This is a genomic window from Paenibacillus chungangensis (assembly GCF_042675905.1).
Classification (GTDB): Bacteria; Bacillota; Bacilli; order Paenibacillales; family Paenibacillaceae; genus Pristimantibacillus; species Pristimantibacillus chungangensis.
Genome location: NZ_JBHTJZ010000024.1, coordinates 230,687 through 346,029 on the forward strand (window position 1 = coordinate 230,687; position 115,343 = coordinate 346,029).

General features: G+C 48.5%; 73 protein-coding genes and 2 pseudogenes. 58 read left to right on the plus strand and 17 right to left on the minus strand.

All coding sequences use genetic code 11. From position 1 onward, the window contains the following. Window positions 1–120: 120 nt before the first annotated feature. The 5 genes from ACFQ2I_RS15950 to groL all read left to right on the plus strand — a co-directional run bounded on the left by ACFQ2I_RS15950 (window position 121) and on the right by groL (window position 5,016). Window positions 121–351, plus strand: a complete 231-nt coding sequence (locus ACFQ2I_RS15950) for a twin-arginine translocase TatA/TatE family subunit (RefSeq protein WP_377565791.1) — start codon at window positions 121–123, stop codon at window positions 349–351. 42 nt (window positions 352–393) lie between these two features. Beyond that, complete coding sequence (gene tatC, locus ACFQ2I_RS15955) at window positions 394–1,206, plus strand: twin-arginine translocase subunit TatC (protein WP_377565794.1); 813 nt, start codon at window positions 394–396, stop codon at window positions 1,204–1,206. A 71-nt stretch (window positions 1,207–1,277) separates the two neighbouring features. Further along, complete coding sequence (locus tag ACFQ2I_RS15960; RefSeq protein WP_377565797.1) at window positions 1,278–2,456, plus strand: DUF2264 domain-containing protein; 1,179 nt, start codon at window positions 1,278–1,280, stop codon at window positions 2,454–2,456. Between the two features lie 591 nt (window positions 2,457–3,047). Next, window positions 3,048–3,329 (plus strand): co-chaperone GroES, encoded by a 282-nt coding sequence (gene groES, locus ACFQ2I_RS15965; RefSeq protein ID WP_262679743.1) that lies wholly within the window; start codon window positions 3,048–3,050, stop codon window positions 3,327–3,329. 49 nt (window positions 3,330–3,378) lie between these two features. Continuing rightward, window positions 3,379–5,016, plus strand: a complete 1,638-nt coding sequence (groL, locus tag ACFQ2I_RS15970; RefSeq protein WP_377565800.1) for a chaperonin GroEL — start codon at window positions 3,379–3,381, stop codon at window positions 5,014–5,016. 174 nt (window positions 5,017–5,190) lie between these two features. Here groL and ACFQ2I_RS15975 read toward each other — a convergent pair whose 3' ends face one another. Together ACFQ2I_RS15975 and ACFQ2I_RS15980 are read right to left on the minus strand one after the other, a co-directional pair. After that, on the minus strand, window positions 5,191–6,588 hold the full coding sequence (locus ACFQ2I_RS15975; RefSeq protein ID WP_377565803.1) for a sensor histidine kinase: 1,398 nt from the start codon (window positions 6,586–6,588) through the stop codon (window positions 5,191–5,193). Beyond that, a complete protein-coding gene (locus tag ACFQ2I_RS15980; RefSeq protein WP_377565806.1) occupies window positions 6,585–7,274 on the minus strand; it encodes a response regulator transcription factor in 690 nt (229 codons plus the stop codon). Before ACFQ2I_RS15980 ends, ACFQ2I_RS15975 begins: the two co-directional genes overlap by 4 nt. 194 nt (window positions 7,275–7,468) lie before the next feature. Here ACFQ2I_RS15980 and ACFQ2I_RS15985 point away from each other — a divergent pair, with 194 nt between their 5' ends. Beyond that, window positions 7,469–11,374 carry an S-layer homology domain-containing protein gene (locus ACFQ2I_RS15985; RefSeq protein WP_377565809.1) on the plus strand — a complete coding sequence of 1,302 codons (3,906 nt, stop codon included), beginning with the start codon at window positions 7,469–7,471 and terminating at the stop codon, window positions 11,372–11,374. Between the two features lie 103 nt (window positions 11,375–11,477). Here the strand turns inward: ACFQ2I_RS15985 and ACFQ2I_RS15990 are convergent, their stop codons facing one another. After that, window positions 11,478–11,792, minus strand: coding sequence for a hypothetical protein (locus tag ACFQ2I_RS15990; RefSeq protein ID WP_377565811.1), 315 nt, complete (start codon window positions 11,790–11,792; stop codon window positions 11,478–11,480). A gap of 594 nt (window positions 11,793–12,386) precedes the next feature. Here ACFQ2I_RS15990 and ACFQ2I_RS15995 point away from each other — a divergent pair. The 7 genes and pseudogenes from ACFQ2I_RS15995 to ACFQ2I_RS16025 all read left to right on the plus strand — a co-directional run. After that, a pseudogene (locus ACFQ2I_RS15995) lies at window positions 12,387–12,782 on the plus strand (transposase); the annotation flags it as partial. Window positions 12,783–13,226: 444 nt separating this feature from the next. Then, entirely contained in the window at window positions 13,227–20,066 is a 6,840-nt protein-coding gene (locus ACFQ2I_RS16000; RefSeq protein WP_377565814.1) for a hypothetical protein, read from the plus strand. Window positions 20,067–20,069: 3 nt separating this feature from the next. Then, window positions 20,070–25,808, plus strand: a complete 5,739-nt coding sequence (locus ACFQ2I_RS16005) for a dockerin type I domain-containing protein (protein ID WP_377565816.1) — start codon at window positions 20,070–20,072, stop codon at window positions 25,806–25,808. Then, the gene (locus ACFQ2I_RS16010; protein WP_377565818.1) at window positions 25,805–27,403 is read left to right on the plus strand and encodes an S-layer homology domain-containing protein; all 1,599 of its coding nucleotides are present in this window, start codon (window positions 25,805–25,807) and stop codon (window positions 27,401–27,403) included. The genes ACFQ2I_RS16005 and ACFQ2I_RS16010 overlap by 4 nt, the downstream gene beginning before the upstream one ends. 36 nt (window positions 27,404–27,439) lie before the next feature. Further along, window positions 27,440–29,227, plus strand: a complete 1,788-nt coding sequence (locus tag ACFQ2I_RS16015) for a clostripain-related cysteine peptidase (RefSeq protein WP_377565820.1) — start codon at window positions 27,440–27,442, stop codon at window positions 29,225–29,227. A 269-nt stretch (window positions 29,228–29,496) separates the two neighbouring features. Then, complete coding sequence (locus ACFQ2I_RS16020) at window positions 29,497–31,641, plus strand: ATP-binding protein (RefSeq protein ID WP_377565822.1); 2,145 nt, start codon at window positions 29,497–29,499, stop codon at window positions 31,639–31,641. Between the two features lie 214 nt (window positions 31,642–31,855). Then, a complete protein-coding gene (locus tag ACFQ2I_RS16025; RefSeq protein ID WP_377566040.1) occupies window positions 31,856–32,551 on the plus strand; it encodes a response regulator transcription factor in 696 nt (231 codons plus the stop codon). Window positions 32,552–32,678: 127 nt separating this feature from the next. Here ACFQ2I_RS16025 and ACFQ2I_RS16030 read toward each other — a convergent pair whose 3' ends face one another. Beyond that, a complete protein-coding gene (locus ACFQ2I_RS16030) occupies window positions 32,679–33,395 on the minus strand; it encodes a winged helix-turn-helix domain-containing protein (protein ID WP_377565825.1) in 717 nt (238 codons plus the stop codon). 190 nt (window positions 33,396–33,585) lie between these two features. Between ACFQ2I_RS16030 and ACFQ2I_RS16035 the strand changes: the two genes are divergently transcribed. Next, window positions 33,586–42,690, plus strand: coding sequence for a S8 family serine peptidase (locus ACFQ2I_RS16035; RefSeq protein WP_377565827.1), 9,105 nt, complete (start codon window positions 33,586–33,588; stop codon window positions 42,688–42,690). A 222-nt stretch (window positions 42,691–42,912) separates the two neighbouring features. Here ACFQ2I_RS16035 and ACFQ2I_RS16040 read toward each other — a convergent pair. Beyond that, a pseudogene (locus ACFQ2I_RS16040) lies at window positions 42,913–43,164 on the minus strand (hypothetical protein); the annotation flags it as partial. Window positions 43,165–43,299: 135 nt separating this feature from the next. Between ACFQ2I_RS16040 and ACFQ2I_RS16045 the strand changes: the two are divergent. From ACFQ2I_RS16045 to ACFQ2I_RS16130, 18 genes are all read left to right on the plus strand, one after another. Beyond that, on the plus strand, window positions 43,300–43,776 hold the full coding sequence (locus tag ACFQ2I_RS16045) for a nucleoside deaminase (RefSeq protein ID WP_377566043.1): 477 nt from the start codon (window positions 43,300–43,302) through the stop codon (window positions 43,774–43,776). Between the two features lie 186 nt (window positions 43,777–43,962). Then, the gene (locus tag ACFQ2I_RS16050) at window positions 43,963–44,580 is read left to right on the plus strand and encodes a hypothetical protein (protein WP_377565829.1); all 618 of its coding nucleotides are present in this window, start codon (window positions 43,963–43,965) and stop codon (window positions 44,578–44,580) included. Beyond that, a complete protein-coding gene (locus ACFQ2I_RS16055; protein ID WP_377565832.1) occupies window positions 44,520–45,650 on the plus strand; it encodes a hypothetical protein in 1,131 nt (376 codons plus the stop codon). Before ACFQ2I_RS16050 ends, ACFQ2I_RS16055 begins: the two co-directional genes overlap by 61 nt. Before the next feature lie 16 nt (window positions 45,651–45,666). Next, entirely contained in the window at window positions 45,667–46,911 is a 1,245-nt protein-coding gene (locus tag ACFQ2I_RS16060) for a DegT/DnrJ/EryC1/StrS family aminotransferase (RefSeq protein ID WP_377565835.1), read from the plus strand. Further along, the gene (locus tag ACFQ2I_RS16065; RefSeq protein WP_377565838.1) at window positions 46,898–47,917 is read left to right on the plus strand and encodes an alpha/beta hydrolase; all 1,020 of its coding nucleotides are present in this window, start codon (window positions 46,898–46,900) and stop codon (window positions 47,915–47,917) included. Before ACFQ2I_RS16060 ends, ACFQ2I_RS16065 begins: the two co-directional genes overlap by 14 nt. Window positions 47,918–48,005: 88 nt before the next feature. Then, entirely contained in the window at window positions 48,006–48,941 is a 936-nt protein-coding gene (locus tag ACFQ2I_RS16070; protein ID WP_377565841.1) for a carbohydrate ABC transporter permease, read from the plus strand. 13 nt (window positions 48,942–48,954) lie between these two features. Next, window positions 48,955–49,791: a carbohydrate ABC transporter permease gene (locus ACFQ2I_RS16075; protein WP_377565844.1), complete on the plus strand. Its 837-nt coding sequence runs from the start codon at window positions 48,955–48,957 to the stop codon at window positions 49,789–49,791. Between the two features lie 128 nt (window positions 49,792–49,919). Then, complete coding sequence (locus tag ACFQ2I_RS16080) at window positions 49,920–51,275, plus strand: extracellular solute-binding protein (RefSeq protein WP_377565847.1); 1,356 nt, start codon at window positions 49,920–49,922, stop codon at window positions 51,273–51,275. A gap of 99 nt (window positions 51,276–51,374) precedes the next feature. Further along, window positions 51,375–53,186, plus strand: coding sequence for a cache domain-containing sensor histidine kinase (locus ACFQ2I_RS16085; protein WP_377565850.1), 1,812 nt, complete (start codon window positions 51,375–51,377; stop codon window positions 53,184–53,186). Next, complete coding sequence (locus ACFQ2I_RS16090) at window positions 53,179–54,765, plus strand: response regulator transcription factor (protein WP_377565853.1); 1,587 nt, start codon at window positions 53,179–53,181, stop codon at window positions 54,763–54,765. Before ACFQ2I_RS16085 ends, ACFQ2I_RS16090 begins: the two co-directional genes overlap by 8 nt. 59 nt (window positions 54,766–54,824) lie before the next feature. Continuing rightward, entirely contained in the window at window positions 54,825–55,337 is a 513-nt protein-coding gene (locus ACFQ2I_RS16095) for a hypothetical protein (RefSeq protein WP_377565856.1), read from the plus strand. An 84-nt stretch (window positions 55,338–55,421) separates the two neighbouring features. Next, window positions 55,422–60,527 (plus strand): S-layer homology domain-containing protein, encoded by a 5,106-nt coding sequence (locus ACFQ2I_RS16100; protein ID WP_377565859.1) that lies wholly within the window; start codon window positions 55,422–55,424, stop codon window positions 60,525–60,527. Window positions 60,528–60,727: 200 nt separating this feature from the next. Further along, the gene (locus ACFQ2I_RS16105) at window positions 60,728–62,497 is read left to right on the plus strand and encodes a sensor histidine kinase (protein WP_377565862.1); all 1,770 of its coding nucleotides are present in this window, start codon (window positions 60,728–60,730) and stop codon (window positions 62,495–62,497) included. Then, window positions 62,472–63,512 (plus strand): response regulator, encoded by a 1,041-nt coding sequence (locus ACFQ2I_RS16110; RefSeq protein WP_377565865.1) that lies wholly within the window; start codon window positions 62,472–62,474, stop codon window positions 63,510–63,512. The genes ACFQ2I_RS16105 and ACFQ2I_RS16110 overlap by 26 nt, the downstream gene beginning before the upstream one ends. 211 nt (window positions 63,513–63,723) lie before the next feature. Further along, a complete protein-coding gene (locus ACFQ2I_RS16115; protein WP_377565867.1) occupies window positions 63,724–64,653 on the plus strand; it encodes an ABC transporter permease in 930 nt (309 codons plus the stop codon). Between the two features lie 13 nt (window positions 64,654–64,666). Continuing rightward, entirely contained in the window at window positions 64,667–65,548 is an 882-nt protein-coding gene (locus tag ACFQ2I_RS16120; protein ID WP_377565869.1) for a carbohydrate ABC transporter permease, read from the plus strand. A 59-nt stretch (window positions 65,549–65,607) separates the two neighbouring features. Then, the gene (locus ACFQ2I_RS16125) at window positions 65,608–67,314 is read left to right on the plus strand and encodes an extracellular solute-binding protein (RefSeq protein ID WP_377565872.1); all 1,707 of its coding nucleotides are present in this window, start codon (window positions 65,608–65,610) and stop codon (window positions 67,312–67,314) included. A gap of 64 nt (window positions 67,315–67,378) precedes the next feature. Next, window positions 67,379–68,341, plus strand: coding sequence for a DUF1861 family protein (locus ACFQ2I_RS16130; protein WP_377565875.1), 963 nt, complete (start codon window positions 67,379–67,381; stop codon window positions 68,339–68,341). Window positions 68,342–68,402: 61 nt separating this feature from the next. Here ACFQ2I_RS16130 and ACFQ2I_RS16135 read toward each other — a convergent pair whose 3' ends face one another. Continuing rightward, a complete protein-coding gene (locus ACFQ2I_RS16135) occupies window positions 68,403–70,208 on the minus strand; it encodes a helix-turn-helix domain-containing protein (protein WP_377565877.1) in 1,806 nt (601 codons plus the stop codon). Window positions 70,209–70,737: 529 nt separating this feature from the next. Between ACFQ2I_RS16135 and ACFQ2I_RS16140 the strand changes: the two genes are divergently transcribed. The 14 genes from ACFQ2I_RS16140 to ACFQ2I_RS16205 all read left to right on the plus strand — a co-directional run bounded on the left by ACFQ2I_RS16140 (window position 70,738) and on the right by ACFQ2I_RS16205 (window position 88,781). Next, on the plus strand, window positions 70,738–71,646 hold the full coding sequence (locus tag ACFQ2I_RS16140; RefSeq protein WP_377565879.1) for an ABC transporter permease: 909 nt from the start codon (window positions 70,738–70,740) through the stop codon (window positions 71,644–71,646). A 24-nt stretch (window positions 71,647–71,670) separates the two neighbouring features. Then, entirely contained in the window at window positions 71,671–72,558 is an 888-nt protein-coding gene (locus ACFQ2I_RS16145) for a carbohydrate ABC transporter permease (RefSeq protein ID WP_377565881.1), read from the plus strand. Window positions 72,559–72,605: 47 nt separating this feature from the next. Then, on the plus strand, window positions 72,606–74,273 hold the full coding sequence (locus ACFQ2I_RS16150) for an extracellular solute-binding protein (protein WP_377565884.1): 1,668 nt from the start codon (window positions 72,606–72,608) through the stop codon (window positions 74,271–74,273). A gap of 33 nt (window positions 74,274–74,306) precedes the next feature. Then, a complete protein-coding gene (locus tag ACFQ2I_RS16155; protein WP_377565886.1) occupies window positions 74,307–74,441 on the plus strand; it encodes a hypothetical protein in 135 nt (44 codons plus the stop codon). Window position 74,442: 1 nt separating this feature from the next. After that, window positions 74,443–76,590 (plus strand): beta-galactosidase, encoded by a 2,148-nt coding sequence (locus ACFQ2I_RS16160; protein ID WP_377565888.1) that lies wholly within the window; start codon window positions 74,443–74,445, stop codon window positions 76,588–76,590. A gap of 73 nt (window positions 76,591–76,663) precedes the next feature. After that, window positions 76,664–77,956 carry a Gfo/Idh/MocA family protein gene (locus ACFQ2I_RS16165; RefSeq protein ID WP_377565891.1) on the plus strand — a complete coding sequence of 431 codons (1,293 nt, stop codon included), beginning with the start codon at window positions 76,664–76,666 and terminating at the stop codon, window positions 77,954–77,956. Between the two features lie 126 nt (window positions 77,957–78,082). Further along, window positions 78,083–78,766, plus strand: a complete 684-nt coding sequence (locus ACFQ2I_RS16170) for a phytanoyl-CoA dioxygenase family protein (protein WP_377565893.1) — start codon at window positions 78,083–78,085, stop codon at window positions 78,764–78,766. A 232-nt stretch (window positions 78,767–78,998) separates the two neighbouring features. Continuing rightward, a complete protein-coding gene (locus tag ACFQ2I_RS16175) occupies window positions 78,999–79,901 on the plus strand; it encodes an ABC transporter permease (RefSeq protein ID WP_377565895.1) in 903 nt (300 codons plus the stop codon). Beyond that, entirely contained in the window at window positions 79,902–80,795 is an 894-nt protein-coding gene (locus ACFQ2I_RS16180) for a carbohydrate ABC transporter permease (RefSeq protein WP_377565898.1), read from the plus strand. Between the two features lie 12 nt (window positions 80,796–80,807). Beyond that, entirely contained in the window at window positions 80,808–82,433 is a 1,626-nt protein-coding gene (locus ACFQ2I_RS16185) for an extracellular solute-binding protein (protein WP_377565901.1), read from the plus strand. Between the two features lie 87 nt (window positions 82,434–82,520). Next, window positions 82,521–84,773, plus strand: a complete 2,253-nt coding sequence (locus ACFQ2I_RS16190) for a glycosyl hydrolase family 95 catalytic domain-containing protein (RefSeq protein ID WP_377565903.1) — start codon at window positions 82,521–82,523, stop codon at window positions 84,771–84,773. 109 nt (window positions 84,774–84,882) lie between these two features. Further along, window positions 84,883–86,370 (plus strand): cache domain-containing protein, encoded by a 1,488-nt coding sequence (locus ACFQ2I_RS16195; protein ID WP_377565906.1) that lies wholly within the window; start codon window positions 84,883–84,885, stop codon window positions 86,368–86,370. Continuing rightward, window positions 86,367–87,194 carry a helix-turn-helix domain-containing protein gene (locus tag ACFQ2I_RS16200; RefSeq protein ID WP_377565909.1) on the plus strand — a complete coding sequence of 276 codons (828 nt, stop codon included), beginning with the start codon at window positions 86,367–86,369 and terminating at the stop codon, window positions 87,192–87,194. The genes ACFQ2I_RS16195 and ACFQ2I_RS16200 overlap by 4 nt, the downstream gene beginning before the upstream one ends. Before the next feature lie 6 nt (window positions 87,195–87,200). Continuing rightward, complete coding sequence (locus ACFQ2I_RS16205) at window positions 87,201–88,781, plus strand: extracellular solute-binding protein (RefSeq protein WP_377565911.1); 1,581 nt, start codon at window positions 87,201–87,203, stop codon at window positions 88,779–88,781. A 198-nt stretch (window positions 88,782–88,979) separates the two neighbouring features. Here the strand turns inward: ACFQ2I_RS16205 and ACFQ2I_RS16210 are convergent, their stop codons facing one another. Continuing rightward, window positions 88,980–89,318 carry a L,D-transpeptidase gene (locus ACFQ2I_RS16210; RefSeq protein WP_377565915.1) on the minus strand — a complete coding sequence of 113 codons (339 nt, stop codon included), beginning with the start codon at window positions 89,316–89,318 and terminating at the stop codon, window positions 88,980–88,982. A gap of 126 nt (window positions 89,319–89,444) precedes the next feature. On the opposite strand from ACFQ2I_RS16210, the gene ACFQ2I_RS16215 reads away from it, so the two are divergent. From ACFQ2I_RS16215 to ACFQ2I_RS16225, 3 genes are all read left to right on the plus strand, one after another. Next, complete coding sequence (locus ACFQ2I_RS16215) at window positions 89,445–90,521, plus strand: histidine kinase (RefSeq protein ID WP_377565917.1); 1,077 nt, start codon at window positions 89,445–89,447, stop codon at window positions 90,519–90,521. Beyond that, the gene (locus tag ACFQ2I_RS16220) at window positions 90,518–91,657 is read left to right on the plus strand and encodes a response regulator (protein ID WP_377565920.1); all 1,140 of its coding nucleotides are present in this window, start codon (window positions 90,518–90,520) and stop codon (window positions 91,655–91,657) included. Before ACFQ2I_RS16215 ends, ACFQ2I_RS16220 begins: the two co-directional genes overlap by 4 nt. A 127-nt stretch (window positions 91,658–91,784) precedes the next feature. Then, window positions 91,785–92,084: a hypothetical protein gene (locus ACFQ2I_RS16225; protein WP_377565923.1), complete on the plus strand. Its 300-nt coding sequence runs from the start codon at window positions 91,785–91,787 to the stop codon at window positions 92,082–92,084. Between the two features lie 109 nt (window positions 92,085–92,193). On the opposite strand, the gene ACFQ2I_RS16230 is transcribed toward ACFQ2I_RS16225, so the two are convergent. Continuing rightward, window positions 92,194–92,355: a hypothetical protein gene (locus ACFQ2I_RS16230; RefSeq protein ID WP_377566049.1), complete on the minus strand. Its 162-nt coding sequence runs from the start codon at window positions 92,353–92,355 to the stop codon at window positions 92,194–92,196. A 350-nt stretch (window positions 92,356–92,705) separates the two neighbouring features. Between ACFQ2I_RS16230 and ACFQ2I_RS16235 the strand changes: the two genes are divergently transcribed. Beyond that, on the plus strand, window positions 92,706–95,330 hold the full coding sequence (locus ACFQ2I_RS16235) for an alpha-mannosidase (protein ID WP_377565926.1): 2,625 nt from the start codon (window positions 92,706–92,708) through the stop codon (window positions 95,328–95,330). Window positions 95,331–95,387: 57 nt separating this feature from the next. Beyond that, window positions 95,388–96,575 (plus strand): GNAT family N-acetyltransferase, encoded by a 1,188-nt coding sequence (locus tag ACFQ2I_RS16240; RefSeq protein WP_377565929.1) that lies wholly within the window; start codon window positions 95,388–95,390, stop codon window positions 96,573–96,575. Between the two features lie 204 nt (window positions 96,576–96,779). Here ACFQ2I_RS16240 and ACFQ2I_RS16245 read toward each other — a convergent pair whose 3' ends face one another. The 4 genes from ACFQ2I_RS16245 to ACFQ2I_RS16260 form a co-directional block, all read right to left on the minus strand. After that, the gene (locus ACFQ2I_RS16245; protein ID WP_377565932.1) at window positions 96,780–98,129 is read right to left on the minus strand and encodes an FAD-dependent oxidoreductase; all 1,350 of its coding nucleotides are present in this window, start codon (window positions 98,127–98,129) and stop codon (window positions 96,780–96,782) included. 935 nt (window positions 98,130–99,064) lie between these two features. Then, complete coding sequence (locus tag ACFQ2I_RS16250; protein ID WP_377565935.1) at window positions 99,065–100,078, minus strand: LacI family DNA-binding transcriptional regulator; 1,014 nt, start codon at window positions 100,076–100,078, stop codon at window positions 99,065–99,067. 80 nt (window positions 100,079–100,158) lie between these two features. Then, window positions 100,159–100,632 (minus strand): DUF1722 domain-containing protein, encoded by a 474-nt coding sequence (locus ACFQ2I_RS16255; protein ID WP_377565938.1) that lies wholly within the window; start codon window positions 100,630–100,632, stop codon window positions 100,159–100,161. A 108-nt stretch (window positions 100,633–100,740) separates the two neighbouring features. Further along, window positions 100,741–103,563 carry a glycoside hydrolase family 2 TIM barrel-domain containing protein gene (locus ACFQ2I_RS16260; RefSeq protein ID WP_377565941.1) on the minus strand — a complete coding sequence of 941 codons (2,823 nt, stop codon included), beginning with the start codon at window positions 103,561–103,563 and terminating at the stop codon, window positions 100,741–100,743. A gap of 233 nt (window positions 103,564–103,796) precedes the next feature. On the opposite strand from ACFQ2I_RS16260, the gene ACFQ2I_RS16265 reads away from it, so the two are divergent. Then, complete coding sequence (locus ACFQ2I_RS16265) at window positions 103,797–104,603, plus strand: AraC family transcriptional regulator (protein WP_377565944.1); 807 nt, start codon at window positions 103,797–103,799, stop codon at window positions 104,601–104,603. Window positions 104,604–104,815: 212 nt separating this feature from the next. Here the strand turns inward: ACFQ2I_RS16265 and ACFQ2I_RS16270 are convergent, their stop codons facing one another. Next, window positions 104,816–104,935 (minus strand): YjcZ family sporulation protein, encoded by a 120-nt coding sequence (locus ACFQ2I_RS16270; protein ID WP_262679272.1) that lies wholly within the window; start codon window positions 104,933–104,935, stop codon window positions 104,816–104,818. A 198-nt stretch (window positions 104,936–105,133) separates the two neighbouring features. Here ACFQ2I_RS16270 and ACFQ2I_RS16275 point away from each other — a divergent pair, with 198 nt between their 5' ends. Further along, window positions 105,134–105,289, plus strand: coding sequence for a hypothetical protein (locus ACFQ2I_RS16275; protein WP_377565947.1), 156 nt, complete (start codon window positions 105,134–105,136; stop codon window positions 105,287–105,289). A 523-nt stretch (window positions 105,290–105,812) separates the two neighbouring features. Here the strand turns inward: ACFQ2I_RS16275 and ACFQ2I_RS16280 are convergent. The 4 genes from ACFQ2I_RS16280 to ACFQ2I_RS16295 form a co-directional block, all read right to left on the minus strand. Further along, complete coding sequence (locus tag ACFQ2I_RS16280; protein WP_377565949.1) at window positions 105,813–106,277, minus strand: RidA family protein; 465 nt, start codon at window positions 106,275–106,277, stop codon at window positions 105,813–105,815. A 78-nt stretch (window positions 106,278–106,355) separates the two neighbouring features. Then, on the minus strand, window positions 106,356–107,960 hold the full coding sequence (locus tag ACFQ2I_RS16285) for an N-acyl-D-amino-acid deacylase family protein (RefSeq protein ID WP_377565951.1): 1,605 nt from the start codon (window positions 107,958–107,960) through the stop codon (window positions 106,356–106,358). Window positions 107,961–107,988: 28 nt separating this feature from the next. Further along, window positions 107,989–109,110 (minus strand): alanine racemase, encoded by a 1,122-nt coding sequence (locus ACFQ2I_RS16290; RefSeq protein ID WP_377565953.1) that lies wholly within the window; start codon window positions 109,108–109,110, stop codon window positions 107,989–107,991. A 2-nt stretch (window positions 109,111–109,112) separates the two neighbouring features. Next, window positions 109,113–109,766 carry a helix-turn-helix transcriptional regulator gene (locus ACFQ2I_RS16295; protein ID WP_377565956.1) on the minus strand — a complete coding sequence of 218 codons (654 nt, stop codon included), beginning with the start codon at window positions 109,764–109,766 and terminating at the stop codon, window positions 109,113–109,115. Between the two features lie 248 nt (window positions 109,767–110,014). On the opposite strand from ACFQ2I_RS16295, the gene ACFQ2I_RS16300 reads away from it, so the two are divergent. The 5 genes from ACFQ2I_RS16300 to ACFQ2I_RS16320 all read left to right on the plus strand — a co-directional run bounded on the left by ACFQ2I_RS16300 (window position 110,015) and on the right by ACFQ2I_RS16320 (window position 115,289). Continuing rightward, window positions 110,015–111,058: a CobW family GTP-binding protein gene (locus ACFQ2I_RS16300; protein WP_377565959.1), complete on the plus strand. Its 1,044-nt coding sequence runs from the start codon at window positions 110,015–110,017 to the stop codon at window positions 111,056–111,058. 150 nt (window positions 111,059–111,208) lie between these two features. Beyond that, window positions 111,209–111,766: a hypothetical protein gene (locus ACFQ2I_RS16305; protein ID WP_377565961.1), complete on the plus strand. Its 558-nt coding sequence runs from the start codon at window positions 111,209–111,211 to the stop codon at window positions 111,764–111,766. 385 nt (window positions 111,767–112,151) lie between these two features. Next, complete coding sequence (locus tag ACFQ2I_RS16310; protein WP_377565963.1) at window positions 112,152–112,406, plus strand: hypothetical protein; 255 nt, start codon at window positions 112,152–112,154, stop codon at window positions 112,404–112,406. Further along, window positions 112,327–114,045, plus strand: coding sequence for a hypothetical protein (locus tag ACFQ2I_RS16315; protein WP_377565966.1), 1,719 nt, complete (start codon window positions 112,327–112,329; stop codon window positions 114,043–114,045). The genes ACFQ2I_RS16310 and ACFQ2I_RS16315 overlap by 80 nt, the downstream gene beginning before the upstream one ends. 11 nt (window positions 114,046–114,056) lie before the next feature. Beyond that, window positions 114,057–115,289: a DegT/DnrJ/EryC1/StrS family aminotransferase gene (locus ACFQ2I_RS16320; protein ID WP_377565969.1), complete on the plus strand. Its 1,233-nt coding sequence runs from the start codon at window positions 114,057–114,059 to the stop codon at window positions 115,287–115,289. The last annotated feature ends 54 nt before the right edge of the window (window positions 115,290–115,343 follow it).

Consider the following 115,343-nt stretch of genomic DNA (forward strand, 5'->3'; position numbering starts at 1 on the left):
GCATGTCCGTGGATTGGATGATCGCAATTCAGGAGCGATCAAGGCCGCGGATGAAGACATTGTGGGATACGGCGCTTTGCTTGGTTGGTAATAATAACTGAATGACAAGGAGGGAATGTAATGGGAGGCATTGGCGTTACAGGTATGATTTTGCTCGTATTGGTGGCTTTACTTTTGTTCGGCCCTAGTAAGCTTCCGGAGCTTGGACGAGCTGTGGGACGGACGCTGCGTGAATTCAAGTCCGGAGCAAGGGAGATTATGGACGAGACCGATCGCAAGGAAAGCGATAAGCGAATTGAAGTTACGCGGTCAGAAAATAGCGACATGGGAAACAAGCGGCTGCCGGATTAATGGGGTCCGCTTTTTTCTTGCAGTTAGGGGGCGTTCAGCGAGATGATGAAAAGAGACACCGAGGCAGATCGGACCGATCATGACAAGGGAAAGCAGGAAGAGCAGCTAATGCCCCTGCTGGAACATCTAGGAGAATTACGCAAGAGGGTCATTTACATCGTGATTGTTCTTACGATCGGGCTCATTCTGGGACTTACGGTGGCCAAGCCGCTATACAATTGGCTCATGAGCCAGGAACCTGCGGATACGATATCACTAAATGCATTTTCACTATGGGATGGTATCGGCATGTACATGAAGATTGCCTTTGTCATTGCCCTGATTATTACGTTGCCATTTACGGTGTATCAATTGTGGGCGTTCGTCAAGCCGGGGCTGCAGGAGCATGAGCAGCGCTCGACGCTGAAGTACGTGCCGTTCGCACTTATTATGTTTTTGGCAGGACTTTCGTTTGCGTATTTTGTCGTGTTTCCGCTTGCCTTTGGCTTTACAAGAACGATAGCGAGTCATTTGAATTTGGAGGAAACGTACGGTATTGTGCAGTACTTCACCTTTATGTTCAGCATATTGATTCCGATTTCACTATTGTTCGAAATTCCGCTCATTATTATGTTTTTAACTGCTCTGCGCATTGTGAATCCGTTGCGTCTGCGCAAGATGCGTCGGCTGGCTTATTTTATTATGGCGGCTGTAGGTGTGATGATTACTCCGCCTGATCTCGTCTCCGACATTCTGGTCATAGTACCTCTCATTTTATTGTATGAGTTGAGCGTATTGATGTCCGGATTCATTTACCGTAAGCAGTTAGAGAAGGACGCCCAGTGGGCTGAAGGGGAAGCCGAGCCTGGGGTATGAGGCATGCATGATTGCTTCCGAAGAGATGCGCTTGGACATGGATGAGGACAACTGAGGGGAGCTGGACTTGGATGTTGGAGAGTAAGGGGACCGTAGGTAGTGAAAGTGGAAGAAGCTATTGGCTGTGTCAGTTGCAAGCGGTGGCAAAGCCCGTGCTTCAAGCATTGAACGAACGGATGCTGAAGGCGAGAATGCCTGTCGAATGCGTTGAAGGGTGCCAAGAAGATCGGGCGCTGTACACGCATCTGGAAGCGCTTGGACGTCTGCTCTGCGGCATTGCGCCATGGCTTGACAACGATCGGGTCCCTGCCGATGAGGAGGAGCTTCGGAGGAAGTATGCGGAGCTGGCGCGCGGAGCAATTGATGCCGCTACTGATCCCAATTCCGTAGATTATATGAATTTCTCCGAAGGTTATCAGCCCATCGTAGATGCGGCATTTCTGGCTCAAGCGTTGTTGCGCGCGCCGAATGAGCTATGGGTGAAGCTGGATGACCGCGTCCGGAGCAACGTTGTCTCCGCCTTAAGGGCGACAAGAACACGTAAGCCTCATTACAACAATTGGCTTCTCTTCGGGGCAACGATTGAAGCGGCGTTACATATGGCGGGGGAGAGCGATTGGGACCCGATGCGCATCGATTACGCGCTCAAGCAGCATGCCGGATGGTATGCCGGTGACGGCGCATACGGCGACGGGCCGGAGTTCCATTGGGATTATTACAACAGCTTTGTCATTATCCCGATGCTGGTGGACGTGCTTCGCACAGTTGGTAACGAATACGGCGATTGGAGCAGTATGCGAGAAGGCGTCATGAAGCATGCCATTCGGTATGCGGCTGTGCAGGAACGTTTTATTGCGCCGGATGGAAGCTTCCCTCCGATCGGCCGCTCACTGGCTTATCGCAGCGGGGCTTTCCAGAGCTTGGCGCAGATCGCTCTGCTGGACATGCTCCCGGAAGGGCTGGAGCCGGCAGCGGTTCGCTGCGCGCTGGCGGCCGTCATTCGGCGGACGTTGGAAGCCCAGGGCACTTTCACGACTGAAGGCTGGCTGAGAATCGGGCTTAGCGGCCATCAGCCTGGACTGGGCGAAGCTTACATCTCCACGGGCAGTTTATACTTGTGTGCAGCGGTGTTCCTGCCACTGGGCCTTCCGCCCGAGCATCCGTTCTGGAGCGGGGCTGACCGGGAATGGACGTCGCGACTGGCATGGGGCGGCTCACCTATCCCGATTGACAGCGCGTGGAAAGGATAAGAAGAGGGAACCGAAGCAAGCAGTCTCTTGCTTCGGTTTTTTTGGACGGCAAAATTCTACTCTGAACGCTGAAAAGGTGTGTGTAATCCGTCTGAGTGTAGAATTGTATACAGGAGCGTTGAAAAGGTGCATGTGAGCCGTACACCGGATAGCAAAGCAGGTATGGAAAGTCGTGCAGAAGTGGATGTGGCGGTCGCTATAGAGCTTAAGGGGCTCGAAATGGGCGAATATGCTGGCTAACGGTTGCGTTGGCGCTTATGGAGTCTGGAACGTGAGATATCAGGTGTTACTGCCTGAATTAGGCTTCGTGGTGACCGTTATCGTAGAGAAAAGTGGGATATGAGACGTAATAAGCGTGTTGGTAACCGTAAAAGAGAGTCGAACGAAACGTCCGAGAACGAACAACGAAGTTTGTCATTTGGTGGAGGGATTTCTTCCTTCCGCTACCGATGTTAAAGTGCTGAAAAAATGTGAAGAGATACTTGCAAAGAAGGCCAAAAATGAGTATGATAAAAATGGTTGTTAGCACTAAGAGGTTACGAGTGCTAACAAACACATTAAGCTACAATATTTCGAAGGAGGCTTTTTTCAATGATTAAACCCCTGGGTGAACGCGTATTGGTCGAACCAATGGCCAAAGAGGAAACGACTGCAAGCGGCATCGTGCTGCCGGATACGGCAAAGGAAAAGCCGCAAGAAGGCAAGATTGTAGCCGTTGGCAGCGGAGCGCTTAAAGATGGCGAGCGTGTAGCGCTGGAAGTAAAAGTAGGCGATCGCGTTCTGTTCTCCAAATATGCAGGCACAGAGATCAAGTATGACGGCAAAGAATATTTGATCATGAAGGAAAGCGACATTCACGCAATTTTTGAATAGGAAATTGCTTACAAATACTTAATAACAAAATCTTGGGAGGTATATACACATGGCGAAAGATATCAAGTTCAGTGAAGACGCTCGTCGCGCAATGCTGCGCGGTGTGGACGCTCTTGCAGATGCGGTAAAGGTAACGCTTGGACCGAAGGGACGTAATGTCGTACTGGAGAAGAAGTTCGGCAGCCCGCTCATCACGAATGACGGCGTGTCCATCGCGAAGGAAATCGAGCTGGATGACGCATTCGAGAACATGGGTGCGCAGCTGGTGAAAGAAGTAGCAACAAAAACAAACGACGTAGCTGGCGACGGTACGACTACGGCTACCGTTCTGGCTCAAGCGATGATCCGCGAAGGTCTGAAAAATGTAACGGCTGGCGCTAACCCGATGGTGATCCGCAAGGGCATCGAAAAAGCGGTAAAAGCAGCTGTAGAAGAGCTGAAAAGCATCTCCAAGCCGATCGAAGGCAAGCAATCTATCGCTCAAGTTGCCGCTATCTCTTCCGCTGATGAGGAAGTAGGCGAGCAAATCGCAGAAGCAATGGAGAAAGTAGGCAATGACGGCGTTATTACGGTGGAGGAGTCCAAAGGCTTCATTACCGAGCTGGAAGTGGTTGAAGGCATGCAGTTCGACCGCGGCTATATCTCCCCATACATGATTACAGATACAGACAAGATGGAAGCGGTGCTTGACAACCCTTATATCTTGATCACAGATAAGAAGATCTCCAACATTCAAGAAGTACTGCCTGTGCTGGAGAAAGTCGTACAATCCGGCAAGCAGCTTCTGATCATCGCCGAGGATGTAGAAGGCGAAGCGCAAGCAACACTCGTCGTGAACAAGCTGCGCGGCACATTCACTTGCGTAGCGGTTAAAGCTCCTGGCTTCGGCGACCGTCGCAAAGCAATGCTGCAAGACATCGCGGCTCTGACTGGCGGTCAAGTGATTACAGAAGAGCTTGGTCTCGACCTGAAATCCACTGACGTGACACAGCTTGGTTCCGCTCGTCAAGTGCGCATTACGAAAGAAAACACAATTATCGTGGACGGTTCCGGCGATTCCGCTGACATCCAAGCACGCGTGAACCAGATCCGTGCGCAACTGGAAGAAACAACTTCCGAGTTCGACCGTGAGAAGCTGCAAGAGCGTCTGGCTAAACTGGCTGGCGGCGTAGCGGTCATCAAAGTCGGCGCAGCTACTGAGACTGAGCTGAAAGAGCGCAAGCTTCGCATCGAGGACGCTCTGAACTCCACTCGCGCGGCTGTAGAAGAAGGCATCGTATCCGGTGGCGGTACTGCACTGGTTAACGTATACAAGGCCGTTCAAGCGGTTGAAGCGCAAGGAGACGAAGCGACTGGCGTGAACATCGTACTTCGCGCGCTGGAAGAGCCAATCCGTACGATTGCTGCGAATGCAGGCCAAGAGGGCTCTGTTATCGTTGAGCGTCTGAAAGGCGAGCAAATCGGCATCGGCTACAATGCGGCTACTGGCGAATGGGTGAACATGTTCGAAGCGGGTATCGTTGACCCTGCGAAGGTAACTCGTTCCGCGCTGCAAAACGCTGCTTCCGTAGCGGCTATGTTCCTGACGACAGAAGCTGTCGTTGCCGACAAGCCTGAGAAGAACGCACCGGCTGCTCCTGATATGGGCGGCATGGGTGGAATGGGCGGCATGGGCGGCATGATGTAGGTTAATGCCTACAGCCCAGCAATACCAACGGTTTTGTTGAACATATACCGCCAAGGGTAACATTGGGGTAACAATTGGCGGTGAAGAATTAGAGGTTTTCCATGAGTTGAGCAAACTTGTGGAAAGCCTCTTTTTTCATTCTCTTTGTAATGGCAGATAAACCTGCTTCAAGTTTTACGTCGCAGGCAGGGTAAGAGTGAAGGTGGTTTGTTCATTTGGTGTGCTGATCACTTGGATTGTTCCTTTATGAGCGTCGGCGATTTCTTTGACAATGGATAATCCGATGCCGATCCCTTCTCCTTCCCTTCCGCTGGACCCCCGGAAAAATCGTTCAAAAACACGGGAACCCAGTTCTTCAGGAATACCGGGTCCGTGATCGGTGAAGTTGATTTGACAAGCATCGTTTTTTTGCTCCAACATGATTCCCAAGTACTTCCCAGAATTGCCGTATTGAATGGCATTGTCTATGAGGTTGCGAACGGCTCGTTCAAACATTGGCAAGTCCATTTTCATATAGATCGGATACTCGGGAATGTGGATATCGAAGTCGATCCCTTGTGACTCCAAGACATGGACATAATCTGCCGCAATCCGCCTTAATTGTTCGGATACGTTGACCGTCACCATATGAAATCGATCTTCTTGTGTATCCAGCTTGGAAATTTCAAATAATTTCTGTAGAAGCTGGTCCATATATTTGGATCGGCGCAAAATAATCTCAGTATATTGTTTTTTCTCCTCTTCGTCCTGATAAAGATTGTTGTCGAGGAGTTCTGCATAACCTTGAATCATCGTCATCGGTGTTCTCAGGTCGTGTGATATATTCGCAATTAACATTTTTCGCTTGTTTTCAAACTCTTGTATTTGGTTGACGTGGTCACGGATTCGCTCGGACATTTTGTTGAACCGGCGTGTTAGTTGACCGATTTCATCCTCGGATGGATCGCGGATGATTTTTTGTTGATCGAGATTGGTTTCAGACAATCCTTCGTTTAATTTTTGCAATCGCTTCCGCAATTTCGTGAAGAAGAAATAAGTAAAAAGATAAGGTGTAATGAAAAAGAAAAGTAATGGTAGGATCAGCGTGACGAAATCAGCGTTTTTCTGCACAAAAAATTGCAGTTGTGTGGCTTTCATCGCGTCACTGGGGAGGTGCAGATGCAAAAAGTAGTGTTCTCCCGCAATATCGGCCGGAAAAATCATATGGACGGGCTGACCTGCTGTCCATAAGCTGTAAGGTTGATTGACAAAAAGGTTGCTGTACTCAGAAAAGGTGTATGGCATTGTTCTACGTTCCGTGGAGTACAAAATGTTACCGCCAGCAGAGAACCATTCAAATTCAACAGAGCGATGTTCGGCTTCATAGTTACGGATGATTTTATTGAGAGAAGAAGAGGTGACGTTGGAATGTCCGACTTCGTTGATCACTTCATCTGCCAGGATCGTTAATGTTTGATGGGTGTATCCATGATTGTACATCTTTCCGATGACTATAGCACTGCTGACGAATAACACCACTGCAACGATACTGCTGATCGTAAAGTATATCCATAATTTTAATGACAGCTTCATGTGTCAACCTCCTGGAAGCGATAGCCGATCCCGCGTATCGTCTGAATGTAGCGAGGATTGGCGGGATCATCCTCAATTTTCTTGCGCAAAAAATTAATGTACACATTGACCGGATTCACATCGAATTGATCAAGTTTCCATATGCTTCGAAAAATGTCTTCCTTCGTAAATACATACCCGGGCTGGCTCATGAATAGCTCTAACAGTTGGCCTTCCAGCGGAGAAAGTGAAATCGTTCCCGACGATTTGTGCAGCTGCTGGATCGTTGGGTCATAGGTCAGCTCTCCCACACTTAATTTATTTTCCAGCAAGGAGGGATTCCACCGGCGAAGATTAGCTTGAACCCGGGCAATCAATTCACCTGTGCTGAATGGTTTGGTGACATAATCATCGGCTCCCATTCCGAGTACTTCGATTTTGTCCGTATCCAGTTGCCGCGCACTCAAGACAATGACTGGCATCTTCAAATGGTGTGATTTCAAGTATTGAAGGACTTCCCAGCCATTCATATCCTCCATCATTAAATCAAGAATCACTAAATGTATCCTGTTTTGCTGGAGAATAGATACGGCTTCCCTTCCGGATTCGGCTTCATACGTTTGCATGCCGGATGTATGCAGACTCACCTTAAGTAGTTGTCTGATCTCTTTTTCATTATCTACGATCAAAATGTTTGGTTGACTCATGTCTACTCTCCCGCCCCTGTTTAGGTCTATCCCTATTATAACCTACCAATTCCACCAGATAGAAAGCGATCATGCATTCTTTAAGGTTTCTTTAAGGGAGTTGGCGTCCGTTAGATGGTATGCTTAGCGCATATTAAAATGGGTTTTGTTTCGCGGGAAATCATTGCTACGGAGAGGTTAGGTGGATGCTAGACATGAAGGTGCGTTACAGAAAAAACATTCGGAGGATTATCCTAAGCATACTTTGCATGCTTATGCTGGTGACTTGGATGCCGATGCAGAAAGCGGAGGCGGCTACGTTTGCCGGAGGAGATGGGACGGCGGGCAATCCGTGGCAAATTGCGACGGCGGAGCAGCTGAATTTGCTGCGCAATTATTTGGGCAGTGCTCACAGCGACAAGCATTTTATTATGGTGAATGATATTGATTTGGGACCCTATCTGTCTCCGGGAGGAGACGGTTATGCGAGCTGGGGCGATGCCGGCTGGCTACCTATAGGCACGAATGCTTCCAATAGTTTTTTTAATGGTGGCTTCAATGGGGACGGTCATGTGATTTCCGGGTTCATGATCAATCGGCCTACCGATAATAATGTGGGGTTATTCGGTGCAACTGGAGGCGAACTGATTAATATTGGGCTGCGGGATGTACATATCGTTGGACGTGAGTCCGTTGGTTGTTTAGCGGGATTTCTCAGCGTTACGAGCGTTAGCCATACATTTTGCAGCGGGGAAGTTCAGGGAAACAACAGGGTTGGCGGATTAGTGGGGAGCGCCACGAATGGAGCTTTTATCCAATATAGCTTTAGCCAAGTGAATGTAGAGGGAAATGACTATGTTGGCGGACTTGTTGGATATACCACTTCGAATACTAGTCCGGTGTCGAAAGTTGCATTCAGCTACAGTACGGGAAGCGTGACGGGAACGAACTATGTTGGCGGGCTTTTGGGACTGAACAACGGGGGCTTGGAAAATTCATTTAGCACGGGTAGGGTGACAGGCACGGCTGTTGGAGGTCTGATTGGTTTGGAAGCGCCTTGGGCAAGTGGTGAGTATGCCGGGAAGAGCTTCTGGAATACAGAAACGAGCGGACAGATGAGTGCCGGTGGATCGTATGGCGTTGGATTTGTAAGCGGGATAGATACCGCTTCCATGAATCAGGTCAGCACCTATGCAGGTTGGGATTTTGCAACGGTCTGGGAGCTGCTTCCTGGCAACGTATATCCTACGCTGCGCGGCGTCTGGGAAGTCGATCAGGAGGGAATGATTGGGCCGAAGCTCGAGCATGCTTATGTGGAAGCGAATGCGGCGGATAGGCTGGTGCTTGAGTTTGATGAAGCGGTACAGCTGACGGATGCAGGCGGTGCGAGCAGTATGGTGTTTGACAGTGAACTGCCAGGGGGCAATACGGCGGTGGGTTTAAGTTATCTAGGCGGTTCAGGCACATCGAAGATTACTCTGCAAATGGACCGTACCTTACTATTCGATCAGACGATGACTTTTTCGTATGACATCACTGATGGAAATATGGAGGATTTGGAAGCCGGTCCGTTATTGAGCGTGCAGGATGTACAGGTTACGCGGAATGCTCAGGTTTCAGCGGTAGACAGTCATTATACCGTCGATCAAGCGGCGAACGAGGTCCGTGCCAATGCCAGCCATCTGTTCGCAGGTTGGACAGAGATTGGGGAGCTGCTGTCCCGTTTGAATAAGCATCCGAATGCAGCCTGGAAGGTTGTCTCTGCTGGAACAGCGATTACGAATGCAAGCGACTTTGACAGTGCAGCGGCAAAAGCGGCAGCTGCGACCCTTGCAGCCGGTGACGAACTGGCGGTGAAGGCATCGAATGGAGTGGTCCGTCTGTATGCGATTGAATCTGATGTGGACCACACACCACCAGTAGTGACCGTGACACTGCAATATCCCGACCATACCGCTTATTCGAGCGGCAGCTGGACGAATCAAACGGTAACCGCAAGTGTATATGCGGCTGACACGGGAAGCGGTGTCGATACGGATACGATTGAATATTCGTTAGATCATGGGACTAGCTGGACCGTCTATACGACTCCGGTAACGTTCGCGGATGAGGATTCCCATTCCTTCACAGTGAGAGCAACGGACAAGCTTGGAAATACAAGCACAGCGGTAACGAAAGTCATCAACATCTCCAGAAGCGGCTTGACGTTGGATATTCCCCTTGCTTTTACGGCAGATGCATCGGCGTATACGAGCGGGGAATGGACCAAGGAGAGTGTGACGGCGAGCGTCTATGCGAGTCAAAGCACCTCTGGCGTGAACATCACATCGACAACCTACTCCTTGGATGGGGGAACAACGTGGCAGGCGTACACGTCATCGCTGCTCTTTAACAGCGAAGGCACATATACGTTAGATGCGAAGGCGACTGACAGTGCGAATAACGAGGTAACGGCTTCCAGAACGATTCGGATTGACCAAACGGCGCCAAGCGTCAGCTTTGGTACGAACGGCAACTCACCCGCCCAAACGACGGTAACCTCCTCCGTATACGTGATTGACACAGGGGGCAGCGGTATGGATTCGAACTCTCTGCAATATGCATGGACACAGAGTACAAGCTCACCGGGAGGCGGGACGACATGGACTTCCTTTACGAACGGAGACATATTAACACAAAGTGGTGTGAGCGGGGATTGGTATCTGCACATCCGAGCGCAGGATAACGCAAGGAATCCGATTCCTGCCGTGTCTGCGGTGTCCAACCGCTTCCGGTTATATGTACCGAGTACGGGCAGCGGACATAAGAAAAACACAGATAATCAAGGAAGTTTAAAGGGAAATGAAGTGCGTTTATTAGACGGCACGACCTTGATTGATACGACCGTTGCCAAGAAAGTGACCCGGCCAGACGGCACTGTAGTAGAGCAAGTGACACTTGATGCAGCGACATTCGATCAAGCGTTGGATGTATTGCAGAAAGATCGTAAATATCACTTAACGATTAATATTAACGATACCGAACGAGCGGTCGGGGTCCAGCTTCCGGCTTCATCCATAGTATCGGCGGCGAAGTTCGCACCGAATATGATCATCGAAGTACAGTTGAACGGCTCAAGCTATCAGTTAGCGATTCTAGCGTTGGAGCTGGAGAGAATGGCGTTGGAACTTGGCGTGGATCTGAAAGAGCTGAAGGTCAACGTTACGATTGAACGAGTAAACGAAAAAGCCGAAGCAGAGATTCGGCAAGCGGCTGACCTCCAAGGGCTTCATTTGGCGAGCGGCATCATTGACTTCAAAGTGACAGTTGAAGCGAATGGGCAAACGAAGGCAATCACCGACTTCGGCGGAACGTATATGGCGAGGTCGATCGTGCCGAACGCAGATCAAGCGAACCAAAATTTAATGGGTGTTTTGTATGAGGTGACAACAAAAAAATTCCATTTCGTACCTTCTCAACCGAATGTTCGCTCGGACGGGACTCAGGAAATGGTGATGAATGTACCGCACAACAGTATGTATGCGGTCGTAGAAGTTCAGAACAAGACGTTTGAAGATTTACTAGGTCATTGGGCGAAAAGGGAAGTGGAGTTGCTGGCTTCCAAGCTTATCGTTAATGGCGTGGCAGAGAATCAATTTGCACCGAATAATGAGATTACTCGAGCAGAGTTTGCAGCGTTACTCGTTCGTTCCCTCGGACTTGCGATCGCACCGAATGGAGCACAGACAACGAGCCCTTTCAGCGATATCTCAGCAGACACATGGTATGCTCCAGCGGTCGCTGCAGCGGTGGAAGCTAATCTGATAAATGGTTATGAAGACGGGTCATTCCAACCGAATCAGTCGATTAGTCGAGAAGAAATTGCAGTCATCATCGACCGGGCGAAGCGATTAGCCGACACGAATACGAAGCGAGATCAAGTTCATGTGAGCGAAGTATTAACCCGTTTTGCCGATCAGACCGATATGGCGAACTGGTCGAAGCCATCGATCGCAAATCTTGTTCAAGACGGGTTAATCAACGGACGAAGCGAGAATGAATTCGCACCACAAGCGCATACAACCCGAGCTGAAGCGGCTGCGTTGATTGAACGGTTGTTGAAACAGTTGAAGTTCATTTAGGGACAATTGTCGTCTCTGCATGAGGGATGATTCTCATACGGACAACAAAATTCCGTAATCGTCGAAAAGTATATTCGCCGTTTTTCTTCTTGGGCTTGTCGTACTAAGTTAATGGTGGCATCTTCGTTGTCCAGAATGGAGATGACGATGTTCGAATCGAATAAATATCCGGAGTGGTTGCGAGTCGCTTTCCCCAGCTCTCCCGTGACTCCTGAATATGGTCTAATAATTCTTGTGCTTCCCCCGGCTTCAGAATTCCAGCCACACTTAAAATGTCATCGACTGAGTAATCATCAAAGTCCTCGATGGTTTCTGCTTCAAGGTCTATGACAAGCTTCTTGGTGGAAATATTGTTTTCAGATAAAAACTCTCTTAAGTCTTTTGCTATATGAGGATGGAGTTTGCGTACCATTGACATGGAGAATCACTCCCTTATCAAAATATGTTGCAAAATCGGTTCGCTTCCGCTATCTCTACTTATAAACAATTATACCCGATAATGGAATGAATGGATATGATCGCGGCGCACAGAACGAGCCATTATCGTGTGCCCTTCTTGTATGATTGAGATTGATGGTAGTGGCCACAACTTGCCCACGTTTTGTCCACGAACTCTACGTATGCATTGTATTCACACGGAGTTATCGAACCAAATCTTCAAGAAAATCGGACAAATACCCCACCAAAAGACTCAAAAAACACATAAAAAAGCTTTTGTCTCATGGGCGGCATGATGTGATGAAATCATTATCGAAGTAATTCGATGATGAGCGACCGCGCTTAAGCGGTAGATTTCATCGCCGACTGGACAGAATGCGTCCAGTGCGGTAATCAGGCTGAAAAGCCTGTAACATCAACGGTTTTCTGTTCTAGGAAATGCGAAATGCCGTTTGACCATATTCTGACCACATCGAATAAAAATAGGCTTCTCACGAGTTCAAAATTCGAACTTGTTGAGAAGCCTTTTTTTGTTAAACATTGCGTAAATCATCATCAGGGCTGCAACTAAGACATTCCGGCTGTAGTCAAAGTGCTTCAGTATGTACCTTATGTCTAAGCTTGTCGCCATTGTGAGAAACAGGAGATTCACACGCCTATTCAAACAGCGCCAATGCCTGCTCCTGTCGTGCCAGGCAGCCTGGTAAGCCCATCCATGATGGCCTATGTCATGAGCCAGAAATATGTGGACAGCTTACCGCTTTATCGTCAAGAGAAACAATTCCAACGTCTTGGCGTAAAGCTGTTCCGACAAACGATGGCAATTTGGATGATCGCAGGAAGTGAACGTTGGCTAGCTCCGTTATATGAGTATATGCATGAGGAACTCTTAAAGCTAAATACGCTCAGCGCTGATGAAACGACGCTACAAGTGCTACGTGAGCCGGGACGTGCCGCGCAAACCAAATCGTAACTCTGGCTATATGGCAGTGGACGGCTTACCGCAATTGCCTAATACAACGGATTCGAAGGCATTAAGCAAATTAGCTCCTTGTTCGGATTCTCTGCATTGACCTGTCGCGTTCATTCAAAATAACTCCCCCCGCAGCTTCAAGCCTGTTGGCGATGTACGATTCATTTGCCTTTGCACTTCTTCAATACTTCGTATATCCCTCAACATTCATCTGGTATCCCCAAATGTGTAAATCATAAGTTTAAAGTTTTCTTTACATTTCTAAAGAAATCGACAATATCTGATATAGTAATTCTATATACCTAGGAATGACTAGTAGTGGCTTATTTTCATTAATGCCGGCAAGGAGGCTCAAATAGATTAGCATACAGATCGAAGCGAATAGAGTAGTGGATACGATGGAAAAACGAAAACAAGCACGATTATACGAGGAGGTATTTTATGAAGAAGATTTTAAGCTTGATACTAGCACTCACGCTTTTAACCTCAGTAGCACCCGTTTATGCGAATGTAGACACAGAGTACAACTATGTGTTCGGTGTGAAAACAGGAGGAAACGGAACAGATGATGAAATTTATATGGGCGTTAGTACCTATGAACCAGGAGTATACTCTGACCATGTAGCGAATATTGACGGACCTGGCGACGACTTTGAGCCTGGTTCTTTTGCCCAATACCCATTTAAAATGAAAAATATTCCACCATGGAGAATGAATGAATTCGTTTTTTGGCTGGTGGGCAGTGATGACTGGTACGGTGAATCTGTGGTTCTGTGGCTTCCTTATCATGATGGGACATTAAATCCAACACAGGCGAAGACCATTCCAATACACTCATGGACAAAAGACCTTGGCAGACTTTATCGTGATATTTCTGACGTAACACAAAGAAAATTTACAAGTTTAGGCGACGTTGATACGCGTGGGGGAGAATTCTATCTTGATCCTGCTTCATCAGGCTCTGAACGTGTAGAGTGGGACAAAATGGTCAGGGATCAATACGGTCACTATGACATTATGCAATATGAAGATGCTCCTATTATAACTAGTCCTACACTTTCGGATGACTCTGTAGGCCAAGATTGGTTAACATTTCAAGAACCAACAAAAACACAGAACTTCAAGTTGGATATTGACCGTAAAAAACTTCATGATGCAATGGTTGCACAGGACAAAGCAGAGATTACCTTAACTTATAGGGTGGCGCTTCTTGCTCAGTCTACAAATGCTGAAAGTCTTGGAGGGACTTTTGCCCACACAGCTTCAGGAAATCCCGGAGCTAAAACCTATTTAACAACAAAAATTGGGCAACAGGATTACTATTATAAAGATGTAACCTATACTTTTTATCGAAGTATATATGACCTCGGTAACCCAAATATTACACAAACGGCTACCTTTTCGCATGGCACTGACAATCGATATCTAAATCGAAAATTTACAGATGTTAATATTACAGTTGACGTGGTTTCACTTCATAAAAAAAACATGACGAAAGAAGAAAAAACGGAGCTCACAACAAACTTCCAAGCAACACCTGTATTATATCTTGGAAATAGCACTGAAACACCGCTTGCTAACCTTACTATGACGAAGCTCCCGGCATGGGATGGTACACCAAGCGGGACACTTCAGTTTACTGGAAAAGTGCCGCTGGATGTTAGTGAAATTGATGGCGAGGGTATAAGGCTTCAGCTTGATAACGTATCTACCTATTTAACGAAAAATGGTCAAGCTCAGTCCTATCATTTGGAAAATCCAACGCCAGAATCAACAACATCACAAAGTTTTTATTTTTCAACTCACAAAGTTGACACAAAAACACCAACCATAAGAGTGACCGATGAAAATGGACTGGATCTAACAGGACAAAATTCAATTCAAAACAACATCAAAAAGATGCATGAATTTTATATGGTTTCAAGCGAAACGCTCTATCCAGACGGAAATGTCGCCCACACCATTAATAATCAAAATTATTTTAAATATGAGCTGTACAAGAAAACCAATGATTCCTATGAAACGGCAATGACAAGAATAACAAACTTTGACGGTACGGGAACTGCAGCTAGAGTTACAGCACCTATTAGTACGCAAGTATTAAAAGGGGTTAGTATAAACCTACGTCCAGTTGATCTGACGGAAGGTGAGTTTAAGCTTCGATTGTACGGATGGGATAAAGCTGACAATCCACTAGGCGATGCCGGATATACAGAAATTGAAAATATTAAACTTGATAACCAGGCTCCACGAGTGACCATTCACGAAACTGTACATCCGCAAGATGCGCAGCTTCGCAAAAGAAATGACTATCGTTTTGAAATGAACGACCTTCAACAAAGCTCTAACGGCTGGTCAAGGACTTATTATACGTTTATAAGCGGAACTGCGACGCCACCTGACACTCCAATCGATCAAATTGAACCTGTATCAGGAGAAATGGCTTCAACTCAAGGGATGTGGGCATATGTAGACTCAGAAGGCGATAGCTCAACTGCTATGATATCCATTCCAAAAGGTGAGAACTTTGACGGAACTCTCTATTATTTCACAGTAGACTCCCTTGGAAACGATTCAAGAGACGAGCAAGTGTCCAGGTATTATAAAAGACCTGTGAAGATTTTCAATGGGGATGTTGTCGACACACTCATTACGGAGGATTCCAGTCTTCCAAAGCCACGGTTCAACATCAGTTTCGACATAAGCGATCCAAACATTGAAACAAGTTATAGATGGATTTCTCATCCGAGCAATGATCAAAGCCTTGTACAAAACTTTAGCGTATATGAATCGAGCCATGATGTTGGAAAAGTTCAAATCGATTTAATGAATGGAAGATATATTCTTGAATATAGAGTTACAGATAAACAGTCTGGCAACACTGCCGAATTTTCACGAGAATACATTTATGACAACTATGCCCCGGAGATTAGCTTTATCGTTGGAGATCAGATACAGTATTTTAAGTCCATACAACAGTTTAAAGTTAAAGTGACAGATACAAGTGGAATTGCAAGCGCATATTACTATCTATCTAGAGCAGAAGTAGACGAAAGAAGATCTGGAGAACCAAACTATCCACTGACACTGACAAAAAACAGTGAAAATATTTCAGAAGTTGATCAAACTTTGACGATGTCAGGAATTTTCAATGGGGCGTACAGTATTGTTGTTGTGACGACAGATATTCATGGAAGAGAAAGCAAGAAAATTTCCCCATACTTTGGAATGAGGACATACCAGCCTAGGCTAGAGAAATTCCAACATTCTCAACCAAAGACTATAAATGGAATAGGGGCGACAAATGATGGTTCATATAGAATTTCTGCTATTTTAAGAGAAGCTCATCAATCGTATACTCTTGATAGTCCAATGAAAAATCAAAAACCGGTATATTATGCAACGACTGATGGCGCGCCAATTGAGAATTATGTTATCGTACCAGAATTTTCAGCCATTAATTGGAGTGGGGGATATTATCAATTTTCACTTGACACCCCTATTGCACTACAAGAAGGTGTTAACACCCTTTATTTTCAGTTTGGAATAATAAATCCAGATGGCGTAAGACCAGAGTTTTTATCGGACGCAACATCTATCCAGATTTTATACGACAGTAAGGCACCAACCTTTGAATTGCCGGACTATAGCACAATCCAGCCAACAAACGCACCAGTGACAGCAACAATAGTAGCAAATGATGTGGGCACGGGAATTAGTAAACTGACAGTTGCGCCAGAAGATGGGGGCAAAATCACGGTTTCTCCCTATACAAACGGTGCATTCACCGTCACGATTAACGAAAACATAACAACAAATCTAACACTAGCTGACGAGCTTGGAAATAGTGTTCTTGTCCCTATTACCGTTTCAAACATTGACAAAGCAGCTCCATCTGCGATTGCGTCAAGTGACATCGTAACAAATGGAGCAAGACAAGATGGTCTGATTACAGTTGATGTTTCTGACAAGAATGACACAACCGTTTCATTCGCACTTATTAAAAAACCAACAGAAGACCATATTCTAACAGAAGCTGACTATGCATTGTTTAATACAAGTCAATCCGTGGCAATGCAAAGTAGTCCGGTAATCGTTAATGGCGAAGGAAACAAACAGAAAACCTATACGATTGACTTGAAAGGGCTTAGTGGAAGCTATGCCATTGGGATTAAAGCCATTGACTCAGCAGGCAATGTGACGGAGAAATTATTCTATGACGCCAAACTGGACCTGGTTGACGCGGAAGCATCCATTGTAAGTGTTAGCGCAAACCCTGCAACAACAAAAACGACCTCAACGGTTACCGTTACATTCAACGTTCCAGTAACCGTAATGCCTAACGCGCCTGCCCAAGGTGATGCTGTAGGGGCAATGGCAATGTCGAACCTTCTTTATACCGGACTTTTAACAACATCCGCTAACTATGTGATGAACTATGATGTTGTGATTCAAAACAACAATAAAATCAGCCTCTATATTCAGGACGAGGTCGGAAGGGATCGTGTTTTAGAATTCACACCTGATGTTGAATTTGTTGCAGGATTTGACATTACGGGGTATGTAGAGAAAAATGGACAAACCATCCAAAACGGAGGGTTTATATCCTATACCCAAAACGATAAGCTTTACTATGTTGTCGTTCCCAACCCAAATTATTCTGGACAATATTTCTTTGTTGAAAATGCAGTGTTGTCTGGATTAGAGCTAAATACAGAGCTAAGTGTTCTTGATCCTTCCTTTACAGAGGGAGAAGGAGCAGAAGGCGGAGAAGGAAGAACTGTTACGGCTGCTACATATGGTCCAGCTTATTCAAAGCTTGTTTTTGAAGCGCTAAGAGATGGCCAAACATCAAAATCTGCTTATTTCGAGGCCTACACAACAGAAGGAATGGAAGCCGATCGGATGGAAGCTGAATATGTTGCAATCTCAGTCGTTGACGAAACTGCGCCTGTTGCCAATGTGAACTATTCGATCACAGAGTCAACCAACCAAAATGTTAACGCAACACTTGCTATATCCGACCCGGAAAGCGGAATTTTGAAGCTTGAACGTTCGTATGACGGCACAAGCTATAGCCCAATTGACTCCATTGTTTCGCACACCGAAACATTCGAGCAAAATGCAACGGTATATTTCAAAGTGACAAACAAAGCAGGAATAGAAACAATCGTGCCAGTTACAGTTTCAAATATTGATAAAACGCCAATTACAGAAGGCAGACACTACACGGTTGAATACGCCTACGAGAACTATCTTGGAAATTGGGTTCCAATCGAAGAAGGAAAAGCCTATAGAAAGGTTATGGCAACGCTCACGTTTATCGGTGGCGAAAAAACGCTTTCTATGATAAACAATAACGCCGCACTTTCAAGGACTTTAACTCAAGAGGTTAACACATTCACATTTGAGTTTAGAGATGAGTCGGGAAACACAGGTTCGCATACGGTTAGGTATGACCATTTTGACAATACAATTGGTCAAACATCCTATGTGTTATCAAACACTTCCAAGACAAATCAAAATATTTTTGCAACGATCACTTTATCGGATGATTCAGGTGAAATAGCATTTGCGGAGGTTAAAAAGGGCGATGTGGTTTATCCATTCATAGGTGAGCCGCTTGAAAATGAATATGTCGTTGAGCTTGACAGCTCGGGCATTTATTATGTGACAGCCTATGACTACGCAGGAAACGAGTGGACGACTCCAATCACAGTTTCCAACATTAACAAAGAGGCGCCAATTGCAACCGGAAGGACTTACAGCGCACTTCCAACCGCAATTACTACACAAAGCGTGAATGTGGAGTTGACACAGTTCAGCAAAGATATCAAAACCATTACAGTCACCGGTGTAGAACTGACCGGAAGCCTAACTGCCAACGATATCGTATATATCCCTGGCACCAAAGCTGTTCGCTTTAGAAAGAATGGTACGGTAACGATGTTCTTTGTTGACGACTATGGTAACGAAGGTCATGAGGTTATTACCATTTCAAATATTGTGTCCACACCGCCTCAGATTAGCGCAATTGCAACATTAGCAGAAGATAAGCTGAGCGTTAATGTAACATTTGACCAAATCCGTGATAGTGACGGCGTTCCGCTGGACATTCTTAGAAAGATGACAGATCTTACCGTTTCTTATCGTGGATATGATTATGCGCTTTTAACTGAGGTGACGAATGAAAACGGTGATGTAGTGTCTACTAAAGAGGCAGTTATCAACGTTAAGACGAATGGGGAGCACGTCTTTCGAGTTAGAGACAAAACAGGACTAACACAAAAAATTCTGCTAACGATTGAAGGAATTGAAGTCGGAGCACCCAAGGTTAAAGAAGTTCGTTGGACCTATAAATATCTTGAGAAAAACCAGGCTGGTCAGTGGGTGGAGAAGGATCATCAAAACAAGATTAATGTTGGAGTTGACACATCTGGAAAAGAAGAAGGTTATGTTGTCGGAATCGATAAAAATCCAACAACAAATCAAGATGTCAATGTCACTGTAATTACTGACAAAGATGCCAAGTTCGTTGGAGGAAACGACGTTTGGGAACTAGACAAGTCAATGAACTATAGAGAAAATGGACTTTATCATTTTAACCTTCAAGGAAGAACCGGGGAATCTACCTCATATGGTGTCAACGTTGGTGTAATCGACAAAACACCTCCTGTGCTAAAACTTAATAATGGCGAGGAGCTCATCTTCATCGAAGGAATGACGCCTGCAAAAGATGCCTCTATTGCCTATGACAAGTCAAAGTTGCTCGACTTTGAAGCATGGGATATGGTTGCAGGTCAAAAGGTTGACCTCACAAACCGAGTCACCATAAGCTATGGTGCAGGCGGGCGAGTATTTAATCCTGACAACTTCTCGGCAAATGAATTTAATCGCTCTAATCCTTATTATATCGACTATACAGTAAGAGATGATGCAGGAAATCAAACAACCATTCGTCGAACCGTGCGCCTTGTGGGTCTTTATGACACAATAGCCCTTGTTAACGGAGTTATGCCAGACAGCACAAACGTTGCAACCGTTCTTGGAAACAAAGTTGAGATTTCATTGAAAAACTTTTCCGGGATCTCATATGCACGTTATGAGAAAGGTATTTTAACACAAGGTCAAATGAAAACAAAAGGAACTGTCCTTCGGGAGAAAAACGGAGTTTATACAATGGATAATGTGTCAGAGGGTTGGTATACCGTATATATCCAAACGGATAAACGCGACTATTTCAACATTTCTGTATATGTATCCAATCAAGGAGGGAAGTAGGCAATGACGATCTATAGAATAGTAAGACGCAGCATAGCTGCAACCCTTGTTCTAGCCATGCTATTCACGGTTGCCAGTTTCCCAGATCGTGCAGACGCTAGTAGTGCGAATTATTCAATTGCGAACGAATTTATGAAATATTCTATAAATCCAAGAACGGGTGGTTTTTCAATCGAAACCATTGACGGTCACCCGCAAAAAGCTTTCGACAACAACCTTCCGCTGCTTTATAGGGAGGATGCGGCAAGGAGCAATGGAACATCATTCACAACCGTTCGTATCGACGGAAAAGATTATATTTTCGGTCAGGAATATGGCTGGTTTGGAATAGATACCAAGCTTCATGAACCTGTCGTTTCAGAGCAAAACAGACTTTTAACAGTTGCCTGGGACATCAAGGGCTATACCATCACACAAAAGGTGTCCATTTCTATTGACCCTAACAACTCGATGGCTGGAAACATTGGTATTTCATATGATGTGAAGAATAACAATGCCACAGCCGGAACAGTGGGTATTCGTCTTCTTCTAGACAATGCGCTTGGTTCAGAACTTGATTCACCTCATGTTTTGGTTGACCCAACACAACCGACAATCGTGGAAACCGAATATAGCGGCGACAACCTTCCGCAACAAATTAGATATGTGGATTCTCTTTCAGCTTCGGACAAAATGGCTTATGCCCTTTTGTCCGGCTGGAGCGGCAACAAAAACGTAAACGTAGATAAAGTGATTGTTGGTCACTGGGTTAATCTTGCAAACACAAGATACGATTATACACCCAACCCTAACGTTGACTTTACCAACTATTCAAACAAATATTTAGTTCCTGACACTGCAACTGCTTATTATTGGAGCGAAAAATCAATTGAGCCAGGTCAAGTCAGAATTTCTGAAATGCTCTATGGGATCGGTAACTTTTCTGATCAAACACAAAAGGAGCATGTTTCAATAGGGATCCAAACAGATGATGTTTTACTGACTGGTGACAAAAAAGCATATGAAAACAATGGTGTTTTTAAAGCAACGGTAACCATTGACAACAGTGTCTCCGGGGCAAGAGAGCTCATAGAACCAATTGTGAAGCTTAGCCTCGATGAGGGACTTGTTTTTGCAGCAACGAACACACGAGAATACACGGTGAAAATTTCGGGCGGTCTTAACATTGGAACGGTGTTTGATATTCCAGATGTTGAGATTATCGCAGAGACTCAGTCTATGATCACATCAAAGCGTTTGGTCGTTTCGGTAAACGCAAACGAAATAATTGATTCTAGCACACATAAAACGGTTGATTATAGCGCAAATACAAACATTTTGATTCCTGCAGTTAAAGGAAAGCTTCCGGAAGTTTCAATGAAGCATATATTCCCAGCGGCAGTTTATTATGAAGGAGACAAAAATCTCACCGTTTCTGGTGATATGGAAGTGTTGGAGCAAGCCATTGCTGGTATTGATGGATGGAGTCTTTATCTTGTTTCATCAGCAAGCGGCGAGACTGTTTTGATTGACAAAAGAAAAATAAGTTTTTTAGAAAACGGTAAAACGCTTGCGTTTTCAACTAACGAGAATTTGACGGTTGGAAAATACGATATTGAATTTAGATTTACAAATCAACAGCTAATCGACGCCTTTGGTTCGAAAATGAAAGCAACGGCTACACTCGATGTGACAAATCATATAGCGGATAAAAGTGCAAGTTACGGTATTGTTTCGCTAATTCGATTTACAAACGCTGCAAACAACAGACAGTTGTATGACTATATTAGTTTTGCAAACGAAGATGTCATGAAAAAATTTGTATCTGGCGGCGTTAAAAGAGATGGCATTCTTCACAAAGGCATAGCATTTGAAGAAGATAACACAGAAATTCTGTTGACACTGCGTGGGAAAATCAGGCTTATGGATACAGGTACGGAAAAATATTATTCTGCTAGCAGAGCCGATGGCGACATTACCATCAACAACATCTTGGCTTATGACAGCAACGAAGCCCTTAAGATGACAGTTGACAACAATGGTGCAAAGCTAGAAGGTGATGGCACAATCAAAGTGATCAACTCCATCAATATTTGGCATAATAAGTGGTATTTTGAAGCTAATAATGGAGTGAAATACAGTCTGGATCGGGAGGCTGTTTCCGAGGAGGATGCTCATGCACTTGAGCTTCAGCTTGGGGATGCCGGACAGATGCTGCAAAATATTGCAGGTTTTATGATCAATATTAAATATGGTGTTATGACCCAAGACGATGATGATTTCGGAATTAGCTTTGGCGGAAGGATTTCACTGCCTTTGAAAGCTGCTGACAAGTCGAAGGGAGAGAAAGAGGAAGAGAAAGAGGAAGAGAAAGAGGAAGAGAAAGAGGATGGCTCACTAACTGCAGATGTTCAAGATGTTCTCTATGGAAGTGACGGCGACGAGATCGGTTTTCGCGGCGTTAACACAACGCTATCTGTTGAGCTGCCTGCAGATATATTAGGTCCTTTAGTAGGGAACGAGATCGGTGCCAAAGCCGAAGTAACAATTAACACCATTGAAGATATTTATAAGATTGAAGCCGGTGTTTCGATAACCATGCTGGAAGTAGAAGGGTCATTGGCACTGAAAAAGGTTCGTATTAACGATGTTCCCAAAATGATGCTGGACGAGATCACCTTCTTTTTAGCTGTAGATCCTTCAGATCCTGTAGGTGGTACAATGATAGTACCAGTGGTTGCACCGTATGTCTTTATCACAGGGCTTGGCGGAGGCATTTCAAATCTTGCAGACACCATTGCTGGAGAGCCAGCAGGCGAACTTCCACCACTTACCATCCATCTTCAAACTAGGCTTTTAATTAATGCAATTATTGTAGGTGACTTTAAGCTGGACGCCAAACTATCCGGTCTTGCAATTGAAGGTGCTGGCCGGTTAAATGGAGACGACGAAGGAAGACTTTTTAATCTTCAAGCGGGAATGAATGTTCAATGGATATCGCCTTTTCAGCTAAATGCCTATGGCAATATCAGCATTCACGCTGGAGCCATTCGTGGTGGTATAACGATAAAAATTACGGAAGATTATTTTTATGGTTATGTTTACGCAGGACTGTTCATTCCAGACTCCATCCCATTTGTGGGGGGCAAGGAAATTGGAGGCGTTGAGGCAGCTGTTTCATCTGACTTTGTTGGTGCAAACTTTAAAGTCATTGGGATTAAGCTTGGCTTTATCTATTACTGGAATGGTGATCTAAGCTTTGGCGGCTCAATCGACCTATCTTCAAGAGGAAAGGCCGTTCACTATGTCCACTCAGAAGCGCTAGACGAGAACGGTAATCTCGTGCCAACCACCACGTTATATGGAACGAATATGAGAAGACTCACTACAAAGGCAATGGCTAAAACTCGAGCCGGAAATGGCGTTACAAAAGAGGTTAGTCCAGCAACGAAAGATGCGCTACTCTTTGAAATTCCACTTCGTGGATATGTGAAACCTTCTGCATCAGAAATCATTGTCACCAATCCAGACGGCAAGCAATTGGCAATGGTTGAAGACGATAATGAAGGTAACGGAAACTTTCTTGTTCAATCTTTAGATGGCAAAAATTATTTGTACATTACTGTCACCGACCCAACTCTTATTGTTGCTGGCAACTGGTCCATATCAATTACAACACCTGATGTCTATATCGACAACTTTGAAGTAAACAGTGTTGACAATATGCCAGAGCTTACAGGAATAAGTGCTTCAAATAACGAGGATTCAAGTCGTGATATTAACGTTTCTTGGACAACTGATGGGCAAAGCGAATATTCAGGTGCACTTAATGTCTATGTCACAAAAGACCCGTCCATTATGCAAACCATTGAATCAAGTAACATGCAAGACACTTCATCATTAATTAGTATCGGCAACCTGGAGTTAGATGAAATTGAATCAGGTTCTCATATGTTCACACTTCCTGAGTCCTTCCCTCAAGGGGAATATTATGTTGTAGCTATGCTAGTTAATCATCAAGGTGGAATGAGTAAGAAAATCACGTCTTCAACATTCGCTTTCACAAATCCATTGCTTCCTGAAAAACCACAATCTGTTTCTGCGGTTTACAGTGGTAACGGCTATGTAAAAGTGGATATCACTGGAAGTGACGAAACGACAACGCACTATTTCGTGGCAATCCAAGATGAAGATGGTGTTGAGGTTGAAAATTCCTTTGGTCAATTTAAAGTTGGCAGTGACATCATTCTAAAACCATTAGAAGACCAGACGAACCGACCTCTACTAGAGGAAGGCAAGACTTATGTTGTTAAAGCGCAGGCTGTTAGAATTGTAGAGTCTCCTCTTAATCATACGGAATATTATCGTTCAACCGAATTTGCATCATCGCAAAGCTTTGTTATGCCTTCAATGGACAAACCTCAGCTTGTTAGCGTTGAAACAAACATTGACCGATCAAAAGAACGCTATTATTTAAATACTGACAAATTAGAGGCAACTTACACCTTCGACAGACCTGTTCAAATGACATTGAACCTAAACACGGAAGATAAAAACACGCCTCAGGAGTTTAAGACGGTTTGGTCATTTGAAGAAATACTTGAAGACGGCCAGCATTTGCTTGACTTTATAGCGGTTGGTGAAAACCGTGACACCATTCAAGGCAGCAGGTCATCAGGTGCAATCGGGTTTTCGGTTGATACCCAAGCACCGACGTTACTCCTTCGCGAAGATGTTCAAACAAGCCTTGACGAGGAAAACGTTGAAAACACCGTCAGCAATCAAGTTGTTTTTGTTGGCGCAAATTCAAGGTATAGCTTCCATGGTCTAACAGAACCATCCGCATCATTAACTTTAGACGGCAGTTCAGACGGAATTGTTATTCATCCAGACGGAACATTCGTTGTCAATCGTAAGACCTCAAGCCAAGACCCAGACCAAACCTTGCTTCTTAAGGCGGTTGATGGGGCTGGAAACGAAACGGTTGTTCAAGTTTATCTTGTGAATCGCGCTTTGTCAGAGTTTGAAAGCATTAAACTCATTTCTGATCTTGAAAGCTCTGATGATCAACCTGACTACATCGAACTTGGCATAGGCGGGAAAACATCGCTTTCTGTTAAGGCTCTGCGCACCGCTGGCGACACCGTTCTAGAACCAGAAGACGTTGTGTGGCACGTTCTTTATAATCAGAACATGATCAGCCTTTCACAAGATGGGACAATTGAAGCGTTAGCTCCCGGAGAAACTGCCATCAAAGTTAGCTATAGACTTACTGCTTTTGAAGGTCCAAATGGGGAAGCTGTCTATAAAGAATTGTCAGATGTTATCAAAATTAGTGTAAAAGATCTAGGTTATCGTTATGAAGTTCGCCAAACACAAGGGTTCTCGTTGTACGCCATATACACTGAAATAGACATGGGCAAGGCAACGGTTGTGATTGGAGGAAACCAACAAACTCTTCTATATGACAACCTTAAGAAAGCCTATATTGGTTCTTCAAGGGAACTTGTCACAGGTGAGCAATTAACAGCCAACCTTGCTTTTGAACCAACGGTGAAATCTCCGATTCTTCTTCGTGGAGACACCAATGGTAGTGGGGCTGTGGATAGAGTAGACGTTTTAGCGACAATCGATGCTCTATTAAATAATGTCTACAACGGCTACAGTTCTTCAGAAAACTGGATGAGATCTGATAAAAATGGTGACGGCATTGTTGACATTACTGATGCGCAACTCACACTAATGGAGGCACTTGGAAGATGATAAAATATTTGAAAAGTATTGTTTGCATGATTCTTCTAGTGGCTGTATTACCATCCTATGCGTACAGCGCAAATGATGCCGCAGACCTTGGTTATCATGTAAACATCACCGTAACTGACAGCTCTGGCTCCTCAAGATCATCATTTGAAGTTGGAGAAGAAATTTTTGTGAAACTAAGTCTTTCCTATACGGGCGCTGGAAGAGCGCCCGTATACGGCCTTCAAGGAAAGCTGCAGTTTGATTCTTATGTTCTGAAAAACACCAGTGTTCATATGGAAAAGGACATAGCAATGAAATATTCCGATGGTGTCATCAACTATATCTATCTTGATATGACCGCAGGCGGAAAAGATGATTCAATGCTTAAAAATATTGGAACTGCTGTTTTCCAAGCTAAAAACAATGGAACGTTCAGCTTTTCTTTAGGCAGCTTCATTGTAACCAACAAAGATGCGACACAGCGATATATTGAACCGTTTGAAGATGTGCAAATCATTGTTGGCACTGGAATCAAGGAAGGCTCTAAGTCTTCACTATATGAAGACATTGTTGCTGCAAAATCTTATCTTGCTTCAGTTATTATCGCGGATAATCCCAAAACCATATATAGCCCGAATTACTGGTATTCAACAAAATCCGCTCAACATTTTAGGGATGCTATTGCCGAGGCTGAGGCTGTTTTCGATAAAGAAGATGCCCTGGCTTCGGAAATCTCAGAAGCAATCGAGAAGCTTAGCATTGGCTTTTCCAATTTTGAGAATTCAAAAATTATCGGTCCGAAACGTTGGACTGACTCGGGCAGTAACGCTCCAGTTGATCTTTACTATTCTGTTAGAGCTTCTGTTGAAGGCGGGAATGGCAAAATTGCCGATGGCTTTGAAGCTCAAACGATTCGTGCAACAACCTCTGCAACCATCAGAATGATTCCCGATGAAGGGTTTGAAACCGAATATATTATGATCAACGGTGAAAAGTTTATAGGCCGTGACATTTACACCATTCCAGAGGTTAGCCGTGATACCACTGTTGTTGTTACATTTGCGAGAATAACTCCCTTTACAGATATAGCGCATGACGATTGGTTCTACTTTTCTGTAAGGTATGCTTATAACCAGGGGCTATTCACGGGAACCTCTGAAACAGAGTTTTCACCCTATGGGAAAATGAGCCGTGCCATGCTTGCTACTGTATTATATCGTATGGAAAATCAACCAAATGTCGAATTTGCAGATGTGTTCTCTGACGTTCAAAGCGGTCATTGGTATTCTGATGCTATTATTTGGGCAAACGAAAGCAAAATTGTTAACGGTAAGGGTAAGGGTATATTTGCTCCCAATGATGCCATCACTCGTGAGCAAATTGCTGTTATGCTCTATAGATACGCAAAGGGTAAAGGGTTTGACCTTCATACCGAAAGTTCAAACCTGAGCTTCAAAGATGCAAATAAAATTTCAGACTTTGCCAAAGAGTCCATTACTTGGGCTGTGTCAAAGGGCATTATGAAGGGCAACTCTGATTTGACTCTAAACCCTTCTGGCCTTGCAACCAGAGCAGAAGTTGCAACTATGCTCCAAAGGTTTAAAGAGTTGGGATAAAACTTAATAAAAACCAAGCTGACTTAGAGTTTTTCTTTGTCAGTTTGGTTTTTTCTGTGCACTTTTGATGAAGTTGCGGCATTGATTCACGATTACAATGTGAGCGTCAAACCGTATGTTTTACAGTTTAATAAGGAAATTTTCAAATGGAAAGGTCGGATTTTGATGAAAAACATCCGAACTGTAATCATTTTTTTAATCTTTCTTCTGGCAATAACTCCATCAGCAGCGGCACAAAACTCAGCACAAAACTCAAGCTATGCAGAAGCGCTTAACCACTTGGGATTATTCAATGGAACGGGGAATGGATATGAGCTTTCGAGGGTGCCTACCAGAGCAGAAGCCCTTGTGATGATGCTTCGTCTGTGGGGGAAGGAAGAAGAGATTTTGAAAAATACCTACAAAGATCCATTTCATGATACTGGCTGGGAAAGTCCCTATGTGTCGTTTGCCTATACAAATGGTATAGTTAACGGAATGAATGAACATCGTTTTGGCGGCAACCAACAAACCTCTCTAAACCAATATTGTGCAATGATTTTAAGGGTTTTGGGATATTCAGAAACAAAGGGTGACTTTACATATGAATCCGCAGTTCCTTTCGCCTCAATGGTTCTAGGAATAGATCTTACAAAAGAAGTCGAGTTCAATCGGGGAACTCTTGCAAAAATAAGCAGCTATGTTTTAAACACAAGACCCAAAAACCAAATTGCAACACTAGGTCAAATTCTTCGTGAAACAGATGTTTTCACAACGCAAAGTTTAAACGAGGCAAGATCACTTTGGGAGCAGGATAAAAAAATTGAATCATCGACGATTTTAATATATGCCGTTGGTTCTGACCTTGAATCACAACAAGGTCGGCTAACAAAGGATTTGGAAGAGATTTTTCGCGGTCAGCCAAACCAAAATACGAAAATCCTGATTCAAACAGGTGGAACGCTCAAATATCACAACGAATATATGACTGCTGGAGCATCAGAACGCTTTGAAATTAGCGATGGACAACTTGAAAAGCACGAGAGCCTCATCCAAACCGCCGCATCAGACCCTAAAACACTAAGAGATTTTCTTGTTTGGGGCAAAAGTGTTGCACCAAATGAGCGTTATATACTGATTTTATGGGATCATGGGTATGGTACAATGGGTGGATTCGGTGCAGACGAGCTAAACGGACGAAAAACGATGAAAGTTTCGGAGCTTTCGGAAGCAATCGATGCATCAGATATGTATTTCGACTTAATCGTCTTTGATGCGTGTCTTATGGGCACAGTTGAAACAGCCTATGCCCTTAGACATAATGGCAAATATCTCATAGCTTCTGAAGATTCAACCCCCGCGGGAGGGTTATATTATACAACATGGATTAGTGCAATGGAGCGAAACCCACAAATTAGCACGGAAAGAGTGGGGCGTTTAATTTTAGATTCCTTTACCCTTCATTCGGGGATTGAAGCTAATATACCAACAACTATGTCAATGATGAAGCTTTCACAGGCGGAATCATTGGTTAAGGCTATAGAAAATGCAGAATTTGATTTGTCACTAACAGACCTTGCAAGCAACTCAGAGCTATTAGGCAAAAACGAAGGGATATTTGATCAATATGATCTTATAGATATCATGGGTAAATCATCAGAAATCACTGCTACAGCCCAAGCGCTTGCATTCGAAGTAAGAAATTCAGCAGGCTATAAAAATCGCAATGGCGTGGCTTTATATGTCCCTAACAGAAAAATCGCATATACAGATGAAATGAAAGAAGAGCTAAAAGCCATTGGTCTTAGCTCAAAGTATATAAAAACAATTTTCAACGAAAATTAGCTGTAAAGGCTGATCGTTGTGTAAAAATAAGACACCGTGAGTGATGGAAATCGCTCTACGGTGTCTTCTGTTTGTAGAAAGAGTGGATCGTACTGACATTACGAAGCCGTTCGACACGTTGGAAGTTACCTGAAAAACGGTACCGCATACGTCAGCGTTCCGGCGAACTTTTTATCCGGCCTTCCCCTCAACTCTTTTCTGGGCAAATGTTACTTAATTTTGTATGATTAGAATAATAGCGAATTTTGTAGATTGGGGTCGGTTTCATCATGAGGGGGATTCTCCGATTCGGTTCTCGTACGATCATCCTTTATATTGCTGCTGCTGTTGTTGTTGGCTTGATTGCAAGCTATGCTATCGTCCCTGCACCGGACTCCCCTAAGTTTCAAAGTGAAGAAGGCATTTTGGATTTAAGACAGGCTCATGTTCGTGAGAACCCGCTAAAGTTACAAGGGGACTGGGCGTTCTACTGGCAAGAACTGCTGTCTCCTGAGGACATACAGAATCGATTAGCAAGTGACGGCAATCATGACCGCTGGATTAGCATCCCGAGCTCCTGGTTAGGCTATCGGCTAGATGGTCAGCAACTGAACGGTACAGGTTTTGCAACCTTTCGTGTGATCATACAGCTTAGCGAGCAGGATCGAAACGAACGGCTTGCTCTATGGGTGCCTACCATTTTTCATGCGTATAAATTATGGGTGAATGGCGAGCTGCTGGCAGAAGTCGGTGTGGTTGGTCAGGACAAGAGCAGCGTGACACCGCATCTGGCAACGAAGCTGGTGTTCTTCCAGCCCGAGAATGACACTGTGGAGCTGGTTATGCAAGTCGCCAACTTCCATCATGTGCGAGGTGGCATCACCAAGTATATCGAGCTTGGCGGCAGTGATGTGTTAACGGTAAGGACAAATCTGAAAATCGCTGCTGAAATTTTCATCACCGCAAGCCTCCTGGTAATTGGCATCTATCATCTGCTGTTGTTCATACTGCGACGTAAAGACAGAGCTCCATTGTATTTTGGTCTGTTCACCTTGTTATTCGGTATTCGCTCCTTGCTGGTCGGCGAGCTCTTTCTCACACAATTATGGCCGGATTTTCCATGGGAATTGCAGTTCAAGATCGAGTACCTGATTCTTTGCAGCAGTGGTTATATCATCACCATGTACTCTATTTGCATTTTTCCGAATTATGTGTCACGTTTGTTTCGTCTCGGTACGCGGATTGTAACCGGTATACTCTGTCTAGTTGTTGTCGTGACCCCTGCACTAATCTATTCAAAAATGCTACTAATTATTGGTGTGATTGTTGTTCTGCACATGGTATATCTAATGGTTGGGCTGATCCAATCGGCTATGCGGCGTATGGAGGGAGCGCTGATCTTCCTGCTGGTGTCGATGGTCGCTTTAGTTACGGTTATCAACGATTTTTTATATTACAACGAATGGTCACGAATCGGCAATACCTCTCCACTTGGTTTATTGGTGTTTACGATCGCTCAGATGGTTCTGCTTTCTTCCAGATTTACGAGGACGGCATCGAACGAAGAGAGAATTACACGTGAACTGCAGGACGCGAACAACAAGCTGACTGAAATGAATATGAATTTGGAACGGACCGTGCAGGAACGCACACAGGCCTTATCCGCTGCTCATGATGATCTTCGATCTTCATATGACCAGTTGCTGCAATCCGAGCAAGGGAGAAAGAAGCTTCTTGCCTATATTACGCATGATCTGCGTATGCCGCTGTCCAGCATGCTGGGTTATGTAGAAGCTGTGCAAGACAGGGTCAAGCCGGAACGTAATGAACAATATCTGAAGTATATCCGAGATAACACGATAAGGATTAACCGTATGATCGAGGAGTTGTCCTTCTTGTCGCATCTGGAGACGGGACAAGTCTCGTATCGAATGGAGTCTGTTCATGTCATTCACTTCTTGCGTGGGTTCTATGAACAATATGAGTTGGTAGTGCGTGACGCAGGGTTAGATTTCATGCTGGATTACAGCGATGTGCAAGATCAAGGACCTCATTCGCCAGTTGTAGAGATGGATGCGCAAAGATTGGAGCAGGCATTGTTTAATCTGGTGTCGAACGCGATGAAGTTCACCTCTAGGGGTGGGATGGTGCGAATTTCGCTAGCTGTTGACGAGGTAGATCATATCCGCTATGCGAACATTAGCGTACAAGATTCTGGTACGGGTATTCCTCCAGAGCAGCTTGAACAAATCTTCGATCGCAATTACAGGTATGATCGGCCAGGCGCTGAGATGGGAGTAGAGGGCAGCGGGCTTGGGCTGGCGATTTGCAGGGAAATCGTGCAAGCGCATGGAGGAACGGTTCGAGCGGATAGTGACGGCAAGACGGGTGCGATATTCTATGTATCGCTTCCTTGTATGCAAGCACGAACTTAAAGTTTTCTTTAAGTTTCACATTTGGACTAATCTACCATGATAAGATACAAGGAGAGCGCAAGCAGGAGCCTAATCTGGCAGGAGCAGTCCTCTGCACCGTCACCCAATCCAATTTAGTTAAAGATTAGGCTCATGAAAAATAACGGCGGTCGTTGCTGATCGGCGAGCGATTGTTCACATTTGGAAAATGAAAGAAGGTGACGGTGTGGTGGGCATGCACAAAATATTGATCGTTGATGATGATCCCCATATATGCGAGATTGTTCAGGCGTATTGCGAGAGAGAGGGTTTCATATCCTCCTACAGTCATAGCGGAACAGAAGCGATGAGGCTGCTTGCATCGTTCGAGCCGGATTTGATTGTACTGGATGTCATGCTGGCTCATGAGAATGGCATAGATTGGTGCATGAACGCACGAGGCTACACGAATGCGCCGATCGTGTTCCTGAGCAGCCGAGAGGAAGACGAGGTGAAAATCAGCGCATTATCCTATGGCGACGATTATGTGACCAAGCCGTTCAGTCCGGGAGTACTCATGGCCAAGATCAAGGCTCATCTTCGCAGAGTGTCGACGGGCAGAAAGGAACAATTGCTGGAGTTACCGGGTTTGACGCTGGATTTCTACGCACAGTCCATCAACATAGGTAGTGAATCCATCTATCTATCAAAAAAAGAGTTCAGTCTATTGTCCTATATGGCACAAAACGTCAATCGTGTCGTTAGTAGCGAGGCATTGTTTCAGCTCATCTGGGGAACGGAGAGTCTGGAGGATACGAGAACAGTCGCTGTACACATCAGCAATTTACGCAAAAAAATCGAGGCTAACCCTGCCGTTCCTGAGAGAATCATTACGGTTCGGGGGGCCGGGTATATGCTGGTTGCCAGAAGCGCGTTGCAAGCACGTACGTAGCGTTAAACCTAAAGATCGAATTCTTAATAAATAGCGGTGCAGGGATAGCCTCTCATGTACCGTTTTTTGTCGTTTGTTAGCAAAAAAAGAAAGCCGCCGGTGGAATGGGGGACCTGCGAAGTGGATGCTATCGATTCAGGGTGTCTGAGGGAAACATATAGCCGAATCCCCTCACCGTACGTATAAACTGAGGGTCGGACGGATTGTGCTCCAGCTTTCGCCGCAAATGACTAATGTGTACCTTGACAGTCTCTATATTACCTGTCGATTCCAAGCCCCAGACGTAATCATATAATTGTTCCGCACTCCACACCTGATTAGGATGCCGTACAAATAACATCAACAGCTGTGCTTCTTTCGCAGTCAAATTCAACGGCTTGCCGCGCAGTACAAACTGACAGCGCTTCACATCGATCTCCAATTCTCCATATGACACGATGTCATCAGAGTGATAATCCGTGTTGCTGAATTGGCGATATCTTCTCAAATTCGCCTCAATGCGTGCGGTAAGCTCGCTGAAGTCAAATGGTTTCGTAATATAGTCATCACCGCCCAGCTTTAATCCAGTCAGCTTGTCCTCCAACTGTCCTCGGCTACTGATAAAAATAATCGGAGCGTTAGTGATTCTGCGAATCTCGATACATGCATCGAAGCCGCTTCGTCCCGACATTTCAACATCCAACAAAATAATATCCGGCTTGGTCAATGCGGTTAGAGCAATAGCTTGCTCGCCGTCTGCTGCTGACAGCACGGTATATCCTTTTTTTTTAAAGCTAAGCTTCAGCAATTCATGAATCCCGATTTTTTCATCGACGAGCAATGTTTTGTTAGACAGCCGCCGCATTGTTTTCATCCCCTTTGGAACAAGCAATATAGGCAGGACTATATAAATATATGGCCAATCAAAAATCTACTGGTTCAGTCATAAGTCTCTTAACCTGATTTTAACCTTTGTTCAATACAATGTTAACCAGTGCAGCTAATTTTTTTTGAAAAAATAGGTAATGGCATTTGAGAAACAAGGAGGATAAAGTATGCGCACTCATAAATTAAAGCGGTACGGCATGATCGCAATTTCATATTTAATAATACTCCAACTGATTTCGCCCGTATTCGCTGCTATTGAAACCGCTTCTGCCAGCGACAATGCAATCAATGTGCTTACTGCCGGGGCGGCTTCACAAGAAACGATGATGTTGCCTGTGAAGTGGTCGGAAGAGGAAACAGAGACCGAAAAGTCGTGGGCGCTTGACGCAGTTGATGCTGATCGGGCTTGGCGAATGATTGCGCAGCATACGGCAGCAACGAACAACGTGTCGGAAGCAGTCTATGTTGCATTAATCGATTCCGGTGTGGAAGCCAGTCATCCGGCACTGGTGAATCGGGTGCTTCCCGGCATTAATATGTTGTCTGACGCAACGGACCTGGCAGATGTATCGGATCTCAATGGGCACGGTACTCATCTGGCCGGGATTATTGCTGCCGCTGGCGATGATTATGCGGTGAGTGTAACAGGTGAACTGCCTGTGTATGTACTGCCAATTAAAGTGTTGGACGACCAATTGGCCGCCACAGCTGAACAGCTCGCGCAGGCGATTCGTACAGCCGTCGATTGGCGTGGACCGGCTGAAGAGCGCATCCAGATCATTAATGTAAGTGCGGGAGAATACTTTGCAACAGCTCCGGAAGACTTGCATGATGCCATAGCATATGCCGAAGCCAATAATGTGCTAGTGGTGGCGGCAGCTGGAAATCTGGGTCTGAATACGGCAGACTTTTATCCTGCCGCTTATCCGACTGTCGTATCCGTGATGAGCATGAGGCAAGACGGCTCGCCGCTGCCCAGTTCCAATTACGACGGCGATCTATTCGCTCCAGGGGATGCAATTCTCTCCACCTGGCCGCAGGATCGCTACGGCACAATGTCCAGTACATCGAGCGCAGCGGCAATCGTATCGGGGATTGCAGCGATGATGCGGTCCGTGCTGCCGGAGCTATCGGCCGCAGATATTCGTCAAGCGCTGCTCGACGACAATGAGGTGAATGCCGCTGCAGCATTGACTCGCCTTGGCATTCCTGACGTTACATACGAGGAACGCACAATGACGGATGGCGATTTGATCGCGACATTCGAACAGCCGGAACCGTCGATGTTCAGCTTGTTCTCGACTTCAACAGCAACAGGGGAAGAAGTGACGATTACTCGCGTCAGCTTGTCGCAGGATGGACAGGAGTTAAGCGAGGCCAGCTTCCATCCGACAATTAGCGCGAATGGCCAATATATGCTGTTTGCCAATACGGGTACGCCCAATGACGGATCTACACCCATCACGTATAGACAGCAAATACAATTGTTTGATCGAGATCAGTCCGTGGTGCATAGGATCACCACGAATGCCGCTGGGCAGCCTGGTGATGAAAACAGCACATATTCGTCCATTAGCGCGGATGGCCGCTATATTGCTTTCCTGTCAAGATCAAGAAATTTGACAACAGACAATTATGACTTTAATCGAAGAGACAATTTGTTTCTGTACGATCGCGATAGCCCGCCGGATCAACAATTTCGCTGGCTCAATTTGACGGCTGAGGGCAACCCAAGCTATCAACCAGCGTTAAGTCCGGTCATCAGCGCCGATGGCAGCACGGTCGTGTTTTTAACGAAAGGACGGCTTGTGGACGAACATCCAAGCGGAGAGACGGGTCTTTATGCCATTGGTACGCAGCCCGGCAGCACACCGCAATTGATTTCCGTCGGAGCCTTGGAGGAGAGCGCGATCACTTCTGATATGTTCAGACCATACGGCACGATCGAAGCTCCATCCGTCAGCGCGGATGGCAAGCTGATCGCTTTCAGAGTTCATTATCATGATGAGTCAAGCGGCACTTCAACGGCATCGCATATTTTTGTCTATGACCGAGAGAATGAATCGCTAGATACGATCTCTCGTCCTCTGTCTACCAGTATCGATCAAGTTCCAGGATTGCATGATGATCCCTACATCAGCGCCAATGGCCGGTATGTCGCCTTCGTGTCCAATGATCACCGGTATAACGAGCAGGAGCTGACCTTATTCGGGCATAATCAAATTTATGTGTATGACAGGGTAACCGACAGTTATGAACGGGTTACCGCAGGCGTTACCGATCCGCAGCATGGAGGGGACAGGGAACACAGAACGCCCGTACTGAGCGATGACGGACGCTACGTCGCCTTTGCTTCGAACGCCGACAATTTGATCAGTCCGTCTCCGCTAACGGATGGATATGCGAAGTGGAATATATATTGGCACGACCGCACCGCACAAAAAACGCTGCTGCTAAGCCGTTCAAGCGCTGTGGTCAGCGGCAGCGAGGAAAGCGCGAATCCGGCAATCAGCGCAGACGGTAAGACGGTCGTCTTCCAGTCTTCATTCAAAAATCTGATTGCTGATGATACCAATAATAGAGACGACATCTTCATGGCGACTATTCAGCCTGACATACAGCCACTGTCGCCTTCCTGGCCGCAAGGCAGCGAGCTCGCCGCAACTTACATCGGTTCGACGATGGTGACGCTGACCTGGTCGGCAGCGACCGCTCCTCCCGGACAGTCGATCACACACTATGATGTGTATCAGGATAACGCGTTGCTTGCATCCATCCCTTATGACCAGTCGACTTATACGGTTACGGAACTGCAGCCGGAGACGGGTTATACGTTCCATGTCGAGGCGCGCAACGGCGCACAAGCTACGACTGACGGTCCGAGCGCCTCGGTTGCGACTACTGCGTCTTCGAGCGGAGAAAAGACGGCGCTGATTGCGACTGCGCAACCCAATGGTAACGTTCTGTTGCAATGGGAAGCCAGTAGCGACGCCGCTGCACAGGCTTATTCCATTCAGCGCCGCGAAGCAGGAATGGAAGACTGGGGGACGATTGCAGTTACGACAGACGCATTCACCGCCACTTACACCGACACCGCGCTTCAGGCGAACACGGCTTATGAATATCAAGTGCTTGTCATGCTGGAAGGCGCAGCAGACAGAGCTCACACGCTAATCGCCGAAGTGACGACCGCCGCGCTGGAGATCAGCGGACTGAGCTGGTCTGTGCCGCCGCGCTACGATCGGCTCCGCGAATTCGTCCAGCTGGGAGACACGATGACGGTCGAACTGCACGGCACTCCCGGTCAACACAGCGAAGCCGTCTTGTCTGTGCGCGAATTGGATGGGGATCAGATTGGAAGCGATACACATCAGCACATTATTGCTTTAACGGAAGATCCTGAGCTGCCTGGACGGTACGAAGGAACCATCCCAATCGTCGCAGGTATGGCTGAACTCATATCCATTAGCGGCAAGCTGGTAAATACGCTGAATGAGACCATGACGCAACAAACGACGGCAAACATGCCGATACGTGTATCCGGCAAGCTATTGGTCGAGCTTGACTTGGCGGCAACCGAGGCGCAACTCTCCCCGCTGACCTTATACGGCAAGTTATGGAGTGAAGAGATGCTCACCGGTGAGTACGTGAAGCTGACAGCGCCGCAGCCGAACAGTACGTTGTCTTATGCGCATGTCGTGCCAGGCAACTACCGGCTGGAACTGTATCAAGGGAATTATTCAAGTGATGCCACAGAGAGCATCACGGTGTTGCCCGGGCAAGAACATACCTTATCCTGGCAGCCTCGTTTGCTTGGCAACGCTGTCGTATTGCTGACCGATGCCAATGGCAATCCGTTGCCGGGGGAACGAGTAACCGTTATGGATCTGGACCGAGATCAAATGATTGGCAGTGCGCAGACGGATCAGGCGGGTATGGCGCATCCGTTCGGCGATCAACTGGCGGCGCAGGGCACGAATGTTCTGGTCATCGCAGACGGGAACACATTCCCTTATCAAGAAGCAACTGAACAAGCGTTCACGCTATCTTATGTTGGAGTTAATGAATGGGAACTGCAGCGTCCATGGCCGGATAGCTGGGTCAACATCGGCACACTTTCTGGCAAAGTGACCACGGCAGACGGCGAACCGGCAGCCAGCCATCGGCTGACTTTTACGCATGGGGATTATCCATCGCATTCTTTCTACACGATATCCGACATGAATGGCCATTACAGTCTGGATGTGCCTGCAGGCGAGGTGACGATCGAAGGTCATGCCGTACCGGATCATCAATCGATTCAAGTACCGCCACGCGGTGCGGTCACGAAGGATATCGCTTTGCTAGATGTGCGAACGTACACCGTGGAGATGCAGCTGCGCATCAAATATGCGGGGGACGTATGGCGCGAGGAAAACCTCGATAGCTGGAGGACGAGGTTCCATTATAATACGGCTATCGGCGGTCATTCTTCATCGTTGCCGCTCTTGCCGGAGCAGCGCTGGGATCCATATCCCTATGTCATAGAGCTGCCTTACGGGTCCAGCTTTCCCGCATGCATTGACGGATCGAAGATGAATTTGCCCAAGCAATGCAAGCAGGTCGTTGCAGGTGACGAGTCGCGCATCATCGTCGCCTTCGAACTGGAGCAAACCGGAACACGTATTACCGGCAATTTGGGAGAGAGCGTAACTGCAGATGTCACGTTATACAAGCTGAATGAGCAGGGACAAATGATCAAGACGGTCGCAGGATACCGTCAAACCAACGTTATCGATATGTATGCGCCGGATGCGGGCAATTACATGCTGCAAGTGCATCCTTATCCGAACCGTAACAGGCAGTTTTATGAGCAGGTACTTCAGGTCGCTGGTGAGGAGCGAATTGATCTTGGCGCTATTATCTGGCGGCAGAGCGGATATTTTGCAGGTCAACCCGGCAATGCGGTGATCATGACCGATGCGCAGCCGACTCTCGGTTCGACCGTGACCGTTCGCATTGCTTATCGCAATGGCGGCCAGCAGACGGCGGATAACAGCCACATTCAGCTCAGGCTGCCGCATGGCGCTTCCTTTGTTCCCGGCAGTCTCGTACTCAATGGCGAGGCGCAGACGGGTCAGGACTTTCCGTTCGAACTGGGCGATCTGGCTCCTGGCGAATCGGGCACTGTGTTGGCGCAGGTCAAGTTGGGGAATGAAGGATCTGAGAATGAGCAGAAGGTGCAAATAACTGCTTTCATGACCCATGACGGATCAGCAGAGCCAGAGATAATCGGCATGGTAGAAGTGCCTCAGCAGCCAGTAACGCTTCATGTTCCGGAGCGGATCCATGATCGGAATGTGAAGGCATCCGGACGCGCCCCTGCAGGCAGTCTCGTTAACATTTATGCCGACGACACACCGATTGATCAAACCGTGGCATCAGCCGGCGGATATTGGTCGTTGATGCTCACCATGCCGGAGCCCGCAGAAGATCAGCAAGCTCGCTTCTATCGTCTTTACGCCGTAGTTGAAGAGGATGGGGCTGTTATGCATTCCCGCACTGCGACTACCTTGTATCAACGGAATCAATCGCGTTTGCAGGAAGTGACGATGTCGCAAGAAGACGGGCATACCCGTACGTTCCAAACGTCTGGAGAAGTTCCGATTTTCCCATACGTTTATAATCCGGATGAAATGCTGCAGTTGAACATGAAGTTTGCTCAGCCTGATCGGATAAGCGATGTTCGAGTGCGCATTATTGGCATGGGAGAGCGGCAAGCCGTCTGGGATGCGAGCAAGCAAGTCTACATCGCGCAGTTTCCTGCGGATGAGAGTTATGGAGCGCAAGGAGCTATATATATCACTTATGATACAGCGGACAATCCGCCGCAGTGGCTGGCCGACGCAACTATTCGCCATGTTCAGGCATCAGATGATCATGTTGACATAGCTTCCTCATCGGCATCGAATGTTCAGTTCAACGATCAGTTTGCCTTTGAAAATGTGCTCGGATTAAACGGACAATTACATGTGAAGGTAGAGACCGGGCAATATGCGGCGGGGTCAATGATGGCAGAAGTGCAAGATCATAACGGAACGTATGAAGTAACAGGAACCGAGCCTGTCATATCGATAAACGGCGACCGCGTGACGCTTTCCGCTGCCGTGTATGTTCCAGAGGAGATGTTTGTTGACCGTGACGCCGCGGCCCCTTATTGGCCCGATCAAGCTGCTTTAGTCCTTCATGCAGACACGGCAGACCAGTATCGCCTGACCTGGACGCATGCGCTGGACGATACGTGGGTGCGATCCTACGAAATTTATCGGGGCAGCACCATGATCGCCCATGTACCGGCACATCAAGCTGCGTACACTGTAACAGAGGGGCAACCAGGCGAATCCGGACCATACTCCGTCATAGCGATCGATGTCAAAGGGAACAGAAGCGCAGCGCTGTCCCAATCGACCACATCTGCTCAGTCTACTGATATGACTGCGTTGGCAGCCGAAGCCGTTGAGCAGCATAACAAGCAGATGTTGCAGCAATATCCGCAAGTCATTCGAGGCGCATCCAACAAAGTGAAAATTGCGATTGATTTTGTCGGCATCGCAACGGACAGCGTCAGCTTCGCAGATATGGCTAAAAATAGTTTCGGAATTCGGGCAATGATGGAACTTCAACAATTCAGGGATCAAGTCAATGCGTGCACAGGACCGCCCGATGCGCTTGATCTTATGGAATCCGTCATTGAACGCGCCATGATTAACAAAGCGCTTGAAGTGACGACCGGCGCGCTCTTAACGGGGACTTCAATGGGGCTTGCGGTAACCGGTGTCGGTATGATACCAGGCGCCATTCTGGCCGTAGGCAGCACCGCCTTCGGCGAACTGGCCAGCAATGCCTCGCAAGGCGCAAAGGATCAAGCGCAAGAAATTTTCGAAAGCTTTAAGAGCAAGGGGATTTTAGAGTGTGAAGAGGATGAGGAAGAGAATCAGGACGAGAAGTTCGACGGCGACGACGAATTCCCGGAATCACCCACTCCTGCCGCCAATCCGAAATGGATCTATGATCCAAGCGGATATGTGTACGAAGCCGTAACACATCGCCGGGTCGAAGGGGTTAAAGCGACAATCGTATATCGTGAGCAACAGAGCGATCCCTGGTCCGTGTGGGATGCCGAGTGGTATGGTCAGCTCAATCCACTCTATACGGACGGGGCAGGCCGTTACGGTTGGGATGTGCCTGAAGGCTGGTGGCAAGTCGTCTTTGAGAAGGATGGCTACGAAACAGCTTACAGCGAAGAGCTCCGTGTCTTGCCACCGCACTTCGATGTGAATGTCGCGATGCGCTCCTTGCAAGCGCCCGCGCTGGTCCGTGTGGATGCTAAGACAGGCGGATCTCATTTGACCCTGACCTTCGACAATTATGTTCGATCGGATACGTTGTCACGGGATTCCATCCAGATGTACCGAACTTCAGAAGATGATGGCAATCGGATTGGCGAGCCGTTAACGATGGAGATTCTTCCGCAGTTGGCAGAGGAAAGCGTAGATGGCCACTTAGTGACCACGCAGGTGCAGCTTGTTCCGGATCAACCGCTAACCTTAGGTGATACCTATGCGTTGCTTGTGCAAGCGCCATTGATGAGCTATGCCGACATCATGATATTAGATGGCATTGAACGCAAGGTGCTGGTGGAAGCGGATCCCGGTCCGGATACGGTTGCGCCACAGTTAACGCTATTGGGCGATGACACGGTCTACTTGTCTGCTGGGGAGCGATATGCGGAGACAGGAGTATCGGCGCATGATGATCGGGACGGAGATATTAGCGCGATGATTCAGACGGATTACACACAACTGGATATGAGCACACCGGGAACGTACAAGGTGATGTATTCCGTTGCCGACCAGGCCGGCAATGCAGCGGACGTTCAAAGGAATGTGTTTGTCAAGCCTCTCCCCGTGTCCTTATTGGCAAAACCGGAGAACGGCTGGACACTTTTTGTGAACGGGGTGAACCCGAATGCCGCATTGTCGGTGTACCGGAACGGCCAGCCGGTGGATGCGACCATTGCTGTCCATCGCTCGGGACAATCCGCCCATGTGACCGTCTCTGCCAAAGGATCCTATACCGTGGTTCAAACTGCGAAGGGGGTGTCTAGCGATCCTTCTAAAGCGGCGGCGGTCAACTGGGATAAGCCTGACCTTACAGAACCGACGCCCTCCATTCCACCTTATTGGCCATCGCACCCTGCAGAGGGGTTGGATACAACAGATGAACGTATCCGCATTAGCAGTACAACTATGGCACAGTTGCCGCTTAGTGAAGGATTGACCTTGTCGGCTAAAGTTCGTAATTCTGCCAGTCGCCCTGAGGACTCCATATATTTGAAGGCGCTATTAACCTCATTGGACGGTAGCGATACCGTCATACAGCCGAATGTGTCGCTCTTCCAACTGTTTTCGGTGGAGATGTCGTATGACGAGGTTGGGGAACAGTCCATTACATCGGAAAGGACGGTCCAATTGCTTGCTTCCTTACAAGGTGACGATCTGCGAATGATGTCAGCTCCAAAGCAATGGAGTGTATATCGCTGGGATTCACACCAGCAAGTCTGGATGGATGTGCCTGACATTTATGTCGCCAAAGAGGAACGCTACTATTTCGAAATGACCCAGTCCGGCATATATGCCGTGATGCAGATTAACAAGGAATTTACGGATGTGAATGGTCACTGGGCGCAGGATGCGATTGCGCAGGTGACAGCTCGCGGTGTCGTTCAGGGCAAAACAACAGATCAATTCGCTCCTAATGACCTGATCAATCGAGCGGAGTTCACTGCATTGTTGCTCAGAACGTTGGCAATTCCCAGCAAGAGCGGATTACTTCCACATACAGATGTGGATCCAGGCGCGTGGTATATGAAAGAACTTTATACAGCATGGGAGGCGAATCTGATACATGGCATCAGTGAGCAGTACCTAGCTCCGACAGGTCTCATTACCCGAGAGCAAATGGCCACCATGCTGTACCGCGCCTATCATCAATTCGCTGTGCAGTCGGCAAATGCAGCGCTGGATTCGCTTCAGGGCTACTCCGATCATGAGCGAATTAGTGAATGGGCAAAATCAGCTATGGCTTTCGTCGTCAACCATAAAATTATGAATGGACGAAGTGTACAACGGCTGGTGCCAGACGGTCAAGCGACACGTGCGGAAGCGATCGTAATGTTGCAGCGTTTCTCGGAATCGTTATGGAGAACGTTGTTGAGAAATGAGGGAAGGTGATAAGTATCATAGCCTCTCAGAAGTAGAGCTTCCATATCTGAACTTGGATTAAGCCACCCACTATTCAGACACTTACCCTGTTTCGGTCCAGGAAAGAATACTTGGAATTGGCTATGAAGTCCATTTGATTGACAGTCTCGCTCATAACTTTTGGCTTCAATTTTGAGACCTTTCCTAAGTTCATTGAACTTATGGAAGGTCTCTTAATATTTTTGATGTAGTTTATCGGGAACTGGGCGCAAGAGGATAGAATCCATCTAATTCTTGCTCTAAAAAAGGTTTTACTAAACGACGTACTTCGTCTGTTGACGTGGTATCCATTAATTGGTTTCTTAGTTCGCCTGCGCCTCTAAATCCACGAACATAGATTTTGAAAAAGCGAAGAAGTGGTTTAAATGAACGCGGCAAGACTTCTTTTGAATATTTATCGTGAAGATCCAACTGTAAAAGAAGTAAATTGAGAAACTCCTTCGCCAATAACCCATACAAGGACTTTCTCCACTGTAAGCTCCTTCAACCTATCGCCGGTATGGGTTATGATGATGAAGAGACAGGTTACAAGTTGAGCTAGAGATCATGATTGCCGATTATCGAACTGGAGGTTTTGTGATGATCAATGATACCGATCTGAAGCATCTGAAGCGTTGTGTTGAACTGGCAAAGGAAGCTCTTGACGTTGGCGATGAGCCATTCGGTTCCGTGCTAGTCTCCGCTGACGGTGATGTGCTTATGGAAGACCACAACCATGTTGCTGGAGGCGACCATACCCAGCATCCGGAGTTTGCATTGGCGCGCTGGGCGGCCAATCATATGACACCAGAAGAACGGGCCAAGGCTACCGTCTATACCTCGGGAGAACATTGCCCTATGTGCGCCGCTGCTCATGGTTGGGTCGGCTTAGGACGTATCGTTTATGCGAGTTCTTCCAAGCAGCTGACACAATGGCTAAGTGAGATGGGTGTTGCTGCCCCGCGCGTTCTTACTCTTCCCATCGAAGCTGTTATTCGCGATACGCTCATAGAAGGTCCTGTACCTGAGCTCGCTGAGCAAGTTCGACAACTCCACAGACAATTCCACGCAAAATAGAACTCCATCTTCGTGCAGCGTGAATCATTCGCGCTGCACAACTCCACTATTTCACTGCATCCATCTGACACAGGGGATCTTTTCGTATAGCGGTAAAAAAATTTTCAAATCAGTCAATGTAGTTTCTTATGGTGCGCGCCTTCGTTCGCTACAATAATCATATAATCGAACAAAGCAGGTGCTGTGATGAAAATGATGAAAATAGGCGTTCTTCTGGACTCGGGAACGGTAAAGAAGCGCAGAAGATATGGGTTGAATGTATTCGAGGCTTATATAAAAGAAATATTAGCTCATGCGGGAGTGCCGTTCACGATGATGACACAGATCGATGAGCTGCCAGCCGCTAAGGTGGATTTGGTTATCGTATCAGTTGTACCTCAAGATGAACAGACTGCTGAGGCTTTATGGCATTATGCGGAGCAGGGAGGCACTCTAGTTGCTTACGGTGGGCTCGCACTGCTGGCTGAAAGGCTAGGCTGTGCAAAGAGATCACGATTGGATAAGGGCTATGCGCGGTTGCCTGAATACGATTTTCTCACCATACCGCTTCGTTACTTGTCCGCTGAAGCATGGTGCGCGGGGGGTGAGCCTTGCGTAAGCGCAGGTTCCCTTCATGCGTCGTCACCAGAGGGTACCGCAAGCGGAGCACTGCTTCAGCAATGGATGGTTGGCCAAGGCGCCATTCACCGCTGGGCTGTAGATATCCCGACTACGGTGGTCCATTTGCGCAGGGGGTTAAGCCGGTGCTTGTGGATGGTATCCCAGCCCCGGATGGGACAGCCGCAATTGACGAGGGCATTCTGAAGGCGGATGACGGTATGGAACTGGATTGGAAGTGGGATCGAGAGCATACAGAGACAGGAATGCCTTACTTTGCTTATCCTTATGCGGATTATTGGAGGCAGGTGCTGCTCTCCCATCTGATACGCTGTGCGTTTGCCCGGGGGTTAACTTTGCCGCTGCTGGATGATTGGCCGGAAGGAACCGAACGTGTGGCGCTCATCTCCTTCGATAGTGACTTTAATCTTGATGAGACTGCTGTGACGACATTGGATGTGTTGAAGGAGATAGAGGTTCCTTCCACATGGTGCATGATCGAGCCTGGTTACTCCTCCAGTGTCTATGACAGAGTGAATGGGGAAGGTCATGAGCTTGCCCTGCACTACAATGCTCTGGAGAAGGAAGAGGGAATATGGGGACGCGAGGCGTTCGAACGTCAGCTGGAATGGGTGCAATCCGCGACAGGTGTGAAGCGAATAACTTCCAACAAGAACCATTATACAAGGTATGAAGGATGGGGCGAGTTGTTCCAGTGGTGTGAATCGAATGGCATCGCTGTCGATCAGACCAGGGGGCCTACGAAACGAGGTAATGTCGGTTTTCTGTTCGGAACTTGTCAGCCGTATTTCCCCATTGGATGGTTTGACGAAGAGAATCGTTTGTACGATGTGCTCGAGGTTGGTTTTCTGACGCAAGATCTCAACCATCCCAGCCTGTCGGATACAACGATTATCGAGCCTTTATTGGAGCAGGTAGCCTATGTTGGAGGCGTAGCGCATTTTTTGTTCCATCAGATTCACATCCATCAGCTGGAGCCTGTTCGTGAAGCTATTCGCGAGGTTGCTGAGAAGGCGAAGCGCTCTGGGTTTACTTTCTGGACATCGAAGCAAGTGAACGATTGGCAGCGAGAGCGAAGGACCATTCGAATTCTGGAGATTGACGACAGCGGCAAGGCTCAGCTCGATGCAGGAGCAGTGACGAAGCCAATTACAGTGTGGGTTCCAAGATGCATGGCAAGCGCAGAGGAAGCCCCGGATGCAAGCATGTATCGATTGGGCGTGCTATGCAGCAAGCAAGTCTATTCAAAAAGATGATGGAGGAGGCAACAAAATGGTTAATCACGTAGAAAAATTAGCTATACATGGCGGGGAAAAGGTGAAAACAACACCTTTCGGCACTGGCAAGCGATTCGGATTTGAAGAGGTGACTGAGCTTGTAGAGGCGCTGAATCAGAACACGCTTTTTTATCATTTTGGCACAAAGGTGAAAACGTTTCTAAACGATTTCAATGCGATGTATGGCATTCGTTATAGTGTGGCTGCATCATCTGGAACAGCGGCGATTCATGTCGCTTTGGGCGCTGCGGGTATAACAGTAGGCGATGAAGTTATCACAAGTCCGATTACGGATCAGGGAACACTTGTCGGTATCCTCTATCAGAATGCCATTCCAGTGTTCGCCGATCTCGATCCGCATACCTACAACATGGATCCCCGATCGATTGAAGCAAGAATTACGCCTAGAACAAAGGCCATAGTCGTTGTACATCTTGCAGGCAATGCAGCGGACATGGACGCGATCATGGCTATTGCACGCAAACACAAGCTTAAGGTAATCGAGGATTGCGCACAGAGCTATCTTACTCGATATAAGGGCCGGCTAATTGGTACGATTGGTGATTATGGCTGCTTCAGCACGAACGACTTTAAGCATATATCAACTGGAGACGGCGGGATTGTAACGATTAATTCTGGTGAAGAAGCCGATTACCATGCTGCTCATGCCTTTGCGGATAAGAACTATCAGAGATTCGGCACCAACGTCCAGAAGGATCTCTACACACTGGCTCCGAATTATCGCATGACCGAGCTTCAGGGGGCCGTAGGCATCGCGCAATTGAAGAAGCTAGGCCATATATGTGATATTCGTCAGCGATATGGCGACAAAATTACTGCAGGAATAAGTCATTTGCGGGGCATTCATGTTCCTAGGGTAGACGAAGGCAATTATTGCACGTATTGGTTCTATATGTTCCGTCTGGATTTGGATCAATTGACTTGTACGCGAACAGAATTTTGCAAGGCGCTAGAAGCAGAGGGCATTCCCAATATGGAAGGCTATATCTCGGATGTTGCCTATATGCAGCCTCTATTCCAGAATAGAACGGCTTATCCTGGTTCTCACTTTCCATTCGATATCTCGGGGATTACGTATGAGAGAGGGCTTTGTCCTGTAGCTGAGAGTATTCTGCAGACAGCTGTACGTATTCAGGTTAACGAGTTCTTCACGGAGAAGGATATCGAAGAGATGATCGCTGGAATTGCTAAGGTTATCGCATTCTATGAGAAAAAATAGTCATAAAGGATTGGTTCCCTTACTGGCCGGCTTGTCTACACAGAAGGATTGGGCACGTAAGAGAGACGCGATCCTTCAGTCATGGCTGGAATTAGTTGGCGGACTGCCGGAGAGGGCACCTGTCCACTTCGAACAATTGGACTCTGTGAGGGAAGCGAATCATATGCGCCTTCATATCCAATATGACGCTGCATATGGGGACAAAGTAACAGCCTATCTATTAGTGCCCTATACGATGTCTCGTGCGAACGCAGTAGGAAAGTTGCCCGCTATAATGGCTTTGCACCCGACAGCCAACGCAGGCAAAGATGACATTGCTGTTGAATCGGGCAGAGAAGGCAGGAGATATGCCCTGGAGCTTGTAGAGCGCGGCTATATCGTGCTCGCTCCGGATACGATTACTGCAGGGGAGCGGAAGGATGACGGCGCTGATTACTTTCATACCGCTTTATTCGACAAGCAGTATCCAGAGTGGTCAGCGGTAGGGAAGATGCTCTCGGATCACCTTCACGGCTTGGATCTGTTGTGCAGCTTGCCCGAAGTAGACCCTGAGAGAGTGGGTGCGATTGGACATTCACTTGGCGGCTATAACGCTTATTTTCTAGCTGGGATGGACGAGAGAGTGAAAGCGGTAGCGGTAAGTTGCGGCTTATCCACTTTCTATGGCGATGCAGATAACAATCGCTGGGGGAGAAGAGATTGGTTCTCACATCTTCCGAGGGTAACAGAGCTAATGCGTATGGGGAAAATCGATTTCGACTTTCACGAAATTGCAGCGCTAGCGGCCCCAACGCCATTCTTCTGCTGGATCGCTCAACAAGATCAGTACATGCCGCATTGGAAAGAAATTAGCGAGGCGGCGTCTGAGCTGCATCTGCTGTACGAGCATCTGAATGTTGGCGATCGATTTCAAGCGTTAATAGGCACGTCGCGACATGACTTTCCGGATTCAATTCGACAGTTGGCCTATGCATTTTTAGACAAGTGGCTGCTGGGGGAGCCATAGCCATAGCGATGTACTTGTATGGGATTGGTAGTCTATTCTTCAAGTCATGTGTCTTGAGTCAATAATGAATCGAAGTGAGGTGAACCCAATGCGTGAACAACTACAGTCAACAACGGTTTCAGCAGGCAAAAAGCCGCGCTTCAACAGAAATGTACTGTTTGAAAATGTTTACGGCTATTTCTTTATTGCTCCCATGCTGATTGGCGTTACGGTCCTTACTTTAATGCCCATCCTCATTTCATTTTTCCTAAGCTTTACAGAATGGAACTTTCTACACGGATTCAAGCGGATTGAATTTATTGGTTTCCGTAATTTCGAGCGACTGCTGATGGATGAGCTGTTCTGGAAATCGATGAAAAACAATATAATCTTCATGCTTGTCATTCCGGCTACGTTGGCTCTGTCTCTCCTGTTGGCAGTACTTATTAATAGATATGTGTACTTCAAGGATACGTTCAAGGTCATCTACTTCATGCCTTATATCTCAAGTATTGTAGCCGTTGCGATGGTATGGCAAGTGCTGTTTCATCCGTCCTATGGTCCTGTGAACAACTTGCTGGTATCACTGGGGATCGACAATCCACCGAAATGGTTAGCGGATATTGATTTTGCCCTTCCATCGATCATGATGATCATGGTGTGGGTATCGATTGGTTATAACTTGATCATTTACATTGCAGGATTACAAGCCATACCTCAGGAGCTGTATGAAGCTGCCGAGATGGATGGCGCCAAGCCAAGACAGAAGTTTTTCAACATTACGCTGCCGATGCTGTCCTCGACAACCTTTTTTCTATTAATTACTGGTCTTATCGGAACGTTCAAAGTATTCGATATTATTCAGGTGCTCACAAACGGTGGTCCTGCCAATTCGACGACAGTTGTGGTGTTCCAGCTGTACGAGACAGCTTTCATTCATTTGAAGATGAGCTACGCTTCAACGATGGCGCTTGTCCTGTTCTTGGTCATATTTCTTATTACCGTTATTCAATGGTATAGCCAGCGCAAATGGGTGAATTACTAGGAGGTGAAAGAGGATGGCATTTGGTAAACTGGATATACGCAAATGTGTGACAACGGTGCTGCTTTTAGGGGTAGGCGTAGCTTTCCTGCTGCCCTTCTTCTGGATGTTATCGACTTCCTTCAAGACGGAGGCCGAAGTGTTCACCTATCCCATTCAATGGATACCGCAGCAATGGCAGGCTATTGAAAATTACAAGGAAGTTTGGCTCGGCCAATATCCTTTGTATTTGTATTACTGGAACTCCATTAAAGTAACGATTCTGACAACCTTAACATCGCTGCTATTCTCCTGTATGGCGGCATACGCATTTGCAAAGATTGCGTTCAAAGGACGCGACATTGCGTTTATGATTGTACTGGCTACCTATATGATTCCCAGCCAAGCTATTCTTGTTCCACAGTTTATCATTTTTCGCGAGCTGCAATTATTTGACACGCATTTGGGGCTCATTTTGCTTAACAGCTTCAGCGTGCTCGGCACGTTTCTGCTAAGACAATTTTTCCTAGGCATTAATAAGGAATATATTGAGGCGGCCAAAATGGATGGTGCCGGTCATATTCGCATATTTGCAATTGTGGCGATTCCGCTTGTTAGACCCGCTATTGCAACATACGGTATTCTCCGATTCATTTGGACATGGAACGATTACCAGAATCCGCTTATATTCCTGCGATCTGAAGGGCTGCTAACGTTGCAGCTTGGTATCCGCAAGTTCGCCGATGCTTATGGCGAGTTCTACTCCTTAATGATGGCAGGATCGGTCATTGCCATTGTACCGCTTCTGATTGTGTTTATATTGGGACAAAAACACGTTATTGCAGGACTTTCTTTGGGCGGTGTGAAAGGATAAAGGAAAGCAGAGTGAGGGCAAGAAGTCAAAAAAATTCGCAACAGGTAAAATAATTTGACTTTAATGAAGCTATCTTCCTGTTAGGATTTAATTAAAGCGCAATCATTTTATAAATAGGGGGAAAAGCAATGAAAAGTAGAAGATGGCTGTCTGTAGTAAGCTTTGCTTTAACAATTATGATCATGGTAGGCTGTTCATCCAATTCAGGTAACGCTCCGAGTACGAGTAAAGAGCCTTCATCGAGCGGTACAGACCCAAAGCCGGTAACGATTAAATTTCATGCGGATGGCATTTCATTCAAAACCGAAGATTTGGCTCCCATCATCGAAAAATTCCAAGAGTTGAACCCGGGTATTCTCGTAGAGTTTGTTCCATTGAACGAAGCGAGTGCCGCTGATAATGTGAAGAAAATTGATCTACTGTCTGCTTCCGGGGAACAGCTTGACGCTATTCTGCTTCCAGATGCTCGCAGCTACTCGCAGCGTGCCGCTAATGGCTTGCTTGAGCCGCTCAACGATCTGATGAGCGGGGAAGGACTGGCGTACGATGAGGAATACAAAATAAACACGTCTATTGAAGGTAATTATTATGGTCTTCCAGCATCATTCAGCCAGTGGTTTATTATTCTGAACAAGGATCATCTTGATGAAGCCAATCTAGAGGTACCGACAGATTGGACTTGGGACGAGTACTTGGCCTACGCGAAAGCGATGACTAAAGGAGAAGGTCCTAGCAAGCGTTATGGCACCTACTTCCACACTTGGATTGACTATTTCCTGCTTGGCCTTTGGAATCAACCTGACAACAATGACTTGGTGCTGGCTGACCACACCGTTAATGTAGCCAACCCAGGTGTGAAGAAATCTCTGGAAATTCGTCATCAAGCAGAAAAAGTTGACCAGTCGGTTACGCCTTATGCAGAGATTATTTCTCAGAAGCTCACTTACCGTCCATTGTACTTCAACCAACAAGCGAGCATGATGCCTATTGGTTCTTGGATGATTAGTGAGGTAGGCGGAGGAAACGAGTTCACAGCTAACTTCAAGACCGTCTTCGCTCCTATGCCAAAAAATAACGAAGAAGATCCCAACGGCTACACAACGATGAGCTCTAACTTTGTCGGAGTCGTATCCACTTCGAAGCATAAAGAAGAGGCATACAAGTTCCTTCGCTTCTTCACGACAGAAGGTCTTCCAATGATGAAAAAATACTTGTCTTCTTGGAAGAAGGAAGATACAGCTGCTGCATTAGATGTGTTGATTAATGGGTCCAAGGATCCTTCTATGGTCGATAAAGAGTCGCTGTTGTATACGCTTAACAATTCTAAGGCGATTACGAAACAAATTCCGGTTGCCTATACAGAAGAAATCAACAAGACATACTCTGCAGAGTTTGAACTGATGCTTCTGGGAGAACAAACGATTGACGACGCTTTAGCCAACGCTGCAACGAAGATAGAGAAGGTCGTAGCAGCAAACAAATAATAGCGCTTCCAGCAGCATTGATGATAAAATGGTTACAGGTAGGGAGAGTGAGCAATCGCTCTCCCTACCCCTATAATCGAAGCTAAAGAGGTCATACCCATGAAGCGCGCTGACAAAATTCGTCCTGTCTCACTTCGGTACAAGCTCATCATCTCCTCTATTCTTTGTCTTCTGCTGCCTGCTGCCATTACATTAACGGTCTCGAACTTGAACACGAAGAGCGTGGTGAAGCAGCATGCTGTCGACAATGCGTTAGGCACCCTTGAGGTGATGGATCGTTACATTGTCAATACGGTGAATAAAATGCTTTATGTGTCCAATTTCATTCAATTCGATAGTGAGATTCAATCTATTATTAGAGGCAAGTGGAATGATAATCGACTGAACAGCGAAGAACAGTTTGTAGTGAATTACTTCAATACGAAGAAAATTACAGAAAAGCTGGATAACATTTCGTTTCCGGGAGAAAAGACGCGGATTACGATTCTGTTGAAGGATGGCACAGCCTATAGCAATATATCGCAATTGGATTACGATCCCCAGCACTTTTTCCAAGAGCCCTGGTTTAAACAGTTGGCTCCTATTCCGTCATTTTCTACGTATTGGATTGGTACGCATCCTTCTTATTTAGCGGAGGATAAAGATGAAGGACGTTATTTCATTACGATCGCCAATACGATTAAGAGCTTCTCCTCAGAGCCGTATGGTTATCTTATTGTTAGCTTAAGCGAGGAGCAGATCAGTGCAATATTCCCCGAGAATAATACGAATAATGAGCATATGCTGCTGGATTCCAAAGGAACGATTCTCTCCCATCCGGATAAAAGTAGAATAGGCCAATCCTTCTTGCACTTTGACAAGCTTGAAGATGAATCCAGTCCCAGCATAATTAAAGTAGACAAAGAAGATTATATGCTGCTGAATAGGAAGCTTTCAATCTCCGATTGGATATTAGTAAGCATGGTGCCCTATCAAGAGGCTATTTCGCAGATTAATACCGTGCAAGGAACAAATTTCATCCTTCAAGGACTGTTTTTTGCGGTGTTCCTACTTATTCTCGTTGCTTTGATGAGACAGTTTACGAAGCCTGTATTTAAACTTAGTCGTGCGGTGTCACAAGTAGAAGCAGGCAACCTGCAATTTCGTACGCATATACAGGGGGATGATGAGCTGGGGCGGCTAGGACAATCCTTCGATCAGATGCTGGATCGAATTGAAGACATGATTCAACAGATCACTCTGGAGCAGACGGGAAAACGAAAGGCGGAGCTTGAGATGCTCCAAGCACAAATTAATCCTCATTTCTTGTTTAACGTTCTTAACTCTATCCGGTTACGAATTAAGTTGAAAGGCGATGAGGAGAATGCGGCTTTAATTAGTTCCTTGTCTTCTTTGCTGCGCATGACTATAAATCGCAACAACGAGTTTATTGCCTTGCATGAAGAGGTAGAGACGGTTGCCCACTATTTTAAACTAATGAATTTCCGCACCAGCGAGCCGATTACGATTCACATTAATATTGAGCCTGAGGTTGCATCCGTTGACATTCCGCGTTTTGTCCTGCAGCCGATCTTGGAGAATTCACTTATTCACGGTTTTCGCGATTATTCCGGTTCCATATCCATCTTGGCTCAGAAGCAGGATGAACATTTGTTTATTCAAATAGGGGATACGGGTCGCGGTATGGAAGCGAAGGAACTCGCGCAGCTCCATGGTCATTTAACTTCAATCGAAAGCTCCCGGAAGGAAGAGTTGAAGAGAGGGTTGTCAGGCATAGGGCTTAAAAATGTGTTTGAACGATTGAGGCTGATCTACGGAGAACACTTTCATTATCAACTTGCAAGCAAGCCAGGCCAAGGTACGGTTATCACATTGGAAATACCTCTGAAGAGTGGTGAGAAGCATGCATAACATCATGTTGGTCGACGATGATTATCCTGTCCTTGAGTATTTAATGCAAGCAGTTCCTTGGGAGTCGCTGGGGATGAAGGTGCAAGGCTGCTATGAAAGCGGTGCAAAGGCTTTAGAGGCTGCAAAGACATCGCTTCCTGACATATTAATTACGGATATTGGGATGCCGCATATGAACGGGCTTGAGTTGATCCGGAAAATGAAGGAGCTTCATCCAAAGCTCAAAGTAGCGATTTTATCGTGTCATAATGAGTTCACATATGCACAGCAAGCGGTCAGGCTCCAGGTTGATGATTATATTCTAAAGGAAACGATTGAAATAGATGAAGTGGTACAGTTGCTCTTGAAGTTGGCTGATCAGGTAGAGGAGCAGCATTCAGAAAGCTGGAGTCTCCAGCAAATTAAAAATGAGAGCGCGTCAGTATTAAGGGACAGGTTTCTTCAATCGTTGTTGTACAGTCCACTTTTGTTTCCTGAACGCCTTTCAGATCAAGCCAAGGATTATGGCATTCATTTGGATAAAGACGCGTACGTTCCTGTCCTTTGTCTGATTGAACGGTATGAGGATACATGGAAAAGATTTGTCTCGGAAGATAATTTCAACTTCGTTATAAATAATGTCATTGAAGAGCTGACGGAGGAATCAAGGAATGCCAGCCTATTTCGCCACTCTAAGGGACGATTACTTTTGTTTTTTCCGTTACAGGGAGCCATGAATCATTGGGAGAAAATTCTAAAGGATATACAACGAGCGCTTTATAAGCATTTGCTCGTAAGCGTGACTTTATTAGTTGGTCAGGATGCCAGGGACGTGACAACTCTTAAGGAACGAGTATTGAAGCTGCTGAAGGAAGCCGAGGAATTTCGATTTTATTCCAAAAGCAGAGTCATTGCGCGCTTCTGTAAGCCGGACTATTCCTCTGAGGATTTATATGTCCATTATTCCCGTGCGTTAAACCAATTCAAGCAAATAGCGATTGAGCAAGCGGCAAGTCAAGTAGATACGGTTACAAGATATTGGGCCGACTTCATATCTCGAGAACGCTACCATCCAAGGATCGTCAGGGAATGGTTTCTAAAAATCATGATGGATTTACAGCTTAAATTCAAGTCGCTGCAGCACTTTCGATCCGATTACACGATTGAAGTATTGCACCAGTCAATTCTGGAGGCGGAGACGCTCGATCAGCTGCTGGAGATGGTCGTTACGATCCTGAACAGCACGTTCCCTGTGATGGATCAGATCAGTCAGCAGAATCAACGCAAGGAAATTACAGAAGCGCAGCTATATGTGATGCGCTCGTTGGGGAGGCGGGTCACCCAAGAGGAGGTAGCCGACTATCTTCATCTGAACCCCAGCTACTTCAGTCGATTGTTTAAGAAGGAAACGGGAGAAACATTTGTCGTATACACCACTCGAATGAAGATGGAAAAAGCAAAGGAGCTCATTGACCAAACGACAAGCACAGTGGAGGAGCTGGCAGAAAAGCTGGGGTATGAAAATAAAAGCTATTTTTTAAAGTGTTTCAAAAACTTCACAGGTCTTACGCCAAGTGAATATGCAGGGAGAACCAAGTAAATGCCGCCTACTGGGCGGATTTCATAAGAAGAGGTAATTAGCTGCGAGGTGAATGGAATATGGTGGTCAACACGAAAAAAGAGCTGGAGCGCGAGGCAGTTGATCAGTTTATTAGCTTGTATAACGAAACTACGGACAATCGCCTAAGATTGCTTTATCAACAGGAGAAACCGGACGCTGTACTGATGGATAGCCGCGGGAACAAGCTGGGGCTGGAAATTACGCACTTGTTCTATAGCGAGCAGGAAGCGCGTCAATTGTTTCTGCGAGAGCATCGCTCCATGATTTGCATTGAATCGATTAATCAATTGATCGAATCGTTAAATCAGCTTATTGCTCGCAAAGAAGCCAAGAGTGCAGGCTATAGTTCCGACTACCCACTGGCTTTGCTTATTCGGAACCTGTCGCCTAACTTCGGCTGGAGCGATTTCAATCAGGCTTGGGACAAAATTGCAGTCCCTTCTGCAGCCTTTACGGAGATCTGGCTGCTAACAAGGGATGAGCCCGGACAGGAACAATGGTATCTTAAATCATTGCGTTGCGAACAAGAGAAAACGACCGCCATATCCTGACAAATTGACATGTAACCCCACGTCCTATAGTGGCTTTATACTATGGGGAGGCAATGAATGAATGGTGGGGAGGTATATGGAAATATGAGAAAAGCGATGAAGCAAGTAACGGCTGCGCTTGTTGCGGGGACGGTGTTTGGCTGTTTGCTATACGTCAGCTCGGCGGGGGCCGTGAATTCGTCTGCAGGAGGCGCGGAAGCCGAAGCGAAACCGGCTGCCGTCAAATCCATACGCAAAGTCGATCGAATGGCCGATTGGGCGAGTTCATATCGCTATATGGATTTTGACGGGATGGCGCAGCGTTATGACGAGTTATTATTTGCTTTTGCCGCCAATCCTGCATATGTGCCTGTCGATCAGACGGCATCGTATATGCCGATCGGCTATTGGGACGATACCAATCACAACGGGTATGGTCGAATGTTCGGATTCCCGTCGTACATAGGCCATGTCAACGGCTCGGGTGAAGGCACGATGACGCCGGGAGCGCAGGAGGCGATCTCGACGCTGGCGCCTCTGCTGTCTGGCATGCTGGCGGGCATCGATAAGACGAATCAGTACGGCTACAATTTGGCGGAAATGGCGAACGGCTTTCACAATGCCGCAAATGGCGAAGAGATGGTGTTGAACCGCACGAATACGTCCACCGGCCAAAGCTTCTGGTACGAGCTATACCCGCAGTTGCTTCACATTCAAATTTACGAGACGGCAAAGCGGAAATTCGGACGAGAACTTCCTTCGATGCGCAATATTATTGTGCAGGGAGCGGAAAAATGGCTGGAGGCATTGCCGAACTTCAAAGATAGCAGCGGGAAGCTGTCATTTGACTTCACCTCCTACAACATGAAAACAGATGAGCCGGTCCGCAATGAAGGGTGGATAGAACCGCCCGGCGGGGCACTTGCTTATATTTTTTATTCGGCTTACGAGACGACAGGCGAGCAGAAGTATCTGGATGCAATGGCGTTGGTCATGGATGAGCTGAATGCAAGCGCTATCAACCCCAATTATGAGGTCACCCAGGATTACAGCCCGCTGATGGCAGCCGTGATGAACTTCAGATTTGGCCAAAAGTATAATGTTGACAAAATGATCAATTGGCTCTTCGACGCGGACAGCGATGTCCGTACCGGCTGGGGCGTCATGGAGGGCGAGTGGGGCGGCTATCAAGCTGACGGGCTTGTTGGCGCGGAACGGGACGGCGGTGGATATGGTTTTCTGATGAACACCTATCATCTGGGTTCGGTGCTTGCGCCGCTTGCCAAATATGATCCCCGTTATTCCGACGCTGTCGGCAAATGGTTCCTGAGCGCCTCCAACAGCGTGCGGCTAATGTATCCGAACGAAGTGCCGGCTACCAATCAGTCGCATGGAGGTGCGTTCCAGCATGACCCGGACGGCGTTATTGGCTATGAGGGTGTCCGGCGTTCGGAAAACGGCGTTGCGCCGTACGCTACAGGCGATCCGGTCAGTCATGGCTGGGGACAGACCAACTATGGCATTTACGGTTCGTCGCTGATTGGCGTTTTTGCCGCAATTATCGATCCGACAAGCGTGGAGCGCATTCTGCGTCTCGATCTGAATGCAACAGATTATTATCGCGAAGCGGGCAGCTTCCCGCAATATTTGTATTACAACCCGTATCCGGAGGCCAGACATGTGACAGTTGAACTGGACGGTCCCTCCAAGCTGTTCGACGTCGTTGCCAAAACTACAATTGTCGCCAATGCATCGGGTAACTACAACCTGACGATTCCGACGCAATCATCGCGCAATGTGATTGTGCTGCCTGCCGAGGCGGATATTCGTCATGTCGGAACCAACTGGATGGTCGGCGCGCGGACCATCGCCAAAGACGCGATCGGGGTTAACATCCTGTCACCGTCTGTACAACGCAAGAACATATCGGCGGATACGGTCGAGCTGACGCTGGAGCTGACGGGCAGCGACAACGCCTCGATGGAAATTGCCGCTGGCGATACATTACTGTACTCGGGTCCGTTCATGGCTGATTATTCGCTGGAGACGGCTCGGCTGACCAACGGGATCGTCGATATTGCGGTAACGGTGAACGACGCGAACGGATTAAGCGATACGGCGAATATTAAGCTGGAGATCAGTCGTCCCGATGAGGCCAACATCATCTATGAGGCTTCAGCCGCCGATGCGCTGCTGTATACGCCGGTAGCGGCGATGCCGGCAACGGTATCGGATAGCGGCGAAGGTTACACGCTTATTACGGAAACCAATGAGGACGGCGACTGGGGAGCGGTGCAATCCGATTCGATTGAAGTTGATTTCTCCCGCCGACCGTTTCTGGAACTGGAGGCGGTCTGGCCCGACCCGTATTATACGGTTCAGATCAAATTCGAAGATGAGCAATGGGGCAAATATGTGCTGTCGAATGGGGGAGATGCCGGCAAAAAGCTGATCGATCTGAAAAATGCGCTGGCTTCGTTCGGCGACCGGGATCGAACGGATAAGGTGCCGCTGCGCATCTATCTGATGGCGAACGGCAAGGAAGGAGCGTCCTTTGGAATGAAGTCGCTTAAGCTGTTCTACGACGATCCGCCAGCTGTGGCTGCAGATGTTACCTTTGAAGCTTCTGATATCGTTAATTTTGTATCCGGTGAATCACCAGGTACGGCAACGCTTATCGGCAAAAAAGGCATTATGGAAAACAGGACCGACAACGAGGGTTACGGAGGTGTTCAATCTGATACATTTACGCTCGATTTTGCGAGAAATCCGTCTCTACTTATCGATATTGCGGAGGTCGGCGAAGGAAACACCTATACGCTCAAGCTGCTGTGGGGTGGTACATCCTATTATGTATACGCGAACCGGGTGGCCTCCGGCATGCAAACGATCAATCTGGCTCAGGGAATATTGGACTATCAGAGCCAGGCGCCGAACGGCTCCGGCGAAGCAAGGCTGGAGTTGTGGGCGACCGACAAGAAAGGCGCGTACTTCATAGTTAATTCGCTAGAGGTTATATATGAGGATGAAACAACGGCTTATGCGGCGGATAAAGCAACGATCGAGACGTTCGAATCTTCCTCGGCACCGGGGCGGATCGGTTACATTAACGCAGCGGCGCGCGTGACGGAGAATCATCCTGACGGCGATTATGGCACGGTTCGGTCGGCTCCGTTCCTGCTGGATTTCGACAAGCCGATCCGGCTTGCGATCGATGTGGCGCAGGCAACAGCCCGATGGACGTTGCAATTGAAGTTTGAAGGCGACGAACATCCGAAATACCTGGTGGCAGATTATACAACAACAGGAATTGTGGAGGTGGATGTAGCGTACATGCTGCGTCAATACGACGCATTGTTCGACAAGACGGGGTTGCAGCGGGTGACGTTGTACGTGATGGCGAATGGAGCGGAAGATGCTTCCGTTGATGTAAGAAGCATCGCTATCCGGCATGGGCAGCCGGAAAATTACGCTATTGAGCTTGACAAGAAGCTGATGGAATTGACGGCAGGAGAGTCGGCGGAAGCGACAGCTCGGCTTGTGGGAGGCGATGTCAACGCCGCCGTGATCTGGAGCTCCTCTGATGATAATGTGGCGTCGGTCGACAGCAGCGGAAGCATCACAGCAATAGGCAGCGGTACGGCGACAATCAGGGCCGAACGCAGCGACCGTCCGAGTGTGGAAGCGAGTCTGACGCTTGCCGTTCTTCCGGCACGGGCCGAGACCATAACGGCTGAAGCTCCGCAGTCGGCGTTAGCCGTCGGCAGCCGGGTGACGCTGAAGCCAATCGTATCGCCGTCTAATGCCGTCAACCGCCAATGGATCTTCCGCTCCTCGAATTCAACGGTAGCTCAAGTTGATCCGGAAGGCACCGTTACTGTGACTGGTGCGGGCACAACGGTTATTGACATCCGTACAGAGGATCATTACGCGAGCGCAAGCGTTGAGGTGACCGGGTATACGACCGGCAATACGGGAGTTGGCGGAAGCGGTAGCGGTACGGATAGCGGCAGAGACGAGTCCGCTGCGTACGATGGCGAGTGGAGAGAAGGGCTCTTCATGGCGAAGCTTCATTCGTACGGCGTGGCAAGGGCTGTGCAAGCTGCGGGAGAGCAAGGCGGCATAGCTCAAATTGCGGTGAGCATGGATAAGGCGGATATGGCCGCTGCGGAAGGCTTCTCGGTTGCGATTCCGGAGGAAGTATGGAAGGGGGATGCATGGACAGAGACGGGAGTCCGGCATCTGTTGCTCGGAAGTCCGCTGGGTGATATCCAATTAAGCATTGAAGCGGTGCTGGATCTTTACCGCGATCGCTCGGGTACGTTGCAGTTGACACTGCGGAAAGCGGATACTGCGCAACTGGCGGAATCCGTGCGCGAAGTCGCGGGCGGACGCCAGATATATGCGTTCATTGCGACGTTGGATGGAGAAGAACTGCCGTCGGCTGCAGGCGTCCATCTTGCGCTTGTCACCTTGCCGGTTGCAGGTGCCGCTGCGGTTGTGGACGAACTGTCGGCTGCCGGCGTTGAACGGGCCAATCTATGGTCGGATCGTACGGCCGGAGGCGTTAGCTTCATGGTCGGCGGAACTGTCTATTTTGTTCTGGCGAATCAGTCGAATCATTATGTTGACACGAATTCGCATTGGGCGGCGGAGAGCATTGCTCTGGCAACGGCCAGAGGCTTGATGCAGGGAATCGGCGGCGGGCGCTTTGCGCCGGAGCAGGGCATGACCCGGGCGATGGCGGTTCACATGTTGGCCAATTTGGAACAAACAGTGAACTCAGGCTCGGTCGGAGGCGTGCCATTTACGGATACGAATGATGAAGAGTGGTATGCAGCGGCCGCAGGCTGGGCTTATGAAGCGGGAGTTATCGTCGGAACGGGGAACGGGAAGTTTGAGCCATATCGGTTGGTGACACGCGAGGAGATGGCTGTCATGCTGCTGCGCTACGCGCAATACATCGGGCTTGCGCTGCAGGAGGCGGCTGAATGGCCTGAGAACGAGAAGGCAGATGAATTCGTCGATGCGGCGGACATTCAGCCATGGGCGAAAGAGGCGGTTCGGCTGTTGCATAGCGCCGGTATCCACCGCGGCAAGGAGGGCAACCGCTTTGCACCCGGGGACAATTTGACGCGTGCCCAGGCAGCCGCGTTGATGCAGGAATGGATTGGCTATACGATTCGAACCTGGAGGGGAGCAGGGTGGTGAAGGCATAATGGATCTCGCTCATCGCAACTGAGAGTGTAAACCAAGTGAGGGGTCGTCCTCCAAGTCGTGTACGGCTTTGGGGACAGCCTCTTTATTGCAGTTGCGGCGTACATGATGAGGGGTGAAAAATAACGTATCGCATTTTCATCCGTCGATTTACAATAAAAGGAGGCGAGAATGCCACGAAAGGAAGAGTCCGCATGAATGTCAGACATCTGCTGCATTGGCTGTGGCCAGACACGCTGAAGGGCAGACTTAGCATATTGCTTATTTTTGTGACGATTACGCCAATTGTGTTGATCGGATTCACTTCTTATTTCTGGTTTTATCAGATTCAGATGGAGAAAATCAATGCCAGCTATGAGACGGTGCTGCGCGGCGAGCGGGATGCGCTGGAGAAGGCGTTCGACAATCTTGCGAGCGTCTCCCAGCTGTTGGCGGCCGACGGAGGCTTGGGCGACGACATTGCGTTGTATATACAAAGCGAAGATCCATTCGAGAAGACGAAGTACTTCCACTCGATCGACCGTTCGCTTACGAACATCATCTATTCCAACCCGGCGATTCATGCGATTTTCATCTATTTCGAAGAGCATTATAAGCCGATCCAGTTCGAGAATGCTCCGTTGAAACATCGCTTCATGAGCGCAACAATAGATGATATGCCGTTTGTGCCGCTGTTCCGAGCCAATCAGTTGACCTACAACAGCCCTCACTCGACGGTGCGGGACAATTCCGAGAAGACGGTGCTGTCATTGCTGCGGCCGATTCCATACGGCAACGGACAAATATATTATGTCTATCTGGAGACGGAATGGATGTATCATGTCCCGCTTGGGGGGGGAGACGGGGGAACGGCCGGCGTATATCATTCGCTGATCGGGAGCGATAGGGTGATCCGGTACAGCAATCTGCCGATTGAGCTGCACGAAGGGGTAAGCCTGGATGACGAACGCGTCGCGCTGAGTGCCTTCAAGTCATTCGCCATAGCCGGCAAGAATGGATGGGAGCTGGTGTCGCACGTGAAACTGAGCGTATATGAGAAGGAAGTGCAGCAATGGCGTATTCTGTATGTCATCATGTCCTGTTTATCGCTTGTGCTGACCGTTGGCGCTGTGTCGTATATTTGGAGGATGGTGTACCGTCCGCTGCAGACGATGAACAAGGCGATGAACCGCTTCAGCCACGATGGCAATCACCTGCAGAAGCTGCATACTCGTTTGACTGAATTTGAAGTGATCTATTCCAGCTTCAGAGATATGAGCCGCAGAATTGTAGAATTGATCACCGAGGTGGAGCAGAAGGAGAAGCGCAAGGGCGAACTGGAGGTTGAAAAACTCATTGCCCAGATTAATCCTCATTTTCTACACAATACGCTGAATACGATTCAATGGCTGGCTCTGGAGAAGGGGCAACGCGAAATTTACGATCTGGTGAAAGTGTTCACGCGAGTGCTGCAATATAATTTGGGCAAAAGAAGCATGATTGTAACCATCCGCGAGGAACTTGCCGCATTAAACGACTATATCGAGCTGCAAAATATTCGTTACGATCATCGCTTCAAAGTGGATTCCAGCGTGGATTCGGATATTGCCGAAGTGCCGATACCAAGATTTGTGCTGCAGCCTATTGTGGAGAATGCGCTTTACCATGGTGTAAGCGGAGAGCAAGACCGCGTGGTCGTTCATTTGAAGCGGAGCGCCGGGCGTTATATCCAGATTACGGTAGCCGACAGCGGGCAAGGCATGAATCCGGACACCGTGGCCGCATTGCTCAGGGGAGAAGAAGGCAAGTCGACCGGTATTGGCATTGGGCTGAATTATGTGCAGAAAATGCTGGATGTTCATTACGGCGATCTGGCCTCTATGAGCATTGACAGCCGAATTGGCGAAGGAACGACCGTCACCATCGTAATTCCGGATAGCGTAAAGGGGGAGGGAGAACATGATCAGGGTGTTGCTCGTGGATGATGAGCCATTGGTGCGCAGAGGCATTCGCAGTATTATGCCATTGGCCGAATATGGCATGGAATGGGCTGGGGAGGCGTCCACAGTCGAAGAAGCGTTGAAAGCGTTGGACGCCGGAGGCATCGATCTGGTGCTGACCGACATTTCGATGCCGGGAATGGATGGGCTCACTTTTATCCGAAAACTGCAGTCGGATCATCCATCCGTCCGTTCCGTTGTCATTACTTGTCATCAGGATTTTGATTATTTGCAGCAAGCGCTGCGACTTGGAGCCATCGATTACATGGTCAAAACACAGTTGGATGATGATTCCGTGCATGATCTGCTGAAGCGAATCTCCCGCCATGTCGAGCGGTACTCCGAGACGGAGCAGGCCGAAGCTGATCCCGGCATCCGCAAACGGCTGGCGGAGCGTTGGGCCTCGCTGCACTGGGTGGCGCGCGAGGAATTGTACGAGGCCTTGTCGGCGGATACACTGCGAGTGTTCAACGCTGCCCTCTGGAAGGAAACGTTGACGTATTGCATAGCCGGGGAGTGGCGACGGTTCTGCCCGCAGCTGGCCCCGGAGATTGCACATGCATCCGCGCAACTGGAGCCGTTGCAATCCGTGCCGGAGCTGCTGGAATGGGTGGAGCGGTTTCGGGACGCAGCTATGCACAGATTGTGCCGCACGATGTATTCGGAGCAGGTGATTGCATCGATCATGCAGGGGCTCGACCTGTTGCACGGGACTGACGGCGGCAGATGGAGCCAAGCCGACATTTGCAAGCAGGTGGGGATGAGCGTCAGTTATTTCAGCAAATGCTTCAAAGAAATTGTCGGCGTTTCTTTCGTGTACTATGTGCAGGAGATGAATTTGCACCACGCGCAGCGGCTGCTGGAGACGACCAATCTGCCAATCTACGAGGTGGCGGACAAATCGGGGTTTAGCGATGAGAAGTATTTCGGAAAAATATTTCGCACAAAGCTGGGTTGCGCACCAAGCGAATACAGGCTGCAAAGCCGCTGCGAGCAATGAACGGCAGGATACCGGTTGTTTAGCACGTTATTTTATGTGCTGAATCTCCGGTTTTTTTGTTGCGTGAGCGGGGCGCAATAAATTTATCCACCCAATGCGACAAAAGGGGATGTAACGTCTGATGGCGGAGTGAAGCTACAATAAAGGTACAGAACAGGTAGCGAAACGGAGTGGCGGAGGACAACTACAAAGAAATTGAGGTGGAAGGGGCATGAGCAAGAAAATAAAATCCGCCGGTGTGCGAGATCTGGTCTATAACCGTTATCTGTATGCGCTTGCTGTGCCGGCTGTACTGTTCAGCATCATATTTGCCTATTTGCCGATGATTGGCGTATCGATAGCGTTTATGGATTTCAACCCGATCAAAGGCATATTCGGCAGTGAATGGATTGGGTTTGACAATTTCCGCTTTTTTTTTCGAGGCCAGGCTTGGGTGCGAATTACTTTAAATACAGTGCTTTACAACATCTCCTTTATCCTGACGGGTACACTCATGTCGCTGACACTGGCTATTATGCTGACGGAGCTAGGGCGCAACTGGCTGGTGCGGGTCATGCAGTCGATCATGATCTTGCCCAACTTTATCTCTTGGCCGATTATCGGATTGTTTACGGTTGCTTTTTTCACCGCGGATACGGGGGTGATCAACAGCCTGCTTAACAAGCTTGGCTGGGAGACGATTGCCTTTTATACCGATCCCGAGGTGTGGCCGCCGATTCTTGTGCTGATGAATTTGTGGAAAACGGCTGGCTTTGGAGCCATCGTGTACATGGCGGCCATCGTGGGCATTGATAAAGAGCTGTACGAGGCGGCCAGAATTGACGGTGCTTCGCGCTTGTCATGCATCTTCCACATTACGCTGCCTCTGTTGCGGAGTACCGTAGTCCTTCTGTTTCTGCTCAGTATGGGCAATATTTTTGGAGGCAATCTGGACATGATCTATTCGCTGGTAGGTGACAATACCTTTCTGTTCCGAACGACAGATACGATCGATACGTATGTGTTCCGCGCATTGCGCACTTCCGGATCGATGGGCATGACGCAGGCAATAGCGCTGTATCAGTCGGTGGTCGGCTTCGTACTGGTCGTAGTGGCGAACAAGATCGCTTCACGGATTGACAAGGATTCTGCATTGTTCTAGGAGGGAAGGCAACATGAAAAATTCCAGGCAAGACCGAATAATGTCCATCTTGTTCTATCTGTTCACCGCCGGCTTCGCCGCTCTCTGTCTGTATCCGTTCTGGCTGGTGTTGTCAAGCTCCGCCACGGCGGAAACGGCGCTGCTGCGCGACGGTTACCGCCTGTTCCCGGAACATTATTCGTTGGCGGCCTACAAGGCCATTTTTTCGTCGGACACGATCCCCGATGCATATCTGGTTACGATATTTATCACGTTCGCTGGAACGGCGCTCAGCTTGCTTGTTACCAGCATGGCGGCATATGCGCTTTCCGGGCGCAGATTGCATTACGCGCCGCATATCTCGCTGTTTTTCTATTTTACAATGCTGTTCAGTGGAGGTATGGTATCAAGCTATATTTTGATTACTAAGTATCTCCATCTGGGCAATTCGATCTGGGTGTATATTTTACCGGCTTTGCTATCGCCGTGGAATATGTTCCTGATGCGCAACTTCTTCAACGATATTCCGAAGGAGCTGTTCGAATCGGCCAAGCTGGAAGGAGCAGGCGAAGCGGTTATCTTGCGTTTAATCGTGCTACCGCTGTCGCTACCGGCACTTGCGACAATCGGTTTGTTCTACGCGCTTGGCTACTGGTCGAGCTGGATGCCGGCGATGTTGTATATCGATGATACCAAGTTATTTTCACTGCAATACATCATTATGCAAATTATTCGCAACGTCGATATGGCGCAAAATATTGCGGTGGCCGGCGCGCAGTCGACGGCCGCGATCGCTCCTGCTTACACGGTGCGGCTGGCGACGGCCATTGTGACGATCGGGCCGATCATTTTCCTGTATCCGTTCTTGCAGCGTTTTTTTGTAGGCGGACTGAAGGTTGGCGCCATTAAGGGCTGAATCCGGCGATTGCGCCGGTTGGCATACAGCATTACGATATGATACGGGAGGGTTCGTACATGAAAAATCGGAGAAAGCAAGGGTTGATTATGCTGCTGGCGATGTGTCTGTTCGCAACGATGCTGGCGGCATGCAGCGGCAACGACAATAACGGCAACAACGGCCAGGGTGCGGGGACGACGGTAACGCCGACTGCGGGCGAAGAGCAAGGCTCCAAAACGCCTGAAGCGGCTACTCTGAACATTATGTTATGGGGTGACAAGCCGAAGCAATTCGACGAAGTTGTCGCCGAATTCGAGCGGAGAACAAAGGATACGCTGAACCTGAAACTGAACTTTACGTTCACGCCTCAAGCCGATTACGTCAACAAGCTGAAGCTGAAGCTGTCGGCGGGTGAGCAGGTCGACATCGCGTTTGACGCGCCATGGATGAACATGAACACCTTTATTGCGCAAGACAACTATACGAATCTGGATGAATACTTCAACAACGATCAATATCCGGGTCTGAAGAAGGCGTTTGGCGAGGGATTCCTCGATAACAACCGGTTTGTGGGAGCGGATGGCAAGCTCCATGTGTACGGCGTGCCGCTGGGACAATATTTGGGCGATCTCGGAGTGATCTATTACCGCAAGGATTTGTCCGAGAAATACGGCATAGGCGAGTTGTCTACCTATGAGGAGTTGCTGGAGTTCTTCGACAAGGTTACCGAAAACGATGCTGGCATGATTCCGTTCGTGATCAAAAACGACGGGCATTACGGCGCGGTTACTGCGATCGAAGTCAATAAACCGATGCATGCGAAATATGAGAAGGGAATATGGCCGATCCAGCTTGGACCTAACGTGGAGGGCACCGTGCTAATTCAGGACAACAAGGTTGTAGCCGCCAACATTAAAGGCGAGAAGCTGGAAGCGATCGAATCGTACCCTGAACCGTTCAACAAGTCGGACCACAGCGTACTCGAGACGGTCCGCGAATGGCATGACAAGGGGTATATCGAGAAAGAGCCGATTGTGCGCAAAGACGCCAGCGGCACATTCGCAGCGGGAAGAGCGGCGGCAATGATGGAAGGCTTGTCTAATCTCGACAATATTAAAGCACAACTAACGGCAGGCGTGCCTTCGGCTGAAATGGGCGTATTCCTGGTATCCAAGGCAGCCCGCGAGAACGTGCAGCCGAATCCGGCGTACATCTCTGATTTCCGCGTCTGGAACTTCCTGGCGATCCCGAAAACTTCAGTGAATGCCGATCGGGCGATGGCGTTTATTAACTGGTTGTTCGAAAGTCAGGAGAATCACGATCTGTTCGAAATAGGCATTGAGGGCACGCATTGGGAAGCGATTGGCGAAGACAAATTCAAATACCCGGATGGCGTCGATATGAGCCAAAATTATGTTTTCCCCGGCTATATGCTGACATGGAATCCCAATTATATCCGCCTGTCGGAGAACGTGCCGGACAATCTGGTTGATGCGTTCCGCTATCTAGCCGACGAAAAAACGTATGTCCGTTCTGCGCTTGCTGGATTTGCCTTTAATCAAGATCCGGTCAAAAACGAACTGGCCAACCCCGACTTTGGCACAATTGCATCCGATGAGCTGGCTTACAAGCTTGGCATGGTTGTCAACCCGGCAGAGGGCTTGACGAGCCTCCAGCAGAAGTGGGAAGCGAACAGCAGGCTGCAAGCGGATATTGCCAAAATTAAAGAAGAGCTGATTCGTCAAACGCAGGAATTCCTGGATCAGCAGGCGGCGCAGCAATAAGCTGAAAAACATATGACTATAGCTTGCAGGCTTAGCTCCTGCGTGGACGGAGGTTTAGTTCTTTATGCTTCAAATTCATCATCACCCACAAACATGCGAACAACTGCTGCAGGCATACCGGGTTAACAAAGAGCCGGCGATTGGAGTGAAGCTTCGGTTCGAAGGCGTGGACGGCAGAGATGTTTACAACATTACCGCCGCTTTCCCGGATGCCGGCGCTTCAGTGCTGGCGGGCCGCGTCGAAGCGCGCGATACGGAATTTAGCTGCGTCAAGTTTTTCCGTCAGAAGGACAGCCGTTGGCAGGTCGATGAAGCGTTGCCGGAGTTAGATTGGCAAGATCCCTTCTATACCTTTATCGGCGAGGAACTGATTCTTGGCGGTGTGTGCGTCATCGAGGACAAGGACAATCCAGGTCAAATCGTATCATGGGAAACGGTGTTTTATCGCGGAGCGAACGTTGCCGTATTGCAGCCATTTCTGGTTGGACCCAGTCATATGAAAGACATACGGCTAGTGCAGTTAGCGGACGGCGCAATCGGCGTGTTTACCCGTCCGCAAGGAAAAAAGGGCGGCAGAGGGAAAATTGGGTTTTTCAAGGCGGCTTCTCTCGAAGCTATTACGCAGGAGGCGATTGCCGGAGCACCGTTGCTCGAAGGCATGTTCATGGACGAAGAATGGGGTGGGGCCAACGAGGCACATCTGCTGGCGAACGGGCTGATTGGCGTGCTTGGTCATATCGCCTGGTTAGACGAAGCAGGCCATCGTCATTATTACGCCATGACGTTTGCTCTCAATCCAGATACGCTGGCACGTACAACACTCAAGCTTGTTGCTGAACGCGCTGACTTTCCGGATGGACCAGCCAAACGCAGCGACTTGCAAGATGTTATTTTTAGTGGCGGTCTGATTCGCCAAGGAAACGGCAATGCCGAATTGTATGTAGGCGCCAGCGACGCCGAAGCATATGTCATTTCCATACCCGATCCGCTGTTGGAATATGAGGGGATGCATCCGGAATTGGAATAGAGTTAGCGGGAAGATGGCCTCGAATGGGCTATCTTCCTTTCTTTCTTTCTTTTCAGCGCTACTAAGACTCCTCCGATATGAATTTGAGATATTGCGAAGGCGTCGTGCCGTTTATTTTTTTGAAATGCCTAGTAAATGTTTTTTCACTGGAGTATCCAACGCGTTCTCCTATTTCTTTTATCGTTAGATGATGATTTTGCCGGAACTGTGCCAGCGCCGCTTTTATACGAACAAGCATAATGTAATAACTGATGTTATACCCCGAGTGCTTCTTGAAATAGCTTGATAAATATACGCTGGTAATCGAGAAGCGGTCGGCAATATAGGTAAGGGATAAATCGCTGTTATAATTTTTGTCAATGAACTCGACGATCTTTTCGTATAGCGACAGGTCTTGAACACTGGCATGAGCAGTCAATGAATCGTATTTCCGTACCAATTCCTCGTATGCGAGCTCTGGATTCCGAATCATACTTATATCTGAATAAATCGATTCTGAATCATGATGATTCACCTTTTTACTTGCGGCAATGACGTTCATTAAATCGTTCAAATAACGAAAAAGTCCGAATGATTCCCTATAGGTCATTTTTTTGACCAAGCTATATATGGTGCATGAGAAGAAATCTTTCAAGCTGTCTTGATTGCCTTTAAGCACGTAAGCGATCAGTTCTTGCTCCTTCTCTATTGACAGCGCAACAGGCGCATGCAAGCCGTTTGTAGGTTTACCATGATATTCAGCAATGTGATAAGAGGCACCCCAATTGAAGGAGTAGTTGTCGATAGCCCGCATGCTTTGTTGCAGGGCGTTATGAATATGGGCAATGTCTCTTATATATGCGCTTACTCCGCACAATACAAAGTAACCTTTGGATGACAAGTGGTCTAGAATTGGCGTCAGTGTACCGGTTATGCCGTCCGGGGGCGTGTTATAAAGGAAATAGGTATCCGCATCCGCACGATGGAGCAGTTTATGGAATGAATAATGATCCGCCAGCAGTTGCCCGAACATCTCGTTAGCAATAGTGGTCTTTGCGCCATTTTTAGCTTCTTCGAAATAGCAGGTCAGAATATAGCCATTTCTATACTTGCTGCGAAGCTTGCTGTCGATGTCAGGAATTGAATCATCTGGGGAGGCAGTAGCATAGCGCAGCAGAGCATTTTGATCCATAATGGTTTGTTGTTGATCCAACGTGCGTTTCATTAATTGCGTAGAGCTTAGCAGTTTGGAAATCGTTGATTTAATTGGACGGTATAGTGTTATATTTGCGGCAAGCAAGCCGAAGGCGATAAGAAAAAAGGCCAAAAATGTAGTTAGTGTAAACACGTTGACCTTTCTTATTTTTTGCTGCAAATTGCTTTCCGCATATAAAATAGTATATTGTAGTCCATTCATTGCGATATGTATCGGAGTAAATCTCTTGCCTTCAATTACAACGGGTTGACCGTCTTTAAGCTGCTGTACGTTAACGGATAGCGGGAAGGACTGGCTAACCGCCACCACTTCGCCCTTCTCGGTCGTGATATGTACGACATTGTTAAAGACTTGAGAAGACTTCTCCAGACTTTGCTCTAATTTGGTTCTGTCAATCTTGACGAAGATAGACCCTGCATTACGGATAGGGTATACAAACATCAAGAATCGATCATAGATCTGGAAAGAGCTCGCTTGTTCGTCCAGGTGCAGACAGTCGCAAGTGAAGTCAGGGCTCTCTTGTTTTAATTTATCGTAGAATAGACTTAATTGCCTTGTGCCATCTCCGCTCGTCACAAGTTGCTTGTCATTAAAGAAGACGGAAATTGATGAGTCGAACGGAAGCACGCGCATGAGCTCGGAGAGCTTCTGGTTAAATCGGTTCAGCATCATTTTGTAGCCTGTTGCAGTTGATTCAGATTTATTCAGATATACGATATCGATATCCATGCTTAACGAGTAAACGGTTTGCTTCAGCTTTGAGAATTGCTGGTCGATACTGTCTGCTATATAAAGAAGTGATTCCTTATTCGCTTGAGCTTGATTTCTTTTGACGGTATCTTTGATGTAATAGGAGCTATATGCAAGGATGGATGAGAATAAAATGACGAATATGAGGTTGATCGCAATAATTTTAATATAAATTCGGTTCGTGTCCCCATGCAAGAATCTCCTGAACATATCTATTCCTCCTATCCAAAACATACGTTATGAAACAATAAGATAGCGCTTTCATTATTATCATATGAAATGTCAGGCAATTGCAATATATAATATGAGACAATGATGATTTGTCTCCCATTTTAAAAATTGTCGGTTGATAGATATATAAAAATGGTCTTCATATTAAAAACCGTCCCTTGCCGGTCCAGTCCATTTGCGACTACGATCAGATTATCTTAGGTGGAGAGGAGGAGGACGATTGAATTTGAACCGGCTGATGATCAAATGTTATCGACAACGTTATTTGTTGCTGATGACGCTTCCCGGATTTGCGGTAGTGCTTATTTTTAAGTATATTCCGATTTACGGCATTTTGATTGCGTTCAAAAATTATGACGTAGCAACAGGCATTATGAACAGCCCGTGGGTAGGGTTTAAGCATTTTTATTCATTTTTTCATAATCCGCTCAGCTTAAGACTAATCAAGAATACGTTCCTACTTGGTATTTACTCGTTGTTTTGGGGGTTTCCAGCACCTCTCATTCTCGCACTTCTATTAAATGAAGTCAAAAATAAGTTATTTAAAAGAGGCGTGCAAACCATTGTTTATTTTCCCCACTTCTTGTCGGTCGTTATAATAGTTGGGTTTATTAAAGAATTTACGGCGCTGGACGGCTTGTTCAATCAGATTGCCGGTTGGTTCGGTGCAGAAGCGGTTCCCATGTTGTCCAAGTCGGAATATTTCCGAACGCTGTTTATCGGCTCGGGCATCTGGCAAGGTGTGGGCTGGGGAACGATCATTTATTTGGCAGCGCTTTCCGGTGTTGATGTCGTCTTGCATGAGGCGGCCACAATCGATGGCGCCAACCGATGGCAACGCTTACGACATATTACGTGGCCAGCTATTATACCAGCTACCACGATTCTCCTTATTTTATCGTTGGGAAGTATTGTCGGCACGGATTTTCAGAAAATTATCTTGTTGTACAATCCAGTCATATATGAAACGGCCGATGTCATTGATACATACGTATATCGTCAGGGCATTCTGGGCGCCCAATACGAATACAGCACGGCTGTCGGTTTGATGCTTTCTGTTATAGCATTTATTTTTGTCGCCAGCGGCAATTGGTTTTCCAGGAAAGTATCGGATACCAGTCTTTGGTAGGAGGGGTGGATATGGAGAATGCACATGACGCATTATAAACAATCATTAGGTTCGAAGCTATTCGATACAGGCAATTATATATTCCTGATCGGGTTATGCATCGCTATGCTTTATCCACTGATGAACACAGTTGCGCTATCACTAAGTAATCCGGAAATGATTATTCAGGGCAAAGTATCCTGGTTTCCGCGGGGCTTCAATCTGGAAGGGTACAAATATATTTTATCCGACCATAAACTATTGAAGGCATTCGGCAATACGGTCTTATACGCATTGACGGGAACATTTATTATGCTTCTGTTAACTTCCTTGTTGGCCTATCCTCTTTCAATCCCGGATTTTGTTATTCGCAAATTTATTACCATCTTTATTACAATTACGATGTTTTTCGGAGGTGGGTTAATTCCGACCTATTTGCTTATCCGCAATTTGCATATGCTGAATACGTTTTGGGTCATGGTTATTCCTGGGGCCGTATCGGCTTTTAACGTCATATTGTTTCGTACTTTCTTCAAGACGATTCCGATCGAATTGTGGGAGTCGGCCTATATGGACGGGGCAAACGACATTCGCATTTTATTTCAAATTTATTTGCCACTTTCCAAAGCGCTGCTTGCAACGTTCGGCTTATTCGGCATAGTCGGCACCTGGAACGGTTGGTTTGAAGCCTTAATCTATTTAAACGATGAAGGCAAATACCCGATTCAAATGATATTGAGGAATATGATTTCAGAGACGGACAGCTCATCGATGAACGCGCAAACCTTTCAATTAATAGCGTCCATGAAATTGCATGGAAAAAATATTAAAATGGCGGCGGTCATCGTAACGATTATACCCATTTTGTTTATTTACCCGTTCTTACAAAAGCACTTTGTTACAGGTATGATGATCGGCTCAGTCAAAGGCTAGATCTTAAATATTTATAAGAGTGAATATAATCTGAAAGGGTGTTTTCAATGGGTAACATGAAAAGTAGTAACACAAGGAAAGTTGCGTATTTCGCCATACTGCTGGCTGTGTTGCTGGCTTCCTCGACTGTATTTGCCGGGTGCTCGTCCAATAACGAAGGAGAGAATGGCAGTAATAAGCAGACAGATAGCGACAAGCAAACAGAGGGGAGCGGGGAGCAGACAATCAAGCTTTCTGTTATGGCAGGGACATTCGGCGCAGTACCAGAAAATACGGAGGTTCAAAAGGAATGGCAAAGAAGAATGGAGGAATATATTGGACGGAAGCTGGATATAGACTGGCAGTATATTCCATGGGGAGATTACTCCGATAAATTCAAGCTGACGCTTGCAAGCGGTGATCTTCCGGACATCATGACTAACACTGGCAGTGACCTGGCCGTTCAATATGGGCGACAGGGCCTTGTACTTGATATTTCCAAATATTTGGATCAGGCGCCAAATTACAAAGCGTTCCTGGACAGCACTCCATATGTCGAATCCAGTATGTATACACCTGAAGGCAATATGTACTTCTTCGGTGATGGATGGTCGAATACGGATAATAATCAAGGAAGCGCTTATGGTTCTTTGTATCGCTTTGATACGTTCCAGAAGCATGATATTAAAATACCGGAAACGCTTGATGAGCTATATGAAGCCGCCAAGAAATTGAAGCAATTATATCCCGATTCGTATCCGGTCAATGCTTTTCCATGGCCTAAAGTAGAAGAAGCGTTTATGTTGTCTAATCACGTCAGATCCGACATTTATTGGGATGGGGATCGGTTTACTTACGGTGCGGTTTCAGAAGGTTACAAGGAAGCGCTTATGTTTGCCAACAAGCTATTCAATGAGAAACTGCTAGATCCCGAAATCATTACGCAATCGGAAGATCAAGTGAAGCAGAAAGTGATGACTGGAAAATCGTTTATCGTGCCGGTAGCTTGGTATGGGTTCACAAGCGAATTCAACAGCTTAGGTCAGGATAGTATGGAGTGGGGAGGCGCACTTGTGCCGGATAACCCGACATACGGAAAGGCATGGAAAATGTCTTCAATTGAGCCCGGTAAACTCATCAGACCGTATAACGGCGTGCTAGTCTCCGCCAAGACCAAACACCCTGAACTTATCGTGAAAATGCTTGATTATCAATATACAGATGAGATGATCGATCTGCTCAACTGGGGTATTGAAGGCAGAACGTATGAAATCAAGGAAGGAAAAAAACAGTATTTGCCGGAAATATTGAATGCCGCTATTCCTTCAAAAGCGTTGGAGCCGTTCGGCGTAGGAGGCAGCAACCGCGCCGGTTTCATCTTCAGTCCTCAAGAATTCAGCGCTGATCTAGGAAAGTATAGACCTATGCCGTTTTTTGCTGAAGGAAAGTATATGGTAGAAAAAAACTTCATTGCAACGGATAAATACGGCGGCGAGGAATCTGTTGCGCCTTATGACCGAGCGCCTACCGTTACGTTAGATAAAGATGAACAAGCGAAACGAAACGAGACGATGACACCGATCGATACCTATGTCAGTGAAGCGGCAATCAAATTCATCATCGGGGAGAGAAGCTTTGACGAGTGGGACAAATACAAGTCAGAAATTAAAAACTTGGGCGATTACGAAGCTATTGTTAAGATGATGAACGATAAGGCGGAAGCTGTCGTCAAATAAGTCCGCCAGTGAAAGGCGAAGAGGTGCGCAGCCATGAGAAATAAACCGAATAATCATGAACGCAGTAGTGAATCGATCATCTATGCCATCGGTGCATTCACTGGGAGCAATGCGCCGGAAACCGGCTTGCTTAGGATGGGGGGGAGATTGGGATCAGTCGCTGCTTAAGATGAAAGCATGCGGAATCAGTATCGTAGCGACGTATATTTTTTGGAATCATCATGAGGAGATTGAAGGCGAGCATGAATGGAGCGGATCACGTAATGTCCGCCAATTTCTGAACTTATGCGCCAGACATCAAATGTATGCTTTTTTACGTCTGGGACCTTATTGCCACGGAGAAGCACGCATCGGTGGATTCCCGGACTGGGTCGTGAGCAAATGCCGCATTCGTACGAATGATCCACTATATATGACCTATGTTCAGCGTCATTACAGGCAAATATTCGGGCAAGTGGAGGGCATGCTTTTCAAGGATGGAGGTCCCGTTATTGGCGTGCAAATCGAAAATGAATATTTAGGCGGTCAGGAGCATATGGCAGCGCTGAAAAAAATGGCGATAGATGCTGGATTCGACGTGCCTTATTACTCAGCAACTGCTGGCGGAGGACAGTTCGATTCAATACCCGAAGGTGAACTGCTTTCGATGTTCGGAGGATATCCCGAAGCGCCATGGTCACAGCATACGGAGCCGATGCCGCCAAACACTAACTTTTTCTTCACTCCTATTCGCGACGATTCAAATGTTGGGAGTGATCTGATTAAGCATGATCTGGACAAACGGGGAAAGAATCCTCCTGAAATTGAGCGCTATCCTTATTTCATGTGCGAATTGGGAAGCGGCAATCAGGTGACGCATCATCGTAGACCGATTATTTCAAGCGATGACATTGCATCCATGGCGCTAGTCAAGCTGGGAAGCGGCTGCAACTGGCCCGGATATTATATGTTTCACGGAGGAACGAATCCGATCGGTCATTTATCGACTTTGCACGAATCCAAGGCAACCGGGTATCCCAATAATTATCCTGTTCTTTCATATGATTTTCAGTCACCCATAGGCGAATACGGACAGATGCGAGATGGTTATCATGAACTGAAGCTGATACACTTCTTTCTCCAGGATTTCGGAGAGCTGCTTGCGCCAATGTGCTTGCACCTGCCGAAGCGACAGCCGAAGGACCTTATGGATACAGATACGTTGAAGTGCGCAGTGCGATCCGATGGAAGCAGCGGGTTTCTGTTTATAAACAATTATGTTCGGCTGCAAGAGAATAAGTCGATAGAGAAGGTTCAATTTGAAGTGGCGCTAGCCAATGGCGATTCGATCCGTTTTCCGAATGATGCAATAACCATTCCGGCGGACGAGCGTGCGATCTTTCCTTTTCAATTGATGCTTGAGGAACAAGTCATATTGCGTTACGCAACTGCACAATTGGTAGCAAAGCTCGACGGTTATGATGCGACTTATGTATTCTTTGCAGTGGACGGCATTCCGGTACAGATGGCATTCGATATAACTACTGTGAAGAGGATAGCCTTAGAAGGCAAAGGGAATGTAAGTCAAAATGGACAAATAATACTTGTATCGGAGCTTGAGGCAGGACCTGATTGTATTGTTCGGTTGGAATTGGCTTCGGGGAGAAGCATTCGCTTGCTTATACTAACTAAAGCTCAGGCGCTTCGTTGCTGGAAAGCCGAAATGTGGGGAGAAGATCGGCTATTCATGAGCGAAGCCGATATTCTGGTAGACGGCAACAGGGCGCAGATGCTTCAGAGGTCGCCGGTGCAGTGGGAGGTGTCTATTTATCCGGAGCCGTTGATTTCTCCGATGATAGGAGAGATTCTTACAACAGTCAAGCCGAAGGGAGCATTTGTTAGCTATTCGCAGATTGTCAGACAAGATAAGCTTAACGTAGCTGTACAAGCACTAGCGAATGGGATAGCTGATTACGACGGGAAGAAGTATGAAGTGCGTCAGTGGAGAATCAAAGTCAATGCGGATTGCGATTGCATGGATGCATATACGGATGTGAATAACATTTTTTTGCGCATAGAATATGAAGGGGATATGGCGGTATTGCGAACGTTGGAGCAAGAGCTGCTTGCCGATCATTTCTACAATGGGTTGCCATGGGAGATCGGCTTAAAGCAATGTATCACCAACCTTAACGGGGGAGAGTGGCTTCTTCAAATCATGCCTATGATGAAACAACAACAGATTTATTTGGAACGGGTACCATCATTTGAAGAGGATACGGTTGCCGAACTGTTAAGCGTCAAAGCCGAGGTGGAGTATACGAAGACGATTGAATAGCGGAATGCTGAGGGCTGTCTGCCAAGTGATCGGACGGCCTCTAGGCCAATACCCGTTAATAAGGAGGCGACTCATGATTCAGAATAATCGAGGCATTACAGTAGCCGTTATAGGAGCGGGCTCCAGAGGAGTCGGATATGCGAGGTATTTTCTCTCCAATCCTGTAGCGGGCAAAGTCGTTGCCGTAGCCGATCCAGACAGCGAGAGATTGAAAAAACTTTCGGATCAACACTTTGTTCATGAAGTCCATCGGTATGCGAACTATCAAGCTTTTTTTGAACAGCCCAAAATGTGCGACGCCGTACTCATTTGTACGATGGACCAGCAGCATTATGAACCAACGATGATGGCGCTAGAGAAGGGATACCACGTAATGGTGGAGAAACCGATGTCGCCAGATCCTATTGAAACATTGGACATGTCCCGCCAAGCTGATAATGTCGGGAAAATACTAATGGTCGGTCATGTGTTACGATACTCTCCTTTTTTTTATAAAATAAAATCGTTACTTCATTCCGGGGCAATTGGTGATGTCATATCAATTGATTTGATTGAAAATGTAGGTCATATTCACTATTCACACAGTTTCGTAAGAGGAAACTGGGGAAACAGTCGAAGATCATCCTTTATGCTTATGTCGAAAAGCTGTCATGACATCGATATTTTGCATTGGTTAATCGACAAGCCTTGTGTGAAGGTTTCCTCGTTTGGTTCACTGATGCATTTCAATTCGAACAATGCTCCGGAGGGCTCGACAGCAAATTGCTTCGACGGTTGTATTGTAGAGCGAAGCTGTCCTTACTCTGCTAACCGTATTTATGTGGAAAGAGGAGAGTGGCTTTGGCAAGTTACACAGTCAGAACGGAAAGAAGACCGAATACGTGCACTGCAAGAAGGTCCATACGGAAGATGTGTATATCGCTGCGACAACGATGTGGTTGATCATCAAGTCGTTTCCATGGAATTCGAGACGGGTATTACCGCTAGCTTTACGATGATCGCGTTTACGACAGAGGAATACAGAACGATAAAGGTGTTCGGAACAAAAGGACAATTGCGCAGTCATATGGGAAAGAATGAAATAGTTGTTTCCACTTTTAACGGCGATGTCGAAAAGTTCAATCCGGCGACGCATGCAGGTGGACATTTTGGAGCGGATCCCCTTCTTGTTGAGGATTTCGTTACGCAGGTCAATTCAGGACATGTTACAGGAGGTCGTACACATGCGAAAACTTCGGCTGATAGCCATCTGATTACATTTGCCGCAGAACAGGCTCGACTGCAAGGGGAAGTGGTCGAGATGGCGGAGTATGTATCTAATCTATCAAACCGGCTTAGCTCGGCATATATAGATAACAAATTATAATGATGAAGAGATCGGTTAAATACTGTCTGTGATATTAAATTTCGTCTCTTGAATGTATAGGATAGACAAAACTATGCTGAGAGCGAAGTGATTTATAAAATTTATTATAAAGCGAGGCTGAGAAATATGAACCAAACGTACAAAGAACAGTTCGACCGAGACGGATATGTTGTATTGAAGCAGTTATTCTCGGAGCAGGAAGTCAATGCATTGAAAAAAGAAGCGGTTCAAGTGTTGAAGAAGAAAGAGGTAGGGAAGGAAGGCGTCTATGTCGGAATGGCGGCTGCCAGTCCAATCTTTGCGGCAGCAGCTGATAAAGAAGAATTGGCAGAGGTGCTGCAGGAGATTATCGGTGAAGAAGTTGTATTTTTGAGCGACAAAATTGTGTTTAAGGATGCCGGTACGGATTTCGGTTCGCCCTGGCACCAAGACTATCCCTATTGGAAAGGCAGCCACAAATATTCGGTATGGATCGCTCTCGACGATGCCGACGCTGATAACGGATGTCTGCGCGTAGTGCCGGGCTCACATTTGTATGGCGATATCAACCACCAGGGTGATGCGTCTGACGGTCTGGGGTTTGGTAATCGGTTAAGAGAGCAAGATATCGATCCGGATCAAATCGTAGATTTGAAGGCTTCGAAAGGCGACGCTATCGTATTCCATGATCTGCTGTTCCATGCTTCCTATCCGAACAAGTCGGGCAAGGAACGCTGGGCGCTTATTTCTACATATAAGGACGGAACGCAAGCCGATCCGCATTACGATTGGGCCACAGCTGCGTTCGTAGTAGGCCGTTCCCGAAGTTAGGGGATGCAATCCTATCGAATGAAGAGACGAGAAGCGCGAGTATCAAAGTGGTTTTTCACTTGATACTTGTGCTCTTTTTCATTAGGTCGTGAATTCTAATCATCTAATTATTTGTACATATCGGATAACTAATGAAATGATGACGATCTAATGATTTATCAATTGCCTAACCTCTAGCAGTCAGCTATTGTAAGTAACGCACAGAGCATATCCGAAAGGGGGTGACTAATCCATGTATAGCTTTGCCCAGACGTTTTGGCGCCAAAAATACTTATATCTGATGGTGTTTCCAGGATTGTTAATCGTACTTATATTCGCTTATTTTCCAATGTACGGGGTGTTGATTGCTTTTAAAGATTTCAATGTGGCAAAAGGCATATGGGGAAGCGAGTGGGTTGGATTTAAATACTTTCATGAATTTCTTAACAATCCAATGGCGCTGCGAACTGTGAAGAACACGTTCCTGCTGGGAACATACAGTCTGATATTCGGGTTTCCGGCACCGATTGTACTTGCGTTGCTGTTGAACGAAATTCGGTTGCTAATGTTCAAGAAATTCGTGCAAACGGTTTCATATTTTCCGCATTTCATCTCAACTGTTATCATTGTGGGCATGCTGAAGGAGTTCACTTCTCTGGACGGTTTGTTCAATACGATTACGGGCTGGTTGGGGATGGAGGCGGTTAATTTCATTACCGAACCGGAATATTTCCGTACGTTGTTCGTGGGATCCGGCATATGGCAAGGGATCGGCTGGGGAACCATTTTGTATCTGGCCGCTCTAAGCAATGCCGATCCCACACTTTACGATGTAGCTTCTATTGATGGAGCGAACCGATGGCAGAAGATAAAGCATATATCGATTCCCGCCATACTGCCAACGACAATTATCTTGTTCATTCTTTCCGTCGGGGGCATTCTTGGGACCGATTTCATGAAGGTAATGCTGATGTACAATCCCGGAACTTACGAGACCGCTGATGTCATCGGGACATACGTGTACAGGGTAGGGCTGGAAGGAGGGAGATTCGAATACAGCGCCGCCGTCGGCTTGATGTTGTCTATCATTTCTTTCCTGTTCGTCCTAGTGACGAACAAGATGTCGCGCAAATTTTCCGAAACAAGCTTATGGTAGGTGAATGTATTGGGGTATAAACAAAGCTTCGGTTCCCGCTTGTTCGACACGTTCAATTATGGGGCAATGTTGCTGCTTGTCGTCGTTACCGTCTATCCGCTGCTCCATGTCATCGCCATCTCGTTAAGTCATGCGGATTATATTTCACTCGGTCAGGTAACCTGGTTCCCGAAAGGATTCAATATTAAAGGCTATGAAATCATATTTGGCAAGCCGCTTCTGTACATTAGCTATAAAAATACGGTCATGTACGCTGTCGTTGGAACGCTTCTGACGCTGCTGTTGACTTCATTGATGGCTTATCCGCTTACAATAGCGAAGTTTCACTTGAAGAAGGCAGTAACCATCTTTCTTGCGGTGACAATGTTTTTCAGCGGGGGCATGATTCCAACGTATCTATTGATGAAGGAACTTAATTTGCTTAATACATTCTGGGTCATGGTGCTGCCAGGCTGTATCAGCGCATATAACGTCATTATTTTCCGAACATTCTTTCAGAACATACCAAGTGAACTGCGCGAATCAGCTTATATGGATGGAGCAAGTGACTTAACCGTCTTGTTCCGGATATATCTGCCTTTGTCGAAGGCGCTGCTTGCCACCTTCGCATTGTTCGCCATCGTTGCGCATTGGAACGAATGGTTCAGCGCTCTTATTTATTTGAAGGACGAGAATCGGTATCCGCTGCAGATGTTTTTGCGGAGCATTATATTTACACAGCAGGGCTATGGCAGTAGCGCGCAAGTGACGGAGATGATCCAGAATCGTCAGATCAATCCGAAGAATATTCAAATGGCGGCGATTGTGATTACAATGGCGCCGATTCTATGTATTTATCCGTTTGTGCAGAAGTACTTCGTCAAAGGCGTTATGATAGGTTCGATAAAAGGCTGAGGGGGAGCATGTATGAAAAAAGGAATGATAGGACTGCTAGCGCTTATTTTTATCATTGCGGCATTGTTGAGCGGCTGCAGCAGCGTTACGGATAACGAAAACGGAAAAACGGACAATGGCAATGGCGGCAGTGAAGGGAAGAGTGAGGCATTGAAGCTGAAGGTCGTCATTCCGCATTTCGGAGGCGACCCCACCGGCACGCTTGTTCAGCAGGAATATGAGAAAGAAATCCAGCAGTACTTGGGAATCGGCGTAACCATTGAATGGACGCGCATCCCGTGGGGCGAATATAAAGAAAAAACGCAAGTGATGCTGACGAGCGGCGATATCCCCGACGTTATGCTTGTCCTCGGCCAGGACAACATTATTAAATACGGCGAACAGGAGCTGTTTGTCGATCTGGCGGAGTACATGGATGTAATGCCGAATTATATGGAGTTCGTAAAAGCGACGGATAACTACGAGAAGTATTTGATGAGCGACAGCAAGCAGCTTTTCGCATTCTATGACGGCTTCACGAATCCGTCGGATATTGAGCCAAGCCAATATGCAACCGCTTACCGTCTTGACGTGTTCGAGAAGCATAACATAAAGGTGCCGACCACGCTGGATGAATTGTACAAAGCCGCCAAAGAGCTGAAAGAGCTGTATCCGGATTCCTATCCGGTAGGACAGAGCGAGCAATACTTAAACTATGACGGTATATTAAACGCCAATCATACTTCTGGCGGCATCTACTGGAACGGTGAGAAGTATGTATATGGCCCAACAGAAGAAGCATTCAAGGAAGCGCTGATGTTCCTGAACAAGCTGTATTCCGAGAAGCTTCTCGATCCGGCTTACTGGTCAGATAATATGGATGAGGCGAAGCCGAAGGCATCTACAGGCAAAACGTTCATCTATCCGCTGATCTGGTCGGGATATGTAGCTGACTTCAATGCCAACCAACAGGCGGGCGTGACTTGGACATTGGCGATGGGTCCTGATAATCCAAAGTATGGAAAATCATGGAAGTATGACAGCGAGCCGAAAGGTAAAGGCGTAAACAATGGCTACGGAATCGTCGTATCGGCCAAAGCCAAAAATACAGAACAGATTATCCGCTTGCTTGATTACCAGTATAGCGATAAGATGATTAATTTGCTCATGTGGGGAATCGAAGGCAAGAGCTATGAGGTCAAGGACGGTAACAAGCAGTTTTTACCGGAAATAAAGGAGTCCGGGGATTTCGTTGGCGAGCTTGCGAAGCTTGGCGTATCGGTATCGATGCGGACGAGGCCAGGTATCGTGTTCACGCCACAAGAGCGTATTGCGAAGTATATGTCGATACCTGACGTCATGTTCTACCATGACGGTAAGGCTCAGCTTGAAAACTATTGGCTCGCGAGCGACAAATACGGCGGCAAACAATCGATTTCACCGATAAACCGTGCGCCGAAGCTATTATTTTCGAAAGACGAGAATGATCGAAGAGCCAATACGATGACGCCGATCGATACGTATGTGAAGGAATCTGCGGTCAAGTTCATTAAAGGCGAGATGAGCTTCGATGACTGGGATAAGTTCCAGGACACAATGAAGAAGATGGGGGACTACGAATCCATTCTTCAAATGTTTAATGATAAAGTGACATCATAATACATCCATGAGAAGCATGCCGTCCGAATGTTCGGACGGCCTACGCCTTTTCAAGATGGAATCGAACTTATTAAGGAGAGTAGAAAGATGAGAAAATATTACCTTCAATTCAACGGACCGATTGTCAGATGGGACGAAGCTATTCCTCTGGGCAATGGGAGGACAGGCTGCTTGCTATGGGGAGACGGCGAACTGCTGCGCTTCAGTCTGGATCGCGGCGACCTCTGGGATCTTCGACTGGCGCCTGAAGTGGAGGATGAACGGTTCACTTATGCGGACATGATCGAGTGTGTGAAGCGCGGCGATGAGGAAGGACTGTATCGGCGATTCGACCGTATATACGAGAAATATCCCTACCCCAGTAAATTACCGGCAGGACGACTGGAACTCCGCTTCGGTACTCCCGCCAATGGAGTCATTAATAAATTAGATCTGCAGGAGGCACTTGCACATGTAGAGTTAAAATTTCAAGATGATTATATTGTCCAAGTATCGAGCTTCCTTCATGCCGTGAACGGACTAGGCTATATCCGCATTGTCGGGGATCGGGCTGCGGACGGCTATCTGGATATTGTCGCACCGGATTATGTGGGTGAGCATGTGGACGATAAGAGCGATTCCGTCTTTCATACGAGCCTGACCAGGCTGGGTTATCCGGCCGCTACGATGCATACCGAAGGCTCCGTGCGTTGGTTTCATCAGCGAACCGCGGATGATCTGGAGTATGCGATTGTCGTAGAGGAACGGCAATGTGAAGCAGGGGAACGTGTAGCGGTGTACGCCATCGCGTCCAATCGTGATGGAGAGTCGTGGCTAGAAGAGGCGAAGCGCAGGATTGCTTCCGCACTGGATGAGGGATTCGATGTAGCGCTATGCGAGCATGCCTCGTGGTGGGCCAGATATCAGGAAAAGAGTGGAATCAACCTGCCAGATGAGGAAGCGGAAAAGATGTGGGTGCTGAATAACTATTTGTTCGCTTCCTGCTCACGTAAGGGAGCGCCCCCAATGCCCCTGCAAGGGGTGTGGACCGCTGACGAAGGACGACTACCGCCTTGGAAAGGCGATTATCATCACGATTTGAATACGCAGCTTAGCTATTGGCATTATTTAAAGGCGAATCGTCTGGAGGAAGGGGAGAGCTTCATTGACTTCCTATGGAACTTACGTTCTGAAGGAAGGCGCTTCGCTACGAAGTTCTATGATGCGCCGGGAATTAACCTCCCATCGGTCATGACGCTTGCCGGCGGTGCGATGGGCGGCTGGCCGATGTACAGCTTAAGTATAACGAATCAGATTTGGCTATGCCAGGCGTTCGATCATTATTGGCTGCACACGGGCGATGGAGATTTTCTGCGTAACAAGGCGTATGTATATTTCAAGGAAACGGCAGACTGCGTACAGCGCTGGCTGGAGCCTGGAGAGGACGGCAAGCTGAGACTTCCCGTGTCAAGCTCACCGGAAATTCACGATAACACGCTGAACGCTTGGCTGGATCCAATGAGTAATTACGATCTGGCGCTGCTCATATATTTGTTCCGCCGTCTGTTGGTTATGGCTGAGTGGTTAGGGTACGCCAATGAGGCCGAAAGGTGGTCTGAAGTGTTGGAGTTGCTGCCGAAGTTAGCGGTGAATGAAAAGGATGTTCTAATGATTAACCCGACAGAATCTCTTGCGAATAGTCACCGGCATATGTCGCATATGATGGCGATCTATCCTTTGCAACTGCTCGATCTGCGCGGATCGGAGCGCGATCGTGCCATCGCCGATGCGACTATTCGCAATCTGGAGCTGCTCGGGAAGGGGCAGTGGGTTGGTTATTCATTCGCATGGGCAGCAGCTATGTATGCAAGGCAAGGGAACGGAGAAGCTGCCATCTACCATCTGCGTCAAATGTGGCGTCATATGTGCTCACCCAACGGCTTTCACTTAAACGGCGATTATAAGCATGCCGGCATCTGCATGTATCATTATCGCCCGTTCACACTCGAGGGCAACTTTGCGGCTGTATGTGCTCTGCAGGAGATGCTGCTTCATACAGATGAAGGAACGATTCGTGTGTTCCCCGCACTGCCGGCGGAATGGGCTTCGCAAACTGTTCAATTCCATGATTTCCGCGGTGAGATGGGTGTGCTTGTAACAGCGAGTATGAGCAGCAATGAGATGGAATTTATCAAGCTGTGTGCCGAACGCGCAGGCAAGTTTCGGGTGCAGAACGATTTCGCGGGGGATCGTCTGCAGCTTCGCTTCGATGGGAGAATTGAGCAACTTGCGTGTCCTCGCGGAGAAATATTCGACATTACCTTAATGCAAGCGGAGGTATGTACAATCACTGCTATGTAATCTCTAGTATTGGTAACAAGGAGTCAAGCTGGAGCTTTGAATGATCATGAAGAGTTATGGTATGATTAATCAAAAGCTTTTGTATGCGTTTACATGTTAGGAGGATCGCATGAGAAAATTGATTAGATCGTTCCCTCGCAACGCAACAGCCGAAATCAAGAAAAAGACGCTAGTCGCGATTTTCTTGCGTTTTTTCGTGCTAATATTGCTGATTCTTCTAGCATCCGGCACAATAGCCGTTTATTCCAATTATCGGATGATTGAAGATGCTAGGGAAGCGAACCGCAACTATTTGCGTGCTGTATCCTCGTCCATCGACAACTTGTTAAATAAAATCAGGGACAAAGGTTACAGCATCTCATCCGATCCCCATTATGTGAATCTGCTGTCCATGACGGACAAGTCGCAGAGTCGCTACTCTTCTTCATCGTATTTGCTGAGCGGGAAACTGTACAATCTATATATGAGCGATGATGCAGTAGACGATTCCTTCATATACTTCGCCAATCTCGATACAATAATTGCAGGATCCGGCGCTTATGATACAGAATTTTATTTGAACAAGTATAATCGCTATAGCGATTATTCACAAATGTTCTGGAACGGTATGGCAAGCGGAACGGTATCATCGATCTTTCCGGCAACGGAAGTGTTCAGGCGAAGTGGCATATTGGAAGAAGTGCCTTACAAAACTATTATTCCGCTTGTTCTCAACATTGAAAGCGTTGCTGGAACGCGAAGTTTCATGATCGTAAACATTGATGAGCAGAAGATATACGAGATGATCGATAATATGAACATTACAAAAAAAGGCGACGTCTATTTAATCGATACGCTTCAAAATCGGCTAATCAGTTCGACCGATCGCGACAAGCTAGGAGATACGTTCAACCCTGAAGCACTCCAATTGGATATGAATGGCGGAACGACTGAAGTAAAGCTTGGCGGTAATGACTATCTCTTTTCATATCAGCCGTCTTCCTGGACCAGCCTGGCCTTTATCGTCGTAACGCCGGAGAAGGCGCTGACCGGACCTATATATAAATTTTGGTATATGACATTTGGTTTAATCGCCTTGTTTATGTTGTTCGGAATAATAATAGCTGTCTTTTTCTCGCGACGTATCTATTCGCCCCTCGCAGAGATGGTTCAAGTCGTGAAGCGGTATGCCAAGGCGCCTTTCGAGAGCGGTACGTCCGAATACGAATATATTAAGGAGAGCATTACGACGCTGTATCGGTATCAGCAGGAAAGCATGCCATCCATGCTTCAGATCTTTCTGTACCGTGCATTGAATCAGCAGTTGAATCGGGAGGATATTGATCATTTCTTGCGAAATTACGATTTTTATAGGGGTGGAGGCAATTTTGCGCTTGTCATCATAAGAGCCGATTACAATCGAGATTATCGTATGCCGTCTGAGTCGCTTAATCAGTTGCTGGCTGCCTTCCAAAGACCGGTGCTTGACATCACAGCCAATGAGAGCGTCATGTTCATCCAGGAGCGTGACTCGGGTGTAGCGGAATCTTTCGCAGCTGAACAGCTGTATAAGGTTTTGACCGGATATGAACGGGAATATGAAGGGAAGTCAGCTTGACGGTCGGCGTTAGCACACTCTTCAATCGGCTGGAGCATATCCATACGGCTTACAAGGAGGCTTGCGATATTCTTGACATGCGCAGCGTTGGCGAGCGCGGTATGCTGTTTCATGCGGCAAGCGCCTTGCCGGGCAATGCGAACGTCTTATTTGCTTCAAATAAGAAAGAGACCGCCCGAAAATATTTAGAAAATGGGCATGTGGAAGGCGCGGCCCAACTGTTGGTTCAGCTCTTCACGGAAGCTCGTGAGCAGAATATGCGATTCGCTGCGTTCCGGCAAACGGCCAGCGACCTGTTGTATTACGCCGTGGAAGCGGTGTACGCCCGCCGTATCGATGAAGATAAGGTGTTCGGTATGCCAGCCGGCGAGATGATCACTTATGTTAACTCGCTTCACAATCCCGGTTCAATCGAAGCGGCTTGCCTTAGCGTATATAACAATGTGACATCGCATATTCAAGCCTTACAACAATCCAATCAAGCTATTGCCGGCATGCTGGAATATATCGCCGAACATCTGGCGGAAGCGAACTTGACGGCGATCGCCGAGCGATTCAATATGAATTCCAACTATGTGTCCCAATATTTTAAGAAGCATCAAGGGGTTACTTATACGGATTACATCAATCGCCTGCGCATCGAAAAAGCGAAAGAGCTGCTGCTTAACTCAAATGATAAGGCAGCCGACATAGGCAGAAGCGTTGGTTTCAATAATGCGAACGCTTTCATTCGGATGTTCAAGAAGCTGGAAGGCGTAACGCCGAGCGAATACCGGAAGGATACGAGAAGGATGGTAGGCGGTTATTCTACTATGGAAGGGTGAAGCGGCATGCTGATTGACAAGAAACGCGCGATGTTGCTATTTGTTGTCTGTATCTTGGCAGCCGTACTGTTGGGGTCTTATTCCAGTGTCAGTCAGGGAACGGATCAACCGCCATCTATTGTTATCAAGGCGGCTGTTCCGTCATTCGAACGGGACAGAAACACGCTCATCGATCAGGAGTTTGAACGGCGGACGGGCATGAAGTTCGACTGGTTGCAATTTCCTGTTCATGAATACAATAAACGGATTAATCAGGTGCTGACTTCAGCCGGGGAAAAACCGGACATTTTCATCGTCAACAAAAAGATGGTGCAGCGGTTCGGTTCGCTTGGGCTGCTGCTCGATCTGCGCCCTTATCTGGACCGCATGCCGAATTTAAGGAAATGGACGGAGCAATACCCGGACATTGTGGATAATATTTTAACGGAAGAAGGCAAGCTCCATGCCATCGATGGCTTTAACACTTACGGCCAAATGCCGACAGGCTACATGTTGCGGGAGGATATTTTCTATCGTAACGGCATGCTGCTGCCTGCTTCGTTCGATGAGTTATATGAATCACTGAAGCGGCTAAAGCAAATTTATCCCGATTCTAAGCCAATCTCGAACCGTTGGGGAGCGGGCATTTTTTTGGAGCAATTTTATAACGCGTATCGTACGCGAAGCGGTATTTATTTCAGTAACGATGAGATGTCATTCAAATTCGGCCCATTTGAACCCAATTTCAAAAAAGCGGTGGAGATGGCTCGCAAATTTTACACGGCCGAGCTAATTGATCCCGATTTTGCTACGGTTGCGGAACCGCAATTTTTTGAGAATTTGATCAACGGCCAAACGTTTGCATTGTTCGGTGAATATTTCGTTGAGATGGACGACTGGGTGGAGATGGGGAAAAAAAGCGATTCTTTTTTTAGTCTGAAGGCTGTACTGCCATTCGTTACGGGTACCGGCTTACAGGCTCTACAACCAGTTCAGTATCCAGCTTCAAATGGTAGTTGGATGATTGCCGTCAATGCGAATTCCCCCTATATCGAGGAGTTAATCAAACTGATTGATATGCAATACTCAGAGGAAATTATAGAACTAACGAACTGGGGCATCGAGGGTGAAACGTTCGTTCGTGTAAACGGGGAACGCAAATATGTCTCCACCTTGCGAACCAGGCTAAACCCGGTAGGTACAATTACTCCGAAAGAACTTGGTGTGGACGGTCGAACCGGTGTGTGGACTCCTTACGATCAGGATGCGGAATATGCGAGACGTTGGGGAGCCATCGGTCTGGAGTCCCAGCGGCTCTATAACGACAATGTAAGTGACATCGGTTTTTTTGCGGGACCCACTATTGCATTCAAGCAGGACGAGATGATTGAAATTACAAAAACCATGACGCCGATCGAGAATTTCGCCAGCTTGAAGCTTATTCAATTCGTGACCGGTGAACTTGGAATGGAGAAAGATTGGAACGACTTTCTGGATGAGCTTTACAAGATGGGAGCGGGAGATATTCTGAAGCTCTACCAGCAAAAGTATGAAAAGCTGCCGGATGAGAGAAAGGTGCTGAATAAAACGATGAAATTATCAGGTTGAGTCGGCCATACAGCTAACTGGATTTTATGTCACTAAATTTATTGAAATGCTATTGATTGTTACAAAGAAATGGATTTCATGCTACTGTTTCGTCCAATTATTGCAATTGTGATCGATTTAGCCTAAATTAGCTGTACATATTCCATTAGAAGTGTGTGAACGCTTGTTCTCCAACTCTTGTCTTCTAATCTGCTTCATCTAACCCCGTATCATCACCCTTGTACCGACAGGAACGAGCTGTGCCAGCTCCAGTACGTCGCGATTATACATCCTGATGCACCCATGGGATACTTCGTGGCCGATTGATGATGGATCGTTCGTTCCGTGAATGCCGTAGGACGGCTTCGACAACCCCATCCAGAATGCGCCGAACGGACCGCCCGGATTCTGTTGCTTATTAATAATGGCATATTCTCCGGTCGGCGTAGGTGTCAGCATCTTCCCGATTCCGACCGGAAAACTGCGGACGACTGCATTGTGATCGAGCAGATGGAGTTGACGATCCGACAGATCAACAATGATTTTATATTGTGCCATCGTGCTCTCCCTTCACATTTTTACTATACATGCTATGTAGCCGACGATAGATTGGAGCATGACGTTCATCTATTGTTAAGAACAACTGATTATAATGAAAGGGAGAGTGAATAGTGGGGGAGAAGGATGAATGAACATCGAACTACTCATTGCCATCCTGAAGCAAGCGGACGTTCTGTCGACGCCTGCCGAGAGCGGGAAGTGTTTGTTGCTTCGAGCGATATAATCATTATTGAGCATATCAACTGTATGCTGGAGGGGGACGGTTGCCGCGTCACGTCAGCTTTCTCCATAGAGGAAACGTATGAGAGAATTATGACGGTAGACCGACCTGACATCGTACTGATTGATGTAGCGTTATCGGATGGTCAAGGCTATGTGTTATGTCGACGGATAAGGGAGAGATTCTCCGGAGTAGTTCTTCCCTTGCTGTTGATCAGTGATCGCATAACGCCTCTCGACATTGAGGCGGGTCTTGAAGCGGGAGGCTGTGACTTCGTGAGGAAGCCGCTGGATGCCGGGGAGATTCGGATGCGCATGAACATGTTGCTGTCTATGAAGCAGTTTGTAAAGGAAGCAGCAAGGCATGAGATGGCGTTCCTGCGCTCGCAGATCAAGCCGCACTTCCTGTATAATGCGCTCGGCACGATTATGTCCCTCTGCTATACGGACGGAGAGCGAGCAGGAGAGCTGCTGGGCGCATTCAGCCGATACCTGCGCATGATTTTACATATAGACAATATGGAAGATACTGTTATGCTAAGGAAAGAGATGGAGCTTATTGACGCTTACATCTACATTGAGAGGGAGCGCTTCGGGGATCGAATTCAAGTTCTGTTCGATGTGGACGAGAGCTTGTATGGAGCATATATTATGCCGTTAACGATCGAACCGTTAGTCGAGAATGCCATTCGTCACGGCCTGACAAGTAAAATGGACGGCGGTACGGTTCGGCTTACGATAAGGAGGCTGGGACCGCACATGCAAGTCGTTGTAGAGGATGACGGCATCGGCATGTCAGAAGAGCAGGTGAAGCGTATATTGAACCAGGACAAGGGTGTGAAAGGCATCGGATTCCGGAGCATTATTCGCCGCATCATGCCATTCACAGACCAGTATCCCGTCATTGAGAGCGCACCGGGCCATGGGACAAAGGTCGTCTTGACGTTACCATTCTTGAACAGAAAGGATGCCAGCAGATGATTAGAGCTTTTTTGGTCGATGATGAAGTACACGCCATTCAATTATTAGAGTATTTTTTGGATATAATCGGCGATGTTGAAATTATCGGACAAGCGGGTAGTGGTGCGGAGGCGTTATCCCAGCTACGTGTCTGCAAGCCTGATGTGTTGTTCCTGGATATCGAGATGCCCGGTATGAACGGTATTGAGCTGGCGGAAGAAATACGAAGTGAATATCCGGGTTTGCCCATCATTTTTATCACGGCATACGACCAGTATGCCGTTGCGGCATTCGAACAGGAAGCGATCGATTACTTGCTCAAGCCGCTGGAATTACCCAGATTGGAGAAGACGGTAGCGCGGGTGCGTCGGGAGTTGGACAAGCGAGCCGAACAGTCCGCTATAGAAGCTATGCCGCAGCGCAACGGGAAGCTGACGATTCGGCTCTTGGGCAAATTCTACGTCGGGGCGGAGGGAATAGGCGAGATCAAGTGGCGAACGGCAAAGGAGCGAGAACTATTGGCCTTCCTGGCCGCTCATAGCTCCATGCGCGTTCATCGCGACGCGATTATTGAGCAGCTGTGGCCGGAGGAGCATTATCAGAAGTCGAAGATATATTTGCATACGTGCATTAGTTTGCTTCGCAAGCACTTCAAGCAGCTCGGGTTCGATCGAATATTGACTTACGAACAGGAGCATTATTCGCTGGACCCCGACAAAGTCGATAATGATATCGTGATATTCCGCCAACTCGTCCAGCAAATAAGTACACTTTCTAACGTTTCGTTCTCCATGGAGGAAGGCAAACAAGTGTTAGCGGCTTATCAAGGGCGGCTGCTGCAGGAGGAGGATTACGTATGGGCGCATGCCGAAGCAGAGTGGCTGGACAAGTCGGCGTGCCAATTGCGGATACTGCTGTCTCAGCACTATATGAAGCAAGACGATTATGACAAGGTCATTCAGCTGGCCCGGGAGACGGTTGCCTATTCCCCTTATGACGAAGAGGCCTATCGGTTGCTCATGAACGCCTACCATGCCACGGGGAATAATGCTCAAGTGATGCGGGTTTATCGTGAATTGACGGACAGATTGGAGGAGATGCAAATCAGGCCTTCACAAGTGACAAGTGAGTTATATCACCGAATTTGTAGCATTTGATAGGGCAACAACAGGGCCGGATAGCTGATCAAGCTGTCGGGCCCTGTTCATTGTGTCGGCTTTGCGCGACTTCGAAGCATGGCCCGGCTTTGCGGGATTATTTTGTCGTGTGGAACAGATGAACTAGATGTCGGAGATTAGCGTCAGCGAGGCCTCCACGCTGAAAATTACTGCAATTGAAGGCGTTAATTTATCTCAATTCGCGACCAACTTCCTAACGCAGTCCCTTAGTGCGGGAGTGAATAACCTTGATCTCATCAGTAAGCTTAATACGATTGCTATGGACCCGCAGGATGATGGTGTAGCCTTAATTCTTGTCAATGAATGGGACGAGGACAATAATGGCCTGACTATTGGAGGCGAGCTATTCGACGGTTCGGGCAACTCCCGGACGGTTACGCTGACGATTATTATTGACGAAGTTTAAACATACTGGAATTGTTAGCTGAGATAACTTGCGTGATAGGAACAGGGCCCCCCTTTCGCTGCCCTGTTTGTGTTATCTTGAGCCAACTGCTATCGTATTTCGATTTTCTCTATGTCAACTCCAGCTTCGAGAACGGCTTGCGGTACTGGACCGGCGTGTAGCCTGTCCCCTTCTTAAACTTTCGGATGAAGTCGGAAATATCCAGTCTTCGCTGCCATATATATTGCATAAAGTTGAAAGGGTATTCAATATATAATGTAGAAGTGTACATGTTAATTGCAAATTCACCATGTCGTAACAGAAGGGGCCAGGGACTGGAGCGTATATACAACTCGGCGCAACGGCGACTGGGTCTATGAGGAGGGGTATCATTCATTAATTTAATCGTTAAGAAAAAGAGGTGGTACCTACGTGCTCGGCGAATATGTTCAGAAGGGACGCAGCTTCCATGCAGATGGGAGAAAATGGGGAGGGAAGGAGGCGAAGGCCTACGCGCGGAAGGCGGCACTGTCTTCTTGCAATGATTATTCGTACAAAGTTGGTTGATGAGAGTGGAAATGCGGCGCGCAAGAGTGGCGTAGCAATGGAAGTAGAACATGCACGATTGGAGGAGGAAAAGGGATGAAAAGAAAAGAAGGAGCAAGTGCAAGCGTTCACCTGATTGGCAACGCCCATCTGGATCCGGTATGGCTATGGCCGTGGCAGGAAGGGTTCTCGGAAATAAAAGCGACCTTCCGTTCCGCGCTTGACCGATTGAAGGAATATCCGGCATTCATGTTCACATGCGCATGCGCTTCCTATTACAAGTGGGTGGAGGAAAATGAACCCGCCATGTTCAAGGAAATTGCGGAACGCGTCGCGGAGGGAAGATGGATCATCACAGGTGGGTGGTGGATTCAGCCGGACTGCAATCTGCCCTCCGGAGAGTCGTTCGCTCGCCATGGGCTGTATGGACAGCGATACTTCCGGGAGAAGTTCGGGGTGATGGCGAAGGTAGGCTACAACGTCGATTCCTTCGGACATCACGCGATGCTGCCGCAAATTCTGAAGCTGAGCGGGATGGACTACTATCTGTTCATGCGGCCGGAAGCGCATGAGAAGGAGTTGTCCAGCGATCTATTCTGGTGGGAGTCCGCGGATGGCAGCAGAGTAATGACCTTCCGTCTGGCGGACAGCTACGGGAATCATTACCGGGACGGATTGAAGGGCAAGGTGCTGAAGCATAAAGGACTGGCTGAGGAGAAGGGCCATCCGTATATGACGTTCTACGGCGTAGGCAACCATGGCGGCGGCCCGACCATCGCCAATATCGAGCTGCTGGAAGAGCTTCGCCAAGAGCAAGGCGAAGGAACGATCCTGTTCAGTTCGCCCAATCATTACTTCGCGGAGATGGAGCGGCAGTCGCCGTCCGTTCCCGTCATTCGGGACGAAATGCAGCGCCATGCGGTGGGCTGTTATTCCGCCCATTCGGAGTCCAAGGCGTATAACCGTCTGGCGGAGCACCGGCTGCTCAGCGCCGAGAAATTCTCCAGCCTCGCCCATCTTGCGCATGGCTTGCCTTATCCAGGAGCGGCGCTGCTGCAGGCATGGGACAATGTCATGTTCAATCAGTTCCATGACGTGATGGGCGGGTGCAGCATCAGGGAGGCGTTCGAGGATGCGCGGCAAATGTACGGCGAGTCGTTGACGATAGGCGCTAGAGCCCTCAATGCGGCCGTTCAGAAGCTGTCATGGTCGATTGACACGATGAAGCCGGAGGTGAAGTCGCTCAGCAAGGAAAAAGATTGGATGACATGGGAGCAAGGTGACCTCGGCATTCCGTTCGTCGTATTCAACCCGCTGTCGTGGGAGGTGGAGGCGCCGGTCGTCATGAACAGAGTCGTGAGCGGCTTGCAGGACGATCAAGGAATCGCCATGCAGCTTCAGACAGTGCGCAGCTCCCGTACCAACGGCTCGGAAGACAAATGGGACACCCTGTTCCTGGCACGCATTCCCGCACTTGGCTACCGTGTCTATTGGGCTTATCGCGACAAGGTGCTGCGGCCGGAAGATGGGGACAGAGTGATGCCTGGATACGAGAGGCGAGGTAACGGGAACATGACGATGCAAGAGAGCCTGGAGCACGGTGACGGGAACAAGACAGAGAACGGAGGGCACAGAGGAGGCGGGGGGAAATCTCCTTCGGAAGCCCATGTGCTGGAGAACAAGTGGCTGCGAGTAGAGCTGCAACCGCATACGGGTTATATCGCCCGCATACTGGATAAGGATAGCGGCAGAGAGCTGTTCCGCGGCAAGGGAGCCGTGCCGATCGTTATCGACGAGCATCACGCAGATACTTGGGGGCACGGGCTGGAGCGATTCCGGGACGAGATCGGCCGCTTCGCCGATGCCGAGCTGAGGGTGGTGGAGGACGGCCCGATATGTCGGACGATTCGAGTGACTAGCCGCTATAATCGCTCGCTGCTGCGGCAGGACTTCAGCTTGTATGCGCATGCGAAGGAGCTTCGCGTGAAGGTGCAGCTGGACTGGCGGGAGCAGCACAAAATGCTGAAGCTGTCTTTTCCCGTAAATGTGGAGCGTCCGGAGCATACAGCCGAAATTCCGTACGGCTTCATTCAGCGGGCGGCCGATGGCGTAGAGGTGCCGGGACAGCAATGGATTGATGTAAGCGGAGAAGCGCCGGGCAAGGAGGGCGAGCGCCTAGGGATGGCATTGCTTAACGACAGCAAGTACAGCTATGATGTCCAGGATAACGAAATGCGGTTGACGGCGGTGCGCAGCCCCATCTTCGCCGACCATTACGGTGAGCGGGATGACCAGGTGGAGTTCATGGATCAGGGAGTGCAGGAATTCGCTTATGCGCTTCTGCCGCATGGAGGGGACTGGCGTGAGTATGGTATTGCACGAAGAGCTTATCAATTAAATGTGCCGCCCGTTAGTGTATGGGAGACGTATCATAGCGGTTCGCTGCTGCAATGCGGCGAAGGATTATCGGTCACTTCGCCGCAAGTCATCGTGACGGCGTTCAAGCGAGCGGAAGACGGAGGCGGCTGGATCGTGCGCGGCTACGAGACGACGGGACGCAAGACGATTGCCCGCATCCGCATCCCGCTGTTGAAGAGAGAGTGGGAATGCTCCTTCGGCGCTTGCGAGATTAAGACGTTCTACTTGCCGGAGGACGGCTCGACTCCCGTAAGGGAAGTGAACATGCTGGAGCTGGCGCTAGAGGAAAAGAAGGAGGAGTGATCCTATCTTATCCGAAGCATAGATTTACATGGTTCCCGGGGCGGGGATCTAAGGAGGATGATTGCACTGCAGGATGTAATCGTGCGACAACTCATGAGGGAGGATATGCCGGAAAGCGTTCGGATGGGGGAATATTGCTTCCATTACGAGCTTTCCGAAGAGCAGCGGATAGTGCGGGCGGAGCAGACCGATCCTTCTTCCATGCTGGGCTTATTCGTTGAAGGCAAGCTGGCATCTCGCTTAATGGTGCATTCCATGCGCATCTATGTGCAAGGGCGACTCATGGATATGGGAGGCGTGGCGGGAGTGGCGACATGGCCGGAGTACCGGGGGAGAGGGGCGGCCGACAAGCTGATGCGGGCTGCATTGGCTTCCATGAGAGAGGTCGGGCAGACCGTCAGTCTGCTTCATCCGTTCCGCTTCGCTTATTACAGGAAGCTCGGCTGGGAGCTGCTAAGCGAATACCGGATGTATGAATGCCCTCCGGCTATACTGCAAGGGCTGGGGGGCAAGGAGTACACGACTCGCCGTACGGACGATTGGCGAGTGCTGGATACGCTATATACGCGATATGCGATGCGTTATAACGGCATGCTGCAGCGGGACGAGGCATGGTGGAAGAAGCTTCTGGCGGGCGACAGTGCGCATCGAGCCGTCTGCTATGACGGTGAAGGCAAGCCGCAGGGCTATGTGCGATACAAGGCGAGTGGCTGCACTATGATCATTTACGAGCTTGTTCCGCTCGTTGCCGAGGCTCGATTATCTCTGCTGGGCTATATCGGGGCCCATTGCTCGCTAATCGATGCTGTCAAGCTACGCTCTCCGATTGTTGATCCGCTTCTGTTCTTGTTGGCGGAGCCGGGCGTCAAGCATGAGCTCAAGCCAGACTTTATGGCACGCATTGTAGATATAGAGTCTTTCCTGAAGCAGTATCGTTTTCAATCCGGCGGATCTTCAGGGTCATTGCTGCTACAGGTTACGGACAGCGCTGCGGCATGGAATAACGGCAGCTTCTTATTGGAGATTAATGCGGCGGGAGTAGGCAGCTGCAGCCGTTGTAACGATTCGGCAAGCCAGAGGCCTGCAATTGAAGCGGACATTGGCGCATGGACCGCCATGCTGCTAGGTGTTATGCGTCCATCCATGCTGCGGGAATGCGGCCGCCTCACGGCATCCGATCATCAAGTATCCGTGCTGGAGCGCTTCATTCCGGCGATGCCAGCTTATTTTGCAGATTCCTATTAGAAGGGAAGAGGGGGAAGGGAATTGCTGATGCTGAAAATGGTGCAGAGTCTGATGGGGAGAAGTGTCGGCGGAGATTATTCAGATCACTGAACGGCCCGATGAGATTCGTGCAACAAGAATTAGAGAACGGCGAGATCATCTGATGAACTCTCGCCGATCTCCGTGCTCCAGCGGAGGGTTCATAGCTTGCTGCTGATCAACAAGCTATCTACCGAGCTCCGCGCCCGCATCAAGGAGGGCCTGCTGCAATTGCTCGATGGAGAGGTCGCTTGCCGCGCAATCTTGCTTGGCGGCCAAGGCCGCGGCGGTGCCGGCAGCTTGCCCTAGCGCCATACAGCTTGGCGTCAGCCTTGCTGTCGCTTGCGCCTCATGAGAGGTGGAGATACAGCGGCCAGCGAGCCACAAGTTGACCATTCCTTTCGGCACAATAGAACGATAGGGGATATCATAAGCTCCCCCTTCGGCAATAAAGTTGGCGGTGACTCCGGCGCCTTTCGGATCGTGAATATCAATGGGATAGCCGCTGCGCGCAATGCAATCATGGAATTTACGAGCGCTTAGCACATCCGTTCCCGTCAGAATATATTCACCAATGACCCTCCTGGTTTCCCGGACGCCGATCTGCGGCGCTACTTGGGATACATAGGCGTTCTCAAAGCCGGGAATATAAGTTTGGAAAAAATCCTCCAGTTGGTACACTTGCTTGCGTCCTTCTACTTCCGCTTCAGTTAAGTGCGCCGTATTTGTTGGATCCAGCCCGGAGATGCGGGATATGTTGACGAGCACCTCATCTTCTCCGGGGCCTGCGAACATTAAGACACCGTCTCTGGCAATCGGCAGTGCGGCCTTCGCCCACAGATCGTAGTAGCCCATAACACCGGTAATAGGCAATTCGTCCAACTGATCGATAAGCGATTTTTTATAAAATTGCTCCGGATGGCTTTGCATATATTGCTTGATTGCATCGTGACGCACGCCTTTCAAGCGAAACTTCATGGTCATAGGCTGTACCTTCTGCTCCTCATTGCCCATCTCCCAAGGCGCTCCGGCGTAATAAGCGACATCGCCGTCTCCGGTAGCGTCGACATAGCAGCGGGCTTGAATGGATGCGACGCCACTCTTGTTATGAATAGTAACTGAACGAATACGGCCATCTTCCGCATCCGCTCCGGTTATGAAGGAATGTAGCATTAGAGTAACGCCAGCTTCCTTCAGCATTTCGAAGGCGAGCAGCTTGTATTTCTCTCCATCGTACGGGGTAACTGTGTGTACGAATCCGATCGTATCCCGCAAATGGCCGGGTGAAGCGCCCATGGCCATTAATCTTTCGACAATTTCCTGGGCAATACCACGAATTACTTGATCGCCGGCTGCGGTGTGGAAGGTCATCCAGGGATAGACAAGCGCAGCGGTAGACATCCCTCCCAGAAATCCATAGCGTTCTATCAAAATTGTCTTGGCTCCGCTGCGTGCTGCGGCTAGTGCTGACGTAATGCCTGCTGGTCCGCCTCCAAGGACGGCTACATCGAATAACTCGTTCGTAGTGGACATCATGGAATAATCACAACCTTACTGATAGATTTATGATGCAAGATGACAAGACAGAGAGACAAAGAGACAAAGAGACAAAGAGACAAGATGAAATAGAGAAAAGAAAACATAGAGCAAGAAAACATAGTGACAAGAAAACATAGAGAAAAGAAAACATAGTGACAAGAAGACATAGTGACAAGAAAACATAGAGAAAAGAAAACATAGTGACAAGAAGACATAGTGACAAGAAGACATAGTGACAAGAAAATATAGAGACAAAAAGCAAAGTGAAAGGGGCTCACAACATTGGGAGCGCTCCCAGATTTTAAGCTAATTGTACATGATGACGATAGAGAGAGCAAGAAGTAATTTGAATATAATAGGATGGGTGCTCGCTTTAATGTGCTGCAAGGAATGTAACCTGACTCAGAATGAAGTGGAGTAGTATGGAGAAACGAAGGCCTTATTCTCCCATCAGCTTAGGATGAAGAAGATTATATTGGCAATGGATGAATCATTGAGCTGCCAACTTGACACGATACGCTAGCGGTACGAGTAACTGGAAAAAGTACAGGTATATATTCCAAAAGGGGAAGAAAGAATGCGAATAGCTGGAAAAAGTACAGGTGGATTTCGGATTTTCGAAATATGCTAGCCGAAATGGAAATACAAGTGTACTTTTTCCATTTGAAACTGAAAATAGAAGCTAATCTAGAGCAGTGAACTGTACTTTTTCCATTTAGTGCCCGTGCTTAGCCCATCTGCTGTCCATGCTGTTATCATATGTCATTCTAGGATTCCGCTGATCTAGCATATACTAGCCAAGCAGACCAGCCATGCAGGCCTTACTAATCCTGTCCTGTTAGCGCAGAAACTGAAAAAGCACGCCATGACGCTCCTGAATAAAGAGCTGAATAATGAGGATAGTGATGTATTTGCTGCTGTCCTGCAATACCTCAGCTGCTGGAACGCACGATCAGCTTATTCGCAATGTAGATGTCATGCGACGTAGTTGGATCGAGCTCGCCGGAGAGCCGACTCAGCAGCATGCGGGCTGCGGCTTCACCCAGGCCGCTCTTGTCTTGCCGTACCGTCGACAACGAAGGATTGGCGTATCGCGCAGCTGCAATATCGTCATAGCCGACGACAGCGATCTCTTCCGGAACGCGAAGCCCGTGCTCCTGCAGCGCTTTTACAGCGCCAAGCGCCATAATATCATTGGCGGCGAAGATAGCGTCGAACGCCTCTCCATCCCGCAACAGCTGCCGCACAACTTCGTAAGCGCTCTGCTCCTCCGCATCGCCTGCCACGGTCAATCGCGAATCGACAGGTAAGCCGGCTTGCCGATGCGCGTCGCAATAGCCCTCATAACGCTTGGACTCATGGTAGGTGCCGCTATAGCCGCTAATATAAAGAATGCGTTTCCTGCCGCCTGCAATCAGATGCGTCACCGCATTATTCACCCCGTCACGGTAGTCTGATGTGACGCAATGGAGCGGAATGTCCGACGCAAGTCTTTTGCCGACGAGTACGAAGGGCAGCTGTTTGTCGTAATAGTATTGCAAGTATTCGTCCTGTATGTCTTCTCCCATGACGATGAGGCCGTCAATCTTCCTCTTGTCGGCAATGGTGCGCCAATATTCCCTGTCATACGGTCTGCGGTCCGCGAACAGCAGCAGATCATAAGCGCGCGATGCCACATGCTCTTGTATGCCCTGAATGACTTCATAGAAAATATGGTGGCTTAAAAACGAGGAGGTCAGCCCAAACACGACGACACCGATATTTTCCGTCTTGCCCCCGGCGAGCCCTCGCGCTTGCATATTAGGTTGGTATTGATGCTCGCGAATGACAGCCAGCACCTTCTTGCGCACTTCCTCCCGTACACCGGGTTGTCCGTTAATGACGCGCGAGACGGTTCCGCGCGATACTCCCGCCAGCTTGGCGATCGATTCCAATGTATGTGCCATGTTCCATTCCCCTCTAACTCACATCTCTACTTCTAACTATCTCATGTTCGCGATCTCTATTCAATGTTCGCGCGCCGACATCATTCAGCGTGTGAATGGTAAAGATGAGGGTAAGTGAATATCGTCTGTTCAAGCAGATAGCTTTGCGAGAGGTCGCTTGCCCACAGCTGGAGCTTCTGCAGCGGCTTCTGCAGCGACAGCGTGCCGTTGGAATATTGCTCGACTAGCAAGAGGAAGCGCTCCGTCTCTTCCTTGTCAAGCTGCTCGGAGACGTAGCCGAACATATGCTGAAGAGCATTACGATATGCGCCTCGGGACAAAGGTGTGACAGCTAGCGCATCAAGGAGCAAGCTCTCATATTGTTCATAGTCAATCCTGTTGCTTGAGTTGGAGGCGATTCTCCCCAGCTCTTTTTGCTTTGCGGGAATTGCGGCCATCAATAAGTATTTGTTCCTGCGTTGGAAGGCTTGAAGGAAGCTGCGGCGGGCATCCTTCATTCCGAACTCTGCCCAATCGGACATCAAATAATGGCAAGCCCATTCCTGTTCATTCATTTGTACTCAGTCCCCCATTAAAACGGATCAATCGGCGATTGCCGGGAATACCAAGCGATTCATTGGAAGGTCTCTACATCATATATTCTTCCAGAGCGAATAGACAGTTTACCTGGCCGTTCCCGCTTTCATACCGTAGATACCTAGCAGGTAGATGGCAGGCAGTCCATTGCTGACCGCCGTAACGGTAATGCGGATGTATCTGACTAACGATGCAGTCAGCGCATCCGGTTTAATGTCTTGCCCCGTGCCTTCCTTCTCTAGCATCGTCACCCACTCGCTGCCGTCCTGAGACACCTCTACTCGGTAGCCGTACGTCGTATGATCGCTTTCCCACCAAATCTTGCAGCCGGTAAGATCGTAGTCGCCATCCAAGTCTAAGATGAGCCACTGCGGCGTATTCGCCCCCTGAGCGGCACGCCAGCTCGAGATGAGGCTACTGTCCGTAATGGCCGAGGCGGGATACTCCGACTGCTCGGAGCTAGCCGTCACTCGCTTGCCGAATGCCAGATTGAACTCTCTCAAATTGTACGTTACCGGCTTATGCGTGACATCCGCTTCATACTTGATTATGCCCTTGGGCGGATGCTGATGCAATCCCGGAATATGCTGCTTCCGGTCCGGCAAGGAGGCAAGGCGGATAACCGCGCTCTCCAGTCCTTTGCTCGACGCATGAAGCGTTATCTGTCCCGGCTCTTGCGTGGCTTGCACGAGCACGCCGCCGGCTCCTGCCTCTGCCGTAACGGGATTCGCTCCCGTACGGGGATCGCCATCGTCGACAATCCGGCCGGGACCTTCGATCCTGAAAGCGATGGAAGGATAGGCATCCGTTACGTTCGTACCATGCTCATCCTCGACATACACATGGACCATTATTAGATCGGAGCCATCTGCGATTAGGTCGATGCCGCAATGATCGGCTTCGAGCCGCAGGCGATGAGGTTTCCTGGCCGTACGAACCTTATGCGATGCCGCATATTCGCCTTCGATCCAGCCTCTGGCAGCAAGCTCCCCCGGTTCGAAGGCGATATCCTTGAAGAGGAACGGCGGATGAGGCACACCACTGTAAGTTCGCTCCGGTCTCTTGCGCCCTAGCAATCGGCCGTTCAGCGTCAACTCGATCTCATCACAGTTGCTGAAGACGATGATATCCCTTGTCTCCGAGCCGTCAACACGCCAGTAGCTGGCGATGAAGACGAGTGGTCCGCTTGACGAGACGGCTGTCGCTTGAGACAATGCGGCGGGCTGCCGCTGGCTGCTGTACATGTAATAGCTGAATTTCGGCAGCCTGTATAGATCCAGCACACCTGTAGCGGCAATATTGTCCATATAGCCCCGATTGTGATCGATGCCGGTCCATAGGGCGAAGCCCGCCAATTCCGCTGTGCCAAAGTGAGAATCGATGTAGTCAAGCCGCTCCATGGCGGAGCGCAGCATGGCCGCTTCACCACCGTTGTAGAAATCTCGGTCTCCTCTGGAGCAGCGGTTCTGTGTCTTCTGCGGGCCGAACTGCTCACGGTAATTGTCGCCGAATTCGCGCTTGAACGAAACCTTGTGGGCGGGAACGGAGAGATTGTGATGAGCGTAGACGATGTCGTAGCTCTCCCATGCCGGACGGGAAATATCGCAGGCGGCATAGCATTGATCGCCGGGATATTCCTCATGAACAATCGCATATGTCGTGCGCGCGTAGTCCTCGTCATAATTCGTCTCGTTCAGAATCGGTTCCCAGAATATAACACAGGGATGATTGCGATCCTTCCGCACCATGTCCCGCACATCCTGATAAGAGCGGCTGCGGAACGTCCCGTTGTCACGGAACCATTGCCAGCCCGGCACCGGCACGACGCACATGAGCCCCAACTCGTTGCAAGCCTGCATGAAGGCTTCGGATTGCGGATAATGGCCGAGCCGGATGAAGTTGAAGCCGGCCTGCTTTAGCTTGATCGCATCGCGCCGGTGAAGCGAATCCGGCAGGGCGTCTCCCACGTAGACGTACTCCTGGTGCCGGTTGGCCCCATTCACCTTCAGATGGTTCCCGTTAAGGAAGAAGCCCTCCTGCGGATCGAAGCGGAACCGCCGAATGCCGATCCCAGTAACAGTCTTGTCCACTAACGCATCATCCTGCCAAATCTCCGTCTCCAGCTTGTATAGATGCGGATGATCGGGATGCCACAGTCGAGGTGAGTCGATGACAAGCTGCAAGCGGAACGTCGCATCGCCATGCGGCGGGATGGCAAGCGGTATACTATCCTCCCTGCTAATCGTTACCCCGCTGTCGTCAATCAGTCTGGCGCGGACCTTGCATTCAGCCCCTGTCGCATATTCGTTCTGCACATGCGCGGCCACATCGACGACCGCCTCTTCCTCCGATACGGAAGGATAAGTGACGAACAGGCCGCCTCCGGCCACCTTGTCTGCATGGATTGCATCCGTCATATGGAGCTTATCCGTCTCCAGCAGCCATACATGGCGATATAAGCCGCCGAAGTAACAGAAGTCGAGCTCTGATTGCGGCCTGCCCGGCGGGACGTCCGGCATATCGGAATTGTCGAGCTTCACCGCCACGATGTTGTCCGTCTTCCCGTCGGCATGCACACAGTCCGTTATATCGAAGGTGAAGGGGAGATAACCGCCGTAATGGATGCCGAGCCGTTGCCCGTTCACCCATACTTCCGTCGTATGCTTCGCCCCTTCAAAGTGCAGGAACAGCTTCTTGCCGTCGGATTCCCGAGGCGCATAGAAGTGGCGGCGATACCAGGCCGCCCCTTGATAGTTCACTCCGCCACTGCAGTGCGCGGGCTCTACACGCACCGTATGGGGCAAGTGCACGACCTCCCAGCCGCTATCATCGAAGCCGCTCTCCCAAGCCGTTTCCATATCCCCTCGAAAAAAACGCCAATCCGCATCCATAGACCATTCTGTTCGCATGAGATCAACCATCCGCCTTTCTTTTCTACCATGTGAAGTTTAATTCCAGTATAGAAGAGAGAAGAAGGAGGCGATATATAACAATTCTATTCATTCATATAAAAATCTTAACATTTCTATTTCGTGAAAGAATGCGATTATAGTAAACTACTACTATCAGAATAAAAGAATGTGAATACGACGGTACGGAGGGAGGAAGCGAACTGCGCAAGGGATTTCGCAAGCATCTGCAAGTGACGGACAGGGACAAAGTATTGCCGCTGTATGTGGAGAGCATCGGTTATCTTCCGAAGCAATGCCCGATCAGAAGGAAGAAGGGATATCCCGCTTATCAATGGTTGCAGACTGTAGAGGGGTGTGGCGAATTCCGCTACGAAGCCGGCTCTCATCTGCTGCATCCTGGTCAAGGCTTCCTGATGCCGCCGTCTATGCCGCACAGCTACGAGTCGACAGGCGGAGACTGGTCTATTCTGTTCGTGACGTTCGAAGGAGCGCTGGCGGGCAACATCTTATCGGGGCTTGGGCTGTTGTACCCATGCCAATATGGCATCGGTCAGCGAGTACGGCTGGAGGAGGCGTTGGATGCCATGGTAGGGAAGGCGATGGAGGAGCCCCAATACGGCGGTACCACCAGTACGGCGGATATATACGACTTCCTTGTCCGGCTGAAGCAATTCGGCACGCCCAATGCCGGAGCATCCGCACCGGCGAAGCGGGATCGGCTGATGCCGCTCATTCAGTGGCTTGATGAACGGCATGCCGATCCGTCGCTGTCTCTTACCGATATGGCAGGGTATATGCATCTGACGCCGCAGCGGTTGTCTGCACTGTTCCAATCCGCGATGGGCATCAGCCCTTACGCGTATCTGATCGGCGTCCGGATGCAGAAGGCGAAGGATTATCTGGCCGCTCATTCCGGCATGTCGGTCAAGGAGATTGCCTATGCGACAGGGTATCGCGACGAAAGTCACTTCGTTTCCGCCTTCCGCAAGCAGGCCGGCATGACGCCGAACGCCTTCCGCAGATTGTATTGGCGCTAATAGTGAAAGCCGCCGCATAGCCCAAAAAAATAAGCACAAGCATCCGACCGGCTATATCAGCCTCGAAGCTTGCGCGGTTATGTCATTAAGCAGGAAGTCGGCAAGGGTGCAGCGCTCCCGGAACAAAGTCCGGGGAACACCCACCCTTACCTGTCTACGGGCTAGAGGGCTAAACATGTCACCTATGCATGGAGGTTACATATTGACAAGTATTAGTACCATTTGCCACCGTAGCCGCCGAAGCCGAAGCTGCAAGCGATAATTACCAGAAGAATAAACAGAACCAGAATAGCTCCTACGTTATTATAAGCACCACCAACGCAACCGGACATTGTTACATGCACCTCCTTACGTTTTGGATACGTTGTAGATTATGCGCCGAATGTACCGGATGATTGGGTATATGTCTCCATGGCAATTGAACTTGGTTGTTTGCCCAAGAAGGCGAATGCACAATTATGCGAAGCGCCTATAATTTCCGCCAGAATCTACATAGTATAGTGTACCTAAACAAAAAGGAGTTGAACACTTTGAACTATGCAGCTAATGTATCCGGCGGTGTCAATCAGCACTATCCAGTTGCTGGCGCTTCGACCGGCGTAGGCGGTTACAATACAATCGGAGCCATCCTCGTTCTCTTCATTCTTCTTGTCATTATTATACGCGTCGTATGCTGCTCTTACTAGTTCATGCCTTCCAGCGCGCGTGACAGCACTGATTGCCTGATTAGGTTTTCCACAGTGTCACGCGGATAAGGATGAAGCTCCTCCCCAAGTGCATAGTCGCTTGGGGATTTCTCTCACACAGCTTAATGCGGCAATGAATCATAATGCTTAAGGTATGGGGCGCGTCTTGATTGCCACTGTGAAGCGGGCAAGGCGAACGCACAATTTTCTGGAATGCCTATACATTATAGCGGAATCGTCATAGGATACTGTACCTTAACAAAAAGGAGCTGAAAAACTTGAACTACGCAGCTAATGTTGCAGGAGGAGCCAATCCACAATACCCGGTCGGCGGCGCATCGTGCGGAGTCGGCGGTGCTTACAATAATGTTGGAGCCATTCTGGTCCTCTTTATTCTACTCGTGATCATTTCATGCTCGTTTAGATTCTACTGAGTCGAAGAAAACTGGAAACCCCCAAGCGCTAGCGCGCTTGGGGGTTTTTGCGTGTGTAGGCCCAAGGTAGATGTGCCTGACAAGCTGAATTAGTCACGGATTTCCGCAATCAACTCAATCTCGACAGGTGTGTGGAACGGAAGGTCGCTCGTTCCGATCGCGGAGCGCGCATGCTTGCCGTTCTCGCCGAATACGTCGATCAGCAGATCGGAGGCGCCGTTAATGACATAGGGCTGATCGCCGAAGCCCGGAGCGCTGTTGACGAATGCCAATATTTTGACGATTTTCACGATGCGATCCAGATCGCCCAGATGCGCCTTCATCGCTGCCAGCAAGTTGATGACGACTTGGCGCGCCGCTTCCTGTCCTTGCTCGATCGTCAGGTCGGAGCCGATCTTGCCCTCGTACATCAGCACGCCGTCGATGCGGCAGTCGAATCCGGACGTATAGATCAGGTTGCCCGTTTGATTGACAGGAATATAAGAAAATTTCGGTGCTGTTGTTTCCGGAAGCGTAATACCCAGCTCTTGCAGACGTTGGTCGATTCTAGACATGTTAATCAGTCTCCTTCGGTATCTGTAGTGAATTGTTGTTCCCTGTCCCCAGTGACAGGATGGATGAGGCAGCTTGCGTTAATGCGAGCAGCAGCGATGCGCCCGGATGAGGCTGCCTTCGCGCTTGTGCGTATGCCGGCCGTGCTCCATCGTGATGTGACCGCCGACAAGCGTCATCGAGAAGCCGTCCGGATGCTGGCGCGGCTCTGCGAAGGTGGCCGTATCCTGAATCGTATCCTTATTGAATACGGTCAGGTCGGCGGCGTAGCCGGGTACGATCAGCCCGCGCTTGCCCAGCTTGAAGCGCTGCACGGGGAAGGAAGTCAGCTTGCGCACCGCCTGCTCCAGCGATAGCACACCGTCCTCGCGCACATATTTGGCGAAGACACGCGGGAAGGTGCCGTATGTGCGGGGATGCGGCTTGCCGATCTCGCAGTTCAGGCTGTCGGAGGCGATCAGCGACTTCTCGTAGGCGATCACTTGCTTCACGTCCTCGTCGGACATATGGAAGTAGACGATCGCGATCTGTCCGTTCTCCTCCAGCAGCAGATCCATCATGCAATCGACGGGATGCTGGCCGCGAAGCTCCGCAATCTCGGCGATATGCTTGCCTTCCAGATGCTTGTTCGCCTGCGACTGCAGCGCCGAGACGATAATGCTCTGCCAGCCGGTGGAGCAGACGAGATTGTCCCAATCGTCTTGCTCGCGGCTCAGCTCATCCTTGATGCGGACGCGCAGAGCAGGATCGCGGAAGGCGGCGAGCGTCGACTCGATGCCGCCCTCCAGCACCCACGGCGGAAGCACGGTTGTCAGCGTCGTCGAGCCTGCATGGTAGGGATAGACGTCGACCGTGACGTCCATGCCGCGCGAGCGGGCGGCTTCCACCAGCTCCAGCGCATCCATCACCTTGCCCCAATTCGCGCGGCCGGCCGCCTTCAGATGGCTGATGTGGAGCGAGATGCCGGCTTGCTCGGCGATCCAGATCACTTCCTGGACGGAAGGCAGCAGATTGTTGCCCTCGCCGCGGATATGCGTGGACAGGAGGCCGTCGTACTTCGGCAGTACGCTGCATAGCTCCGCCAGTTCCTCACGGGACGTATAGCTGCCCGGCGCATACAGCAAGCCGATCGACAAGCCGATCGCGCCCGCCCGCATGCCTTCCTCCAGCAGCTCCTTCATCCGTGCGATCTCAGCCGCTGTGGCAGGGCGATTCTCGAAGCCCATGACGGCAATGCGAAGCGCGCCATGCGCGACATAGGTGGCGATATGCTCCGATGGATTGGAACGGGCGACAAAGTCCATATATTGCCCGACCGTCTCCCACGGCCATTCCCAGCTGGTGCTGCCCAGCACCGGCTGCACATAAGTCTGCAGCAGCTTCGCCTTGCTACGGATGAACGGCGCGGGGGCGAGCCCGCAGTTGCCGACGACTTCCGTCGTCACGCCTTGCTGCATTTTCACTTCGCTGTGGGGGTGATCGATAATCATCAGGTCGGAGTGGCAATGGCCGTCGATGAAGCCGGGCGAGATGATCTGCTTGCCGACGTCGATTACGCGATGCGCCTCTTGGTCGATATGCCCGACGGCCGCGATGACGCCATCCTTGATGCCGACATCGCCCCGATACCAGGGATTGCCGCTGCCGTCGACGATTTTACCGTTTTTCAATACGAGATCCAGCATGTTCAGCCAAGCTCCCTTCTCTTGTTCGCTACACTAGAAGTCCGCGTGCGGCTACCGCCGTTCTGGTCAAGGCGCCGTCCGTATCCTGCAGGTAGACATAGTTGTGCAAATTCACGGTGCTGCATATATGATTCGGAATAATCGCGATCATGTCGCCTACTTCGTACAAGCTGTCGGGCGTTACGGCGATGACGCCGTGCTCCTCGTTCATTCGCAGGAACACCGCCTCCTCATCGCCGACGATATGCCCGAAGCCCTTCAGATGAAGCGGCGCCTTGTCCGGCTGCACGTCCGTGGCGAACGTCTTGCTGCCTCCGTCGATGACGATTCGGTCACGGGCGGGACGGCTGACGACCGTCGCCCATACCGCGCCGGCGCAATCGTCCAGGGAGCATAGCCCGAAGGCTGCCTGCATCCGGTCTTGATATATATAGGTGCCCGGTCGAACCTCCGTAATGCCGTCGATCTCGGCTGCATACAGGGCGGTCGGCGAAGAGCCGACGCTAACATCCCGAATGTCCAGCCCGGCAGCACTCATCGCATCGGCGACACGGACCATCAACCGCCCTTCCTCGTGCCCGGCTGCCTGCAAGTCCATCGTAGCCCGGCCTTGCAGCATGGCGCCGCGATAGGTGAAGATGCCTGTTAAGGACACGCCTTCAAGCGCGTCAATATTCTGCGCCAGCTCTACAGCTGCGCCAGGGTCTGCGCCCGTGCGCTGCAGGCCGGATTCAATCTCCAGTCGCAACTCCAGCGGGCAGTCAGCGAGCACTGCTGCGCTGGAGATCATCGCCGCTCCCTCCAGACTGTCTACGCCTATAATTAGTCGCACGCCTGACTGCGCAAGCTTGATGGCGCGCTCCAGCTTCGGCTGTCCAACGACGGGATAAGCAACGAACAGATCTTTCACGCCTGCGGCCGCTAGCACTTCCGCTTCTCCCAGCTTCGCTACGGTTATGCCGGCTGCCCCGGCCGTCAGCTGCCGCTTCGCCATCTCTGGCAGCTTATGCGTCTTCGCGTGCGGCCGCAAGCTGACACCGAGCCGATGAATGGCCGCCGCCATGCGGGCAATGTTGGTGTCAACTGCATCGCTGTTAATCACGATGCAGGGCGTCTCTACACCTTGCGCGAGCGTCCAGTCCCTACTCATCTTCATTCGCCTCCTGATTGTTCCGATGATTTCGACTCTTCCAAATAGTTGTACAGCGTATATTTCGATATGCTCAAATAACTGCAGATGCGCTCCCCCGACTTTTTGATCAGAAACGCTCCCTTCCTATCCAGCAAGTGAATGAACCGTATTTTATCCCCCTTGTCCATAAGCGCTGGAGGCTTGCCGACCACATCCTGCGCTTCCTGTATCAACGTATCCAGCAACTCGTTCACATTGCTGACGAACGATTCCCGCACCGGGGCTAGACCGCTTGCCGTCAGTGACTGGATTGTTTTCTCCGCGACCATCAGATCGGTAATGTCATAGTTGATGCACAGAGCTCCGATGATCTTTCCTGCTTCGTTTTTCATATAGATGGAGGTGGAGCGCAGAATTCGTCCATCGGCAGTCTGCGTAATATAGTTGTGCCGGTTGTCCCCGTCGGATGTTCCCCTCATAATCTCCAGTCCCAGATTCGTGCCGGGATCGCCTACTTTGCGCCCTGTTACATGCCCGTTCTCTATGGCTACGATCGTGCTGTCGTAAGGTCTGGACCAGTCATGTACGACGACTTCGCAATTGTCGCCGAATTGGGCCGCAATCCCCTTGGCCAGCTCTGTCAGAAGCGGCAATTCCATTGCTATGGATTCCATCTCATCCCCCCGGGTCTCCAATTAATGTCTCTGATGAACACATGGTACTATGCGGGTTGTAAAAAATCAAACAAAAATTTTGTTGTACTAAAAAAAAGTATGATGAGTCAGGTGTGACAAGCTGCTGGATCTCAAAATGTGCATAACTGCTGCCGATTCGATATAATGCTCATGAATGCTTATAAAAGGAAAATAGGTTGAAACGTATCGGGAATGAAATACCGACTGGGAAGAGGAATGAGCTTGCAATGACGAATAAGCTTGCAAAGACGAATAAGCTTACAATGACGGAACGAGTGACACCGGTTATCTTGCTGTCGGGATTCCTGGGCAGCGGCAAAACAACGTTATTGGGCAATCTGCTGCAACAATATAAGGAAAAAGGCCTGAAGCCCGCCGTAGTCATGAACGAGATCGGCGACACCAATCTGGACGGACAGCTGGTAGACGACGATGTGCCGCTGACCGAGTTGCTAAGCGGATGCATCTGCTGTTCGATGAAAGGAGATCTCGGTCTGGAGCTGTACAAGCTCCTAAGCGAGAGCCAGCCTGATGTCATTATCATTGAATCGACAGGCGCCGCTAATCCGATGGAAACGATTGACGCCGTTACGGAAGCGTCGATGTACAAAACGGTGGAATTAACGTCTATCCTCACTGTCGTGGATGGACCAGAGCTATTAAGACGGCACAAGACAGGCAAGGGGAGAACCTTCAAATTAATGAAAGAGCAAATTCGTTGTGGGACTCATCTGCTCCTTAACAAGTCAGACAAACTGATGCCGGAAGAAATTGTGGAGGCTCAGCAACTGCTGCGAGACTGGAACAGTCATGCCTCCATCATGGAAACGGTAAGGTGTCAGCCTGCTGACTGGGACTGGCTGACAGAAGAGCGTTCAGTACGCCCCTTACCACTGAACCACGAAGAAGCCAGGCATACTGGGAATGATGAAGAGGCAGAAGAGAAGCCGGGAACAACGAACGCAGCAGATCATCATCATTCCCATAGCCATGTCATGGTACTTACGCATTATTGGAAGAAGCCCATCGACAGCGAATCGTTTGAAGTGCTGTTGAACAAGCTGCCGGACAATATCTACCGTGCCAAAGGGATTTTAACGTTTCGTGATACGCCGAGCCGCTTTCTGTTCCAATATGCGTTCAAGGAGACGGATTTCATGCGAATAGAGCCGCAGGACGAGGTGCGCGACGTAGCCGTCTTTATTGGAGAGCACTTCTCCAAGGAATGGCTGATGAGACAGCTGGAACGATTGGAGCAGGAAGTGGAATAATGTCGTGTCATACATCAGGGCTCGGATAAGTAATCGATAGCCTGCTTATGTCTAGATATTGGGGTTAATGGTAACAATAATCGAAATGAGGCGGTTGATGCGCTGCACAATACGCCTTCCATACCGCAACCTAGAGAGGTGAGAGCAGGAATGACAGGAAAACGATCGATTGTGACGCTTGCAACAGCATTCGCGCTCGCTGCCATGCTCAGCTATTCTTCTCCCGCTGCGCATGCCGAGCAGTCAGAGGTGCCTGCTGCGCCAGCTGTTGAGCAAGATGCCGCGCAGAAGCGGAACGAAAGTGCTGGACATGGGGCCAAGCAACAACCAAACGGCAGCGCCGGACAAGGGAAACAGACGCAACAGAATGGTGGCTCCGGAGAGCAGCAGCCTAAAAGCGGCTTGACGCGTGCGGAATTCGAGGCTTACCGCCTTCAAAAGCTAAGAGAAGCGGCGGCTTACTTCGGTATTGAGACAGAAGGCAAAAATGCTGAGCAGTTGAAGAAGGAACTGCAAGCAGCCAAAGAAGCCAACAAAGAGAAGTGGGAAGCGTTCAAAGCCGAAAACAGGGCAAAACACGAAGAGTACTTGCGCAAAATGGCGGAGTCGCAAGGGATCGAGACAGAAGGCAAAACGGCGGAACAGCTCAAGCAGGAGCTTATGGAGCGGCATGGCGTTAAAGATATACGGAAATTTATGAATAAGTAGAGGACGTCGGAATTCCTGGGAACGGAATATGTAGTACGAATAGACATGGACAGCAATGAACAAGGTACAGCTCTTCAAGAACGTTGAAGGGTCTGTGCCTTTTTTTTCTTTGTGTAAGCTATCTGATGAGCTGTAGGCGATGCGATGTGACCTCGGTAGACAGCGAAGTGGGCGAACGGAGAAATGCAGGCGATGTAAGCTCGATCGGAGCCAGGAAAGTAGGCGAGGTCCCGGTCAATACGGTTGAGCTGTCTTTCGTTGTCAAAAACGATTGACAGAATGATGAGTTGATAGTACTTTATATAGTAATACAAGTATAATACATGTATTGAAAATGGGGTGGGATGGAAGCAACATACTCGAGGCTTGTGCAGGGGAAGCTCCAGTGAGAGCTATGGAGCCAGAAAACAAGGAGGCGAGCAGGCAGGAGAAAGTGAAAATGAAGGTTGTCAAGCTGAACGGAAGATTGCAGCGTGACGGACGGATTCAAAGTAGTGTCTATGATGAGTTGAGAGCACCTTATCTATCTATCATACAAGCAGAAAAGGACGGATATGACTATGAGAATGGCACGAGTCGGTATATTGCTGGATCAGGCGGCGAAGATGCGGCGTCATCGATATGGCTTCAACGTGTTTGAGGCTTTTGCAGGAGAAGTGTTGTCGCATGCGGGAATTCCTTTTCAATGGATTGATCATGTTAGCGATGTGACAGAGCGTCAACTGGATGTGCTGATTGTCGCCTGTATGGATGAGCATGAGGACAATGCGGAGACGATATGGAGCTTTGCAGAGCAAGGCGGGGCGGTCATCTCCTATGCAGGATTAAAGTGCTTGACATCCAGACTAGGCTGCAGAGCGGAACGGGATATTACGGTAGGTTATGCAAGCGCTTCATTACAAGAAGAAGAGAGAAGTCTGCTTCGCTTCCTCAAGGCGAGGCCGTGGCTGCAGCAAGACGGAGAGCAAAACAATGCAGTCGTTCAAGCAAGCGGCAGCCTGCGGAAGGATGAGCCGGCAGGACGGGAAGCGGGAGCGGCGCTGCTGCAGTTTTCCATTGGCAAGGGTCGTATCGATCGGTGGGCGGTCAACATCCCCTATACACTCGTACATTTTCAACAGGGGACGGAGCCGGTGCTTGACGATGGAATTCCGGCAACGGATGGCAGCGGCGCAGTAGATGAGGGGATTTTGAAGGCTGACGACCGTATCGCGCTGGATTGGGAGTATGATCGCACGACAACGGAAACCTCCGCCCCCTATTTTAAAGAGCCGTATGCGGATTTATGGAAAGAGGTCATGATCGAGCATTTATTGAAACTGGTTTTGGAGCAGGGACTAACATTGCCTTTTATAAGCTACTGGCCGGATGGCATATCCAGCGTGGCTACGATCTCGCACGACAGCGACTTGAACATTGACGAAAGCGCGGAAGCGACACTGGATACCCTGCGCGATTGCGGCATTCAGTCCACGTGGTGCATGATCGAGCCCGGGTACAGCCCTTATATCTATGACAAAGTCAAGCAGGCCGGACACGAGCTCGCTTTTCACTACAATGCGCTGGAAGCGAATGACGGGAAATGGGATGAGGCGGAATTCGACAGGCAATTCGCTTGGCTGAAGCAGGCGATTGGCGCAGACCGCGTCACCTCCAACAAAAATCATTATACGATCTTCCAAGGCTGGAGCGAATTGTTCGATTGGTGCGAGCATCACGGTATCGAAGTGGATCAGACGAGAGGGCCGAGCAAGCGAGGCAATATCGGATTTCTGTTTGGCACATGCCATCCTTATTTCCCTATCGCGTGGTTCGATCAGGGCAATCGCTCGTACAATGTATTGGAGATCAGTTTCCTTACACAGGATTTGGATCATCATCTACTGGCTGACTCCAGTGTGGTGGAGCCCTTCCTTGAACAGGTCATGCGGGTAGAGGGAGTAGCCCATTTCCTGTTCCACCAAGTGCACATCCTGAATCAGGAGCCGGTGAACAAGGCCATTCGCAAGGTGGTAGCCGAAGCTCGGGAGCGTGGCTTTACCTTCTGGACATCTCAACAGATTAACGACTGGGAACGGGCGAGACGGAAGGTGTGCATTACCGGAATCGATGCCAATGCAGAGGCGAGAGTCAAGCATGGCACAGAACTGAAAGATGCGGTTGTGTGGATACCTGTGCAGGAAGGCGCGGCGAATCGGGAGATCGTGAATCGGTTCGGGGTCCCTTGCGTCAAGCAAGTGCTCGGAGCCCCCAGAACAACTATTCCAAGTCTTAGTTAGGAGTGGAGACGATGCATGAGAGACTGGCTATTCATGGCGGTCCAAAAGTGAAGGATACGCCATTCGGCAGCGGCAGCCGATTCGGGCTTGCAGAAGCGCAAGAGCTGCTGGAAGCGCTCCAGCAGAATACGTTATTCTACCATACAGGGAGCAAAGTGAAGCAATTCCTGTCGGACTTCAATGCGCTGTACGGGGTGAAATACAGTGTAGCGGCATCTTCGGGCACCGCAGCCATTCATGTTGCGCTAGGAGCGGCCGGAATTACGGTAGGCGATGAGGTCATTACAAGTCCGATTACCGACCAGGGAACACTTGTTGGCATCTTGTATCAGAATGCGATACCGGTATTTGCCGATTTGGACCCGCATACCTACAACATGGACCCTGCTTCAATCGAAGAGCGCATCACTGATCGAACGAAGGCGATTCTAGTCGTTCATCTGGCGGGAAATGCTTGTGATATGGATGCCATTATGGCGATTGCCGTGAAGTATAAGCTGAAGGTAATCGAAGATTGCGCTCAAAGCTATCTGACGCGATATAAGGGCAGACTGGCGGGGACGATCGGCGATTACGGCTGCTTCAGCACGAACGACTTCAAGCACATTTCAACGGGGGACGGCGGGATCGTCACCGTCAATTCAGGCCAACAATCCGATTACTATAGAACGCACGCCTTCGCGGATAAAAACTATATGCGATTCGGAGGCGACGTTATTCGAGATCTGCATTATGTCGCTCCTAATTATCGCATGACTGAGCTGCAGGGCGCTGTAGGCATCGCTCAATTGAAGAAGCTTGCCTGGATTTGCGACGCGCGTCAGCGGTATGGTGACCTTGTAACCGAAGGGATCTCCGGGCTTCAAGGCATTGCTCCCCATCACGTGCAAGCGGGTAATGCCTGCACTTATTGGTTCTACATGTTCCGCATAGATGAAGATGTGCTAAATTGCAGCCGTGAGGAATTCAGTTACGCGCTTGCGGAGGAAGGAATTGCGAACACTGCGGGCTACATTCCCGATGTCGTCTACATGCAGCCTTTATTCCAGCAGCGCCAAGCCTATCTGAACAGCGGCTTTCCCTTCGAGCTGTCGGATGTGTCTTATGAACGGGGATTATGCCCCTCGGCCGAGCGAATATTGCAGACGGCGATTCGGATCGGCATTAATGAATTTTATACCGAAGAGGATATTAAGGATATCGTCAGAGGGATTCGGAAAGTGGCAGAATACTATAAAAAATAAAGTAGTAAGGTAAACGCAAGGTCCCTTGCTCCTCCAGATTGAGAGAGAAGCAGG

Coding starts and splice junctions, on each gene's coding strand:
- ACFQ2I_RS15950 (WP_377565791.1), top strand. CDS start 121: ATGGGAGGCATTGGCGTTACAGGTATGATTTTGCTCGTATTGGTGGCT.
- tatC (WP_377565794.1), top strand. CDS start 394: ATGATGAAAAGAGACACCGAGGCAGATCGGACCGATCATGACAAGGGA.
- ACFQ2I_RS15960 (WP_377565797.1), top strand. CDS start 1,278: ATGTTGGAGAGTAAGGGGACCGTAGGTAGTGAAAGTGGAAGAAGCTAT.
- groES (WP_262679743.1), top strand. CDS start 3,048: ATGATTAAACCCCTGGGTGAACGCGTATTGGTCGAACCAATGGCCAAA.
- groL (WP_377565800.1), top strand. CDS start 3,379: ATGGCGAAAGATATCAAGTTCAGTGAAGACGCTCGTCGCGCAATGCTG.
- ACFQ2I_RS15975 (WP_377565803.1), bottom strand. CDS start 6,588: ATGAAGCTGTCATTAAAATTATGGATATACTTTACGATCAGCAGTATC.
- ACFQ2I_RS15980 (WP_377565806.1), bottom strand. CDS start 7,274: ATGAGTCAACCAAACATTTTGATCGTAGATAATGAAAAAGAGATCAGA.
- ACFQ2I_RS15985 (WP_377565809.1), top strand. CDS start 7,469: ATGAAGGTGCGTTACAGAAAAAACATTCGGAGGATTATCCTAAGCATA.
- ACFQ2I_RS15990 (WP_377565811.1), bottom strand. CDS start 11,792: ATGTCAATGGTACGCAAACTCCATCCTCATATAGCAAAAGACTTAAGA.
- ACFQ2I_RS16000 (WP_377565814.1), top strand. CDS start 13,227: ATGAAGAAGATTTTAAGCTTGATACTAGCACTCACGCTTTTAACCTCA.
- ACFQ2I_RS16005 (WP_377565816.1), top strand. CDS start 20,070: ATGACGATCTATAGAATAGTAAGACGCAGCATAGCTGCAACCCTTGTT.
- ACFQ2I_RS16010 (WP_377565818.1), top strand. CDS start 25,805: ATGATAAAATATTTGAAAAGTATTGTTTGCATGATTCTTCTAGTGGCT.
- ACFQ2I_RS16020 (WP_377565822.1), top strand. CDS start 29,497: ATGAGGGGGATTCTCCGATTCGGTTCTCGTACGATCATCCTTTATATT.
- ACFQ2I_RS16025 (WP_377566040.1), top strand. CDS start 31,856: ATGCACAAAATATTGATCGTTGATGATGATCCCCATATATGCGAGATT.
- ACFQ2I_RS16030 (WP_377565825.1), bottom strand. CDS start 33,395: ATGCGGCGGCTGTCTAACAAAACATTGCTCGTCGATGAAAAAATCGGG.
- ACFQ2I_RS16035 (WP_377565827.1), top strand. CDS start 33,586: ATGCGCACTCATAAATTAAAGCGGTACGGCATGATCGCAATTTCATAT.
- ACFQ2I_RS16045 (WP_377566043.1), top strand. CDS start 43,300: ATGATCAATGATACCGATCTGAAGCATCTGAAGCGTTGTGTTGAACTG.
- ACFQ2I_RS16050 (WP_377565829.1), top strand. CDS start 43,963: ATGAAAATGATGAAAATAGGCGTTCTTCTGGACTCGGGAACGGTAAAG.
- ACFQ2I_RS16060 (WP_377565835.1), top strand. CDS start 45,667: ATGGTTAATCACGTAGAAAAATTAGCTATACATGGCGGGGAAAAGGTG.
- ACFQ2I_RS16065 (WP_377565838.1), top strand. CDS start 46,898: ATGAGAAAAAATAGTCATAAAGGATTGGTTCCCTTACTGGCCGGCTTG.
- ACFQ2I_RS16070 (WP_377565841.1), top strand. CDS start 48,006: ATGCGTGAACAACTACAGTCAACAACGGTTTCAGCAGGCAAAAAGCCG.
- ACFQ2I_RS16075 (WP_377565844.1), top strand. CDS start 48,955: ATGGCATTTGGTAAACTGGATATACGCAAATGTGTGACAACGGTGCTG.
- ACFQ2I_RS16080 (WP_377565847.1), top strand. CDS start 49,920: ATGAAAAGTAGAAGATGGCTGTCTGTAGTAAGCTTTGCTTTAACAATT.
- ACFQ2I_RS16085 (WP_377565850.1), top strand. CDS start 51,375: ATGAAGCGCGCTGACAAAATTCGTCCTGTCTCACTTCGGTACAAGCTC.
- ACFQ2I_RS16090 (WP_377565853.1), top strand. CDS start 53,179: ATGCATAACATCATGTTGGTCGACGATGATTATCCTGTCCTTGAGTAT.
- ACFQ2I_RS16095 (WP_377565856.1), top strand. CDS start 54,825: ATGGTGGTCAACACGAAAAAAGAGCTGGAGCGCGAGGCAGTTGATCAG.
- ACFQ2I_RS16100 (WP_377565859.1), top strand. CDS start 55,422: ATGAGAAAAGCGATGAAGCAAGTAACGGCTGCGCTTGTTGCGGGGACG.
- ACFQ2I_RS16105 (WP_377565862.1), top strand. CDS start 60,728: ATGAATGTCAGACATCTGCTGCATTGGCTGTGGCCAGACACGCTGAAG.
- ACFQ2I_RS16110 (WP_377565865.1), top strand. CDS start 62,472: ATGATCAGGGTGTTGCTCGTGGATGATGAGCCATTGGTGCGCAGAGGC.
- ACFQ2I_RS16115 (WP_377565867.1), top strand. CDS start 63,724: ATGAGCAAGAAAATAAAATCCGCCGGTGTGCGAGATCTGGTCTATAAC.
- ACFQ2I_RS16120 (WP_377565869.1), top strand. CDS start 64,667: ATGAAAAATTCCAGGCAAGACCGAATAATGTCCATCTTGTTCTATCTG.
- ACFQ2I_RS16125 (WP_377565872.1), top strand. CDS start 65,608: ATGAAAAATCGGAGAAAGCAAGGGTTGATTATGCTGCTGGCGATGTGT.
- ACFQ2I_RS16130 (WP_377565875.1), top strand. CDS start 67,379: ATGCTTCAAATTCATCATCACCCACAAACATGCGAACAACTGCTGCAG.
- ACFQ2I_RS16135 (WP_377565877.1), bottom strand. CDS start 70,208: ATGATGCTGAACCGATTTAACCAGAAGCTCTCCGAGCTCATGCGCGTG.
- ACFQ2I_RS16145 (WP_377565881.1), top strand. CDS start 71,671: ATGACGCATTATAAACAATCATTAGGTTCGAAGCTATTCGATACAGGC.
- ACFQ2I_RS16150 (WP_377565884.1), top strand. CDS start 72,606: ATGGGTAACATGAAAAGTAGTAACACAAGGAAAGTTGCGTATTTCGCC.
- ACFQ2I_RS16155 (WP_377565886.1), top strand. CDS start 74,307: ATGAGAAATAAACCGAATAATCATGAACGCAGTAGTGAATCGATCATC.
- ACFQ2I_RS16160 (WP_377565888.1), top strand. CDS start 74,443: ATGAAAGCATGCGGAATCAGTATCGTAGCGACGTATATTTTTTGGAAT.
- ACFQ2I_RS16165 (WP_377565891.1), top strand. CDS start 76,664: ATGATTCAGAATAATCGAGGCATTACAGTAGCCGTTATAGGAGCGGGC.
- ACFQ2I_RS16170 (WP_377565893.1), top strand. CDS start 78,083: ATGAACCAAACGTACAAAGAACAGTTCGACCGAGACGGATATGTTGTA.
- ACFQ2I_RS16175 (WP_377565895.1), top strand. CDS start 78,999: ATGTATAGCTTTGCCCAGACGTTTTGGCGCCAAAAATACTTATATCTG.
- ACFQ2I_RS16185 (WP_377565901.1), top strand. CDS start 80,808: ATGAAAAAAGGAATGATAGGACTGCTAGCGCTTATTTTTATCATTGCG.
- ACFQ2I_RS16190 (WP_377565903.1), top strand. CDS start 82,521: ATGAGAAAATATTACCTTCAATTCAACGGACCGATTGTCAGATGGGAC.
- ACFQ2I_RS16195 (WP_377565906.1), top strand. CDS start 84,883: ATGAGAAAATTGATTAGATCGTTCCCTCGCAACGCAACAGCCGAAATC.
- ACFQ2I_RS16205 (WP_377565911.1), top strand. CDS start 87,201: ATGCTGATTGACAAGAAACGCGCGATGTTGCTATTTGTTGTCTGTATC.
- ACFQ2I_RS16210 (WP_377565915.1), bottom strand. CDS start 89,318: ATGGCACAATATAAAATCATTGTTGATCTGTCGGATCGTCAACTCCAT.
- ACFQ2I_RS16215 (WP_377565917.1), top strand. CDS start 89,445: ATGAATGAACATCGAACTACTCATTGCCATCCTGAAGCAAGCGGACGT.
- ACFQ2I_RS16220 (WP_377565920.1), top strand. CDS start 90,518: ATGATTAGAGCTTTTTTGGTCGATGATGAAGTACACGCCATTCAATTA.
- ACFQ2I_RS16225 (WP_377565923.1), top strand. CDS start 91,785: ATGTCGGAGATTAGCGTCAGCGAGGCCTCCACGCTGAAAATTACTGCA.
- ACFQ2I_RS16230 (WP_377566049.1), bottom strand. CDS start 92,355: ATGTACACTTCTACATTATATATTGAATACCCTTTCAACTTTATGCAA.
- ACFQ2I_RS16235 (WP_377565926.1), top strand. CDS start 92,706: ATGAAAAGAAAAGAAGGAGCAAGTGCAAGCGTTCACCTGATTGGCAAC.
- ACFQ2I_RS16240 (WP_377565929.1), top strand. CDS start 95,388: ATGATTGCACTGCAGGATGTAATCGTGCGACAACTCATGAGGGAGGAT.
- ACFQ2I_RS16245 (WP_377565932.1), bottom strand. CDS start 98,129: ATGATGTCCACTACGAACGAGTTATTCGATGTAGCCGTCCTTGGAGGC.
- ACFQ2I_RS16250 (WP_377565935.1), bottom strand. CDS start 100,078: ATGGCACATACATTGGAATCGATCGCCAAGCTGGCGGGAGTATCGCGC.
- ACFQ2I_RS16255 (WP_377565938.1), bottom strand. CDS start 100,632: ATGAATGAACAGGAATGGGCTTGCCATTATTTGATGTCCGATTGGGCA.
- ACFQ2I_RS16260 (WP_377565941.1), bottom strand. CDS start 103,563: ATGCGAACAGAATGGTCTATGGATGCGGATTGGCGTTTTTTTCGAGGG.
- ACFQ2I_RS16270 (WP_262679272.1), bottom strand. CDS start 104,935: ATGTCCGGTTGCGTTGGTGGTGCTTATAATAACGTAGGAGCTATTCTG.
- ACFQ2I_RS16280 (WP_377565949.1), bottom strand. CDS start 106,277: ATGTCTAGAATCGACCAACGTCTGCAAGAGCTGGGTATTACGCTTCCG.
- ACFQ2I_RS16285 (WP_377565951.1), bottom strand. CDS start 107,960: ATGCTGGATCTCGTATTGAAAAACGGTAAAATCGTCGACGGCAGCGGC.
- ACFQ2I_RS16290 (WP_377565953.1), bottom strand. CDS start 109,110: ATGAGTAGGGACTGGACGCTCGCGCAAGGTGTAGAGACGCCCTGCATC.
- ACFQ2I_RS16295 (WP_377565956.1), bottom strand. CDS start 109,766: ATGGAATCCATAGCAATGGAATTGCCGCTTCTGACAGAGCTGGCCAAG.
- ACFQ2I_RS16300 (WP_377565959.1), top strand. CDS start 110,015: ATGACGAATAAGCTTGCAAAGACGAATAAGCTTACAATGACGGAACGA.
- ACFQ2I_RS16305 (WP_377565961.1), top strand. CDS start 111,209: ATGACAGGAAAACGATCGATTGTGACGCTTGCAACAGCATTCGCGCTC.
- ACFQ2I_RS16315 (WP_377565966.1), top strand. CDS start 112,327: ATGAGAATGGCACGAGTCGGTATATTGCTGGATCAGGCGGCGAAGATG.
- ACFQ2I_RS16320 (WP_377565969.1), top strand. CDS start 114,057: ATGCATGAGAGACTGGCTATTCATGGCGGTCCAAAAGTGAAGGATACG.